Raw genomic sequence first — 113650 nt, 5'->3', positions numbered from 1 at the left:
CCGCTCCAGGCGCCGCGCCTCCGCCCTCCACCGCGCGCCGTACCCGTCGGCCCCCCGACGGGCCGTGCGCCAGGCCGCCACCAGGTCGTCCCCGTAGTCACGCGGCGGCTCCTCGCTCAGCAGCGCCACCACCTCCGCCGCCCGCCGCGCCCCGACCTCGGGCGCGCCGTCCAGCAGCGCGCGCCCCAGCCGGGGGTGCAGCCCGAGCCGGGACATCCGCACCCCCCGCTCCGTGGCCCGGCCGTCACCGTCGACGGCCCCGATCGACCCGAGCACCGCGCGGGCCGCCGCCATCGCCCCGGCCGGCGGCGCGTCGAGCAGCGCGAGCCCCTCCGCAGTCGGGTCCCCCCAGCAGGCGGCCCGCAGGGCGAAGTCCGCCAGGTCGGCGATCCGGATCTCGGGCGAGGGGAACCGCGCCCGGCTGCCGTCCTCCGCCTCGGCCCAACAGCGGTAGACCACACCGGCCGCCTCACGGCCCGAGCGCCCCGCCCGCTGGGTCGCCGCCGCGGTCGACACCGGCACCGTCGCGAGGGAACCGAGACCCCGGGCGTGGTCCGTCCGGGGCTCCCGCGCGAGCCCCGAGTCCACGACGATCCGCACTCCCGGAACCGTCAGGCTCGACTCCGCCACCGACGTCGACAGCACCACCCGCCTCCGGCCGCCCGGCCCGGCACCCCGCAGCACCGCGTCCTGGACGGCGGCGGGAGCCCGCCCGTGCAACTGGAGCACCTCCGCGTCGACGCCGTCGAGCAGCCCCGCCGTCCGCGCGATCTCCCCCGTACCCGGCAGGAAACAGAGGACGTCGCCCTGGTGCCGCTCCAGCGCGAGCCGGATCGTCGACGCCACGTGCCGCAGCAGGGCCGGATCCACCCAGGTGCCGTGCGCGGGCCTGATGCCGGCCGGCGGCGCGGCGAACCTCACCGCGTACCCATGGCCCTCGCCCTTGCTCCACACGATGGGTGCGGGGCCGCCGCCCTCCAGGACCGTGAGCAGTTCGGCCCACGCCTCGGCGTCGCTCGTCGCGGACGCCGCGATCAGCTTCAGCTCCGGCCGCAGCGTCGCGCGGACGTCCACCAGGAAGGCCATGGCCGTGTCGGCGTCGAGATGCCGCTCGTGACACTCGTCGAGCAGCACCACGTCCACGCCCGCCAGCTCCGGATCGCGCTGGAGCCGCTGGAGCAGGATGCCCGTCGTCACCACCTCGACCCGCGTCGCGGCACCGGTCCGCCGCTCACCGCGCACCGAGAAGCCGACCGTCCCGCCGACCTCCTCGCCGAGCAGCCAGGCCATCCGCCGGGCCGCCGCCCGCACCGCCATCCTGCGCGGCTCGGCCACGAGCACCCGCCGCGCCGGTCCGTCCCCTATGAGCCCCGCGAGCGCCAGCGGCACCAGCGTCGTCTTGCCGGTGCCGGGAGGAGCGGACAGCACCGCCGCGCCGCGCTCCGCGAGTGCGGCGAGCAGCTCGGGGACGGCATGGCGGACGGGGAGACGGTCGAGTGCGTCGTTTCGGATCACGCACTCAGTCTCGTACGCGCCGCGAAAAAGAAAGGCCCCGTTGTCCACAGGGCCCTCCATTAATACGACTGTCGAGTCGCCTGCTGCTCGTCCGCCGGTCGTCCCGCTCGCAGACTCCGCCGGTCGTCCCGCTCGGCAGACTCCGCTAGTCGTCCCGCTCGCAGACGAAGATCGCCGTCCCCGGGATCAGGTTCCCCCGCAGCGGGGACCAGCCGCCCCACTCCTGACCGTTCCAGGCCGGCCACTCCGGTTCGACCAGGTCCACGAGCCGGAAGCCGCCGGCCACCACGTCCCGCACCCGGTCCCCGACGGTCCGGTGGTGCTCCACGTACACGGCCCGGCCCTGCTCGTCCTGCTCGACGTACGGCGTGCGGTCGAAGTAGGAGGCGGCGACCGAGAGGCCCTCCGGCCCCGGCTCGTCCGGGAACGCCCAGCGGATCGGGTGCGTCACCGAGAACACCCAGCGGCCGCCCGGCCGCAGCACCCGGCGCACCTCACGGAAGACCCGCACCGGGTCGGCGACGAACGGCACCGCGCCGTACGCCGAGCACGCCAGGTCGAAGGAGCCGTCCCGGAAGGGCAGTGCTCCCGCGTCCGCCTCCACCAGCGGCACCTCCCCGCCGATCCGCAGCGCGTGCTGGAGCTGCCGGTGCGAGAGGTCGAGGGCCACCGGCCGCGCCCCCTGGGCCGCCAGCCAGCGCGAGCACTGCGCCGCGCCCGCCCCGATCTCCAGGACGTCGAGGCCCTTCAGCGAGGCGGCCGGGCCCAGGAGCCCGGCCTCGGCCTCGTCGAGCCCCTCGGGACCCCACACGAACCGGTCGTCGCCCAGGAAGGAGCCGTGCTCGCTCTGGTACTCGTCGGCGTTCCGGTCCCACCAGCCGCGGCTCGCCCGGCTGCTCTCCGCGTCCCCCGCGTCACGCCGGGTCGCCTCGGCCTCGTCGGCCTCCCCGTCGACCGCGTCTTCGTGTCCGTACTCTTGGTTCATCTCGCCCGCCGATGTAGTTTGCGCTCAGTGCAGCCGTGCGGCGGACCCCGCCGTGGTGGCGCAAGAGGCATGAGTGGTGCCGGAATTGAGTGGATCTGCCTCGGGTGCGCGCTTCGCGCATTGACCCTGTCCGGCCGCCCCCGTATGCTAAAGGTTGCGCTGCGGGCCTGCGCGCCTCAGACGGAGCAGGCCGTGCTCGCACCTGTTGTATGTCCCCTCGGTTTTCGAGGTTCCCTGCCGTTCGCGGAAGGGCGCTTCATTGGCTGTCCGGCTTCTTGGTGCGATACGGGCTCTCGGCGTAGCAGTACCTACGACTTTCTGTCCGTAACCGGAGCCCTTTCCCACATGACGAGCAGCACCGAGACCACCGCCACCACCCCGCAGGTTGCGGTCAACGACATCGGTAACGAGGAAGCCTTCCTCGCCGCGATCGACGAGACGATCAAGTACTTCAACGACGGCGACATCGTCGACGGCGTCATCGTGAAGGTCGACCGGGACGAGGTCCTGCTCGACATCGGTTACAAGACCGAAGGTGTCATCCCGAGCCGCGAGCTCTCTATCAAGCACGACGTCGACCCGAACGAGGTCGTCAAGGTCGGCGACGAGATCGAGGCCCTGGTTCTCCAGAAGGAGGACAAGGAAGGCCGCCTGATCCTCTCGAAGAAGCGCGCCCAGTACGAGCGCGCCTGGGGCACCATCGAGAAGATCAAGGAAGAGGACGGCATCGTCACCGGTACCGTCATCGAGGTCGTCAAGGGTGGTCTCATCCTCGACATCGGCCTCCGCGGCTTCCTCCCGGCCTCCCTGGTCGAGATGCGTCGTGTCCGCGACCTCCAGCCCTACGTGGGCAAGGAGCTCGAGGCGAAGATCATCGAGCTGGACAAGAACCGCAACAACGTGGTCCTGTCCCGCCGCGCCTGGCTGGAGCAGACCCAGTCCGAGGTTCGCCAGACCTTCCTCACGACCCTCCAGAAGGGTCAGGTCCGCTCCGGCGTCGTCTCCTCGATCGTCAACTTCGGTGCCTTCGTGGACCTGGGTGGCGTCGACGGCCTCGTCCACGTCTCCGAGCTGTCCTGGAAGCACATCGACCACCCGTCCGAGGTCGTCGAGGTCGGCCAGGAGGTCACCGTCGAGGTTCTCGACGTGGACATGGACCGCGAGCGCGTCTCCCTGTCGCTGAAGGCGACGCAGGAGGACCCGTGGCAGCAGTTCGCCCGGACCCACCAGATCGGCCAGGTCGTCCCGGGTAAGGTCACCAAGCTGGTTCCGTTCGGTGCGTTCGTCCGCGTGGACGAGGGCATCGAGGGTCTGGTCCACATCTCCGAGCTGGCCGAGCGCCACGTGGAGATCCCGGAGCAGGTCGTCCAGGTCAACGACGAGATCTTCGTCAAGGTCATCGACATCGACCTCGAGCGTCGTCGCATCAGCCTCTCGCTGAAGCAGGCCAACGAGTCCTTCGGTGCCGACCCGGCCTCGGTCGAGTTCGACCCGACCCTGTACGGCATGGCCGCGTCCTACGACGACCAGGGCAACTACATCTACCCCGAGGGCTTCGACCCCGAGACCAACGACTGGCTCGAGGGCTACGAGGCTCAGCGCGAGGCCTGGGAGACCCAGTACGCCGAGGCGCAGGCTCGCTTCGAGCAGCACCAGGCCCAGGTCATCAAGTCCCGCGAGGCCGACGAGGCCGCCGCTGCCGAGGGTGCTGCCGCCCCGGCCGCCGGCAACGCCGGTGCGGGCATCTCGGGCGGTTCGTACTCCTCGGAGTCGGACGACAACTCCGGCGCCCTGGCGTCGGACGAGGCGCTCGCTGCCCTGCGCGAGAAGCTGGCCGGCGGCCAGAGCTGAACAGGCTCTCCGCTGAGCGCTAGCCGCTAGCGAATCCGAGGCCCGTTCCCCTCCGGGGGAGCGGGCCTCGGTCGTTCTCCGCGGTCCGCGCACTCCTCCGCCGGAAGATCGCCGCACCGGGAATTGCCGTGCCGCGTACGGCGTTTCCAGAGAGAACACGAGGAGGAGCGGTAATCGTGCTTGATCCCCAGGATTTGTACGAATGGGACCCGAAGGGCGTGGCCGTCGTCGACCTGGCCCTGGCGCAGGAGTCGGCCGGACTGGTCATGCTGTACCACTTCGACGGCTACATCGACGCGGGCGAGACCGGTGAGCAGATCATCGACCGGCTGCTCGACACCCTGCCGCACCAGCTGGTGGCCCGCTTCGACCACGACCGGCTCGTGGACTACCGGGCCCGCCGCCCCCTGCTGACCTTCCGGCGCGACCGCTGGACCGCGTACGAGACGCCGTCCATCGAGGTCCGCCTCGTGCAGGACGCCACCGGCGCCCCCTTCCTCGTCCTCTCCGGCCCGGAGCCGGACGTGGAATGGGAGCGTTTCGCCGTCGCCGTCCGGCAGATCGTCGAGCGCCTCGGGGTGCGCCTCTCCGTCAACTTCCACGGCATCCCCATGGGCGTCCCGCACACCCGCCCGGTCGGCCTCACCCCGCACGGCAGCCGCACCGACCTCATGCCGGGCCACCGCAGCCCCTTCGACGAGGCCCAGGTCCCCGGCAGCGCCGAGGCCCTCGTCGAGTACCGGCTCACCGAAGCCGGCCACGACACCCTCGGCGTCGCCGCTCACGTCCCGCACTACGTGGCCCGGTCCCCGTACCCGGACGCGGCCCTGACCGCCCTGGAGGCCGTCACCGCCGCCACCGGCCTCGTCCTCCCGGGCGTCGCCCACTCCCTGCGGACCGAGGCGCGTCGCACCCAGACCGAGATCGACCGCCAGATCGGCGAGGGCGACGAGGAGCTGGTCGCGCTCGTGCAGGGCCTCGAGCACCAGTACGACGCGGCGGCCGGTGCCGAGACGCGCGGCAGCCTCGTCGCCGAGCCGGTCGACCTCCCCTCGGCCGACGAGCTGGGCCGCGAGTTCGAGCGCTTCCTCGCGGAGCGGGAGGGCGACTCCTGACCCCGTCGGGGCAGGCCCTAAGCTGCCGCTCATGCTGAAGGTGGGCCTGACCGGCGGGATCGGCGCCGGCAAGAGCGAAGTGTCGCGGCTGCTCGTCTCGTACGGAGCCGTGCTGATCGACGCGGACCGGATCGCGCGCGAGGTCGTCGAGCCCGGGACGCCGGGGCTCGCGGCCGTCGTCGCGGCCTTCGGGGACGGCGTCCTCACCGAGGAGGGGACGCTGGACCGGCCCAAGCTCGGCTCCATCGTGTTCTCCGACGCGGACCGCCTCGCCACCCTCAACGCCATCGTCCACCCCCTGGTCGGGGCCCGGTCGGCGGAGCTGGAGAGCCGCGCCGGCGCCGGGGACGTCGTCGTCCACGACGTACCGCTGCTCACCGAGAACGGGCTCGCGCCGCTGTACGACCTGGTCGTGGTCGTGGACGCCTCCCCGGAGACCCAGCTCGACCGGCTGGTACGGCTCCGCGGCATGGCCGAGGCCGAGGCCGAGGCCCGGATGGCGGCCCAGGCCACGCGCGCGCAGCGACTGGCCGTCGCGGACCTCGTGATCGACAACGACGGGTCGCTCGACGCGCTCGAACCCCAGGTGCGGAAGGTCTGGGACGAGCTGGAGCGCCGCGCGAAGGCCACCGAGGACTGAGGTCTCCTCCCGTCGAGCGGGCCCCGCACGCCTGTCGGAGCAGGACCGGCGAGCCCGTCGGATCAGACCCCGCGAGCCCGGCACGGTGCGGGAGGCAGCCCCTGCGGGCGCTCTCCGGCGGAATGCGGCCGCGGGGTCCGGTGTTCAACCACCGGATCGAGGGGAAGGATTCCATCGTGGCCGACAGCAACCCGGAAACGCACGTCATCGACTTCCGCGCCGCCGAGCACCTGCTGGCCGCGCGGGACCCCCGTGGGGCCGTGAAGCTGCTGGACTCGGTCATCGCCGCCCACCCCGAGAACACGGCCGCGCGCCTGCTGCGCGCCCGGGCGTTCTTCGCCGCCGCACAGCTCCGGCCCGCGCAGTTGGAGTTCGAGCTGGTCCTGGAGCGCGAGCCGGACAACGCCTTCGCCCACTTCGCGCTGGCCCGCACCCTCGAGCGCTCCGGGCAGCCCGCCCAGGCCACACGGCACTTCCGCCTCGCCGCCGCGCTCGACCCGAAGCCGGAGTACCTCCAGGCGGCGGGCTTCGACACGCGGAACTGAGACACGCGGAACCGAAACACGCGGAACCGAGACGAGCGGGGTCGAGACGCACGGGACCGGGACACGCAGGACCGAGACGTGCGGAACGTCAGCGTCCCGTGCCGCCGTGATCGGGTTCGTACGGCGGGACGTTCCGACCCGGCTGCCAGTGAGCACCCTGGTGGAGGTGGCGCAGCACCACCGCCAGGTCGACCGCGGCGATCAGGAACAGCACCCCGCAGGCCGCCGCCCAGCCCGGGCGGCCCACCAGGGAGAACACGGTGGTGCCGAAGGCCGCCCACAGCAGCCCCCACACGCTCAGCCAGAACCGCAGGCGCAGGGGGCTGCGCGCGGTGGCCGGCTCGTTCCCCGATCGCATGACGGTCGCATCTCCCCTCGGAGTCCCGAGGTCACTTCCAGCATGTACCCCGGGCGGGGGAAACGGAACACGCGCCTGACGGCCCGCCCCGACTAGTGGACGACGCTGTAGCTGCGCCAGGGCAGGGTGTCCGGGGCGATCCTGTTCCCGGTGTTGCTGGGCACGTAGATGGAGTTTCCTCCACTGCAGTTGCGGGTCCGGTACATCACGATGTCGTTCAGGGAGTTGTTCTCGACCTTGGTCACGCCGGACGGCGCCAGACGGTGGCAGCCCTTCACCGACGGACTGGTCACGCTCACCAGCAGGTCGCGCTCCGTCTCGTACTTGATCGTGCCCACGGCGCTGCGGCCGAGGCCCGAGCAGCCGGCGACGGCGAGGGTGAGCAGCACGGCCCCGGTGGCGGTCGTGAGACGCCGGCGAACGGACATGGCGGATCCTCTTCTGTCGTGTGGTCTCAGGCCACCATGGCGCCCGGGGGCGGCGCTGTCATCCGCTGTTGGGCCGCCCGGGGTAACCTCGCCGCGCGGCCGTTGTCAGACCCCACCCGTAAGGTCGGAGATCCAGTCGGAACCCCGTATCCGGGGCTCCGGCAGCCGAACGACGCCACACACGGGAGGGGAGCGCAGCCGTGGCACACACCTGGACGACCAGCGCCGCCGTCTTCCTGCCCGCCGCCCTTCCCCGCGACGGCCGGGTCGCCTTCTGGGCCCCCGACGGCGGTGCGCCGCCGGACCCGGCGGCGAGCGGGGCGGAGCGGGTCGAGCTGACCGTGGCCCGGCGGCACGGCAGCGGCGCCCGGGGGCGCTCCGTGCCCGCCGTGACCCTGCCCGTCGAGGCCGCTCTGCCGCACCTCGTCGCGGCCCGCCACCACCCGGCCGCGCACCCCGCCACCGCCGGCTGGGGCGCCGCCGCCCTGCACGCCCTGCACCTGGCCGCGCGCGGACGGCTGCTGCCCGGACTGACCGCAGACGACCTGGACGCCTGGCGGGCCGGACCGCTGGACGCCGAGGACATCGCCCATCTGCGGGCCGTCGCCGCCGCCCTGCCGTACGAGGGATACGCCGTGCCGGTGCCGGGGCGCGGACCGCTGCGGCTGCCCGAGCCCGAGGCCCTCGTGCGCGCCTTCCTCGACGCGGTCGCCGACGTCCTGCCCCGGACCCCGGCCGCCGCCCACGCGGTCGGCGCGCCGTTCGCGGCGCGCGCCCCGCAGCACCTGCCCCGCGCGCGTGCCTGGGCCGCCGAGGCGGCGGCCGGGATGGACGCCGGAGTGCGGGTCTCGCTCCGCCTCGACCTGTCGCCGTACGAACTCTTCGACGCGACGGACACCACGGACCCCGCCGCCCCGGGCGGCGAAGGGGACGGCGGAGAGCGTCACGCCGCCGCCGCGCTCCTCCAGATCCACAGCCTCGCCGACCCCACCCTCGTCATCGACGCCGCGGACCTGTGGGCGGGCGACGGAGAGCACTTCGGGCCCCGCGCCCGGATCGACGCCGTCCTCGCCCTGCGCCGGGCCGCCCGCGTCTGGCCCCCGCTCTCCCGCCTCCTGGAGCGGGACGTGCCCGACGTCCTCGCCGTCACCGAGGACGAGCTGTACGAACTGCTCGGGCCGGCCGCCGCCCGCCTCGCCGACGCCGGGGTCGCCCTCCACTGGCCGCGGGAACTCGCCCGCTCGCTCAGCGCCTCCGCCGTCGTCCGCCCCGCGCACGCCGCGCCCGGCTCCGCCACCGACGGCACCTCCTTCTTCGACAGCGAGGAACTCCTGCGGTTCAACTGGCAGCTGGCGCTCGACGGCGATCCGCTCACCGAGCGCGAGATGGACCTCCTGGCCGAGGCCCACCGGCCCATCGTGCGCCTCCGCGACCAGTGGGTCGTCGTCGACCCCGCCCTCGTCCGCAAGGCCCGCAAGCGGGAACTCGGCCTGCTCGAACCGGTCGACGCCCTCGCCGCCGCGCTCACCGGCACCGCCGAGGTCGACGGCGAGTCCGTCCCCGCCGTCCCCGTCGGAGCCCTCGCCGCCCTCCGCGACCGGCTGCTGGCCGGCCCCGAGGACGTGCAGGCGCCCCCCGGCCTCACCGCCACCCTGCGCGACTACCAGCTCCGCGGCCTCGCCTGGCTGGACCTGATGACCTCCCTCGGCCTCGGCGGTTGCCTCGCCGACGACATGGGACTCGGCAAGACCGTCACCCTCATCGCCCTCCACCTGCGCCGGGCCCGCCGCGCCCCCACCCTCGTCGTCTGTCCGGCCTCCCTCCTCGGCAACTGGCAGCGGGAGGTGCGGAAGTTCGCCCCCGAAGTGCCGGTCCGGCGCTTCCACGGCGCGGACCGGGACCTCGACGGCACCGAGGGCGGCTTCGTCCTCACCACCTACGGCACCCTGCGCACCAGCGCCGCCCGGCTCGCCGAGCGGGAGTGGGGGATGGTCGTCGCCGATGAGGCGCAGCACGTCAAGAACCCCTTCTCCGCGACCGCCAAGGCGCTGCGCGAGATCCCCGCCCCCGCCAGGGTCGCCCTCACCGGCACCCCCGTGGAGAACAACCTCTCCGAACTCTGGGCGCTCCTCGACTGGACCACCCCCGGTCTCCTCGGTCCGCTCAAGGCCTTCCGTTCCCGGCACGCCAGGGCTGTGGAGAACCACGAGGAGATCGAGCACGAGGAGGCCGTCGAGCGGCTCGCCCGGCTCGTGCGCCCCTTCCTGCTGCGCCGCCGCAAGTCCGACCCCGGGATCGTCCCCGAACTGCCGCCGAAGACGGAGTCCGACCATCCCGTCGCCCTCACCCGCGAACAGGCCTCGCTGTACGAGGCGGTCGTCCGCGAGACCATGACCCGCATCGAGGGCGCCGAGGGCATGGCCCGCCGCGGTCTGGTCATGAGCCTGCTGACCTCCCTCAAGCAGATCTGCAACCACCCCGCGCAGTACCTCAGGGAACAGGCCCCGCGCGGCAGCGGCACCGCGCGGCTCGCCGGCCGCTCCGGGAAGCTCGCCCTGCTCGACGAGCTCCTCGACACGATCCTCGCGGAGGACGGGTCGGTGCTCGTCTTCACCCAGTACGTGTCGATGGCGCGGCTCCTCGCCGACCACCTGGCCGCGCGGGGCATCCCCGCCCAACTCCTGCACGGCGGCACGCCGGTGGCCGAGCGGGAGCGGATGGTCGACCGCTTCCAGGCCGGTGAGGTCCCGGTCTTCCTGCTCTCCCTGAAGGCCGCGGGCACCGGCCTCAACCTCACCCGGGCCGGCCACGTCGTCCACTACGACCGCTGGTGGAACCCGGCCGTCGAGGAGCAGGCCACCGACCGGGCCTACCGCATCGGGCAGACCCAGCCGGTGCAGGTCCACCGGCTCGTCGCCGAGGGCACCGTCGAGGACCGCATCGCCGAGATGCTCCGCGCCAAACGGGCCCTGGCGGACGCCGTCCTCGGCTCCGGCGAGGCCGCCCTCACCGAACTCACCGACCGGGAGCTCGCCGACCTGGTGTCCCTGAGGAGGCCCTCGTGAACCACGCAAGGGGCGCACGGGGCGTCCGGGGCGCCGCCCTCCGGCACGACGACCGCCGTCGCAGCTTTCCGCAGGTCGCGCCGCGCTCGGCCCCCGACGGCCGGTTCGCCGCCACCTGGTGGGGGAACGCCTGGGTGGCCGCCCTGGAGGACACCGCCCTCGACGCGGCCCGTCTCGCGCGGGGCAAGGCGTACGCGGGGCGCGGCCACGTGGACGCGATCACGGTCACCCCGGGCCGGGTCGTCGCCTACGTCCACGGCAGCCGGCCCCGCCCGTACCGGACCGAGATCAGGATGCGGACCCTCGGCGACGACGGCTGGGAGCGGTTCCTCGACGAGGCCGCCGCCCGCCCCGACCACATCGCCGCCCTCCTCGACAAGGACGTGCCGCACGCCCTGGAGGCGGTCACCGGGCTGCTGCCCGCGCCGGGCGACCTCGTCCCCGACTGCTCCTGCCCGGACGACGGTTACCCCTGCAAGCACGCCGCCGCCCTCTGTTACCAGGCCGCCCGTCTCCTCGACGAGGACCCGTTCGTCCTCTTCCTGATGCGCGGCCGCGGGGAGCAGGAGCTCCTCGCCGAACTCACCCGGCGCAACGCGGCCCGGGGCGCCGCCGAGACGGGTGCCGCCGCCCCGCCGATGCCCACGGTCCCCGCCCGTGTCGCGCTCGGCGCGGCCACCGGGGCCGGGCTCCCGCCGCTGCCGCCCGAGCTGCCGGTCCCGGACCGGCCCGGCCGCCCGGCGGTCTTCCCGCCGGACCCGGACGCCCCCGATCCGCTCGCCCTCGACCTGCTCGCCACCGAGGCCGCCGCCCGCGCCCACGCCTTCCTCGCCACCGGCCACGACCCGGTCGCCGCGCTCACCCCCTGGCAGGACGCGGTCCGGCTGGCCGCGGCGCACCCCGGCTCCGGACTCACCGCCTCGTCGCGCGCGCTCTACCGGGACCTGGCGGGCGCCCTCGACCGGACCCCCACGGAGCTCGCCCGTGCCGTCGCCGCCTGGCGCCAGGGCGGCGCGGCGGGCCTCGCCGTCCTCGAAGAGCCCTGGGATCCGCCGGCCGGCCCGTTCGACCGGGCCAGACCCGCGCTGCTCGCCGCCGACTTCCCCGCCTTCCGTCCCTGGCGCAACCGGCTCTCCGGAGAGTCCCTCCAGCTCCGGCTCGGTCGCGACGGCCTCTGGTACGGGTACGAGTCGGACGCCGGCCGCGAGGACTGGTGGCCGCGCGGCGCCCCCGACCCGGACCCGGTGGGTGCCCTCACCGATCTCCTGGGGCGTTGAGGGGCGTTGACGGGCGTTGAGGAGTGTCGACGGGTGTCGAAGGGCACCGGCAGGCGTCGACGGGGGTTGACCCGACACTCGAACGGAGTCCCACTCGATGGAGTGAAACCCGTCAACGGCCGGATCCGGCACGCACGTTTGTCGCGTTGATTCCGGTACGGGCACTTGCCCGTGCACACCTCCGGAAGGCAGGAAGCCATGAGGCAGATTCGCCGAAGTGGTCTGGCCACACTGTTGGTCACGGGCGGAGCGCTCGCCCTCTCGGCGGGCGCCGCGCACGCCGACGCAGGCGCCGAGGGCGCCGCGGTCGGTTCGCCGGGAGTCGGTTCCGGCAACACGATCCAGCTGCCGGTGCACGTCCCGGTCAACGCCTGCGGCAACACCGTCAACGTCGTCGGACTGCTCAACCCGGCCTTCGGCAACAGCTGCGCCAACCGCTCCGCCGAGCGCGGGACCGGGGGCTACGGGGACGAGAAGGGCGGCTCCCACAAGGACGTGCCCGGCACCCCGCGCGGCGGCGAGCAGGCCGGCGGTTCCCAGGGCGGCTCCCACGGCGGCGGCTCCTCCAACGGCGGCGGCTCCACGGCCGAGACCCACGCCGCGGGATCCCCCGGCGTGCTCTCCGGGAACGGCATCCAGCTGCCCGTCGACCTGCCCGTGAACGTCAGCGGCAACTCGGTCAACGTGGTCGGCATCGCCAACCCGGTCTTCGGCAACACCTCGGTGAACGGTCCGGCCAAGCCCCAGCAGCCGATCGAGACGCCGACGCCGCGCCCGCAGACCCCCGTGCGGCACGTGCCGGGACCGCGGGCCGAGACCGTGACCCCCGCCCCGGCACCCGCGCCGCAGGGCGAGACGAGCACGGCCTCGCTGGCCTCCACGGGTTCGGAGGCCATGGGCTACGCCGGTTCCGTGAGCGCCGCGCTGCTCCTCGGCGGCGCCCTGCTGTACCGCCGTGGACGCCGCACCGGCGACCAGGCCTGAGGATCGGTTCCCCGCGGCCCGGCCGACGCGGGCTGACGTCCGAGCCGTCAGCCGCGTTCCCGGCCGCTCGTGGATCCGCCGTCCTCGCGCCAGGTCCGGAGCACCGCCTCGATGGCGGGCGCGACCCTCGTCCGGGCCTGGTGCCGGGGAACCCCCTGCATCAGCAGGGAGTCGTACGGCGTGTCGACGTGCCGTACGGAGGCTCGTACCGCAGCGGTGACCGCGCCGCGGTCGAGCGAGCGGCCCGCGGCCGTGCGCCCCACCCGTCCGCTGCCCTTCGTCGAGGCGTGGACGGCGATCTCCGTGGCCCGGTCCGCCGGGCAGGACGGGAAGAGCCGCAGGATCTCCGTCAGGAGCGCCGCGGTGATCTCGGCGTCGACGGCCGCGCGCCGCACCGCGTCCCGGGCCCGTCGCGCCGCCCGCGCCTCGGAGTCCGCCAGGCAGGCCCGTTCCGCCTCGGCGAGCGCGGCCTCCTCGACGAGCAGGCCCTGGCGCTCGTACCGCGTGCGGCGCCGGTTGTGCCGTACGACCACGGCCCAGAGCGTGCTGGCCTCCCGGGCGCGGCGGGTGAGCGCCGTGTCGCCCCGGCGCAGGAAGACCAGGTGGCCGAGGTCGGCGCAGTCCAGGCAGACCGGCGCGTTGAACTCGACGATCATCCGGTCCAGCGGCCCCCGGTGGCATTCCGAGCAGCGGCGGCGCCGGAGCGGCTCGACGACGACGGGTGCGACGAGGTCCACGGCCGGCCCCCGCTCAGCGGACGCCGGGCGCGGCGGCGGCGATGAACAGGGCGAGGGCTTCCTTGGCCTGCTCGGAGCGGCGGGCGCGGTCCGCCTCGTGGACGGCCTCGTGAATGCAGTGGGACTCCACGAAGGCCTCTTCGGCGAGGCGCCGGACCCCCGGGTCGTCGCACACCAGCTGGACGCGGAAGAGGGCCTGCCGGGCGGCGGTGCGCTGCCGGTAGGAGGCGTGCCGGGACTCCTCCGCCTCCTCCGAGCCGGGCTGCCGGAATGCCCGGAACCAGCGGTCGTTCTGGCTGTGCCGGTACTCGACGACCGCGCCCGCGAAGGCGCTGTAGGTCTCGATCCGCTCCTGCCGGAGCTGCTCGGTGCGGGCGAGCGCGGCCGTGCGCTCGGTGGCCCGCGCCTGGAACCAGTGCGTGAAGACCACGCCCAGCAGGGTTCCCGCCACGGCTATCAGCGCCGCATCCATGACCGGCCGCCCTCCCGTTCTCCCTCGGCCGTCAGAGGCCCTCGGACCCGTAGATCATGACAGCACGAGGGGCCCGACGTCACTGCCGGTAGCCGCTCAGGAACCGGCCGATGCGGCTGACGGCGGCGTCGAGGTCGTCGGCGTACGGCAGGGTCAGGATGCGGAAGTGGTCCGGACGCGGCCAGTTGAAGCCGGTGCCCTGCACGACCTGGATCTTCTCCCGCAGCAGCAGGTCGAGGACGAACTTCTCGTCGTCGTGGATCTTGTGCACGGCGGGGTCGAGGCGCGGGAAGGCGTACAGCGCGCCCTTCGGCTTCACGCAGGAGACGCCCGGGATCTCGTTGAGCTTCTCCCAGGCGCGGTCGCGCTGTTCGCGCAGCCGGCCGCCCGGGGCGCACAGCTCGTGGATCGACTGCCGGCCGCCGAGCGCGGCCTGGATGGCGTACTGGGCGGGGGCGTTGGGGCAGAGCCGCATGGAGGCCAGCATCGTGAGGCCCTCCAGGTAGTTCCTGGCGTGCTGCTTCGGACCGGTGACGACCAGCCAGCCGGAGCGGAAGCCCGCGACCCGGTAGGTCTTGGAGAGGCCGCCGAAGGTGAGGACGACCAGGTCGGGGGCGAGGGAGGCGATCGGGTGGTGGACGGCCTCGTCGTAGACGATCTGGTCGTAGATCTCGTCGGCGAGGACCATGAGGCCGTGGCGGCGCGCGAGGTCGAGGATGCCGTCGAGGACCTCCTTCGGATAGACCGCGCCGGTGGGGTTGTTGGGGTTGATGACGACGACGGCCCGGGTCCGGTCGGTGATCTTCGAGGCCATGTCGTCGAGGTCCGGGTACCAGTCGGCAGACTCGTCGCAGAGGTAGTGCACGGGCTTGCCGCCCGCGAGGGTCGTGACGGCCGTCCACAGGGGGTAGTCGGGGGCCGGGATCAGGACCTCGTCGCCGTCCTCCAGGAGGGCCTGGGTGGCCATCGAGATGAGTTCGGAGACGCCGTTTCCGAGGTAGACGTCGTCGACGTCGACATCGGTCAGGCCCATGGACTGGCAGCGCTGGACGACGGCGCGGCGGGCGGACAGGATGCCGCGGGAGTCGGTGTAGCCATGGGCCCTGGGGAGCATCCGGATCATGTCCTGGACGATCTCCTCGGGCGCCTCGAAGCCGAAGAGCGCGGGGTTGCCGGTGTTGAGGCGCAGGACGCTGTGGCCCGCCTCCTCCAGGGCGTTGGCCTGCTCGATGACCGGGCCGCGGATCTCGTAGCAGACCTCGCTCAGCTTGCTCGACTGCCGGAACTCCATGCGCCGACCTCCCCAGAAGTGTTGTTGCTTGGTTTTACCAAGTTCGAGCTTGGAAAGTCCAACAACATGTCTAGACTGCGTCGCATGCCACGTCAGCCACGCCGCCGCAGCTACGACCAGCACTGCGCCGCCGCGCGCGCCCTCGACCTCGTCGGCGACCGCTGGACCCTGCTCGTCGTCCGCGAACTCCTCGCCGGACCGCGCCGCTACACCGACCTCCACGCCGACCTGCCCGGCGTCAGCACCGACATGCTCGCCGGCCGCCTCAAGGACATGGAGGGCGCCGAACTCGTCACCCGGCGCCGACTGCCCCCGCCCGCCTCGGCGTACGTGTACGAACTCACCCCGCGCGGACGTGACCTGCTGCCCGTCCTGCGCACCCTCGCCGCCTGGGGCGCGCCCGAACTCGGCGAACCGCGCCCCACCGACGCCGTCCGCGCGCACTGGTACGCGATCCCGCTCCTCGACGCGCTGGCGGAGCTCGGCGCCGGGGTCGTCCAAGTGACCCTCGACGAGGGCGAGTTCCACGTACGGATCGGGGACGACGGCAGCGTGGCCTACGGGGACGGAGGGGTGGACGCGCCCGATGTCCGCCTGCGGACCGACACGGCGACCTGCAGGGCCCTCGCCGCGGGCGAGCTGACGCTCGGCGAGGCGGTGGAGACGGGGCGCGTGGTGCTGGAACGGTCGGCGCCGGTGGCCGCGCGGGGCTGAGCGCGGGACGGATCCGCAGATCCGTGCAGGGAGCGGGTCGAACTCGGACCGGGCCGGTTCAGGCCGGTTCGGTCCGGTGCGGCCTGCTCCGGTTCGGACCGGGCCGGAGCTCGGTCCCGTGCGGCGAGGCCCTGGCTCAGGACTGCGCGGCCAGTGCCTTCGCCAGGCGGTCGCGGGCGGCGGACTGCGCCGCGATGCGCGCGTCGATCACGGCGAGGCGCTCGCGGGCGATCTCCAGGGCGCGGGCGGACGGCGGAGCGGCGGAGACGTCCCCGTCCAGACAGGCGCGGAACGCGGAGACGTCGTCCAGCGTGAACCCCGCGTCCAGCAGGTACCGGATGTTCGACACCCGGGTGACGGCGATCTCCTCGTACACCCGGTACCCGTTGGCCGCGCGGGCCGACGTGATCAGCCCCGCCTGCTCGTAGTGCCGCAGCGCGCGGGCCGACACCCCGGTCCGCCGGGCCAGTTCACCGATGCGCAAGGACGCCACCTCCTCGCGCAGTCGTATCACGAGACCAGCGCGCCCCCGTCGACGGGCAGGACGGTGCCGGTCAGGAAGGCGGCGTCCGGAGCGGCGAGCGCGGTGATCGCCCACGCGACCTCCTCCGGCCGCCCGACCCGCCCCAGCGGGGTGTGCGCCAGCTGCCAGGCCCGCACCGCCTTCCGCTGCTCGGGGGTGAGGCCCATGTGGTCCGCGATCGGGGTCTCGATCGCACCGGGCGCGACCGCCACGACCCGGACGCCGGCCGGCGCGAGCTCCACCGCCCAGCAGCGGGTCAGGGTCTCCAGGGCGCTCTTGGTCGCCGGATAGACGGAGTTGCCGGGCCAGCCGCGCTGGCCGATCGTCGTCGTCACGTTCACCACGACGCCCCGGGACTCCCGGAGCGCGGGGACGGCGGCCTGGGTGAGCAGGACCGGGGCGACGAGGTTCGTCTCCAGGAGCGGGGCGATCACGGAGCGGTCGAGGGTCCCGAGCGGGCCGCCGGCGGAGATCCCGGCGTTGTTGACGAGGACGTCGAGCCGGCCGTGGTCCGTCAGTACGGCGCGGACGATCTCCTCGGCCGCGCCCTCCGCCGTGACGTCGGCGGCGAAGGGACGGATGCCCGGGTGTCCTTCGGCGGTCTCCCGCAGCGGCCCCTCCCGCCGGCCGACGGCGACGACCGTCGCCCCCTGCGCGGCGAAGGAGCGCGCGGTGGCCCGGCCGATGCCGGTGCCCGCGCCGGTGACGACGACGACCCTGGTGGGTGTGGTGGTGTCCATGGACCCGATGGTCGGACCCTGACGCCAGTGACAAGGTCAAGGACGCCGGTGACAAGGTCAGGCCCGGCGCGGCGCTCGAGGCGTCTCAGCGCTCGGGGCAGAGGAACTCCAGCCGGTTCTCGTGGCAGTCGGCGACGTAGAAGCGGCGGTGGCCCGGGAAGTTGTCGTCCCAGGTCACCTCGACACCCAGGCCGGTCAGCCGCTCGGCCAGGCCGTCGAGGTCGGCGACCAGGACGCCCGGGTGTCCCTTGCGGGCCGGCCGGAAGTCCTCCTCGACGCCCAGATGGATCTCCAGCGCGTCCGAACGCACCCACAGGCCGCCGCGTGCCGCGAGGACCGGCGGCTTCTGGATCTCGGTCATGCCGAGGACGTCCACGTAGAATCGGCGGCACACCTCCTCCTCGCCCGGCGGCAGGGAGAGCTGCACATGGTGCAGCCCGAGGCCGAAGGGCGTCGTCGCCTCCGTGGTCTCGTAGGGCAGTGCTTCCTGACGCAGGCTCATGGGGAAACGGGTCCTCTCCTCCGCGGGGCCGTGCGGTCGCGCGGCCAGGTCACCGTAATGCCGGGGGTGTCGGCCGGTACACGTCAGGGGGAGCGACGGGCAGGATGAGCGGGATGCGATACGAGGCGATCACCTGGGACCGGCTGGCGGAGGAACTCGCCCGCCACCTCGACACGTCACCCGCTGCCGGGGGCGACGCCTGGCTCAAGGTGGGCGTCGACGGACCGCCCGCCGCGCCCGGCGACGAGCTCGCCGGGCTCCTCGCCGAGGCGCTGCGCACGCGCGGGCGAGCGGTCCACGTCGTGGGAACGGGCGGCTTCCTGCGGCCCGCGTCCCTGCGGTACGAGTACGGCAAGCAGGACCCCGACGCGTACTACAGCGGGTGGACCGACACCGGGGCCCTGTGGCGGGAGGTCTTCGGCCCGCTGGAGCCCGGTGGCAGCGGGCGCGTGCTGCCGGACCTGTGGGACCCGGCCACGGACCGTGCGACCCGCAGCCCGTACGTCACCCTGCCGCCGCGCGGGGTGCTCGTCCTGCACGGGCCCTTCCTGCTCGGCCACTGGTTCCCCTTCGACCTCACCGTGCACCTGCGCCTCTCGCCCGCCGCCCTCGCCCGGCGCACGGAGGAGTCCTGGACCCTGCCGGCCTTCGCCCGGTACGAGACGGAGGTCGGCCCCGCCGAGGCGGCGGACGCCGTCGTACGGGCCGACGACCCGCGCCACCCGGCCTGGACGGGGCTGCGGACGTAACGCCAGGTTTCGAAGGCGTCCGGTTTCGAAGGAGCCCGTCTCGAAGGAGCCCGTCTCGAATCGAAGGTGCCCGGTCTCGAAGGCGCCCGACTCCCGGCCTCACGGCCTCCCGCCCCCTCCAGCCCCCGGCCGTCCCCGCACGGACCGGTCAGCCCCCGGCCGTCCCCCGCCCGGACCGGTCAGTCCACGATCGGGCTCCCCGGGGGTCTGCCGCCCACGGTGGTGACCGCCTCCGCGCCCGCGCGGCAGCCCGCCTCCGCCGCCCGCACCGGGTCCGCGCCCCTGAGTCGCGCGGCCAGGAACGCCCCGGTGAACGCGTCGCCCGCGCCCGTCGAGTCCACCGGCCGCGCGGGCGGCGCCGCCACCCGCGCGGTGACCGCGCCGCCCTCGGCGACCAGCGCACCCGCCGCCCCGAGGGTGACCACGACCAGCGGGAAACGCCGGCTCAACTCCGCTGCCGCCGCCTCCGGTTCGTCGCGTCCGGTGAGCGACCGGGCCTCGTCCGCGTTGGGCAGCAGGGTCTCGGCGCCCTCCGCCGCGGCGAGGAACCGGTCCGCCCCCAGCTCCGCCAGGAACCCCGCCGAGGCGGGGTCCACGCTCACCGGCACCCCCGCCTCCCGCGCGTCCCGGAGCGCCCGGCGGGCCGCCCCGCGGCTCGGCGCGGCGAAGAACAGGTACCCCGAGAGGTGCAGCCGGGCCACGCCGTCCAGCAGTCCCGCGGACCAGTCGGCGGGGGAGAGGCGCAGCGCGGCGCCGCTGTCCGTCAGGAAGGTCCGCTCCGACGAGCCGTCCACCAGCGCGATCACGGTGGCCGTCGCCGCCTCCGCGTCCGGGACGAGCAGGGGACGCACGCCCGCCCCGCGCAGTGCCCGCTCGTGCCAGTCGGCCGCGTCCGTCCCCACCCGGCCGAGCAACCGCACCTCGTCCCACCCCGAACGCACCGCCCAGCAGGCGGCGTTGGCCCCGGCGCCGCCCGGCAGGGTCCGGATCTCCGCCGCCGTGTCCGTGGCGGGAGCGAGCGGGGTCCGGTGTCGCGCGACGACGTCCGTCACCACGTCCCCGACGACCAGCAACGCGCCTCCGGCCCGGGTCACCGGCCGTCGGCGCCGGCCGCGTACGCCCCGGCGATGCGCGCGGCGAGCCGCACATTGCCGCGCACCGCCGCGAGGTTGGCCTCCAGGGACGCTCCGTCCGTGTGCACCATCAGGTATTCGAGGAGGAACGGCGTCACCGCCTGCCCGGTGATCCCCTTCTCCTTCGCCGCCGCCAGGCCCCGCGCGAGCACCCGGTCGTGCAGTGCGGGATCCAACTGCTCCGCCCGTGGCACCGGGTTGGCCACCACGAGCGCGGCTCGCGGGCCGGCGAGCCCGTCCTGCGCCCGTATCACCCCCGCGACCTCCTCCGGGGTGCGCAGGGTCCAGTCGACGGGCTCGCCCGAGGAGGAGAGGTAGAAGCCGGGGAAGCGGTCCGTGCCGTAACCGACGACCGTCACCCCCAGGGTCTCCAGGCGCTGGAGCGTCGCGGGCACGTCGAGGATCGACTTGACTCCGGCGCACACCACGGTGATCCCGACCCGGGCGAGCAGTCGCAGGTCGGCGGACTCGTCCTGCGTCTCGCTCCACTCGCGGTGCACGCCGCCGAGGCCGCCCGTCGCGAACACCCGTATGCCGGCCGCGTCCGCCAGCCAGGCCGTCGCCGAGACCGTCGTCGCCCCCGTCGCCCCGGTCGCCAGGGCGGGGGCCAGGTCGCGGTGGCCCAGCTTCCGCACCGACGGGTCCTCGGCGATGCGGGTCAGGGCCGCCCGGTCGAGGCCGATCCTGGCCGTGCCGTCGACCACCGCGATCGTGGCGGGGACGGCGCCCCCGGCGCGTACGGACTCCTCCAGCTCCGCCGCCACGGCGAGGTTGCGCGGGCGCGGCAGACCGTGGGCGATGAGCGTCGATTCCAGCGCGACGACGGGCCGGCCCTCGTGGAGCGCTTCCCGTACCTCTTCGGACACCTGTGTGGACATGTCCCATTCCTTGGCGCGATCGCCGGCCCCGCAAACCTCGTTGGCGACCTCCTGCCACACGCCGAGAGGCGCCTGCGGATTCCGTGACGGATCGCCGGGCGGGAGCCCCCGCGGGCCCCGCGGCACCCATGGGGTGCTGCGACGGAGGGCCGGTGCGGATTTCGTCGCCGTCGCGCCGAGCGGGCATCACACCTGGTGGGAGCCGAAACGGAGGCTGTTCTTCCATCCGGTCCCGGCCTTGGAGGGCCTCCGGGGCCCGGCTACAGTCACCGCCCATGACGACTCATGACCTGCCTTCCTTCGCCGTGCACATCCCCGACGCGGAGCTCGAGGTCGAGCCCCTCGACCCCGGCCAGATCGTCTCCGGCACGCCCGAGGTGACGGGCAAGGTGCTGTGGGAGTCGGCCGACGGCAAGCAGCTGCGCGGCATCTGGCAGATCACGCCCGGCGTCGTCACCGACACCGAGGCCAACGAGCTCTTCGTGGTGGTCTCCGGACGGGCGACCGTCGCCGTCGAGGGCGGCGACACGCTGGAGATCGGCCCCGGCGACGCGTGCGTGCTGCGGGAGGGCGACCGGACGACCTGGACCGTGCACGAGACCCTCCGCAAGGCGTACCACATCAGCCTCTGAGGTCCCTCCAGTCCCCTGAACACCGGTCAGGGGAGGGGGAGTCGGGAGTCTGGTAGGAAACCTTCCTGTCCGCTATCCTCCCGGGCAGCGGCTCGGCGCGGCGCCCCGTCCGAGGGGCGTGACGCGCTCAGCGAGAGCTCTGACCCGGCCGCCGAGCACCACCCCGCCGTGTGGCGCCCGAATCGCCACCCGGCCGGTCGCCCGTGTCCGTCCCCCGCGGCACGGGCGCCCCGGCCCGCGCCCCGCGGCCGGTCCGTGGTGCCCCGCACCGGTGTCCAGCTCTCGCCGACCCCCAGGCCAGGGAGCCCAGGTATGCGCCCGTTCGCCTCCGCCCCACCCCGCCGCACCACCGACCGACTGCCCCTCGTCCTCGCCGCCGTGCTGCTGCTCGTCGGCGGACTCCTGCTCGCCCTCCCGGACCGGGCCGGAGCCGCCGCCGACACCCTGATATCCCAGGGCAGGCCGGCCACCTCCTCCTCCGTCGAGGACTCCACCTTCGGCCCGGAGAAGGCCTTCGACGGCGTCTCCACCACCCGCTGGGCCAGCACCGAGGGCGTCGACCCGCAATGGATCAAGGTCGACCTCGGCCCCTCGGCCACCGTCTCCCGCGTCAAGCTCGTCTGGGAGGCCGCCTACGCCAAGGCCTACCGCGTCGAGATCTCCGCCGACGGCACCACCTGGACCCGCCTCGCCACCGAGACCGCGGGCAACGGCGGCACGGACGACTGGACCGGGCTCACCGGAACCGGCCGCTACCTGCGCGTCTACGGGACCGCGCGCGGCACCTCGTACGGCTACTCGCTCTACACGGTGGAGGTCTACGGCACCACCTCCACCACGCCCCCGCCCACCGGCTCCTTCACCGTCGTCGCGGCCGGCGACATCGCCGCCCAGTGCACCGCCTCCAGCAGCTCCTGCGCCCACCCGAAGACCGCCGCGCTGGCCCAGCGGATCGCGCCGTCCTTCTACCTGACGATGGGTGACAACCAGTACGACGACGCCCGTCTCTCGGACTTCCGCACCTACTACGACAAGACCTGGGGCGCCTTCAAGGCGCAGACCCGGCCCGTGCCCGGCAACCACGAGTCCTACGACCCGGCCGGCGCGTTCGCCGGCTACAAGTCGTACTTCGGCGCGATCGCCTACCCCCAGGGCAAGCCCTACTACAGCTACGACCAGGGCAACTGGCACTTCGTCGCCCTCGACTCCAACACCTTCGACGACGCCGCGCAGATCCAGTGGCTCAAGGACGACCTCGCGCGGAACACCAAGGGCTGCGTCGCCGCCTACTTCCACCACCCGCTGTACTCCTCCGGCGGCCACGGCAACGACCCCGTCTCCAAGCCCGTCTGGCAGATCCTCTACGGCGCCAAGGCGGACCTCGTCCTCAACGGGCACGACCACCACTACGAGCGCTTCGCCCCGCAGGACCCGAACGGGCGGGCCACCGCCGACGGCATCGTCGAGATCGTCGGCGGCATGGGCGGCGCCGAGCCCTACGACATCGAGACCGTCCAGCCCAACAGCCAGAAGCGGATCAGCGGCACGTACGGCGTCCTGAAACTGGACCTCACCGACACCACCTACACCTGGCAGTACGTCGGCACCGACGACCAGGTCAAGGACTCCGGCCCGACCTACACCTGCCACTGATGTACCTCGCGACCACCGGTCGCCGCGACGCGCCGCCCCGCCCCACCGGGGCCCGGCGGCGCGTCCCCGGCACCGTCCTCGTCCTCGGCACGGTCAGCCTCGTCACCGACGTCTCCTCGGAGATGGTGACCGCCGTCCTGCCGCTCTACCTGGTCCTGGGACTCGGGCTCTCCCCGCTCCAGTTCGGCCTCCTCGACGGCCTCACCACCGGCGCCACCGCGCTCGTACGGCTCCTCGGCGGCGCCGGCGCCGACCGCGGCGGCCGCCACAAACAGGTCGCCGGACTCGGCTACGCCCTCTCCGCCTGTTCCCGGCTCGGCCTCCTCCTCGCCGGCGGGGCGACCGGCTGGATCGCCGGAGCCCTCGCCGCCGACCGGCTCGGCAAAGGCGTCCGCACCGCGCCCCGCGACGCGCTCATCACCCTGCACAGCCCGCCCGAGGACCTCGGCCGGGCCTTCGGCGCCCACCGCGCCATGGACACCACCGGCGCCCTCCTCGGCCCCCTCGCCGCCTTCGCCCTGCTGTGGGCGACCGCCGAGGCGTACGAGACGGTCTTCGCCGTCAGCTTCTGCGTCGGCGCGTTCGGCGTGCTCGTCTGGCTGCTCCTCGTCCCGGGACGACCGCGGGTCCGGGAACGACCGCGGGACCAGAGGCGCGCGCAGGGCCCAGGGGAGGCGCGGGACCCAGGGCGGACGCAGGGCCCGAGGGAGGCGCGGGGCCCAAGGCGGACGCAGGGCCCAGGGCGGTGGCGGGACGACCTGGACGCGCCGCCGAAGACCCCGGTGGCGCCACGCGCGCGTGGCGGACTCCTCGCGGTCCCGCGCTCACCCGCGTACCGCCGGATCGTGCTCTGCGCCGCCCTCCTCGGCGCCGCCACCGTCGGCGACTCCTTCCTCTACCTCCTGCTCCAGCGGCGCCTCGACCTCGACGCCACCTGGTTCCCGTTCCTGCCGCTCGGCGCGGCCGCCGTCTATCTGCTGCTCGCCGTCCCGGCGGGCCGCCTCGCCGACCGCCTCGGGCGCCGCCGGCCCCTCCTGTACGGGCACGGGGCCCTGCTCCTCGCCTACGGACTGCTCCTCGCACCCGTCCCCGGCGCGGCGGCCCTCGTGGGCGTCCTCGCCCTGCTCGGGATCTTCTACGCCGCCACCGACGGAGTCCTGATGGCCCTCACCGGGCCGTTCCTCACCGAGGGCCGGCAGGCCGGCGGCCTCGCGGTCGTCCAGACCGCGCAGGCGCTCGCCCGGCTCGGGGCCGCCGTCGCCTTCGGCGCCGTCTGGACGGCGAGCGGACCGGAGACGGCCCTCGCGGCGGCGTTCCTGGCCCTCGCGGCGGCCCTGGTCTGCGCGTCGCGCCTGCTCCCCGCCGCCCCCGAAAGGACCCGCCCATGACCGGCCCCGGCATCTCCACGCGCGCGCGTGTGTGGATCCTCGTCCTCGCCCTCCTGCTGCTCGGCGGCGGAGCCACCGCCTACACCCTCCGCGCAGCCTCCGGGCGGAACACCGCCGCCGGGACCGCCGAACCCGGCTTCACCCTGGACGGCGGCACCGGCGCGCTCTACGTCCGGGACACCGCGAGCGGGCGCGTCGCGCGCGTGGACCCGGCCGCGCCCGGCGGCCGGGTGGCGGGCGGGCCCTCCTGCGACCGTTTCCACGCGGCCGGTTCCACCGCCCTCTGCCTGCAGCGCCGACCGGGCGTACCGGCCCGCTCGTACGTCCTGGTGCTCGACGGCCGGCTCCGCGAGATCCGCCGCATCGCCCTGCCCGGCATCCCCAGCCGGGCACGGGTCTCCGCCTCGGGACACATGCTGTCCTGGACGATGTTCGCCACCGGAGACTCGTACGCGCGCTCGGCCTTCTCCACCCGCACCTCGATCCTCGACCTGCGCACCGGGTACCTGGTGAAGAACATCGAGCAGATCCCGCTCACCCTCGACGGCCGCCGCCACCACGCCCCCGACGTCAACTACTGGGGCGTCACCTTCGCCGCCGACGACAACCGCTTCTACGCCACCGTCTCGACGGGCGGCCGCACCCACCTCGTCGAGGGCGACATGCGGAACTGGTCCGCCCGCGCCCTGCGGGAGAACGTCGAATGCCCTTCGCTCTCCCCGGACGGAACCCGGATCGCCTTCAAGAAGCGGGTCTCCGACGGCCCGCGCGAGCCATGGCGGCTGTACGTGTACGAGCTGCGCACCGGACGCGAGCACCCCGTCGCCGAGCGGCGCGGCATCGACGACCAGGCGCTGTGGACGGACCCGGAGACCCTCGCGTACGGATACGGGGGAGCGGTCTGGTCGGTGCCCGCCGACGGCACGGGAGCCCCGCGGCGACTGGCCGACGGGGCCTCCTCCCCGGCGGTGCCGCGCTGAGGCCGGAGCGGTCCGGCCCGACCTCCCGCAGAGGCCGGTCAGGCCTTCCGCAGGGCGCCCCGCAGCGCGAGCGCCGCCATCGGCAGCAGCAGGCAGGCGGCGATCGCGTTCAGCGGCCCGTAGCCCGCCTGCGAGACGATCAGGCCCGCCGCGAGGCCGCCGACCCCGGCGGCGGTGTTCATCACGAAGTCGGAGAGCCCCTGGACGGCGGCCCGCGCGGCCTGCGGCACCGAGTCGGTGAGCAGCGCCGAGCCGGACACCAGCCCCGCCGACCAGCCCAGACCCAGGACGAAGAGGCCCAGCGCGGTCCGGCCGTGCGACGGTCCCGCCGTGCCCGCGACGAGCGCCGCCGTGCCGATGAGACCGACCGCGAGTCCGATCACCGCGAGCCGGCCGAGGCGGTCGGACAGCCAGCCCATCAGCGGCGAGAAGGCGTACATCCCGGTGATGTGTCCGCTGATCACGAGCCCGATCAGCTGGATGTCCGCGCCGTGATGGGTGAGTGCCACCGGGGTCATCGACATGATCGACACCATGGCGGTGTGCGAGCCGGCGATGGTGACGAGGGCGATCCGGGCCCGCGGGGACTTCCGCACCGCGTCCAGCCCGGCCCGCAGGGAACGGCCCTCCTCCGCCTCACCCGGCCCGGCGGCCGACAGCGCACGGGCGGTGAGCAGCGGGTCCGGGCGCAGCAGCACGGCCACCACGGCCGCCGCGAGCACGAAGACGCCGGCGGCCCAGACGAACGGGCCGGCGGCGGCAGGGATGCCCAGGCCCGCGACGCTCCTCCCGGCGGGCGCGGCGACGTTGGGGCCGAGCACCGCGCCGATCGTGGTCGCCCACACCACCGTGGAGATGGCCCGGGCCCTGCGGTCCGGCTCGGCGAGGTCGGCGGCGGCGAAGCGGGCCGCCAGGTTCGCCGAGGACCCGGCGCCGAAGCCGACGAGGCCGACGAGCAGCAGGGGGAAGTTCCCCAGGGCCGCCCCGAGCACCACCACACCGGCGCCGAGCGCCGCGAGGAGGTAGGCGAGGACGAGCCCCGTCCGGCGCCCCCGCGAGGCCATCAGGGTGGCCAGCGGCATGGCGACCAGAGCCGAGCCGGCCACCGAAGCCGTCGACGCGAGACCGGACAGCGCCTCGGTGCCGCTGACGTCCCTCGCCAGCACGGCGGCGAGGGCGAAGCCGATGGCGATGCCGAGGCCTCCCAGGATCTGGGTGGCGATCAGCGTGGCCTGGACGCGCCGGCGGAGCGCGGGCAGCTCGGAGGGAGCGACGGGGGCGGCAGGGGCGGATATCTCGTCGGGCGCGGCAGCGTCAGGGGCACTGGGGGTGTGGGTCACTTACGTGAGTGTGCCAGCCGTCCCATCTGATGGGAACGCCCCCTCCTTCCTCCCTCCAGGACCCCCGTGCTCAGAAGAGCGGCGCCGGCAGCACCCCCTCCAGGGCCAGCAGCTGCCGCTTCGTCTCCAGACCGCCGCCGAAGCCGCCGAGACCGCCGTCGCTCTCCACCACCCGGTGGCAGGGCACCACGACCGGCAGTGGATTGGCGCCCATCGCCGCCCCGACCGCCTGCGCCGCGCCCGGCTGTCCCACGCGCCTCGCCAGCTCTCCGTATCCGACGACCGTGCCGTACGGAACGCCCGTCGCCAGCTCGCGCAGCACCTGCCGGTTGAAGCCGGTCGTCAGACTCCAGTCCAACGGCAGGTCGAGGCGGTCCGGCTCGCCCGCGAAGTACCGGTCGAGCCGGCGTATCGCCTCCGCCAGCCGTCCCGAGGCGCGCTCCACCGGCTCCGCGCCGAGCTGCCCCGCCAGCCGGTCGAGCATCCGCTCCCGCCGCGCCGCGTCGGCGTGGAACTCGACCCGCACGAGCCCCCGCCCGGTCGCGGCGAGGAAGAGCGGCCCGACGGCGCTCTCCACGACCGTCCACTCCACCGTGCCGGCCCGCTCCGGGCCGTCCGGCCCCGCTGCCGCCCCCGTGTCGATGTCCATGCCGCCCACGGTACGACCCGCCACCGACAACCGGCCCGGAACCGGCCCCGAACCCGCCACCGGCCCCGAACCGCCACCGGCGCCGGGGCCCGGAACCGCCACCGCCACCGGGCCCCGAACCGCCATCGGCACCGGGCCCCGGAACCACCGGCAGCAGGGCCCGGGACCGCCATCGAGATCACGGACCGGTCTCGCTCCGGTCTCGCGCATGGAAATTCCCCGGTCACATGGTCGCCGGGCCCCCGGAGCGCCATAATCTCGCCCCGGTAGTACTACCCAGCGGTACCGACTGTTTTCGGACGACGTTGCACCAGGGGTGGAGGGCACACGCTCATGCAGGGCACGGTCGACGGATTCAGCTACGGGCTCGTCACGCCGGTGGCCGCCTTTCTCATGGCCTGCCTCGGCGGCGCCCTCGGCCTGAGGTGCACCACCAGATCGCTCCGGCACCAGGACACCTTCAAGGCGGGCTGGCTGGCCCTCGGCGCCACCTCGATCGGCACCGGCATCTGGACGATGCACTTCATCGCCATGATGGGCTTCTCCGTCGCGCAGGCGCCCATCGACTACGACCGCCCCATCACCTTCGCCAGCCTGGGCGTCGCCGTCCTCATGGTCGGCATCGGCATCTTCATCGTCGGCTACCGCGGGGCGACCGCCCTCACCCTGATCACCGGCGGCACCATCACCGGCCTCGGCGTCGCCACCATGCACTACCTCGGCATGGCCGGTATGCGCTTCCAGGGCCGGATCGAGTACGACACGCTCACCGTCGCCCTCTCCGTGGTCATCGCCGTCGTGGCCGCCACGGCGGCCCTCTGGGCGGCCGTCTCCGTGCATGGATTTCTGGCCAGTCTCGGCGCGAGCCTGGTGATGGGCGTCGCCGTGAGTGGTATGCACTACACCGCCATGGCCGCCGTCAGCGTCCACCTGCACCGCACCGCGGCCCCCACCGGAGCCGGCGACCCCGCCACCCCGCTCCTCCTGCCCATGCTGATCGGCCCGGCGGTCTTCCTGATCCTGGCCGCCGTCGTCGTCATGTTCGACCCGCTGCTCGTGATGGGCGACCCGGACTGGCAGCGGCCCGTCGTCCGGACCCCGCACCGCCCCGGCGTGCCCGCGCCGCGCCACGTCCCGTCCTACGGCGAGCCCGCCAACTGGAGCGCCCGCCCGGCGGGACGGGCCGCGCGCAGGGCCGTCCCGCGCGGCGGACACCGCTCCCAGGACTGGTGACGGGAGGCCCGGCGGCCGGGCGGTGAGCCGATCACCGCCCGACTGTCAGTGCCGGGTCGTACGGTGGTTGCATGCGGCCCGTTTCCAAGATCGAACGTTCGGTGGCGCCCTTCGAGGTCGTCAGTGAGTACAAGCCCAGCGGCGACCAGCCGACCGCCATCGCCGACCTCGAGCGGCGCATCCGCGCGGGCGAGAAGGACGTCGTGCTCCTCGGCGCCACCGGCACCGGCAAGTCGGCGACCACCGCCTGGATGATCGAGAGGCTCCAGCGCCCCACCCTGGTGATGGCGCCGAACAAGACGCTGGCCGCCCAGCTGGCGAACGAGTTCCGCGAGCTCCTGCCGAACAACGCCGTCGAGTACTTCGTCTCGTACTACGACTACTACCAGCCCGAGGCGTACGTCCCGCAGTCGGACACCTACATCGAGAAGGACTCCTCCATCAACGAGGAGGTGGAGCGGCTGCGCCACTCCGCGACGAACTCCCTGCTCACCCGCCGGGACGTCGTCGTGGTCGCCTCCGTCTCCTGCATCTACGGCCTCGGCACCCCCCAGGAGTACGTGGACCGGATGGTCCCGCTCAAGGTCGGCGAGGAGATCGACCGCGACCAGCTGCTGCGCCGCTTCGTCGACATCCAGTACACCCGGAACGACCTGGCGTTCACCCGCGGCACCTTCCGGGTGCGCGGCGACACCATCGAGATCTTCCCGGTGTACGAGGAGCTCGCCGTCCGCATCGAGATGTTCGGCGACGAGATCGAGGCCCTCTCCACCCTCCACCCGCTCACCGGCGAGGTCATCAGCGAGGACCGCGAGCTGTACGTCTTCCCCGCCAGCCACTACGTCGCCGGGCCCGAGCGCATGGAGCGGGCGATCAACGACATCGAGCGCGAGCTGGAGGGCCGCCTCGCCGAGCTGGACAAGCAGGGCAAGCACCTGGAGTCCCAGCGCCTGCGGATGCGCACCACGTACGACATCGAGATGATGCGGCAGATCGGCTCCTGCTCCGGCATCGAGAACTACTCGATGCACTTCGACGGCCGCGAGCCCGGCTCCGCGCCCAACACCCTCCTCGACTACTTCCCCGAGGACTTCCTCCTCGTCATCGACGAGTCGCACGTCACCGTGCCCCAGATCGGCGCCATGTACGAGGGCGACGCCTCCCGCAAGCGGACCCTGGTCGACCACGGCTTCCGGCTCCCCTCCGCCCTCGACAACCGCCCGCTGAAGTGGGAGGAGTTCCAGGAGCGGATCGGCCAGACCGTCTACCTCTCCGCGACCCCCGGCGCGTACGAGCTCTCGCGCGGAGACGGCTTCGTCGAGCAGATCATCCGCCCCACCGGACTCGTCGACCCCGAGGTCGTCGTCAAGCCCACCGAGGGCCAGATCGACGACCTGGTCCACGAGATCCGGGTGCGCGCCGAGCGCGACGAGCGGGTCCTCGTCACCACCCTCACCAAGAAGATGGCCGAGGACCTCACCGACTACTTCCTGGAGCTCGGCATCCAGGTGCGCTACCTGCACAGCGACGTCGACACCCTGCGCCGCATCGAGCTGCTGCGCGAGCTGCGCGCCGGCGAGTACGACGTCCTCGTCGGCATCAACCTCCTCCGGGAGGGCCTCGACCTGCCCGAGGTGTCCCTGGTCGCCATCCTCGACGCCGACAAGCAGGGCTTCCTGCGCTCCGGGACCTCCCTCATCCAGACCATCGGCCGCGCCGCGCGGAACGTGTCGGGCCAGGTCCACATGTACGCGGACCGGATCACCCCGGCGATGGAGCAGGCCATCGACGAGACCAACCGGCGCCGCGAGAAGCAGATCGCGTACAACAAGGAGCACGGCATCGACCCCCAGCCGCTCCGCAAGAAGATCAACGACATCGTCGCGACCATCGCGCGCGAGGAGATCGACACCGAGGAACTGCTCGGCACCGGCTACCGGCAGGCGAAGGAGGGCAAGGGCGCGAAGGCCCCCGTGCCCTCGCTCGCCGCGCACGGCCCCACGGCCAAGGGCAAGGGCGGCAAGAAGGGCTCGACGGTCGAGCTCGGCGACCGGCCGGCCACCGAACTCGCCGCGATCATCGAGGAGATGACCGACCGGATGCGCGCCGCCGCGGCCGAGCTGCAGTTCGAGGTGGCGGCCCGGCTCCGCGACGAAGTGGGGGAGCTGAAGAAGGAGTTGCGCCAGATGAAGGAGGCGGGACTCGCCTGACCGGCGAGGGCGGACGGACGGTCCGGTGTGTTGCAAGACCGACACAAAACCGGACCGAGTCTCCGCGGTGTCGGTGTCGCTGCGTAGGGTGCTCGACAACCGCACGCACCGGACAGCGGGCGCGGGGAACGCTAACGAGAGGGGCAAACGCGTGTCGGTCAACATGACCAAGGGTCAGGCCATCAGCCTGGAGAAGAAGGGCGGGGGCAGCCTCACCCAGGTGCGGATGGGGCTCGGCTGGCAGGCGGCGCCGCGCCGCGGTCTCTTCGGCTCGCGCACCCGGGAGATCGACCTGGACGCCTCGGCCGTCCTCTTCGCCGAGAAGCAGCCGGTGGACGTGGTCTTCTTCCGTCATCTGGTCAGCGACGACGGCTCGGTCAAGCACACCGGCGACAACCTCGTCGGCGGCGCGGGCCAGGGCGGCGACGACGAGGCGATCCTCGTGGACCTGGAGCGGGTGCCGGTCCACATCGACCAGATCGTCTTCACGGTGAACTCCTTCACCGGCCAGACGTTCCAGGAGGTGCAGAACGCCTTCTGCCGGCTCGTCGACGAGACGAACGGGCAGGAGCTCGCGCGCTACACCCTCGACGGCGGCGGCAACTACACCGCGCAGATCATGGCGAAGGTCCACCGGGCCGGCTCCGGCTGGCAGATGACGGCCCTGGGCAACCCGGCCAACGGGCGCACCTTCCAGGACCTGATGCCCGCGATCCTGCCGCACCTGTAGCCGGGCCCGGCAGGGCACACCCACAGCTCCCGGAGGCGCGAGGCCGCCGGGAGCTGTCCGCATGATCCGCACCTGGAAACACCGAGGGGACAGAGACGATGACGGCCGAGCTGGTCCGGGGGCAGAACCACCCCCTGCCCGAGACCCGACTGGAGATCCGGGTGTCGGCCGGTCATCCCGTCCTCGCCGCAGCCGCGCTCGGCGACGAGCAGGGCCGGGCCGCGGGCGCGGAGTGGATCGCCCACCCCGGCGCGCCCTTCCTGCCCGGCGTCGACGTGCCCGGAGGGGCCGCCGCCGACCACCGTCTCGCCGTCGATCTGGACGCCGTCCCCGGCGCCGTCCACCGCGTCTCGGTCCTCCTCGCACTGACCGGCGGAGCCGTCCGCTTCGGGGCCCTCGCGGCCCCCTTCGTCGCCGTCACCGGCCTCGACGGCACCGAGATCGCCAGTTACACCATCACCGGCCTCGACACGGAGTCCGCCCTCGTCGCCCTGGAGCTGTACCGCCGCCAGGGCGCCTGGAAGGTCCGCGCCATGGGCCAGGGGTACGCGGGCGGGCTCGCCGCCCTGCTCGCCGACCAGGGCCTGGAGCGCCCGGCGGACCTCGCCGCCACGATCCTGGCGACGGCGACCCCGGCCCCCGCGCCGGCCGGCCCCGCGCCGGTCGCCTCCGCCCCGGCCGACCTCTCGTCCGCCGCGCCGGCGCCCGCCGCCACCTCGTCCGTCGAGCCGGCGCCCGCCGATCCGTCGCGTCTCCCCGAGCCGGAGCGCGTACGCCACACGGCGTCGCCCACCGCCCCGGAGCCGGCACCGGCGACCCCGACGGCCGCCCCTGACCCGGCGTCGGCCCCCACCCCGGTGGCGGGGACGGCCACCGGCGGGCCCGTCGACTACTCCCACCCCCGGCGCCGCACGGCCCCCGCCGCCCCCGAGCCCACCCCCGAGCCCACCCCCGAGCCCCGGCAGGCCCCGCCCGTGCCGGTCGCCGGGGACGCCTCGGGCTGGTCCATGGACGAGCGGCTCTACAACCAGGTGTGGGGCATGTTCGAGGACCTGGCCCGTACCGCCGCCGCCTACCGCAGCGCCTGCGACTTCGCGGAGTCCCGGTTCGACCGGGAGCTCGACGAGACGCTCACCGACTACCGCGCCCGGGCCGGCGGCGCGAACGACGCCGCGCGGGCCGCCGCCCGCGCCCGGCGCGACGAGCTCGTGGACCGCGCCCGGGAGGTCCTGGACCGGGACCTCGCCCAGCTCGCCGCCGAGTCCGAGGTCGTCGAGCCGGCGCTGCCCGTCGCCTACGCCCGCTGGGACAACCCCGTCTGGCACGCCTACCGCGTCCCCGACGAGGAGCCGATGGCCGTCCGCCTCGGCGACCTCCACCTCCCCGAGCGCACCGATCTGCGGATCCCCATGCTCGTCCGGCTGCCGCTGGAGCGCGGTCTGTGGGTGGACTCCGGCCGGGGCCACTCCGAAGCGGCCGGGCTCCTCGACGAGGCCGAGCTGCGGCGGCTCGCCCTGGACTGCGCGGTGGCGCACGCGGCGCGGCTCCTCGCGGCGTACCCGGCCGGCGATTTCACCGTCCATCTGATCGACCCGGCGGGCGCGGGCGCCGCGGCCCTCGCGCCCCTCGTGGAGACGGGGGCGGCCGCCCCGCCGGCCCGGGGAGCGGCCGGTGTCTCGGCGGTCCTGGAGCAGCTCACGGAGCGGGTGGACCTGCTGCAGATGGCGCTGCGGGGCGGGGCGGCCGACGCGCTGCCGCCCGGCCTGGACACGGCCCGGCAGCTGCTGATCGTGCACGACTTCCCGCACGGCTTCGACGACCGGTCGGTCACGCGGCTGCGGTACCTCGCGGACGAGGGCCCCTCGGTCGGCGTCCATCTGCTGATGGTCGCGGCCCGGGAGGACGCGGCCGCGTACGGGCCGCTGCTCGACCCGCTGTGGCGCTCGCTGCTGCGCCTCACCCCCGTGCCCGACGACCACCTGGCCGATCCGTGGGTCGGGCACGCCTGGTCGTACGAGCCGCCGCTCCTTCCTCCGGGCAGCGGGATCCTCCGTCAGGTCCTCGGGCAGGTGGCGGCCGCTCGCCATGGAAAGCGGCCCTGACCTGGGGGCTTGGGCTTCCTTTACCTTCCTCTTTACCTTCTCTTGGTGTTTCGGGTACTCTTCTTGGTGCGGAGGGGAGTACTCCCCATTGCGCGACGTACCCGTCAATACGGACAGATCGCCATCGATCCGATCCCGGGGCGTCGGCCCGGCGGCCCGTCCGTCACCGGGTGGAAGAGACCTCCGGCAGCGACGACGCTGATCAGTAGCCGTACGACGCCGGAGGCGCAGTGGACGTTTCGATGACCCTGTGGGTGCTGACCGTTCTCGGTCTGGGTGCCCTCATCGGTGCCGACTTCTTCATCGGGCGCAAGCCCCATGACGTCTCGGTCAAGGAAGCCGGAATCTGGACCGTGGTCTGGATCGTGCTCGCCGCGCTCTTCGGGCTCGGCCTGCTGGTCTTCGGCAACAGCCAGGCGTCCGGCGAGTTCTTCGCGGGCTACATCACCGAGAAGTCGCTCAGCGTCGACAACCTCTTCGTCTTCGTCCTGATCATGGCGAAGTTCTCGGTGCCCTCGCACCTCCAGCAGCGGGTGCTGCTCGTGGGCGTGCTGATCGCCCTGGTGCTCCGCGCGATCTTCATCGCCGCCGGCGCCGCGATCATCGCGAGCTTCTCCTGGGTCTTCTACCTCTTCGGCGCGTTCCTGATCTACACCGCCTGGAAGCTCATCCAGGAGGCGCGCTCCGACGAGGACGAGGAGGACTGGGAGGAGAACCGCCTCCTCAAGACCGTCGAGAAGAAGTTCGGCGTCGCCGACCGCTACCACGGCACCAAGCTCTTCCTCCGCACCAACGGCAAGCGGGTGCTGACGCCGCTGATGGTCGTCATGCTCGCCATCGGCACCACCGACATCCTCTTCGCCCTCGACTCCATCCCGGCGATCTTCGGCCTGACCCAGGACCCGTACATCGTCTTCACGGCCAACGCCTTCGCCCTCATGGGCCTGCGGCAGCTGTACTTCCTCATCGGCGGCCTGCTCAAGAAGCTGGTCCACCTCAGCTACGGCCTGTCGGTGATCCTCGGCTTCATCGGCGTCAAGCTCGTGCTGCACGCCCTGCACGAGTCCGGGGTCCACGTCCCCGAGATCTCCATCCCGGTCTCGCTCGGCGTCATCGGCGGCGTCCTGGTCGTCACCACGATCACCAGCCTGATCGCCTCCAGGAAGCAGGCCCGGAGCGAAGCCGCGGCGGCCCCGGCCGTCGCCGAGGGCACCCCGAAGGACAGCGTCGGGGCCTGACGCCTCCTCCGCACGCACCGACGGCCGACCGGGACCGCCCCGGCCGGCCGTCGCCGTGTGCCGTACGGCCCGCCCCGCTCAGACCGCCGCGGGCTCGGGCGCCGGACGTCCGGCACGGCCGGGGAGGGTCTCCGGCAGGAGGGCGAAGCAGCCGAGGCTCAGCAGCGCGACCAGCGTCAGGTAGGCCGCGACGCCCCAGGGCGGACCGGAGCCGCCGTCGGAGAGGGTGGTGGCGACGACGGGCGTCAGCGCGCCGCCCAGGACACCGGCCAGGTTGTAGCCGACGGCCGCCCCCGTGCAGCGGACGCGGGGCTCGTACAGCTCAGGGAGGTACGCGGCGATCACCGCGAACATGGTGATGAAGGCCAGCAGCGAACCCAGGAACCCGAGGAACATCAGCAGCGGCCGCGCCGTGTGCAGCAACGCCACCATCGGGAACATCCAGAGCGCCGAGGCCGCGCACCCCGCCAGACAGAGCGGCCGGCGACCCCAGCGGTCGCCGAGCAGGGCCACGAACGGGGTGGCCGCGCCCATGACCGCCACCGCCGCCATGACGCAGCCCAGCATCACCGTGCTGCTCACCCCGAGCCGCTCGGTGCCGTAGGCCAGCGCCCAGGTGGAGACGGTGTAGAAGACGGCGTACCCGACCGCGAGCGCGCCGGCCGTCAGCAGCACGAGCCGCCAGTGGTCGCGGACGACCTCCGCCAGCGGGGCGCCCGCGCGCCGCCCGGACGCGGACAACTCCTCGAACTGCGGGGTCTCCGCGAGCGAGGAGCGCAGCAGCAGGCCGCCCACCGCGAGCAGGCCCGCCGCCCAGAACGGCACCCGCCAGCCCCAGGCGCGGAACTCCGCGTCGCTCAGCCCGGCGGTGAGCGCCAGCATCACCCCGTTCGCCAGGAGGAAGCCGATCGCCGGGCCGACCTGCGGGAAGCTCGACCACAGCGCGCGCCGGTGCGCGGGGGCGTGCTCGGCGGTGAGGAGGACCGCCCCGCCCCACTCGCCGCCCAGGCCGAGGCCCTGCAGGAAGCGGAGGGTGAGCAGCAGCGCCGGGGCGGCGATGCCGAGCGTCGCGTAGGTGGGGACGCAGCCGACCGCGACCGTGGCGCAGCCCGTCAGGAGCAGCGAGGCGAAGAGGACCGGCCGCCGGCCGTACCGGTCGCCGACGTGCCCGAAGAGCACCGAGCCGAGAGGACGGGCGAGGAAGCCGGCGGCGAAGGTGCCGAAGGCGGCCAGGGTCCCCGCCAGGGGCGAGAAGGTGGGGAAGAAGAGCGGCCCCAGGACGAGGGCGGCGGCGGTCCCGTAGACGAAGAAGTCGAAGAACTCGATGGCGGTGCCGACGAGCGAGGCGGCGGCGAGCCGTCCCATCGAAGGAGCGGAGGGCGGCCGGGGCGGCGACGGAGGGTGACTTTGGCGCATGTCGCGCCAACTACCCAGCCGCCGCCCGGGTTACGGGGGCGTACGGAGGTGCGCAGCTCGGGGGCCGCGCGCCCGGGTCACCAGCCGCGCTCGCGCCACTCCGCGAGGTGCGGGCGCTCGTCACCGAGCGTGGTGTCCCGACCGTGGCCGGGGTAGACCCAGGACTCGTCGGGCAGGACCGCGAAGAGCTTGGTCTCCACGTCGTGGATCAGGCTCGCGAAGGCCTCCGGGTCCTTCCAGGTGTTGCCCACGCCGCCGGGGAAGAGGCAGTCGCCGGTGAAGACGTGCGGGTGGCCGTGCGGGTCGTCGTAGATCAGGGCGATCGAGCCCGGGGTGTGCCCGACCAGACGGCGCGCGGTCAGCTCGACCCGGCCCACCCGGATCGTGTCGCCGTCCTCCACCAGCTCGTCGGTCCCGACCGGGATGCCCTCCGCGTCGTACGCGCCCGCGTAGGTCCGGGCGCCGGTCGCGGCGACGACCTCCTCCAGGGCCTGCCAGTGGTCGCCGTGCCGGTGGGTGGTGACGACGGCGGAGATGCCGTCGTCACCGATCAGCGTGAGCAGCGTCGAGGGCTCGTTGGCCGCGTCGATCAGCAGCTGCTCGCCGGTCGCCCGGCAGCGCAGCAGATACGCGTTGTTGTCCATCGGGCCGACCGCGACCTTCGAGATCATCAGGTCCGTCAGCTCGTGCACGTCCGCCGCGCCGCCGACCTTCACCACTCCGCTGTACGTCATGGCCTCAGACTAGCTCCGGCGACCGACAACGGCGGCTACAGCGGGGGAAGCTCCGGCAGGGGACCGCCCTCGGTCTTCAGGGCGGAGCCGTCGCGGCGGCCGGCGAGCCAGCCGAGGAGCTCGGGGGCGGGGCCGGTCACGGTCACCTCGGAGCCCTCCGCGGAACCGGTGGTCCACGCGCCCGTGCCGTCCGCGGCCAGGACCCGGGTCGGCGGGACGGAGGCGTTGCCCGCGAACCGTTCCGTCAGGAAGTCGATCTCCCGCCGGACGAACTCCTCCGGCAGGTCCTCCAGCTCGTAGCCGACGCCCAGGTCGACGTGGTGCAGGGCCACCTCCACCCAGCGGCGGAAGGGGATCCGGGAGGCGCTGTCGGTGACCCCGTTGCGGAGCTCGACCGCGCGGCTCCAGTCGGCGGGCTCGGCGCCGACCTCCTGGAAGCGCTCGCCGGTGGCGCGCAGGTCGGCGAGCTGGGCGTCGAGGGGGCGGTCCGCGTCGCGCGCGATGTCGGCGTCGCGGGCCTCGGCGCTCGCGTACATCGGCAGGCCCCGGAGAACGTTCACCAGGGCGTCGGCGTTGCGGGAGAGGTGGGCGAGGACGTGGCCGCGGGTCCAGCCGGGAAGCCGTGACGGCTCGGCGACGGCCGCGTTGTCCCAGGAGGCGGCGTCGTTCAGCAGCCGCTCGGTCGCTTCTCGTACGGAGGCGAGGTCGCGTTCGTGGTCGATCATGGCCCGCACCCTAGGGGGTGCCGTGCCGGTCGGGCCAGATCCGATCCCGCCGTACCGGCCGGGGCGCCCCGTGCGCCGCCACTCGTTCGGGTGAAGCGGTCTCCGCACGGCCGGAAATCGAATGTGCGTGCTATAGGCTCGATGGAAGCATCCGGCATCCTTGGTTGTTGGGTGTGTCAGGCACATCCGCTCTCTCAAGAAAGGTGCGGACCGGCGTGGCCGACCGTCTCATCGTCCGTGGCGCTCGCGAGCACAACCTCAAGAACGTCTCGCTCGACCTCCCGCGTGACTCCCTCATCGTCTTCACCGGGCTCTCGGGGTCGGGCAAGTCCTCCCTCGCGTTCGACACGATCTTCGCCGAGGGGCAGCGCCGGTACGTCGAGTCGCTCTCCTCGTACGCCCGGCAGTTCCTCGGCCAGATGGACAAGCCGGACGTCGACTTCATCGAAGGTCTCTCGCCCGCCGTCTCCATCGACCAGAAGTCGACCTCGCGCAACCCGCGCTCGACGGTCGGCACCATCACGGAGGTCTACGACTACCTCCGCCTGCTCTTCGCGCGCATCGGCAAGCCCCACTGTCCCGAGTGCCGCCGGCCCATCTCCCGCCAGTCGCCGCAGGCCATCGTCGACAAGGTCCTGGAGCTCCCCGAGGGCAGCCGCTTCCAGGTGCTGTCCCCGCTCGTGCGCGAGCGCAAGGGCGAGTTCGTCGACCTCTTCGCCGACCTCCAGACCAAGGGCTACAGCCGCGCCCGCGTCGACGGCGTGACCGTGCAGCTCACCGAGCCGCCGACGCTGAAGAAGCAGGAGAAGCACACGATCGAGGTGGTCGTCGACCGCCTCACCGTCAAGGACAGCGCCAAGCGCCGGCTCACCGACTCCGTCGAGACCGCCCTCGGACTCTCCGGCGGCATGGTCGTGCTCGACTTCGTCGACCTCCCCGAGGACGACCCCGAGCGCGAGAAGATGTACTCGGAGCACCTCTACTGCCCGTACGACGACCTCTCCTTCGAGGAGCTGGAGCCGCGCTCCTTCTCCTTCAACTCGCCCTTCGGCGCCTGCCCCGACTGCACCGGCATCGGCACCCGCATGGAGGTCGACCCCGAGCTGGTCGTCCCCGACGAGGAGAAGTCCCTCGACGAGGGCGCCATCCACCCCTGGTCCCACGGCCACACCAAGGAGTACTTCGGCCGGCTCATCGGCGGCCTCTCCCAGGCCCTCGGCTTCCGCACGGACATCCCGTACGCCGGGCTGCCGCAGCGCGCCAAGAAGGCCCTGATGCACGGCCACAAGACCCAGGTCGAGGTCCGCTACCGCAACCGGTACGGACGCGAGCGGGCGTACACCACCCCCGCCTTCGAGGGCGCCGTCTCCTTCGTCAAGCGGCGCCACAGCGAGGCCGAGAGCGACTCCAGCCGCGAGCGCTTCGAGGGCTACATGCGCGAGGTGCCCTGCCCCACCTGCGAGGGCACCCGCCTCAAGCCGATCGTCCTCGCGGTCACGGTCATGGAGAAGTCCATCGCCGAGGTCTCCGCGATGTCCATCAGCGACTGCGCCGAGTTTCTCTCCCGGCTCACGCTCAACGCCCGCGACAAGAAGATCGCCGAGCGGGTCCTCAAGGAGGTCAACGAGCGGCTGCGCTTCCTCGTCGACGTCGGCCTCGACTACCTCTCGCTCAACCGGGCGGCGGGCACGCTCTCCGGCGGAGAGGCCCAGCGCATCCGGCTCGCCACCCAGATCGGCTCCGGCCTGGTCGGCGTGCTGTACGTGCTCGACGAGCCGTCCATCGGCCTCCACCAGCGCGACAACCACCGGCTCATCGAGACCCTGGTCCGGCTCCGCGACATGGGCAACACGCTCATCGTCGTCGAGCACGACGAGGACACCATCAAGGTCGCCGACTGGGTCGTCGACATCGGCCCCGGCGCCGGCGAGCACGGCGGCAAGGTCGTCCACTCCGGCTCCCTGAAGGAGCTCCTCGCCAACGAGGAGTCGATGACCGGGCAGTACCTGTCCGGCCGCCGGGCGATCGCCACCCCGGACGTCCGCCGCCCGGTGGACCCCGAACGCCGGCTCACCGTGCACGGCGCCCGCGAGAACAACCTGCGGGACATCGACGTCTCCTTCCCGCTGGGCGTCCTCACCGCCGTCACCGGCGTCTCCGGCTCCGGCAAGTCGACCCTGGTCAACGACATCCTCTACACCCACCTGGCGCGCGAGCTGAACGGCGCCAAGTCGGTGCCCGGACGGCACACGCGCGTGGACGGCGACGACCTCGTCGACAAGGTCGTGCACGTCGACCAGTCCCCGATCGGCCGCACCCCGCGGTCGAACCCGGCGACGTACACCGGCGTCTTCGACCACGTCCGCAAGCTCTTCGCCGAGACGATGGAGGCCAAGGTCCGGGGCTACCTGCCCGGCCGCTTCTCCTTCAACGTCAAGGGCGGCCGCTGCGAGAACTGCTCCGGCGACGGCACGATCAAGATCGAGATGAACTTCCTCCCGGACGTCTACGTCCCGTGCGAGGTCTGCCACGGCGACCGGTACAACCGGGAGACCCTGGAGGTCCACTACAAGGGCAAGTCCATCGCCGAGGTCCTGAACATGCCGATCGAGGAGGCCCTCGACTTCTTCGAGGCCGTCCCGACCATCGCGCGCCACCTGCGCACGCTCAACGAGGTCGGCCTCGGGTACGTGCGGCTCGGCCAGTCCGCGCCGACGCTCTCCGGCGGCGAGGCACAGCGCGTCAAGCTCGCCTCCGAGCTCCAGAAGCGCTCGACCGGCCGCACGGTGTACGTGCTCGACGAGCCCACCACCGGCCTCCACTTCGAGGACATCTCGAAGCTGATCAAGGTCCTGTCCGGCCTGGTCGACAAGGGCAACTCGGTGATCGTCATCGAGCACAACCTCGACGTCATCAAGACCGCCGACTGGGTCGTCGACATGGGCCCCGAGGGCGGCAACGGCGGCGGCCTGGTGATCGCCGAGGGCACGCCGGAGGAGGTCGCCTCGGTCCCCGAGAGCCACACCGGCAAGTTCCTCCGCGAGATCCTCGGCGCCGAACGGATCAGCGACGCCGGCGGGAAGATCCCGGCGGCGCGCGGGGCGAGGAAGACGGCGGCGAAGAAGGCCCCCGCGAAGAAGGCGGCGGCTCCCGCGAAGAAGGCGGCCGCGAAGAAGACGACGGCCCGCACCCGCAAGGCGTGACGGCCGGGCGGCCGGGCGCGGCGGTGTGACAGGAGGCGGGACCCCGGCCGGGGTCCCGCCTCCTGGCGTCGGGCGGCCGGCCCCGGGCCCAGGCGCCGGGCCGGGCGTAGGCCCCGGGGTCGGGCCGGGTGTCGGCCCCGGCGTCGGGCCTCGGAAGGCCGCCGGTATCGTCGGTTCGGCCACCCCTGGGTGTCTTGTCCCCGATCTCACCGTGGAGCGCACATGTCCGGCCAGTCCAGCCGCCGCACCGTACTGAAAGGCGCGGCCCTCGCCGGAGCCGCCGGGCTGGGAGTCGCCGCCTGCTCCACCGACTCCAAGCTCGGCCACGCCCAGACCCCGACCCCGACCGCGCCGGTCCCGCTCGGCGCTCCGGACGAGGTGCCGGTCGGCGGTTCCAAGCTCTACCGCGAGCAGCGGCTCGTCGTGAGCTGCCCGGCCAAGGGGCGGTACAAGGCCTTCAGCGCCCAGTGCACCCACGCCGGCTGCGTCCTCGACAAGGTCGAGGAGAACGAGGGCAACTGTCCCTGCCACGGCAGTCGCTTCGACGTCACGACCGGCGAGGCGATCCACGGTCCCGCCACGGTTCCGCTTCCCGAGGTTCCGATCCGCGTCGAGAACGGCAGGCTGGTGGCCGGCCCCGAGGCCTGACCCACGACTTCCCACCCGACCCGAGCCACCCCTCGGGCGCACCCGCACTCCCGTTGCGGGCTGCGCCCGCCGGGGCGGTGCCCACCCCCGCGCCCCCGTTGTGGGCGCGCGCCCACCGGGCGGTGCCCCCGCCGCCCCCGTTGTGGGCAGTCGTTCCGCTGGGGCGGAACGGGTGGGCACAACGGACCCGCGCCCTGCCGGCGCCCGAGGCTCATGTGCCTGAACCCGCACCGGGCTGTGCGCCGCACACGGGGTGCGGGTTCAGGCGCGGAACGCGGAGGCGCCGCTGAGCGCGCCGTCCCGTGTGCCCACCCGTCCCGCCCCAGCGGGACGATTGCCCACACGGGGTGGGCGGGAGCACCGCCCCGCCGGGTGCGTGTTCGTACGGGGTGGGCGGAGGTCAGCGGGCCAGGTAGCCGCCGTCCACCGGGAGGATCGCGCCCGTCACGAACGACGCCTCGTCCGACGCCAGGAACAGGATCGCCGCCGCCACCTCCTCCGGCGTGCCGAAGCGGCCCATCGGGTGGGCCCGGACGATCTCCGTGAGGTACTCCGGACCGCCCGGTTCCACGCGCGCGGCGGCGACGCGTTCGGTCTCGATGGTGCCGGGAGCGACCGCGTTGACGCGGATGCCGTGCTCCGCCCACTCCACCGCCAGGTGCTTCGTCAGCCCCGTCGCCACGAACTTCGCCGGGCCGTAGACCGCCTGCCGGGCCTGCCCGGCCACCCCGGAGATCGACGACGTGCACACGATCGCCCCGCCGCCCGAGACGAGCATGGCCTCGATCGCGTACTTGCAGGTCAAGAACATGCCCCGGCCGTCGACGGCCATCACCCGGTCGAAGTCCGCTGCCTCAGCCTCGGTGACGGAGAGCAGCGGGATCACGCCCGCGTTCGCCACCAGGACATCCAGCCGTCCGAAGCGTTCCACCGCCGTGTCGATCATGCGCCGGGCGTCCTCCTCCCGGGAGACGTCCCCCACCACCGGGGTCACGCCCGGAAGGGTCGCGAGGCGGTCCGCGTCGACGTCCGCGGCCACCACGCGCGCCCCCTCGCGGAGGAAGCGCTCCGCCGTCGCCCGCCCGATTCCGCTCGCCGCGCCCGTGATCACGCACACCCGGTCCGCCAGCCGTCCTGAAGTCTCCTGAGCCATGTCCGGCCAACGAGCACGCCCGCCCTGAGTGTCGGTCCCCGCCAGTAGGGTGGTGACCATGGCAGACCCCTCCAGCTACCGCCCCAAGCCGGGTCAGATCCCCGACTCCCCGGGGGTCTACAAGTTCCGCGACGAGCACCGCCGGGTGATCTACGTGGGGAAGGCGAAGTCCCTGCGTCAGCGGCTGGCGAACTACTTCCAGCCGCTCACGAGTCTGCACCCGCGCACGGCCACCATGGTGACGACGGCCGCCTCCGTGGAGTGGACGGTGGTGTCCACCGAGGTCGAGGCGCTGCAGCTGGAGTACTCCTGGATCAAGGAGTTCGATCCCCGGTTCAACGTGAAGTACCGGGACGACAAGAGCTATCCCTACCTCGCCGTCACCATGAACGAGGAGTTTCCGCGCGTCCAGGTCATGCGCGGGCACAAGAAGAAGGGCGTGCGCTACTTCGGGCCGTACGCGCACGCGTGGGCGATCCGCGAGACCGTCGACCTGATGCTGCGGGTGTTCCCCGTGCGGACGTGCTCGGCGGGGGTCTTCAGGAACGCCGCGTCCGCCGGACGCCCCTGCCTCCTCGGCTACATCGGCAAGTGCTCGGCGCCCTGCGTCGGCCGGGTCACGCCCGAGGAGCACCGCGAACTGGCCGAGGACTTCAGCGCCTTCATGGCCGGCCGCACCGGCACGTACATCCGCCGGCTCGAGAAGCAGATGACGATCGCGGCCGAGGACATGGAGTACGAGAAGGCCGCCCGGCTCCGCGACGACATCGAGGCCCTGCGCCGGGCCATGGAGAAGAACGCGGTCGTCCTCGCCGACGCCACCGACGCCGACCTGATCGCCCTCGCCGAGGACGAGCTGGAGGCGGCGGTGCAGATCTTCCACGTGCGCGGCGGCCGCGTCCGGGGCCAGCGCGGCTGGATCACGGACAAGGTCGAGGCCGTCGACACGGCGGGGCTCGTGGAGCACGCCCTCCAGCAGCTGTACGGCGAGGAGAGCGGCGACGCGGTCCCCAAGGAGGTCCTGGTCCCGGCGCTCCCCGAGGACACGGAGGCCGTCTCCGCCTGGCTCTCCGGCCGCCGCGGGTCCCTCGTCTCGCTGCGCGTCCCGCAGCGCGGCGACAAGAAGGACCTGATGGAGACGGTCGCGCGCAACGCCCAGCAGGCGCTCGTGCTGCACAAGACCAAGCGGGCCGGCGACCTGACCACCCGCTCCCGGGCCCTGGAGGAGATCGCCGAGGCCCTGGACCTGGACTCGGCGCCGCTGCGGATCGAGTGCTTCGACGTCTCGCACCTCCAGGGCGAGGACGTCGTCGCCTCGATGGTCGTCTTCGAGGACGGGCTGCCGAGGAAGAGCGAGTACCGCCGCTTCCAGATCAAGGGCTTCGAGGGGCAGGACGACGTCCGGTCCATGCACGAGGTGATCAGCCGCCGCTTCAAGCGCTACCTCGCGGAGAAGGACCGTACGGGGGAGTGGGGCCCTGCCGGAGACGGTGAGGTCCCCGTCGGCGGTGAGGTCCCCGCGGAGGACGCCCAGGACGACGGGCGGCCCAAGCGCTTCGCGTACCCGCCGCAGCTCGTCGTCGTCGACGGCGGGCAGCCGCAGGTCGCCGCGGCCCGCCGCGCCCTCGACGAGCTCGGCATCGACGACGTCGCGGTCTGCGGCCTCGCCAAGCGCCTGGAGGAGGTCTGGCTGCCCGGCGACGACGACCCGGTGGTGCTGCCCCGCTCCAGCGAGGGCCTCTATCTGCTCCAGCGGGTGCGTGACACGGCTCACGACTTCGCCATCCGCTACCAGCGGTCCAAGCGGACCAAACGCCTCCGGACCAGCCCGCTCGACGCCGTCCCCGGCCTCGGCGAGTCGCGCAAGCAGGCCTTGATCAAGCATTTCGGCTCGGTGAAGCGGCTGAAGCAGGCGACAATCGAGCAGATCTGTGAGGTCCCCGGCTTCGGCCGGAAGACCGCGGAGGCGGTCGCCGTGGCCCTGGCCCAGGCGGCCCCCGCCGCACCCGCCGTGAACACGGCCACAGGAGAGATCATGGAAGACGACGGGGGCACCACAGCATGACCGAGCGCCACGCGCACGACGAGCACGACCGAGAAGACGGAGCAGGACACGTGAGTACGGGCACGAAGGAGACCCCCGGCGACAACGGCGCCGAGGCGGCCATTCCCGAACTGGTGATCATCTCCGGCATGTCCGGAGCGGGCCGTTCCACCGCGGCGAAGTGTCTGGAGGACCTCGGCTGGTTCGTCGTGGACAACCTGCCGCCCGCCCTGATCCCCACCATGGTGGAGCTCGGCGCCCGCTCCCAGGGCAACGTCGCCCGGATCGCCGTCGTCGTGGACGTCCGCGGCCGGCAGTTCTTCGACAACCTCAGGGAGTCCCTCGCCGACCTGGACGCCAAGCAGGTCACCCGCCGGGTCGTCTTCCTGGAGTCCTCCGACGAGGCCCTGGTCCGGCGCTTCGAGTCGGTCCGCAGGCCGCACCCGCTCCAGGGCGACGGCCGCATCACCGACGGCATCGCCGCCGAGCGCGACCTGCTGCGCGAGCTGCGCGGCGACGCCGACCTGGTGATCGACACCTCCAGCCTCAACGTCCACGAGCTGCGCGCCAAGATGGACGCCCAGTTCGCCGGCGACGAGGAGCCCGAGCTGCGGGCCACCGTGATGTCCTTCGGCTTCAAGTACGGCCTGCCGGTCGACGCCGACCTCGTCGTCGACATGCGCTTCCTGCCGAACCCGCACTGGGTCCCCGAGCTGCGCCCCTTCACCGGCCTCAACGAGGAGGTCTCGAACTACGTCTACAACCAGCCGGGCGCCAAGGAGTTCCTCGACCGCTACACGGAGCTCCTCCAGCTGATCGCCGCGGGCTACCGCCGCGAGGGCAAGCGGTACGTGACCATCGCCGTGGGCTGCACGGGTGGCAAGCACCGCTCCGTGGCCACCGCCGAACGTCTCGCCGCCCGCCTCGCCTCCGAAGGGGTCGAGACCGTCGTCGTCCACCGGGACATGGGGCGCGAGTGAAGCCGTACCGTCGGCGTGCCTCCACCCTCGCGGTGCGGCGTACGCTCCGCAGGCGCGGCGCCCAGCCCAAGGTGGTCGCGCTCGGCGGCGGCATGGGCCTGTCGGCCTCCCTCGCCGCGCTCCGCCGGATCACCGGCGACCTCACCGCCGTCGTCACCGTCGCCGACGACGGGGGCTCCAGCGGCCGGCTCCGGGAGGAGCTCGGCGTGCTGCCCCCGGGCGACCTGCGCAAGGCGCTCGCCGCCCTCTGCGGCGACGACGACTGGGGCCAGACCTGGGCCCGGGTGATCCAGCACCGCTTCCAGTCCAAGGGCGAGATGGGCGGCCACGCCGTCGGCAACCTGCTGATCGTCGCCCTCTGGGAGCAGCTCGGCGACCCCGTGCAGGCCCTCGACCTGGTCGGCCGGCTGCTCGGCGCCCAGGGCCGGGTGCTGCCCATGTCCGCCGTGCCCCTGGAGCTCCAGGCCCTGGTCAGGGGCCACGACCCGGAGCGGCCGGACGACGTGGACACGGTGTGCGGCCAGGCGACCGTGGCGCTCACCCCGGGCGAGGTGCAGTCCGTGCACCTCGTGCCGAACGACCCGCCGGCCGTGCCCGAGGCGGTCGCGGCGGTCCTGGACGCGGACTGGGTGGTCCTCGGCCCCGGCTCCTGGTTCTCCTCGGTGATCCCGCACCTCCTGGTCCCCGAGCTCCTCGACGCCCTGGTCGAGACGAAGGCCCGGAAGGTGCTCTCGCTGAACCTCGCGCCGCAGCCCGGAGAAACCGAGGGCTTCTCCCCGCAGCGTCATTTGGAGGTTTTGGGACGACACGCCCCTAAACTCGCCCTGGACGTGGTGCTGGCCGACGAGGCCGCCGTGCCCGACGTGCCAGCGAGGGAACCCCTCGTCGACGCCGCCAAGCGGCTCGGCGCCGCGGTCGAGCTGGCGCCGGTGGCCCGACCCGACGGCTCCGCGAAGCATGACCCGGAGCTGTTGGCCGCCGCGTACGACCGTATTTTTCGGATGCATGGAAGGATCGGCCCATGGCGATGACGGCAGCGGTGAAGGACGAGATCTCCCGGCTCCCCGTCACCCGGACCTGCTGCAGGAAGGCAGAGGTCTCGTCGATCCTGCGGTTCGCGGGCGGGCTGCACCTGGTGAGCGGCCGCATCGTGATCGAGGCGGAGCTCGACACCGCGATGGCGGCCCGCCGCCTCAAGCGGGACATCCTGGAGATCTTCGGGCACAGCTCCGAGCTGATCGTGATGGCCCCGGGCGGGCTGCGGCGCGGCTCGCGCTTCGTGGTGCGGGTGGTGGCCGGAGGCGACCAGCTGGCCCGGCAGACGGGTCTCGTGGACGGCCGCGGCCGCCCCATCCGGGGCCTTCCCCCGCAGGTGGTCTCCGGGGCCACCTGTGACGCCGAGGCCGCCTGGCGCGGCGCGTTCCTCGCGCACGGCTCGCTGACCGAGCCCGGCCGCTCCTCCTCCCTGGAGGTGACCTGCCCGGGCCCGGAGGCCGCTCTCGCCCTGGTCGGCGCGGCCCGCCGGCTCTCCATCGCGGCGAAGGCCCGCGAGGTCCGGGGCGTGGACCGGGTCGTCGTCCGCGACGGCGACGCGATCGGCGCCCTGCTCACCCGGCTCGGCGCGCACGAGTCGGTGCTCGCCTGGGAGGAGCGGCGGATGCGGCGCGAGGTCCGCGCCACCGCCAACCGCCTGGCCAACTTCGACGACGCCAACCTGCGCCGCTCGGCCCGTGCCGCCGTCGCCGCCGGCGCCCGGGTGCAGCGCGCCCTGGAGATCCTCGGCGAGGAGGTGCCCGAGCACCTCGCCGCGGCGGGCCGGCTCCGCATGGAGCACAAGCAGGCCTCCCTGGAGGAGCTGGGCGCGCTCGCCGACCCGCCGCTGACCAAGGACGCGGTGGCCGGCCGGATCCGCCGGCTGCTCGCGATGGCCGACAAGCGGGCGCAGGACCTGGGCATCCCCGGGACCGAGTCCAACCTGACGGAGGAGCTCGACGACAGCCTCGTCGGCTGACCGGATCCGCCGACCGTACGGAGCCCTCGTACGGCGAGCCCGTACGAGAAGCTCGTACGGAACCGTGAACTCCACGCTGCCGGTGCCTTTCTGAGGCACCGGCAGCTTTTTCGTGCACCCCGCGAGGCACCCTTGACAGTCCCATGGGCGCCCAAGAGCCTGGCGTCTGTTCACCTTCGAGACGGACAACAGCAAGGGGGGCACATGAGACGCAGAGCGAGATCGATCCTCGCCGCGGCTTCACTGCTGATCGCGGGAGTGGCGGCGGCACCCGTCGCCGGAGCACAGCCGAACGACCGGGACGGCGGCGACGCCCTCTCCGTGTGGCGGGCCCAGGTCACCCAGGAGCAGGTCCCGCTGCTCCTGGAGGCCGGCGCCGACGCCCATGAACTCACCGAGCAGGTCCCGGCGAAGGGCTCCGCGACGGTCGAGCTCTTCCTCACCGGCCGGCAGGCCGGGCGGCTGCGCGGCCAGGGCGTCGAGATCGCCGAGCACCACCTCACCGCCCAGGCCGAGAAGCGGGTGGCCGCCGCGGGGGACGGCGTCTTCCGCCCGTACGGCGGACCGAACGGCCTCAAGCAGGAGATCCTGGACACCGCACGGGCCGACCCCGGCCTGACCAAGGTCGTCTCCATCGGCAAGACCCTCAAGGGCCAGGACATCCTCGCCCTCAAGCTGACCAAGGGCGCGCGGAAGACCGAGGACGGCTCGAAGCCCGCCACGCTGTACATGTCCAACCAGCACGCGCGCGAGTGGATCACCCCGGAGATGACCCGGCGGCTGATGCACTACTACCTCGACAACTACGGCAAGGACGAGCGGATCACCCGCATCGTCGACTCCACCGAGCTGTGGTTCGTGCTCTCCGCCAACCCGGACGGCTACGACTACACGCACGCCGACCCCGCCCACCGCCAGTGGCGGAAGAACCTCCGCGACAACGACGGGGACGGGAAGCTCGGCCCCGGCGACGGCGTCGACCTCAACCGCAACTTCGCCTACAAGTGGGGCTACGACGACGAGGGGTCGTCCCCCGACCCCACCGACGAGACCTTCCGCGGCAAGGGCCCCATGTCGGAGCCCGAGACGAGGGCCCTCGACGCCTTCCAGAAGCGCATCGGCTTCGCGTACGGCGTCAACTACCACTCGGCCGCCCAGCTCCTGCTGTACGGCGTCGGCTGGCAGGTCGCCACCGACACCCCCGACGACGTGGCCCTCAAGGCCCTCGCCGGCACCCCGCAGAAGTCCGCCGTGCCCGGCTACCGCCCGCAGGTCTCCTCGGAGCTGTACATCACCAACGGCGAGGCGGACGGACACGCCGCCAACGTCAACGGGATGCAGATGTTCACCCCGGAGATGTCGACCTGCGCCACCGCCTCCCGCGTCGACCCGAACGACGCCTGGAACCCGGCCGACTGCGCCTCCGTCTTCACCTTCCCGGACGACGAGAAGCTGATCCAGGCCGAGTTCGCCAAGAACATCCCCTTCGCGCTGGCCGTCGCCGAGACCTCCGCCCACCCGGACCGGCCCGTCTCCCCGGTCGGCATCGACGCCCCCGACCTCACCCCGAAGGCCTTCACCACCTCCTACGCCCGGGGCCAGGGGCAGCAGGTCGCCGTCACCGCGCGCAAGTCGCTGCGCGGCAAGACCCTCACGTACCGGATCAACGGCGGCCGCCCCCACAGCGAGAAGCTGGAGGCCTGGAAGGGCGGCGAGACCTTCGGAGGGGACGACAACCTCTACTTCGACGAGTACCGCGCCGAGGTCGAGGGAGCCCGTCCCGGCGACTCCGTCGAGGTCCGGTTCACCGCCCGCACCCGCGAGGGCCGCGCCACCTCCTCCGCCCCCTTCACCTACAAGGTGGCCGAGCGTCCCCGCGGCGACGTGCTCGTCCTCGCCGACGAGGGCGGCACCGCCGCCGCCCGGCACGCCGCCGAGTACGTGAAGGCGCTCGCCGACAACGGCCGCGGGGCCGCCGTTTGGGACGTCGCCACCCAGGGCGCCCCGGACGCCCTCGGCGTGCTCTCCCACTTCCGCACCGTCGTCTGGTACACCGGCGCCGAACGCCCCTCCGGGGACGCCCAGCTCGCCGTCCGCGCCTACCTCAACGAGGGCGGCAAGCTGATCAACGCCGGTGAGAAGTCCGGCGGGCTCACCCAGATCGGCCGGGCCGAGTCCAACGACTTCGCCCAGTACTACCTCGGCGCCTACCACCGCGCGGGCCTCAAGAACCCGCCCGCCTTCGCCGGCACGGGCGCCTTCGCGGGCGTCGGCGCGACGCTCGGCGCCGCCGCCGACAACCCGCTGGACAACGCGGGCGCGTACACCGTCACTTCGGACACCCTGAAGCCGGAGCAGTTCCCGCAGTTCGCGAGCAGCGCCCCGGCCGGCGACTACCCGGGCATCCGCACCCCCTTCGAACCCGCCGAGGGATCGAGCTTCGCGGCCGTCAAGCACGCCGACGACACCTGGGCCCGGCTCGCCAGGACCGTCGACCTCACCGGCACCGCCGCCGCCTCGCAGCCCCGCCTGGACTTCCAGGTCAGCTACGACACCGAGCCCGGCTACGACAACCTCGTCGTCGAGGCCCACACCGTCGGCCAGGACGACTGGACGACGCTGCCCGACCTCAACGGCGGCACCTCCGCCGAGCCCCCGGCCGACTGCGGCGAGGGCTACTACGTCCGCGGCCACCCCTTCCTCGCCCACTACCTCACCGTCGGCGAGGACGGCTGCGCGCCCACCGGCACCACCGGCTCCTGGAACGCCTTCACCGGCCCCTCCAACGGCTGGCGGCAGGCCTCCGTCGACCTGAGCGCCTGGGCGGGCAAGAAGGTCGAGCTCTCGATCTCGTACGTCTCCGACCCCGGTACGGGCGAGACGGGCGCCTTCGTCGACGACATCCGGCTCCGCACCGGCGCCACCACCGAGACGGAGGGCTTCGAGGCCTCCCTCGGCGCCTGGTCCGCACCGGGCGCCCCGGCCGGCAGCCCCGGCAACGCCTCCGACTGGACGCGCTCCGCGGCGCTCTTCCACTCCCGGGCGGCGGTCACCACGCGTGACACCGTCCTCCTCGGCTACGGCCTGGAGCACGTGCCCGGCGCGGCGGAGCGCGCACGGGTCGTCGGCCGCGCCCTGGAGGCGCTCCGGCGCTGACGGAGAGTAGCGGGGACAAAGGTCCCAAGGCGGCCCGTACCCGGCGGTAGGGGCGGGCCGTCGGCCGTTTTTCCATACTTTCCGGGCTCATCCGGATGTGCAGGATGTCACTCACCGGCGGTGGGAGAGGTAGGGTCGTAAGCGGTCGGGGACATCCCAAAAACAAAAATCTCGCCGGCGTCGAACACACCGGCGTACCTAACGAGGAGATCGGTTCGTGACGATCCGCGTAGGCATCAACGGCTTTGGCCGCATCGGCCGGAACTACTTCCGCGCGCTCCTTGAGCAGGGTGCCGACATCGAGGTCGTGGCAGTCAACGACCTGGGTGACACCGCGACCACCGCACACCTGCTCAAGTACGACACCATCCTGGGCCGCCTCAAGGCCGAGGTGACCCACACCGCCGACACCATCACCGTCGACGGCCACACCATCAAGGTGCTGTCCGAGCGCGACCCGGCCGACATCCCCTGGGGCGACCTGGGCGTCGACATCGTCATCGAGTCGACCGGCATCTTCACGAAGAGGGCGGACGCCGCGAAGCACCTCGCCGGCGGCGCCAAGAAGGTCCTCATCTCGGCTCCGGCCACCGACGAGGACATCACCATCGTCATGGGCGTCAACCAGGACAAGTACGACCCGGCGCAGCACGACGTCATCTCCAACGCGTCCTGCACCACCAACTGCGTCGCGCCGATGGCCAAGGTCCTCGACGAGAACTTCGGCATCGTCAAGGGCCTGATGACCACGGTCCACGCCTACACCAACGACCAGCGCATCCTGGACTTCCCGCACAAGGACCTGCGCCGCGCCCGCGCCGCCGCGGAGAACATCATCCCGACCACGACGGGCGCCGCCAAGGCCACCGCCCTGGTCCTCCCGCAGCTCAAGGGCAAGCTCGACGGCATCGCCATGCGCGTCCCGGTCCCGACCGGCTCCGCCACCGACCTGGTCGTCACCCTCGACCGCGAGGTCACCAAGGACGAGGTCAACGCCGCGTTCAAGAAGGCCGCCGACGACGGCGACCTCAAGGGAATCCTCTTCTACACCGAGGACCCGATCGTCTCCTCGGACATCGTCAGCGACCCGGCGTCCTGCACCTTCGACGCCTCCCTGACAATGGTCCAGGAGGGCAGCACGGTCAAGATCCTCGGCTGGTACGACAACGAGTGGGGCTACTCCAACCGTCTCGTCGACCTCACCGTCTTCGTCGGCGGCCGGCTCTAAGCTCTAGGGTTCAGGGCAGGTTTTCGATGTGAGCAGGGCTCGGGCAGCGCAATGCCGCGCTGTGCGAGCCCTGTTTGTGTGCTCCACCGCGTACCAAGGAGTCTGTTAACAGATGAAGACGATCGACGAGCTTCTCCACGAGGGCGTCGAAGGAAAGCGCGTGTTTGTCCGCGCCGACCTCAACGTGCCGCTCGACGGCACCACCATCACCGACGACGGCCGCATCCGCGCCGTCGTCCCCACGATCAAGGCGCTGGCCGACGCCGGCGCCCGCGTCGTGGTCGCCTCGCACCTGGGCCGCCCCAAGGGCGCCCCGGACCCGGCGTTCTCGCTCGCCCCGGCCGCCGCGCGCCTCGGCGAACTGCTCGGCGCCGAGGTGGCCTTCGCGACCGACACCGTCGGCGACTCCGCCAGGGCGGCCGTCGCCGGCCTCGCGAACGGCGAGGTGGCCGTCGTCGAGAACCTCCGCTTCAACGCCGGCGAGACCTCGAAGGACGACGCCGAGCGCGGCGCCTTCGCGGACCAGCTGGCCGCCCTCGCCGACCTGTACGTCGGCGACGGCTTCGGAGCCGTGCACCGCAAGCACGCCTCGGTCTTCGACCTCCCGGCGCGCCTCCCGCACGCCGCCGGCCACCTCATCGCCACCGAGGTCGGCGTCCTGAAGAAGCTCACCGAGGACGTCCGGCGGCCGTACGTGGTCGTGCTCGGCGGTGCCAAGGTCTCCGACAAGCTCGGCGTGATCGACCACCTCCTGGAGAAGGCCGACCGCATCCTCATCGGCGGCGGCATGGCGTACACCTTCCTCAAGGCCCAGGGCCACGAGGTCGGCATCTCGCTGCTCCAGGAGGACCAGATCCCGGCGGTCCTGGAGTACCTGAAGCGCGCCGAGGCGCGCGGCGTGGAGTTCGTGCTCCCCGTCGACGTCCTGGTCTCGCCCGACTTCCCGGACCTGAAGACCAAGGCTCCGGCCAACCCCACCACGGTCGCCGCGGACGCCATTCCGGCCGACCAGGAGGGCCTGGACATCGGTCCGGAGACCCGCAAGCTCTACGCCTCGAAGCTCGCCGACGCGGCCACCGTCTTCTGGAACGGCCCCATGGGCGTCTTCGAGCACCCCGACTACGCCGAGGGCACCAAGGCCGTCGCCCAGGCGCTCGTCGACTCCCCGGCCTTCACGGTGGTGGGCGGTGGCGACTCCGCCGCGGCCGTGCGCACCCTGGGCTTCGACGAGAACGCATTCGGACACATCTCGACCGGCGGCGGAGCCTCCCTCGAATACCTCGAGGGCAAGAAGCTCCCCGGCCTCGTCGCACTGGAGGACTGAACACCCGTGAGCACCCGCACCCCGCTGATGGCGGGCAACTGGAAGATGAACCTCAACCACCTGGAGGCCATCGCCCACGTCCAGAAGCTCGCCTTCGCCCTGACCGACAAGGACTACGACGCCTGTGAGGTCGCGGTCCTGGTCCCCTTCACCGACCTGCGGTCCGTCCAGACCCTGGTCGACGGTGACAAGCTCAAGATCAAGTACGGCGCCCAGGACATCTCGGAGCACGACTCCGGCGCCTACACCGGCGAGGTCTCGGGCCTGATGCTGTCCAAGCTGAAGTGCGCCTACGTCGCCGTCGGCCACTCCGAGCGCCGCCAGTACCACGCCGAGAACGACGAGGTCTGCAACGCCAAGGTGAAGGCCGCCTTCAAGCACGGCGTGACCCCGATCCTCTGCGTCGGCGAGGGCCTGGACGTCCGCAAGGCGGGCAACCAGGTCGAGTACACCCTGGCCCAGGTCGACGGCGGTCTGAAGGACGTCCCGGCCGAGCAGGCCGAGACGATCGTGATCGCGTACGAGCCGGTGTGGGCCATCGGCACCGGCGAGGTCGCCACCCCCGAGGACGCCCAGGAGGTCTGCGGGGCGATCCGCGGCCGCCTCGCGGAGCTGTACTCGCAGGAGCTGGCCGACAAGGTCCGCATCCAGTACGGCGGCTCGGTCAAGGCCGGAAACGTCGCCGCGATCATGGCGCAGCCGGACGTCGACGGCGCCCTGGTGGGCGGCGCCGCGCTGGACGCCGACGAGTTCGTCAAGATCGTGCGCTTCCGCGACCAGTGAGTATGCGGTAGCGGAGTTACGTCGTACCCTTGCGGGGGTCGGGCAGGTGCCCGGCCCCCGTCCGTATAAGTCCGAGGAAGTTGGTCCAGCCGTGGTTATGGGGTTCTCGATCGCCCTGATCGTCTTCAGCGCGCTGCTGATGCTGCTCGTGCTGATGCACAAGGGAAAGGGCGGCGGCCTCTCCGACATGTTCGGAGGCGGCATGCAGTCCTCCGTCGGCGGCTCCTCGGTCGCCGAGCGGAACCTGGACCGGATCACGGTCGTGGTCGGTCTGTGCTGGTTCGCCTGCATCGTGGTGCTTGGTCTGCTGATGAAGTTGGACGGGTAACTCCAATCACTGGACGCGCGTTGGGCCTTACGTAGACTGGGGCATCTTCGAGCACCATCACGCAGGGAGTTACGACCGTGGCAAGTGGCAACGCGATCCGGGGAAGCCGGGTCGGAGCGGGGCCGATGGGGGAGGCCGAGCGGGGCGAGTCGGCACCGCGCCTCCGCATCTCCTTCTGGTGCTCGAACGGGCACGAGACGCAGCCGAGCTTCGCCAGCGACGCGGCGGTCCCGGACACCTGGGACTGCCCGCGCTGCGGCTTCCCGGCGGGCCAGGACCGGGACAACCCGCCGGACCCGCCGCGCACGGAGCCGTACAAGACCCACCTCGCCTATGTGCGTGAACGGCGCAGCGACGCGGACGGCGAGGCGATCCTCGCCGAGGCGCTCGCCAAGCTGCGCGGCGAGATCTGAAGCGTGGTGTGACGGTGTGACGAACGGGCCTTGCCCGCGAACTCGGTTCGCGGGCAAGGCCCGTTCGTGCGTCACCGGCGGGCACCCGCCGGACGCGCGGCGTTGTCAGTGGCGTCCCCTACGGTCGGTACGACGGGGAGACCACCGGACCGAGGGGGCGCCGTGGCGGCGACGGAGGCAGTGGGCGGCGGCAGGGCCGCGCCCACCTGGCGGGGCGGCTTCGGACGGCTGTGGACGGCCGCGGTCGTCTCCCGGTTCGGCGACTCGCTGCGCACCGCCGCGCTGCCGCTGCTCGCCGCCTCGCTCACCGACGACCCCTTCCTCATCGCCTCGGTCACCGCCTGCGGCTTCCTGCCCTGGCTGCTCTTCGGACTCCTCGGCGGCGCCGTCGCCGACCGGGTCGACCAGCGGCGGGCCATGTGGGCCGTCGACCTCGTCCGCGCCGGACTCGTCGCCGCCTTCGCCGCCGCCGTCGCCCTCGGACACGCCTCCGTCGCCCTGCTGCTCGCCCTCGCCTTCGCCCTCACCACCCTCCAGACCCTCTTCGACAACGCGGCCACCGCCCTGCTGCCCGCGCTCGTCCCCGCCGAGACCCTGGCCGGGGCCAACGCGCGCCTCATGACCGGCCAGCAGCTCGCCGGCGGTCTCCTCGCCGGGCCCGTCGTGCCCGTCCTGCTCCTCGCCGGGGCCGCCGTCCCGTACGCGGCCGACGCGCTCACGTACGTCCTGGCCGCGCTCCTCGTCGCCTCCCTGCGGACCGGGGCGCCCGAGCGGCCGCCCCGCCCGGCCGGCTCCACCCTCCGCGCCGAGACGGCCCGGGGCCTCGCCGTCCTGCGCGCGGACCGTCTCCTGCGCCGGCTCTGCGCCGCGACCACCCTCTGCAACATCGGCATGGGCGCCCTCATCGCCACCCTCGTCGTCCACGTGACCGACGGCCGCCCGGCGGGAACCGAGGGGAACACGGCGTACGCCGCCACGATCACGGCCTATGCCCTGGGCGCCGTCGCCGGCGGCTTCGCGGCCCGGCGGATCGCCGAGCGGACCGGACGGATACGCGCCGTGTTCCTCGCCGGGACCGTCCAGACCGCCTGCCTGGTCCTGATGGGCGCGGTGCCCGTCCTCGGGGTATCGATCGGGGCCATGGCGGTGTTCGGCCTCATGGGGACGGTGTGGAACGTCCAGCAGACGACCCTGATGCAGGAGCGCGCCCCCGAGGGGATGCTCGGCCGCGTCGCCGCGGCCTTCCGCACCCTCGCCGTCGCGGGCGCGCCGCTCGGCGCACTCCTCGGCGGCGCCGCGGCGGCCGGCCTGGGACCGCACACACCGGCCCTCCTCGCGGCGGCGCTGTTCGCGCTCGCCGTCGCGTCGCTGGGCCCCCTGATCAATTAGGTTGGGGGTGCAGCGGGGCAGACAAGCAGTACGAGAAGAAGTGGGCGATGTCCGAGATGACAAGCGAAGGCCGCAACAGGCTCAACCGGCTGCCCGAGTGGGCGGCCCTCGGCAAGCACCGTGAGCAGCTGGGCGACACCCATCTGCGCGAACTGTTCGCCGCCGACCCGGCGCGGGGCAACGACTACACCCTGCGCGTCGGCGACCTCCACCTGGACTACTCCAAGCACCTCGTCACCGGCGAGACGCTGACCCTGCTGCGCGAACTGGCCGCCGTGACCGGCGTCGCCGAGCTCCGCGACGCCATGTTCCGCGGCGAGAAGATCAACACCACCGAGGACCGGGCGGTGCTCCACACCGCGCTGCGCGCCCCCCGCGGGGCCGTCATCGAGGTCGACGGGGAGAACGTCGTCCCCGGCGTCCACGCCGTCCTCGACAAGATGGCCGCCTTCGCCGACAAGGTCCGCGCGGGCGAGTGGACCGGCCACACCGGACGGCCCGTCAAGAACATCGTCAACATCGGCATCGGCGGCTCCGACCTCGGTCCCGCCATGGCCTACGAGGTCCTGCGCTCCTACACCCGACGGGACCTGACGTTCCGTTTCGTCTCCAACGTCGACGGCGCCGACCTCCACGAGGCCGTCCGCGACCTCGACCCCGCCGAGACGCTCTTCGTCGTCGCCTCGAAGACCTTCACCACCATCGAGACGATCACCAACGCCACCTCCGCGCGGAACTGGCTCCTCACCGAGCTGCGCGCCGGCCAGGAGGCCGTCGCCAAGCACTTCGTGGCCCTCTCGACCAACGCCGAGAAGGTCGAGGAGTTCGGCATCGACACCGCGAACATGTTCGAGTTCTGGGACTGGGTCGGCGGCCGCTACTCCTACGACTCGGCCATCGGCCTCTCCCTGATGATCGCCATCGGCCCGGAGCGCTTCCGCGAGATGCTCGACGGCTTCCACCTCGTCGACGAGCACTTCCGCACCGCCCCGCCCGAGGAGAACGCGCCGCTGCTCCTCGGCCTCCTCGGCGTCTGGTACGGCGCCTTCTTCGACGCCCAGTCGCACGCCGTCCTGCCGTACTCCCACTACCTGTCCAAGTTCACCGCCTACCTCCAGCAGCTCGACATGGAGTCCAACGGCAAGTCGGTGGACCGCGAGGGCAACCGGGTCGACTGGCAGACCGGACCCGTCGTCTGGGGCACCCCCGGGACCAACGGCCAGCACGCCTACTACCAGTTGATCCACCAGGGCACCAAGGTCATCCCCGCCGACTTCATCGGCTTCGCCCGCCCCGTCGAGGACCTGCTTCCCGGCCTCGTCGCCCAGCACGACCTGCTCATGGCCAACTTCTTCGCCCAGACCCAGGCCCTCGCCTTCGGCAAGACGCCGGAGGAGGTACGGGCCGAGGGCGTCGCCGAGGACCTCGTCCCGCACAAGACCTTCCAGGGCAACCACCCGACCACCACGATCCTCGCCGACGCGCTCACCCCGTCCGTCCTCGGCCAGCTGATCGCGCTCTACGAGCACAAGGTCTTCGTCCAGGGCGCCATCTGGAACATCGACTCCTTCGACCAGTGGGGCGTCGAGCTCGGCAAGGTCCTCGCCAAGAAGATCGAACCGGTCCTGACGAAGGGCGAGGGCGCCGAGCAGCTCGACAGCTCCACCGCCGGACTCGTCTCGGTCTACCGCTCGCTGCGCGGACGCTGATCGGATGAGAGGGGAGGACACGGTGCGGCTGCGGCCGCCCAGGAACGCCGTCGACGAGCGGGCCGTCGCCTGGTGGCGCAGCCGGCTCCTGGCGGGCACCGCCGCACCGGTGGCGGTGCTCGCCGCCCTCGGCGCGTTCCTCGGGCCCGCCCGGCCCTGGCTGCTGCTCGCGGCCGGTGCCGTGGCGGCCCTGGGCCTCGCCTGCACCGCGGTCCTCCCCTCCTGGTGGTTCCGGGTGCACCGCTGGGAGGTCACCGACGAGGCCGTCTACGTGCGCACCGGCGCCCTGTGGCAGGAGTGGCGGATCGCCCCGATGTCCCGGATCCAGACGGTCGACACCGTGCGCGGCCCGCTGGAGCAGACGTTCCGGCTCGCCACCGTCACCGTCACCACCGCCTCCTCCAAGGGGGCGATCCGCATCGGGGGCCTGGACCACGAGCTCGCCGCCGACCTCGCCGAACGGCTCACCGCGCTCACCCGGGCCACCCCCGGGGACGCCACGTGACCGAGGAGTGGCGGCGGCTCGACCCGCGCACCCTGATCGCCGGCGCCGTCGTCCTCTGCGGAGTGGCCGGCGGCGCGGCCCTCCCGGCCGTGGCCGGCCTTTTGAGCGGCGGGTCCCTGAGACAGGCCTTCGTCTGGGTCCTCTCGGGCGTCGTCCTGCTCGTCCTGGTCGGCACGGTCGCCGACTGGGTCCGGCTGCGCCGCACCCGCTACCGCGTCGGCCCCGAGAGGGTCGACCTCCACACCGGGCTCCTGCTGCTCAAGCACCGCTCCCTGGCCCGGGAGCGGATCCGCAGCGTCGACCTCACCGCCAACCCCCTCCAGCGCGTCCTCGGCCTCGTCAAGGTCCGCATCGGCACCGGCGAGAACACCCTCGCCGGCGAGTCCACCCTCGAACTCGACCTGGTCACCCGCGTCGAGGGCGAGCGGCTCCGCCGGGAGCTCCTCGGCCGCACCGCCGCCGCCGGGGAGCCGGACCACGACGGCGTCCTGGCCGCCCTCGACCCGCGCTGGATCCGCTACGCCCCCGTCTCCTTCCTCGCCCCCGCCCTCGGCGGCGCCGCGGCCGGCGCCGTCCTCCAGGTCAGCGACTGGTTCGGCGCCCAGGCGGAGGTCGTCGACTGGATAGGCGACCGCTTCCGGAACACCTCCCTGACCTGGACGATCGTCGACCTGGTCCTGCTCGCCACCGCCGCCGGGACCGTCGGCGCCCTCGGGCTCTGGATCGAGATGTGGTGGAACTACCGCCTGGAGCGCGAGCCCGGCGGCACCCTCCGCGTCCGCCGGGGCCTGTTCACCGCCCGGTCGGTCACCCTCGAGGAGCGCCGGCTGCGCGGGATCGAGCTCGTCGAGCCGCTCGGCGTGCGGCTGTTCGGCGCCGCCCGCGTCGACGCCGTCGCCACCGGCCTCGCCGAGGACGACGAGGACAAGCACGCCGACCTGAAGAACCTGCTGCCCGCCGCTCCCCGGGAGCGCGCCGAGCGGGTCGCCGCCCTGGTGCTGCGCGAGCCGGAGCCGCCGACCGCGACGCCCCTCGCCGCCCATCCCCGGGCCGCCCGCGTCCGGCGGCTGCGGTGGGCCGCGTGGGGCGTCCTCGGCCCCGTCGCGCTCCTCGCCGCCCTCGGCCCGCTCCTCACGCCGGTCCTGCTGTACGTGGCGGCCGGCTGGGCCCTCCTCCTCGGACCGGTCGCCGTGCTGCTCGCCCTCGACGCGTACCGGTCCCTCGGGCACGGCGTCGGCGGCGGTTTCCTGGTGGCCCGTTCGGGCACCGTCCGGCGGACGACGGTCGCCCTGCAGCGCTCCGGCGTCATCGGCTGGACCGTCCGGCAGTCGTACTTCCAGCGCCGGGACGGGCTCCTGACGGTCACCGCCACCACGGCGGCCGGAGCGGGCGCCTACGCGGTGCGCGACGCGGGCGAGGGCCAGGGCCTCGCCTTCGCCGCCGAGGCCGTACCGGGGCTCCTCACGCCCTTCCTGGAGACGCCGGAGGCCCGGCCCACCGAGAGGTGAACCGGGCCTCCGTACAGGGAAGTCAGGCCTGCACGGCCGGGACTCAGGCCAAGGCCGGCGGATACAGGCTCCGCGGCAGCTCCGACGCGGCCGCCGCGTCGAGCAGCCACAGCGTGCGCGAGCGCCCGTAGGCCCCGGCCGCCGGGGCCTGCACCTCGCCCGCGCCCGACAGCGCGATCGCCGCGGCCTTCGCCTTGTCCTCCCCGGCCGCGAGCAGCCAGACCTCGTGCGCCGCCCGGATGGCCGGGAGGGTCAGCGAGATCCGGACCGGCGGCGGCTTCGGCGCGCCGTGCACGCCGACCACCGTCCGCTCGGTCTCGCGGACCGCCGGCAGCTCCGGGAAGAGCGAGGCCACGTGCGTGTCCGGGCCGACGCCCAGCATCAGCACGTCGAAGGTCGGCACCCCGCCGTGGTCGCCAGGACCCGCGGTGGCGGCCAGCTCCTCCGCGTACGCCGCCGCGGCGGCGTCGACGTCACTGCCGTACGGCCCGTCCGAGGCCGGCATGGCGTGCACCCGGGCGGGGTCGAGCGGCACCCGGTCGAGCAGCGCGGCACGGGCCTGGGTGACGTTCCGCTCGGGGTCGCCCTCGGGCAGGTACCGCTCGTCGCCCCACCACAGGTCGAGCCGCGACCAGTCGACCGCGTCCCGCGCGGGCGCCGAACCGAGCGCCGCGAGCAGGCCGTTGCCGTTGCGGCCGCCGGTGAGCACGATCGAGGCGGAGCCGCGGGCGGCCTGGGCGTCCACGATCTTCGTGATCAGCCGGGCCGCGGCGGCCTCGGCCATCAGTTCCTTGTCGCGGTGGACGACCAGCTGAGGAGTGCTCACTTGGCCGCCGCCTTCTTCGCCGGGGCCTTCTTCGAGGCGGGCCTGGCCGCGGGAGCCGCTTCCGCGGCCGCCTCCCCGGCGGGCTCCGGGGCGGGCTCCACGACCGTCTCGACGACCGTGTCCACGACGGTCTCGGGGGCGGTGACCGCCGCCGCCTCGTCGAGTCGCTCCACACCGAACCTGAGCGCCGTCGCGTAGGTGTCGTCCGGGTCGAGCCGGCGCAGCTCCTCCGCGATCAGCTCGGCCGTCTCACGGCGCTTGAGCGCCACCGCACGGTCCGGCTGGCCCTCTATGGAGAGCGTGGCGAGCGAACCGTCCGGCCGGTCGAGCACGATCGGTCCGGCGTCGGTCTCCATCCGTACGGAGGTGAGACCGGGACCGGCCGACTTCGAGCGCCGCACCGGCACCTTCAGCCGGTCCGCGAGCCACATCGCGAGCAGCTCGACGCTCGGGTTGAACTCCTCGCCCTCCACCTCGGCCGAGGTGACCTCGCACACGACCTGGTCGAGCGCGGCGGCCAGCATCGAGCGCCACGGCGTGATCCGGGTCCACGAGAGGTCCGTGTCGCCGGGGGTGTAGGCGTCCGCGCGCGCGGTCAGCTCCTGGATGGGCTGCTCGGCGGCGTACGTGTCGGTCACCCGGCGCTGGGCGAGCGCGCCCAGCGGGTCGTTCGCCGGGTCGGACGGCGCGTTCACCGGCCACCAGACGACGACGGGGGCGTCCGGGAGGAGCAGCGGCAGCACCACCGACTGGGCGTGGTCGACGACCTCGCCGTACAGCCGGAGCACCACCGTCTCGCCGGTGCTGGCGTCGGCGCCGAGGCGGACCTCGGCGTCGAGCCGCGCCTGCGCGCGGTCCCGCGGGGAGCGCGAGACCCGCTTGATGACGACGAGGGTCCGCGAGGGGTGCTCGCGGGACGCCTCGTTGGCCGCCTTGAGCGCGTCGTAGGCGTTCTCCTCGTCGGTGACGATCACGAGGGTGAGCACCATGCCGACGGCCGGCGTGCCGATCGCCCGCCGCCCGAGCACCAGCGCCTTGTTGATCTTGGAGGACGTGGTGTCCGTCAGGTCGGTCTTCATGGCCGGCGCCAGCTCCTGCCGTCTCGTGCGAGCATCTCGTCCGCCTCGACCGGACCCCAGGTCCCGGACTGGTACTGCGCGGGCTTGCCGTGCGTGTCCCAGAACTGCTCGATCGGGTCGAGGATCTTCCAGGACAGCTCGACCTCCTCGACCCGCGGGAAGAGGTTGGAGTCGCCGAGCAGGACGTCGAGGATGAGCCGCTCGTACGCCTCGGGGCTGGACTCCGTGAAGGACTCGCCGTACGCGAAGTCCATCGACACGTCCCGGATCTCCATCTGGGTGCCGGGCACCTTGGAGCCGAACCGCACCGTCACGCCCTCGTCCGGCTGGACCCGGATCACGATGGCGTTGCGGCCGAGTTCCTCGGTCGCGGTGTGGTCGAAGGGGGAGTGCGGGGCGCGCTGGAAGACGACCGCGATCTCGGTGACGCGGCGGCCCAGGCGCTTGCCGGTCCGCAGGTAGAACGGGACGCCCGCCCAGCGGCGGTTGTCGATCTCCAGCTTGATGGCCGCGTAGGTGTCGGTCTTCGACTGGGGGTCGATGCCCTCTTCCTGGAGGTAGCCGACGGCCTTCGCGCCGCCCTGCCACCCGGCCGCGTACTGGCCGCGGACCGTGGACTCGCCCAGGTCCTTGGGCAGCCGCACCGCGCCGAGGACCTTGGTCTTCTCGGCGGCCAGCGCGTCGGCGTCGAAGGAGGCGGGCTCCTCCATCGCGGTCAGCGCGAGCAGCTGGAGCAGGTGGTTCTGGATGACGTCGCGGGCGGCGCCGATGCCGTCGTAGTAGCCGGCGCGGCCGCCGATGCCGATGTCCTCGGCCATGGTGATCTGCACGTGGTCGACGTACGACCGGTTCCAGATCGGCTCGAAGAGCGTGTTGGCGAAGCGGAGCGCCAGGATGTTCTGGACGGTCTCCTTGCCGAGGTAGTGGTCGATCCGGAAGACCGCCTCGGGCGGGAAGACCTCGTGGACGACCTCGTTGAGCTCCTTGGCGGAGACCAGGTCGTGGCCGAAGGGCTTCTCGATGACCGCGCGGCGCCAGGAACCGTCCTTCTGGTCGGCCAGGCCGTGCTTCTTGAGCTGTTGGACGACGAGCGGGAAGAACTTCGGCGGCACGGACAGGTAGAAGGCGAAGTTGCCTCCCGTGCCCTGCGCCTTGTCGAGCTCCTCGATCGTCGACTTGAGCTGCTCGAAGGCCGTGTCGTCGTCGAAGTCGCCCTGGACGAACCGCATGCCCTGGATCAGCTGCTGCCACACCTCCTCGCGGAAGGGGGTGCGCGCGTGCTGCTTGACGGCCTCGTAGACCTCCTCCGCGAAGTCCTCGTCCGCCCACTCGCGGCGGGCGAAGCCGATGAGCGAGAAGCCCGGCGGCAGCAGGCCGCGGTTGGCCAGGTCGTAGACGGCAGGCATCAGCTTCTTACGGGACAAATCGCCCGTGACGCCGAAGATCACCAGACCCGACGGCCCCGCGATGCGCGGGAGCCGTCGGTCTGCGGCGTCACGGAGCGGGTTGGCTCCGTGGACTGCGCTCAAAGTGCTTACGCCTCCGAAGGTGCGAGGCGCTGGAGCTCCGCCTCGGTGGACTTGAGCAGGTCGTTCCAGGCGGCCTCGAACTTGTCGACGCCCTCGTCCTCCAGGAGCTGGACGACGTCGTCGTAGCTGATGCCCAGCTTCTCGACGGCCTCCAGCTCGGCACGCGACTGCGCGTAGGTGCCGCGGACGGTGTCGCCGGTGACCTCGCCGTGGTCGGCGGTGGCCTCCAGGGTGGCCTCCGGCATGGTGTTGACCGTGCCGGGGGCGACCAGGTCCACGACGTACAGGGTGTCCTTGTACGCCGGGTCCTTGACGCCGGTCGAGGCCCACAGCGGACGCTGCTTGTTGCCCTGCGCCTTGTCGAGGGCGGCCCAGCGGTCGGAGGAGAAGACCTCCTCGTACGCCTCGTAGGCCAGACGGGCGTTGGCCAGGGCGGCCTTGCCCTTGAGCGCCGCGGCCTCGTCGGTGCCGAGGGCGGTCAGGCGCTTGTCGATCTCCGTGTCCACGCGGGAGACGAAGAAGGAGGCCACCGAGTGGATCTTGGAGAGGTCGAGGCCGCGCTCGCGGGCCTTCTCCAGGCCCGCCAGGTAGGCGTCCATGACCTCGCGGTAGCGCTCCAGCGAGAAGATCAGCGTGACGTTGACGCTGATGCCGAGGCCGATGACCTCGGTGATCGCCGGCAGACCCGCCTTGGTGGCCGGGATCTTGATCAGGGTGTTGGGGCGGTCCACCAGCCAGGCCAGCTGCTTGGCCTCGGCGATGGTGGCGGCCGTGTCGTGGGCGAGACGGGGGTCGACCTCGATGGAGACCCGGCCGTCCTGGCCGTCGGTCGCGTCGAAGACCGGCCGCAGGATGTCGGCGGCGTCGCGGACGTCCGCCGTCGTGATCATGCGGATGGCCTCTTCGACGGTCACCTTGCGGGCGGCCAGGTCGGCGAGCTGCTGGTCGTAGCCGTGCCCCTCCGAGATGGCCTTCTGGAAGATGGATGGGTTGGTGGTGACCCCGACCACGTGGCTCTGGTCGATCAGCTCGGCCAGGTTGCCGGACGTGATCCGCTGGCGCGAGAGGTCGTCCAGCCAGATCGCGACGCCTTCGTCGGAGAGGCGCTTGAGAGCGTCTGTCATGGGAGTTGCATCTCCAATTAAGTCGTACGTATGGACGTCAGCGCGCGGCGGCGGCCAGGGATTCCCGAGCGGCGGCGACGATCGCCTCCGGCGTGAACCCGAACTCGCGGAAGAGGACCTTCGCGTCCGCCGAGGCACCGAAGTGCTCCAGGGAGACGATCCGGCCGGCGTCACCGACGTACTTGTGCCACGTGAGACCGATGCCGGCCTCGACCGCCACGCGGGCCTTGACCGACGGCGGCAGGACCGAGTCCCGGTACGCCTGGTCCTGCTCCTCGAACCACTCCACGGACGGCATCGAGACCACCCGGGTCGGGACGCCGGCGGCCTGGAGCTGCTCCCGGGCCTCGACGGCCAGGTGCACCTCGGAACCCGTGCCGATCAGCACGACCTCCGGCTCGCCGCCCTCCGCGTCGAACAGCACGTAGCCGCCCTTGACGGTGTCCTCGTTCGGGGCGTAGGTCGGCACGCCCTGGCGGGTGAGCGCCAGACCGTGCGGAGCGCCCTTGCCGAAGACCTTGGTGTGCCGCTGCATGATCTCGCGCCAGGCGAGCGCCGTCTCGTTGGCGTCGGCCGGACGGACCACGTTCAGACCCGGGATCGCGCGCAGCGAGGCCAGGTGCTCCACCGGCTGGTGCGTCGGGCCGTCCTCGCCCAGACCGATCGAGTCGTGGGTCCAGACGTACGTCACCGGCAGGTGCATCAGCGCGGAAAGCCGCACCGCGTTGCGCATGTAGTCGGAGAACACCAGGAAGGTGCCGCCGTAGACGCGCGTGTTGCCGTGCAGCGCGATGCCGTTCATCTCCGCGGCCATGGAGTGCTCGCGGATGCCGAAGTGGATCGTGCGGCCGTACTTGTCGGCCTCCGGCAGCGGGTTGCCCTCCGGCAGGAACGACGACGTCTTGTCGATCGTCGTGTTGTTCGAGCCGGCGAGGTCGGCCGAGCCGCCCCACAGCTCTGGGATGACCGCGCCGAGCGCCTTCAGGACCTGGCCCGAGGCGGCACGGGTGGCCACCCCCTTGCCCGTCTCGAAGACCGGGAGCTTCTCGGCCCAGCCGGCCGGCAGCTCGTTCGCCTGGATGCGGTCGAACTCGGCGGCGCGCTCCGGGTTGGCCGTACGCCACTCGGAGAGCTGCTTGTCCCACGCGGCGCGGGCCTCACGGCCGCGGTCGCCGAGCGCGCGGGTGTGCGCGATGACCTCGTCGGAGACCTCGAAGGTCTGCTCCGGGTCGAAGCCCAGGACGCGCTTGGTGGCCGCGATCTCCTCGTCGCCGAGCGCCGAGCCGTGCGCGGCCTCGGTGTTCTGCGCGTTCGGCGCCGGCCAGGCGATGATCGAGCGCATCGCGATGAACGACGGACGCTCGGTCTCGGCCTCGGCGGCCTTGATCGCCGCGTACAGCGCGGCCGGGTCCAGGTCGCCGTCGGCCTTGGGCTCGACGCGCTGGACGTGCCAGCCGTACGCCTCGTACCGCTTCATCGTGTCCTCGGACACGGCGGTCTCGGTGTCGCCCTCGATCGAGATGTGGTTGTCGTCCCACAGCATGATCAGGTTGCCGAGCTTCTGGTGGCCGGCGAGCGAGGACGCCTCCGCGGAGATGCCCTCCTGCAGGCAGCCGTCACCGGCGATCACGTAGATCCGGTGGTCGAACGGCGAGGTGCCGTCGGCGGCCTCCGGGTCGAACAGGCCGCGCTCGTAGCGGGCGGCCATCGCCATGCCCACGGCGTTGGCGACGCCCTGGCCCAGCGGGCCCGTGGTCGTCTCGACGCCGGCGGTGTGGCCGTACTCCGGGTGGCCCGGGGTCTTCGAGCCCCAGGTGCGGAAGGCCTTCAGGTCGTCCAGTTCGAGACCGAAGCCACCCAGGTACAGCTGGGTGTAGAGGGTCAGGGACGAGTGGCCGGCGGAGAGGACGAACCGGTCGCGTCCGACCCACTCGGGGTCGGCCGGGTCGTGCCGCATCACCTTCTGGAAGAGGGTGTACGCGGCGGGCGCAAGGCTCATCGCCGTACCGGGATGGCCGTTGCCGACCTTCTGTACGGCGTCCGCGGCCAGAAGGCGGGCGGTGTCGACGGCCCGCTGGTCCAATTCGGTCCACTCGAGGTCTGTGGTGGTCGGCTTAGTGCTCACCCTGGGTCAGGGCTCCTCTCCACATGTCGTGAGCCGGTGACTGAGGGTGTACCGGCGTTGTCGAGCCTACCCCCGTGAAACGCCTCTCTTTTCGTGTCCATGCCCCTCAAATGAGCGGAGAAATGAAAGGACACAGCCAGAGTGCAGGTGGCCGTACGAGTTCGCCTCCCGAGGCGCGCCCGAAGCCGTCCCCGAACCGTGTCCACCCCTTGGGACGTACCCCGCCAACACGACCCCACCCCCGCGAAGACCGGCGTCTGGGCAACGTCTACAGTGGCGTGGTACGCGCAAGCTTTACCCCGTCTTCACCCGGGTGGCTTGCTGGGAATTTCTCTGTCAGGGGTGTGCGTGACGGCCGTCGAGTCCCGACCCGCAGGGGTCGTCTTGACTCCCAGCCCGGGGGGCCATAGGCCGTTCGGGGCCCGCGTCAAGGCATTCGTGGCGCTGACCAAGCCGCGAATCATCGAACTGCTGCTCATCACGACCGTTCCGGTGATGTTCCTCGCCGAACAGGGTGTGCCGAACCTCTGGCTGGTGCTCGCCACCTGCTTCGGCGGCTACCTCTCGGCGGGCGGCGCGAACGCGCTGAACATGTACATCGACCGGGACATCGACGCCCTGATGGACCGCACGTCCCAGCGTCCGCTGGTCACCGGCGTGCTCACCCCGCGCGAGGGCCTGGTCTTCGGGCTCACCCTCGCCGTGGTCTCCACGCTCTGGTTCGGGCTGCTCGTCAACTGGCTGTCCGCCGCGCTCTCGCTCGGCGCGCTCCTCTTCTACGTCGTGGTCTACACGATGATCCTGAAGCGGCGCACCGCGCAGAACATCGTCTGGGGCGGCATCGCCGGCTGCCTGCCGGTGCTCATCGGCTGGTCGGCCGTGACCGACTCGATGTCGTGGGCCGCGGTCATCCTCTTCCTGGTCATCTTCTTCTGGACGCCGCCGCACTACTGGCCGCTGTCGATGAAGGTGAAGGAGGACTACGCGCGCGCGGGCGTGCCGATGCTGCCGGTCCTCGCCTCCAACAAGGTCGTCGCCAAGCAGATCGTGGCCTACAGCTGGGTCATGGTCGGCGTCTCCCTGCTGCTCACCCCGCTGGGCTACACGGGCTGGTTCTACACCGCGGTGGCGCTGCTCACCGGCGGCTGGTGGCTCTGGGAGGCGCACGCGCTCCTCAACCGCGCCAAGGCCGAGGTCACGGGCGCCAAGCTCAAGGAGATGCGCCTCTTCCACTGGTCCATCACCTACGTCTCGCTGCTCTTCGTGGCGGTCGCGGTGGACCCCTTCCTGCGCTGAGGCAGCGCGCTCATCTGAGGACGCACGGCAGACGGCCGGGTCACGTGGGACAGCCCACACGGCCCGGCCGTCGCCACGTGATCTACCCCTCGGTAGCATCCGTGTCATGGCAGAAACGAAGCAGGAAGAGCGCAGGGCGGCCAGGCTCGCCAAGGAGATCCAGGCCTTCTCCAAGGCGCACGGCGGCTGCGAGGGACACCTCGCGCACATCGGCCAGGCGGGCACCCGGATCGTCCTGGTCGGCGCCGACGGCGGCTGGGGAGACCTCGTCGCGCGCACGTACGAGATCGCGGAGCAGGCCGCCGAGAAGGCCGGTCTGACCCTCCACGAGGAGTTCGACGGCGAGTTCGCCGCCAAGGTCGCCACGGGCCCGTACGAGTGGACCCGGATGGCCGGCATCCAGATCGGCGGACCCTCCAACGGCTGAGGCGGCAACCTCGCGCGGGGCTCACCCGTTAGGACGTGTGGAGACACGTCCACACAGGGAGCCCCCCGAGATGATCGACACGCCGCACCTGGTGGACCAGTACTGCCACGGTGTGCTCCGCACGGAGCTCGGCCTCGGCACCTTCGAGGCCCACCTCGGCGCCCACCTGGGCGGCGCCGCCGTACTGCCCGCCGCGGGCACCACCTTCTTCGACACCCAGGCCGGCTTCGCCGTGCGCCGCTGGTGCCCGCCGCTCCTCGGCCTGGAACCGCACTGCCCGCCCGCCCGCTATCTCGCCCGCCGCCGGGAGCTCGGCGCCGCCGAGGCCGGCCGCCGGCTCCTGCGGGCCTCCGGGATCTCCGCCTACCTGGTCGACACCGGGCTCCCCGGCGACCTCACGCCCCCCGCCGAGCTCGGCGCCGCGGGCGCCGCCGAGGCCCACGAGATCGTCCGCCTCGAACCCCTCGCGGAGCGGGTCGCCGACGCCTCGGACACCGTCGAGGCCCTCCTCGCCGGCCTCGCCGAGGCCGTCCACGGGGCCGCGGGGGCCGCGGTCGCGTTCAGCTCGGCCGCGGGGGCACGGGGCGGGCCCGCGGCCCTGCCCGAGCCCCCGGGTCCCGCGGAGGTGCGCGGAGCCGCCGGGCGCTGGCTGGCCGGCCGCGCGACCGGCGGCCCGGTCACCGACCCGGTCCTGCTGCGCCATCTGCTCTGGATCGCGGTCACGGCCGGGCGCCCCCTCCAACTGCACACGGAGGATCCGGCCTCCCTGAGGGGCTTCGCCGCCGCCACCACGGGGCTCGGCACCGACCTGGTGCTGGTGCACCGCTACCCGTACCACCGCGCGGCCGCGCACCTGACCGGACTTCACCCGCACGTGTACGCCGACCTCGGCCCCGTCCTCGCCCACACGGGTGCCCGGGCGGCGGCCGTCCTCGCCGAGGTCCTGGAGCGGGCGCCGTTCGGCAAGCTGCTGTTCTCCAGCGGCGCCCGGGGGCTGCCCGAGCTGCACGTGGTCGCCGCGAGCGCCTTCCGGTCCGCCCTCGGCCGGGTGCTCGGCGAGTGGGTGACGGAGGGCGCCTGGTCCCGTACGGACGCGCGGCGGGTGGCCGCGATGATCGCGGCGGACAACGCCCGCCGCGTCTACCGCCTCGCCTGAACCGTCAGGCCGTGGCCGCCAGCTCCGGGTCCGCCTGGGCCGGGATGCCGGGGTTGACGAGGGGGCGCTCGCGCAGGCTCAGGGCGAGCCGCAGGACGGCGATCCACATCAGCGAGGAGCCGAGCATGTGGAGACCGACGAGGAGCTCCGGGACGCCCGTGAAGTACTGGACGTAGCCGATCCCTCCCTGGAGCACCAGCACGATCAGCAGGTCGCGGGCGCGGGCCCTGGTGTCGTCGGGGGCGTCCACCACGCGCAGGACCAGCCACATGGCGAGCGCGAGGGCGCAGACGACCCAGGCGGCGATCGCGTGGACGTGGGCGGCGTTCGTCCAGTCCCACGGCATGCGCGGGACGTCGCTGCTGTCGCCGGCGTGCTTGCCGGCGCCGGTCACCGTCGTGCCGAGCACGATCAGCAGCGCGGAGACGAGCGTGATCGCCCAGGAGAGCTTCCGGACCGGGCGCGGCACGCGCGGCCGGGGGGCGGTGTCGCCCTCGCCGGTGCGGTGCCAGGTGATGACGGCGACCGTGAGCAGGGAGTTCGCGGCGAGGAAGTGGCCGGCCACCGTCCACGGGTTGAGGCCCATCCACACCGTGATGCCGCCGATGACGGCGTTGCTCATCACGATCCAGAACTGGGCCCAGCCGAGCCGGGTGAGCCCGCGCCGCCACGGCTTGGTGGACCGGGCGGCGATGATCGCCCAGCCGACCGCCGCCGACAGGACGTACGTCAGCATCCGGTTGCCGAACTCGATCGCGCCCCGGTAGCCCTGCTCGGGCGTGACGATGAGGCTGTCGTCCGTGCACTTCGGCCAGGTGTCGCAGCCGAGACCGGAACCGGTCAGCCGGACCGCGCCGCCCGTGACGATGATGAGCACGCTCATCACGACGGCGGCGAGCGCGGCGCGCCGGAGCGTCCGGGGGGACGGGGTCCAGCGCTGGGCGATGTAGGCGAGGGGGGTCTGCACGGGCCCTATCGTAGGACGGTGCTTGTGCGCGCTTTCACGAGGGGGGCGTATGTGGCGCAACGGAACCTTACGGTTACTCCCAGCGGAAGAACCTCGCCGCCGCCCCGAGGCCCAGGACCGCCCAGACGGCCAGGATCAGCGCGTCGCCCCACGGCATCGACGCCCCGTTCTGGAGGACGTCGCGCAGCCCGTCCGAGAGCGCGGAGATCGGGAGCAGCGCGAGCACGTCGCCGGCCGCGCCGAACTTCTCCAGCGGGACGATGACCCCGCCGCCCACCAGGAGCAGCAGGAAGACCAGGTTCGCGGCGGCGAGGGTGGCCTCGGCCTTCAGGGTGCCGGCCATCAGCAGGCCGAGGCCGGAGAAGGCGGCCGTGCCGAGGACCAGGAGCAGCAGGACGGACGGCGCGCCGCCCTGCGGGGACCAGCCGAGCGCCAGGGCGATCGCCGTCAGGAGCACGACCTGGAGGACCTCGGTGACCAGGACGGAGAGCGTCTTGGCGGTCATGAGGGCCCAGCGGGGGAGCGGTGAGGCGCCGAGCCGCTTGAGCACCCCGTACCGCCGCTCGAAGCCGGTCGCGATGGCCTGGCCGGTGAAGGCGGTGGACATCACGGCGAGCGCGAGGACGCCGGGGGCGAGGAAGTCGACGGCCCTGCCGGTCCCGGTGTCGACGACGTCGACCGTGGAGAACAGCACCAGGAGGAGGGACGGGATGATCACCGTGAGGAGGAGCTGCTCGCCGTTGCGCAGCAGCATCCTGGTCTCCAGGGCGGTCTGCGCGGCGATCATCCGCCCGACGGGGGCGGCCCCCGGCTTCGGCGCGTACGTACCGGTGCTCACGACCTCAGCTCCTTGCCGGTCAGCTCCAGGAAGACGTCTTCGAGGGTGTGGCGCTCGACCGAGATGCGGTCGGGCATGACCCCGTGCTGGGCGCACCAGGTGGTGACGGTGGCGAGCAGCTGGGGGTCGACGGCGCCGGTGATCCGGTACGTGCCGGGCAGCGTCTCCGCCGCGGCCGAGCCGTCCGGGAGCGCCTTGAGCAGGGAGCCGAGGTCGAGGCCGGGACGGCCGGAGAAGCGCAGGGTGTTCTCGGCGCCGCCGCGGCACAGCTCCTCGGGGCTGCCCTGGGCGGCGATCCGGCCGGCGTCGACGATGGCGACGTCGTCGGCCAGCTCCTCGGCCTCCTGCATGAAGTGGGTGGTGAGGACCACGGTCACGCCGTCGGCGCGCAGCTCGCGGACCAGCTCCCAGGTGGCGCGGCGGGCCTGCGGGTCGAGTCCGGCCGTGGGCTCGTCGAGGAAGACGAGTTCGGGACGGCCGACGACGGCCATGGCGAGCGCGAGGCGCTGCTGCTGGCCGCCGGAGAGCCGCCGGTAGGTCGTGCGGCCGCAGGAGCCGAGGCCGAGGCGCTCGATCAGGGCGTCGACGTCCAGCGGGTGGGCGTGGAGCCTGGCCATGTGGCGGAGCATCTCGTCGGCGCGGGCGCCGGAGTAGACGCCGCCGGACTGGAGCATCACGCCGATCCTGGGGCGCAGGGCGGCGGCGTCGGCGACCGGGTCGAGGCCCAGGACGCGGACGGTGCCGCCGTCGGGCCTGCGGTATCCCTCGCAGGTCTCGACGGTGGTGGTCTTGCCGGCCCCGTTGGGGCCGAGGACGGCGGTGACGGTGCCCGTGCGGACGTCGAGGTCGAGACCGTCGACGGCGGTCTTGCTTCCGTACCGCTTGACCAGGCCGCGGACCTGGACGACGGACTCGTATGACATGTCCGGAAGTCTAAGGACCCGGCGGGAGCGCGCGGGCCGCGCCCCCGGATTCCGCCGCGGGCGGCCCCGGGGCGCCCTCCCGGTCCGGGTGAGCCGCTCCGTACGGGGAAGGGGCGGCACATGTCCGTGCACATCGGCACGTCCGGCTGGCAGTACCGGGACTGGCGGGGCGTGCTCTATCCCGAGGGCCTGCCGCAGCGCCTCTGGCTGGAGGAGTACGCGCGCGCGTTCGCGACCGTGGAGAACAACAACGCCTTCTACCGGCTGCCCGAGCGCCACACCTTCGCCGCGTGGCGGGAGCGGACGCCCGCCGGCTTCGTCATGGCGGTGAAGGCGAGCCGCTTCCTCACCCACGTCAAGCGTCTCAGGGATCCCGAGGAGCCCGTGGAACGGCTGATGGGCCGGGCGGACGCGCTGGGGGACCGGCTCGGTCCCGTCCTGCTCCAGCTGCCGCCGACGCTGCGCGCGGACGCGGGGCTGCTGGACGCGGCGGTCGCGTGTTTCCCGCCCGGGGTGCGGGTGGCGGTCGAACCGCGGCACGACTCGTGGTGGACGGAGGAGATCGCCGGGGTCCTGAGGGACCGCGGGGCCGCCCTGTGCTGGGCGGACCGGGGCTCGCGGCCGGCGACGCCGCTGTGGCGGACGGCGGACTGGGGGTACGTGCGCTTCCACGAGGGCGGGGCCCGGCCCTGGCCCCGCTACGGCCGCCGGGCGCTGGGGACCTGGGCGGACCGGATCGCGGGGGCCTGGCCGGAGGGCGCGGACGTGTTCGCGTTCTTCAACAACGACCCCGGCGGCGCGGCCGTCCGCGACGCGGAGTTCTTCGCGCGCCTGATGCGGTCGCGCGGCCGGACGACGGCGTGACCGGGGGACGCGGCCGGGAGCCCGGGGCGGGGACGAAGGCCCTGGTCGGACGGCCGTGATTCATCCCACGAATGATCGTTTCCGCAGGTCAGGTAAGCCTTACCTGAGTGACGCACCGCACCGTCGCCGGTCCGGACGCCGCTTGTCACCCCCCGATTAATTACGCAACAATGGCGTTGTGAAAAACGTCGGCGCGGCTCCGGTGGAGGAACTCGCGACCCGAGAGCGTTCCACGCGCAACCGGGTCGCGCGGTCGATCCTGGACCACGGGCCCTCCACCGTCGCCGACCTGGCCGCACGGCTCCGCCTCACCCAGGCCGCCGTCCGCCGCCACCTCGACTCGCTGGTCGCCGAGAACGTCGTCGAGGCCCGCGAGAAGCGCGTCTACGGAACCCGGACCCGTGGCCGCCCCGCCAAGGTCTTCGCGCTCACCGACTGCGGCCGGGACGCCTTCGACCAGTCGTACGACTCCCTGGCCGTCGAGGCGCTCCGCTGGATCGAGCGCAACGCCGGCGGAGAGGCGGCCGTCGCCGCCTTCGCCCGCGACCGGATCGAGGCCCAGGGCGGGGCGTACCGGGAGGCCGTCGAGGCGGCCGGGCCCGACAAGCGGACCGAGGCACTGGCCAAGGCCCTCACGGCGGACGGGTACGCTGCCACTGCGCGGAACGCGCCGGTCGGCGAGCAGCTCTGCCAGCACCACTGCCCGGTCGCCCACGTCGCCGAGCAGTACCCACAGCTGTGCGAGGCGGAGACGGAATTCTTCTCCCGCCTCCTGGGAACGCACGTCCAGCGTCTGGCCACCATCGCGCATGGTGACGGCGTCTGCACCACGTTCATCCCGCACGGCACCCCACAGACCACCGAATCAGCATCCGCAAGCACGGCCGGGAGGAACCCCGCATGACCACCGAGATCAGCCACCCCGAGCTCGAGGGCCTGGGTCGGTACGAGTACGGCTGGGCCGACTCCGACGCGGCCGGTGCCGCCGCCAAGCGCGGTCTCAACGAAGACGTCGTCCGCGACATCTCCGCGAAGAAGAACGAGCCCGAGTGGATGCTCAAGCTGCGTCTCAAGGGTCTGCGGCTCTTCGACAAGAAGCCCATGCCGACCTGGGGCTCGGACCTCTCCGGCATCGACTTCGACAACATCAAGTACTTCGTGCGGTCCACCGAGAAGCAGGCCGAGTCCTGGGAGGACCTGCCGGAGGACATCAAGAACACGTACGACAAGCTCGGCATCCCGGAGGCGGAGAAGCAGCGCCTCGTCGCCGGTGTCGCCGCCCAGTACGAGTCCGAGGTCGTCTACCACCAGATCCGCGAGGACCTGGAGGAGCAGGGCGTCATCTTCGTCGACACCGACACCGCGCTGAAGGAGCACGAGGAGCTCTTCAAGGAGTACTTCGGCACCGTCATCCCGGTCGGCGACAACAAGTTCGCCTCCCTGAACACGGCCGTCTGGTCCGGCGGCTCATTCATCTACGTGCCGAAGGGCGTGCACGTCGAGATCCCGCTCCAGGCCTACTTCCGCATCAACACGGAGAACATGGGCCAGTTCGAGCGGACGCTGATCATCGTCGACGAGGACGCCTACGTCCACTACGTCGAGGGCTGCACCGCCCCGATCTACTCCTCCGACTCGCTGCACAGCGCCGTCGTCGAGATCATCGTGAAGAAGGGCGGCCGCTGCCGCTACACGACCATCCAGAACTGGTCGAACAACGTCTACAACCTGGTGACCAAGCGCGCCGTCGCCTACGAGGGCGCCACCATGGAGTGGGTCGACGGCAACATCGGCTCCAAGGTCACCATGAAGTACCCGGCCGTCTACCTGATGGGCGAGCACGCCAAGGGCGAGACCCTCTCCATCGCCTTCGCGGGCGAGGGCCAGCACCAGGACGCCGGCGCCAAGATGGTCCACATGGCCCCGAACACCTCCTCCAACATCGTCTCCAAGTCGGTGGCGCGAGGCGGCGGCCGCACCTCCTACCGCGGTCTCATCGAGATCGGCGAGGGTGCCCCGGGCGCCAAGTCCAACGTCCTCTGCGACGCGCTGCTCGTCGACACGATCTCCCGCTCCGACACGTACCCCTACGTGGACGTGCGCGAGGACGACGTCTCCATGGGCCACGAGGCCACCGTCTCCAAGGTCTCCGAGGACCAGCTCTTCTACCTGATGAGCCGCGGCCTCACCGAGTTCGAGGCCATGGCGATGATCGTCCGCGGCTTCGTCGAGCCCATCGCCAAGGAGCTCCCCATGGAGTACGCCCTGGAGCTCAACCGGCTGATCGAGCTGCAGATGGAAGGTGCGGTCGGCTAAGGCCCCGCACCGCCCCGCAGCGACCGAGTTTTCTTTACGTACGCAGGAAGAGAGCAACACGACAGCCATGGCTGAGGCTCAGAACATCCCGGCGGGATCCACCACCGCCGGCTCGATCGCGGTGGCCGCCGAGTCCACCGTCGCCACGCGCATGAGCGCGCCCCCGTCCTTCGACGTCGCGGACTTCCCCGTCCCGCACGGCCGCGAGGAGGAGTGGCGGTTCACCCCGCTGGCTCGACTGCGCGGACTGCACGACGGCACCGCCGTCGCCTCCGGCGAGGGCGTCAAGGTCGAGGTCGAGGCCCCCGAGGGCGTCACCGTGGAGACCGTCGGCCGCGACGACGAGCGCCTCGGCAAGGCCGGCACGCCCGTCGACCGCGTCGCCGCCCAGGCCTACTCCGCCTTCGAGAAGGCCTCGGTCGTCACCGTCGCCAAGGAGGCGGTGCTCACCGAGCCGATCCGCATCTCCGTGCACGGCCAGGGCGGCGTCGCCTTCGGCCACCAGGTGATCGAGCTCGGCGCCTTCGCCGAGGCCGTCGTGGTCCTCGACCACACCGGTGACGCCGTGCTCGCCGCCAACGTGGACTACGTCCTCGGCGACGGCGCCAAGCTGACCGTCGTCTCCGTCCAGGACTGGGACGAGAACGCCGTCCACGTCGCCCAGCACAACGCGCTGGTCGGCCGCGACGCCTCCTTCAAGTCGGTCGTCGTCACCTTCGGCGGCGACGTCGTCCGCATCCACCCGCGCGTGCGGTACGAGGCCCCCGGCGGCGAGGCCGAGCTCCTCGGCCTGTACTTCACCGACGCCGGCCAGCACCAGGAGCACCGCCTCCTGGTCGACCACAACACCCCGCACTGCAAGTCCAACGTGGCCTACAAGGGCGCGCTGCAGGGCCAGGACGCGCACGCCGTCTGGATCGGCGACGTGCTCATCCAGGCCGCCGCCGAGGGCACCGACACGTACGAGCTCAACCGGAACCTGGTCCTCACGGACGGTGCCCGGGTCGACTCCGTGCCGAACCTGGAGATCGAGACCGGCGAGATCGCCGGCGCCGGTCACGCCTCGGCCACCGGCCGCTTCGACGACGAGCAGCTCTTCTACCTGATGGCCCGCGGCATCCCGGAGGCCGAGGCCCGCCGCCTCGTCGTCCGCGGCTTCTTCGCGGAGCTCGTCCAGCAGATCGGTCTGCCGGACGTCCAGGAGCGACTCCTCGCCAAGATCGAGGCCGAGCTGGAGGCCTCCGTCTGATGGCCTTCGTCCGAGTCTGCGCGCTGAGCGAGCTGGAGGCCGACACCCCGAAGCGGGTCGAGGTCGACGGCACGCCGGTGTCGGTCGTGCACACCGAGGGCGAGGTGTACGCGATCAACGACATCTGCTCGCACGCCAACGTCTCCCTCTCGGAGGGCGAGGTCGAGGACTGCGCGATCGAGTGCTGGCTGCACGGCTCCAGCTTCGACCTGCGCACGGGCAAGCCCTCCGGCCTTCCCGCGACGCGCCCCGTCCCCGTATACCCCGTAAAGATCGAAGGGGACGATGTGCTCGTCTCCGTCACCCAGGAGTCCTGAGTCACCCATGGCTACGCTTGAAATCCACGACCTGCACGTCTCCGTCGAGGCGGAGAACGGCCCCCGCGAGATCCTCAAGGGCGTCGACCTGACCATCAAGCAGGGAGAGACCCACGCCGTCATGGGCCCCAACGGCTCCGGCAAGTCGACCCTGGCGTACTCGCTGGCCGGCCACCCGAAGTACACGGTCACCGGCGGCACCGTCACCCTCGACGGCGAGGACGTCCTGGAGATGTCGGTCGACGAGCGCGCCCGCGCCGGCGTCTTCCTCGCGATGCAGTACCCGGTCGAGGTCCCCGGCGTCTCGGTCTCCAACTTCCTGCGCACCTCCGCCACCGCCGTCCGCGGCGAGGCGCCCAAGCTGCGCACCTGGGTGAAGGAGGTCAAGTCCGCCATGGAGCAGCTCCAGATGGACCCGGCCTTCGCCGAGCGCAACGTCAACGAGGGCTTCTCCGGCGGTGAGAAGAAGCGCCACGAGATCCTCCAGCTGGAGCTCCTCAAGCCGAAGATCGCGATCCTCGACGAGACCGACTCCGGCCTCGACGTCGACGCCCTGCGCATCGTCTCCGAGGGCGTCAACCGCGTCCGCGAGACCGGTGAGGTCGGCACCCTGCTGATCACCCACTACACGCGCATCCTGCGCTACATCAAGCCCGACTTCGTGCACGTCTTCGCGAACGGCCGCATCGTCGAGTCCGGCGGCGCCGAGCTCGCCGACCAGCTGGAGAACGAGGGCTACGACAAGTACGTGAAGGGTGGCGCATCCGCGTGACTTCCGCCCATCAGGGGCTGACCGGCCTCCTCGACACCGAGGCGATCCGCAAGGACTTCCCGCTCCTGGATCGCGTGGTCCACGACGGCAAGAAGATCGTGTACCTCGACTCCGCGGCGACCTCGCAGAAGCCGCGGCAGGTCCTCGACGCGCTCAACCAGTACTACGAGCGTCACAACGCCAACGTCCACCGCGGCGTCTACACGGTCGCCGAGGAGGCGACGGCGCTGTACGAAGGCGCCCGTGACAAGGTCGCGGCCTTCATCAACGCGCCGAGCCGCGACGAGGTGATCTTCACCAAGAACGCCTCCGAGTCGCTCAACCTCGTGGCCAACATGCTGGGCTGGGCCGACGAGCCCTACCGCGTGGACCACGAGACCGAGATCGCCATCACGGAGATGGAGCACCACTCCAACATCGTGCCGTGGCAGCTGCTCTCGCAGCGCACGGGCGCGAAGCTGAAGTGGTTCGGCCTCACCGACGACGGCCGCCTCGACCTCTCGAACATCGAGGAGGTCATCACCGAGAAGACCAAGATCGTCTCGTTCACGCTGGTCTCGAACCTGCTCGGCACGGTCAACCCGGTGGAGACCATCATCCGCCGCGCCCAGGAGGTCGGTGCGCTCGTCTGCATCGACGCCTCCCAGGCGGCCCCGCACATGGTCCTGGACGTGCAGGCGCTCCAGGCCGACTTCGTGGCCTTCACCGGCCACAAGATGTGCGGCCCGACCGGCATCGGCGTGCTGTGGGGACGGCAGGAGCTCCTGGAGGACCTGCCGCCCTTCCTCGGCGGCGGCGAGATGATCGAGACCGTCTCGATGCACTCCTCGACGTACGCGCCGGCCCCGCACAAGTTCGAGGCGGGTACGCCCCCGATCGCCCAGGCCGTCGGCCTCGGCGCGGCCGTGGACTACCTGTCGGCGATCGGCATGGAGAACATCGCGCGCCACGAGCACGCGATCACCGAGTACGCCGTCCGGCGCCTCCAGGAGGTGCCCGACCTGCGGATCATCGGCCCCACCACGGCCGAGGACCGCGGCGCGGCGATCTCCTTCACGCTGGGCGACATCCACCCGCACGACGTGGGCCAGGTCCTCGACGAGCAGGGCATCGCGGTCCGGGTCGGCCACCACTGCGCGCGGCCGGTCTGCCTGCGGTACGGAATTCCCGCGACCACGCGAGCGTCGTTCTATCTGTACTCCACTCCGGCCGAGGTCGACGCCCTGGTCGAGGGGCTGGAGCACGTCCGTAACTTCTTCGGCTAGGGGAACGGCTCGTGAAGCTGGATTCGATGTACCAGGACGTCATCCTGGACCACTACAAGCACCCGCACGGGCGCGGTCTTCGGGACGGCGACGCCGAGGTGCACCACGTCAACCCGACGTGTGGCGACGAGATCACGCTCCGTGTGAAGTACGACGGCTCGCGCATCGAGGACGTGTCGTACGAGGGCCAGGGCTGCTCCATCAGCCAGGCCTCGGCCTCCGTCCTCAACGAGCTGCTCGTCGGCAAGGAGCTGGCCGAGGCGCAGAAGATCCAGGGCACCTTCCTGGAGCTGATGCAGTCCAAGGGCCAGATCGAACCGGACGACGCGATGGAGGAGGTCCTGGAGGACGCGGTCGCGTTCGCCGGGGTCTCCAAGTACCCGGCCCGTGTGAAGTGCGCGCTGCTCAGCTGGATGGCGTGGAAGGACGCGACCGCCCAGGCGCTGGGTGACGCGGAGAGGAAGTCGGCATGACCGAGAACGCCGAGGCCACGATGAAGCCGGCCTCCGAGGAAGAGGTCCGTGAGGCCCTGTACGACGTCGTCGACCCCGAGCTGGGCATCGACGTCGTCAACCTGGGCCTGATCTACGGCATCCACATCGACGACTCGAACGTCGCGACGCTGGACATGACCCTGACGTCGGCGGCCTGTCCGCTGACCGATGTGATCGAGGACCAGGCGAAGTCCGCGACGGACGGCATCGTCAGCGAGCTGAAGATCAACTGGGTCTGGATGCCCCCGTGGGGCCCGGACAAGATCACGGACGACGGCCGCGAGCAGCTGCGCGCGCTCGGCTTCAACGTCTGATCGCAGGTGTACGCGAGAACGGCCGCGCCCTTCGGGGCGCGGCCGTTCTCGCTGCTCAGAGGCCGTTCTCGCCTCTCAGGGGCTCTTCTCGCCCCTCAGAGGAGACCCGCCGCGCGGGCCAGCTCCGGGGCCAGGTTCTCCTTGCGGATGCGCTGGTCGACGTAGAGCAGGCCGGTGACGATCGGCGGGAAGAGCGAGACGACCGCCTGGGTGATCATCTGGCCGATGGCCAGGACGCCCATGAGGGCCGCCAGGGAGGCGATCAGGGCGCCCCGGTCCTCACCGGAGAAGTCGGCGGCCGAGAGCGGGGCCGAGACCAGCAGCGAGAGCAGCTGCTGGATCAGCCAGCTCACCACGGCGGCCATCAGGCCGGCCGCGAGCAGGCAGCCGAACAGGCGCCACCAGGAGCCGCGGACCAGGGACGAGGAGCGGCGCATCGAGGCGAAGGCGCCCTGCCCCTCCATCACCGCCGCCGCCGGGGCCAGGCTGAACTTCACCCAGATCCACAGCGCGAGCGGGGCGATGAGCAGGGCCAGACCGATGGCGAGCAGGGGGGCGAGCAACAGACCGGCCACGGGGGTGCCCGTCGCGTCGTCCGCGGCCAGGAGCAGCTGCACCAGCATCCAGGCGAAGGCCCCGACGAACAGCGCCATCGGGATCATCAGGGCCAGGCCCGTCAGCACCACCGTGCCCAGGACGGCCGGCATCCGGGACCAGGCGCGGCGCCAGACCGCGCCGAAGGTCGTGGGCCTGCCGAGGACCGCTTCCTGGACCACGGCCGGGCAGGCCGCCGCCACCACGGCGCTCGCGCAGACCATCGCGATCACGGCGGCGAGCCAGACGCAGACGAAGGCGACGATCAGCGGGCGGACGTCGTCCCACCGCGGCTCCTGGCCCTCCGGCAGGTCGAACACGGCGGGGAAGACGTCGCCGACGGCCGCGTACGCGATGCCGGCCGCCGCGCCGACGATCAGGAGCGCGGCGCCGTAGACGGCTCCCGTCACCCCCAGAAGCTGCCTCCAGTAGCGGCCGAAGGTCGCGAAGGCGCCGCTCAGGATCGTCCCGAAGCCGAGGGGCGCCAGGGGTATCACGCCGGGCTTCGGCGGCGGAGGCGGCGGCGGATAGCCGTAGCCGTAGGGCGGCCCGGGCGGGCCAGGGGGATACGTCATGCGGCACACCGTATCGGTGGCTGACATGTACACCCGTACACGGCTCTGTGTACGCTCGTACACATGGGCTACGGACTCCTTGCGGGTGCCATCGCGGCGGAAATACTCGCCACCACCTCGATGAAGTACAGCGAGGGATTCACCAGGCTCTGGCCGTCCCTCGTCACCGGCGCGGGCTACCTCCTCGCCTTCGCCCTCCTGGCCCGGGCCCTCAAGACGCTCCAGGTCGGCACCGCCTACGCCATCTGGTCGGGGGTCGGCACCGCTGCCGTCGCCCTCATCGGCTTCCTCTTCCTCGGCGAGAGCCTCGGCGCCGCCAAGATCGCCGGGATCGTCCTCATCATCGCCGGGGTCGCCGTCCTCAACCTCGGCGGCGCCCACTGATGGCACGGCCCCGGAGGCACGACCCCGACCGGCGCGAGCGGATCGTCGACGCCGCCCTCGCCGTCGTCGGCCGCGCCGGGATCGCCGGCCTCAGTCACCGCACGGTGGCCGCCGAGGCCGACGTGCCGCTCGGCTCCACCACGTACCACTTCGCCTCCCTCGACGAACTCCTCGTCGCGGCGCTCCGCCGGGTCAGCGGCACCTTCGGGGCGCGGCTCCGGCGGGGCCCCGAGATCGACGCCCCCGACCTCGCCGCCGGCCTCGCCGCCCTCATGGGGGAGTGGCTGGACGCCGAACCCGCCGTCGTGGAGCTGGAGTACGAGCTCTACCTCGCCGCCCTGCGCCGCCCCGCCCTGCGCCCCGTCGCCGCCGAATGGACCCACGAGGTCGTCGCCGCCCTCGCCCCGCGCACCGGGCCCGTCACCGCCCGCGCCCTGGTCGCCCTCATGGACGGCATCAGCCTCCAGGTGCTGCTCACCGACGCCCCGTACGACGAGGGGTACGCCCGGGAGATGCTGGCCCGGATCCTGAACGAAGACCCGAAAGGGCAGGCCGGGGCCTCGTCGGAACCGCCCACGGGCCCGACCGACACCTGAGACCGGTTGGCCCGGGAAGGGGGCCGCCCGTTAGGTTTTCCGTCATGACCACTGCTCCTCGCACCACCGGCGCCGTCGCCGCCGGCCTCGCCACCATCGCCGGCGACGGCACCGTTCTCGACACCTGGTTCCCCGCCCCCGAGCTGACCGAGGCGGCCGGCCCGGCCGGCACCGAGCGCCTCAGCCCCGCCGAGGCCGTCGACGCCCTCGGCGAGGGCGCCGCCAAGGCCCTCGGCGTGGACGCCCGCCGCGGCGTCGAGGTGGTCGCCGTCCGCACCGTCATCGCCTCGCTCGACGAGAAGCCGATCGACGCCCACGACGCCTACCTCCGCCTCCACCTGCTCAGCCACCGGCTGGTCAAGCCGCACGGCCAGAGCCTGGACGGCGTCTTCGGCCTGCTCGCCAACGTCGCCTGGACCTCGCTCGGCCCGGTCGCCGTCGACGACGTCGAGAAGGTGCGGCTCAACGCCCGCGCCGAGGGCCTGCAACTTTCGGTCACCTCGATCGACAAGTTCCCGCGCATGACCGACTACGTCGTGCCCGCCGGCGTCCGCATCGCCGACGCCGACCGCGTCCGCCTCGGCGCCCACCTCGCCGCCGGCACCACCGTCATGCACGAGGGCTTCGTCAACTTCAACGCCGGCACCCTCGGCACCTCCATGGTCGAGGGCCGCATCTCCGCCGGCGTCGTCGTCGGCAACGGCTCCGACATCGGCGGCGGCGCCTCCACCATGGGCACCCTCTCCGGCGGCGGCAACGTCGTCATCTCGATCGGCGAGCGCTGCCTCATCGGCGCCGAGGCGGGCGTCGGCATCGCGCTCGGCGACGAGGTCGTCGTCGAGGCCGGTCTGTACGTCACCGCCGGCACCCGGGTCACCATGCCCGACGGCCAGATCGTGAAGGCCCGCGAGCTCTCCGGCGCCTCCAACATCCTCTTCCGCCGCAACTCGGTCACCGGCGCCGTCGAGGCGCGTCCGAACAACGCGGTCTGGGGCGGACTGAACGACATCCTGCACAGCCACAACTGAGGCACCGACAGGACGGGTCGACCGCCCTCCCGGCCCCACCCGGCCGGGAGGGCGGTCGACCGCCTTCCGCGCGGGGCCGCTACACCGGCGCCTCCGCCCGGACCAGCGCCCCGTGCGCCGCGCGCAGCGCCTCGGCCGTCTCCCGGTCCGCGGGCCGCAGCGGTTCGCGCAGCGCGCCGCCGAGGAGCGCCTTCGCGGTCACCGTGCCCGGCAGGCCCGAGGCCATCATCAGCTCGGTCAGCGGCAGGAGCTCGGCGTTGAGCCGGGCCGCGCCCGCGGTGTCGCCCGCGTCGAAGGCGTCCAGGACCGCGCGCGTCTGACGCGGCGCCACGTTCGCCACCGTACTGACGTAGCCGGCGCCGCCCACCGCGTACAGCGGCAGGTTCAGCTCCTCGGAGCCCGAGTAGTAAGCGAGCCCCGTCTCCGCGATCAGCCGGGCCGAGCCGAGCAGATCGTACGAACAGTCCTTCACCGCCACGATCCGCGGGTGCCGGGCCAGCCGTCGCATCGTCGCGGGCTCGACCCGGGTGCCGGTGCGGCCGGGGATGTCGTAGACCATCACCGGCAGCCCGGTCGCGTCCGCGACCTTCAGGAAGTGCGCCTCGACGGCCGACTGCGGGGGGCGGCTGTAGTACGGGGTGACGACGAGCAGCCCGTCCGCCCCCGCCTCCTCGGCCTGCCGGGCCAGTTCCACGGTGTGACGGGTGTCGGCGGTGCCCACCCCCGTCAGGACCGACGGGCCGGGGCCGACCGCCTCGCGGACGGCGCGGACGAGCGCGGCCTTCTCGGCGTCGGTGGTGGTCGGGGACTCGCCCGTCGTGCCGTTGAGGACCAGGCCGTCGCAGCCCTCCGCGAGGAGCCGGACGGCGAGCTCTCCCGCCGCGTCGGGGTCGAGCGCGCCGGTGGGGGCGAACGGGGTGATCATCGCGCAGAGGGCGCGCCCGAAGGGGCGTTCGGTGTTCATCCGGGAAGTCTGTGCGCGAGCGACCGTGAAGGTCCACTTAGATCTGCTTGGTTCGAGAATTCAGTTTCTGTGAACGATGGCCGTCTGGCATGATCGGCCGGGCGCGACAGGGGGACATGGAGAACAGCACAGCATGAGCGCACACAGCACGGCCGCCGACCGGCGCGTCGCACTCGTCACCGGCTCGTCCTCGGGCATCGGAGCCGCCGTCGCCCGACGGCTCGCCGACGCCGGCTTCCGGGTCGTCGTCAACTCCGCGCGGTCGGTCGAGGCGGGCAGGGCCCTCGCCGCCGAACTGCCGGACGCGGTCTACGTCCGGGCCGACGTCTCCGACGAGGCCCAGGCCACGGCCCTCGTCGAGGCCGCGGTGGAGGCGTACGGCCGCCTCGACCTCCTCGTCAACTGCGCGGGCACCACCCGGTTCATCCCGCACGACGACCTCGAAGCCGCCTCTCCCGAGGTCTGGCGCCACCTCTACGACGTCAACGTCATCGGCGTCTGGCAGACCGTCACCGCCGCCGTCCCGCACCTGCGGAAGACCCGCGGCAACGTCGTCACCGTCTCCTCCCAGGCCGGCGTCCGGCCCGGCGGCAGCTCCATCCCGTACGCCGTCTCCAAGGCCGCCGTCAACCACATGACGAAGCTCCTCGCCAAGGCCCTCGGCCCCGACGTCCGCGTCAACGCGGTCGCCCCCGGCCTCATCGACACCCCCTGGTTCGACGGCGTCGAGGGCGCCGACGCCGCCAAGGAGCACGTGGCCGGGGCCGTCCCGCTGCGCCGGGTCGGCCGCCCCGAGGACATCGCCGGCGCCGTCTTCGACCTGGCCCACGCCTCGTACATCACCGGCGAGGTCCTCCTCGTCGACGGCGGCGGGCACCTGCTGGGCTGATCCGTCGCCGTCAGAACCTCAGCTTGAAGCCGTCGTGGCTGCGCGCGAAACCCAGCGAGGCGTAGAAGCGGTGGGCGTCCGTCCGCCGCTTGTCGCTGGTCAGCTGGACGAGCGCGCAGCCGCGCTCCTTCGCCCGCGCCACGGCCCGCTCCATCAGCTCCCGGCCGAGCCCGCCGCCGCGCCGGTCGGCCCTGATCCGGACCGCCTCGATCAGGGCCCGCTCGGCGCCGCCCTTGCCGAGCCCCGGGACGTACGTGGCCTGGAGGCAGCCCAGGACGAGACCGCCGTCCACCAGGACCAGCATCTCGTTGCGCGGATCGCCCTCGATGTCCGCGAAGGCCCGCTCGTACGCCTCGGTGACGGCGACCGAGGCGGGGTCCACGACCCTGTCCTCGTCGGCGAGGAGGGCGAGGACGGCGGGCAGTTCGGCGCGGGTGGCGGGGCGAAGGATCATGGCCGGAAGTCTCCCATGGACTCCCTTGACCTCAACCATGGTTGAGGGAGGAGGGTCGAACCATCCGAACCGAGCAGGAGGAGACACCCCATGAACGCCGTCGCCCACCCCGACGCCCGCCCCGACCTCCACCGCCCCGGCGTCGGCGCCGTCCTCGTCAGCACCTGGCGGGTCGGCACCCCCGAGCGCCAGCGGGCCGCCGTCGAGGCCGTCCGGACGGCCTGGGAGAGCCGTGAGTGGCCGGACCTCGGCCTGCTCTCGTACAGCGTCCTCATCGGGACCGACGGGGACACGCTGCTGCACTACTCGCAGTGGACCGAACAGCAGGCCTACGACGACTTCGTCCGCACCTACCGCGACGACCGGAACGCCGAGATCGACGCCGCCGTGCCCGGCATCGAGCGGGTGGAGCTCCGCCGCTACGGGCCGATCCACCGCTCCACCGCCCGCCGCGCGACGGCCACGGGGGAGCTGCCCGGGGTCGTCGTGGTCGCCGAGGCCGACTTCGAAGGGGCCGGGGCGGGACACCGGGAGGAATGGGTGGACGCCGTCCTCACGGCCCTGGACGAGGACGCGGCGACGCGGCCGGGTTCCGGCGGGATCGGCGCCCACTTCCACCTGACCGTCGAGGGCGACCGGGTCCTGAACTACGCCGAGTGGGAGAGCGAGCGGGCCCATGAGGAGTGGTCGGCGGACGGCGCCCGGCTGAGCGAGGCGTGGAAGCGGGTCCACCACCACCCGGGGCTGGTGGGGAGCCGGGTGCGGCGGTACGCGCCCGCGCTCAGTCTGAGCGCGGGCGCGTGACGGGCCGGGCCGTCAGGGGCGGAAGCGCAGGACCTGCGGGTCGTGGTCGCTGTCCTGGTCGGCGAACTCGGCGTTGATGTGCACGCTGTCGTACTCGAAGTGGTGCACGCCCGGGCTGGTCAGGATCTGGTCGAGGACCTGGCTGTTGCCCTGGTAGACGTACGAGTAGCGCTCGCTGAGCGGCAGCGACTTCACGGCCGGGTACAGCGCGCCGCCGTCGGTCAGCGCCCGCGTCGTCCCGGAGAACTCGAAGTCGTTGATGTCGCCGACCACGAGCACGTCGGCCTGCTTGTCGAGCGCGACGATGTCCTTCACGAAGGCGTTGACGGCCTGCGCCTGGAGCAGTCGCTTCGCGTCGGAGGAACGGTTCGGCGGCTGGTGGTGCGAGACGATGGACTCGTCGCCGCCCTTCGAGCCGAAGTGGTTGGCGATCACGAAGACCGTGCGGCCGCGGAAGACGAACTCGCCCGCGAGCGGCTTGCGGCTGGCCTCCCAGGCGGCGTTCGCCGGGTCGATGCGGCCGGGGGAGAGGGTCAGCGCGGCGTGGCCCTTGGTGCCCGTGACGGCGGTGGCGGTGGTCGCGTCGCCGCCCGCGCGGTCGGTGAAGGAGACCCGCTCGGGGTTGAAGAGGAAGACCTGACGGATGTTGCCGCCGGGCTCGCCGCCGTCCTTGCCGTTCTCCGGGTCGATCGAGCGCCACTCGTACGCCGGGCCGCCGGCCGCCACGATCGCCTCGGTGAACTTCTTCACCGTCACGTCGGCGGCGACGGTGCCGTCGTTCTTGGCGCCGTTGTTGTCCTGGATCTCCTCCAGGGCGACGATGTCGGGCGAGGCGAGGTTCTCGACGACCGCCTTCGCGAGCGCGTCGAACTTCTCCTGCGGGTCGCCCGGGTCGAGGTTCTCGACGTTGTACGTCGCCACGGCCAGCTCGTTCTTGTGCTGCTTGTCCGTGGTCTCGCGCTCCAGGCCCCCGTCGACGACCGTGCCGAGGGTGCGGGCGGTGATCGTGTAGCCGCCGAACTGGTTGAAGTCGAGCGGGCCCTCGGTGGTGCCGGTCAGCCGGTCGCCCACGTTCGCCTTGGGGAAGGGCTGCTGGGCCAGCGGGGTCAGCGACTGGATCTGGAGCCGGCCGGTGTTCTGGGACTCGTACGAGCCGTAGACCGTGCCGCCGCGCAGGTTGGGGTTCTCCCAGGGCTTCACCGTCACCCAGAGCTCCGCGTACGGGTCGGTGGCGCCGACCACCCGCGAGGAGTCGATCCGGACGTTGGTGCCCTCCAGGGACTCGTAGTAGTCCAGGGCGTACGTCTCGGGGTCCAGGGTCAGGCCGTTGATCGAGCCGCCCGCGGCCGGGTCGCCCTCGGGGGCGTACGCGTCGGGGACCGACCAGCCGGAGATCGTCACCGGGGCCGGGACCGGGTTGCCCTTCGAGACGACCTTGACGACCGGCTTCGAGATCTGGGTCAGCGACTGGTTGCCCGAGTTCAGGCCGCCGGGGACGTACTCGGTGACCGTGCCGCTCAGGCTGACCGCGTCGCCGACGGCGACGGTCGGGACGGAGCTCGTGAAGACGAAGACGCCCTCACTTGTGGCCGGGTTCTCGTCGGCCTCCGGGTCCTGGATCCAGAATCCGCGCGAGCCGTAGGTGCGGACGCCGGTGACGATGCCCGTGACGCCGGTGACCTGCTTGCCGACGAGGGGGGAGACGCGCGTCGTGCCCTGGATGTCGTGGATGCGGACGCCGGCGGCGCTGTCCGCGGCGGCCTCCGCCGTGGTGATCTCCGCGGCGGCGCTCGACGGGCCCGCGAGCAGGCCGGCGGCGAGGGCGGAGGCGACGACGGCGGAGACCGCGGCGAATCTCGGTATGGAGGAAGACATCAAGAGGCTCCGAGGATGCTTGGAGGAAAGGCAGATGTATCTACGCGCGTCAATCTCTTGTGAGAGCCCCGCACTTGTCAAGAGTCGACGGGTGTACGAAGGCTGACGGATCCGTGAACCGACGGACGGGGTCCCGGATGCGTCTACCCTGAGGACTCTCGTTGAGCCCCTTCCGCCTTCACCCACGCACGCGTCGAGGAGACCCCCCAGATGTCAGCGGACCACCCCACCCTTCCCCCCGTTCGGCTGCCTGCGGACGCGGAGCTGGCGCGGGACGCCCTGGCCGCCCCCCTCCTCGCCCGGGCGGTACGGCTCGCCCGCTGGGCCGGACCCGAGACCCGGGTCGACGCGGGCGGCGAGCTCGCCGACGAGCAGCTCCCCGAGGCCGCCGGGGTCCTGGGCCTGGCCGACGACGAGGACGGCGAGACCTGGGCCGGCGACGCCTGGCGGCTCGCCGTCGACACCGGTCTGGTCGCCGTCGAGGACGGCGAGGCCGAGGACCTTCCCGGGCGGGCCGGCCCCGGCGAGAACCTCGCGCTGGTCACGGGCGGCTCGCCCCAGGACGTCCTCGGCCTCTGGCTGGACGGCTTCGACGCCGTCTTCGCCGACGCCGCCGCGCCCGTCATCGACGACCTGGACGCGATCCTCGGCGAGGACGGCGAGATCGACGTCGAGGCGCTCGACTGGGACCCCGAGGCCGAGGCCGAGTTCCTGGAGGGCGTCCTCGGCAACCTCTACCTGCTGACCGTCAGCGAGGGCGGAGCCGGCGACGGCCCCGTGCCGCTGCCCGCGCTCGCCGCGTCGATGGTCGTCCCCGACGACATGGGCGAGCCCACCGACGACGTCCTGGAGCAGGTCTCCGACGCGATGATGCGGCTCGACGAGCAGTTCCGGCTGCTCGAACCGATCGGGCTCGTCGAGTACCAGCCCGTCGACGAGGCCCTCATGGCCGAGGAGGGCGAGGAGCCCGCGCCGCCCGTCGACGACGAGGACGTCACCCGCTACGGCATGGTCCGGCTCACCCCGCTCGGCCTCTACGGCATCCGGGCCCGGATGCTGGAGGCCGGCCTGGACGCGCCCGCCGTCGGCGACCTGACGGAGAAGGGCGCCGACGCGCTCCTCGACGGGATCGCCGGCTACCCGGAGGCCGCGGCCCGCGAGGAGACCGCCGCGTGGCTGGCCGGCCGCGACGCGCTCGCCGCGGCCCGCGAACTGCTGCACGCCGCCCGGGGCTCCGACGCCGGCTCCCCGCTCCGCCGCCTCCACTGCCAGCAGACGCTCTCCCTCGTGGGCGCCGAGGCCGAGCCCGCCGTCCGGGAGGTCCTGGACGACGCGGAACTCGGCGGCCTCGCCCGGGTCTGGCTCGCCGAGCGCGGCGCGACGGACGTGCCCGCGCCGCCGGAGTCGATGATCTTCTGGCTGGCGATCGACACGATCGCGGCCCAGCTCTCCTCGGCCGGCGACCTCCAGGAACTCCAGGAGCTCATCGAGGGCCTGACCGGCCGCCACAGCGGCTTCTTCGAGGCGGCCTGGCGGGTGGAGCACCCGGCCACGGCCGAGGTCCTGGAGGCGATGGGCCGCCTGCACCGCGACAAGGCGGCGGCGAAGGACGCCCGCAAGGCCGCCTTCAAGGCCCGCTCGCGCGCGGGCTCCTGACCCGGGGCCACGGAAGGGGGCGTCCCGGAGGCGCCCCCGGGGCCCGGTGGCGTCCCGGGCGTGGGCCCGGGAGTGTGCCCGGTGGTGTTCCCGTTGCGTTCAGGCGGTGTTCGCGGGGGCGCGGGAGGGTGGCCCGCGAGATCCGGCCATCACAGGGAGACCCCACCACCATGCCGCTCAACCGCAGAGAGTTCACCAAGCAGTCCGCCGTCGCCGGCGCGGGCCTCGCCCTCACCGGAGCCGTCGGCGCCCTCGCCACCGCCCCCGAGGCGCTCGCCTCCGACGAGCCGGAGGCGTACGGAGCGGGCCACGGTCACGGGCGGACGCTCGGGTACGGCCCGCTGGTCGCCGACCCCGACGGGATCCTCGCCCTGCCCGAGGGCTTCTCGTACCGCGTCGTCACCCACAGCGGCGTGACGCGCCTCGAATCCGGCGAGTTCACCCCCTCCAACCACGACGGCACCGCCGCCTTCGACGGCCCGCGCGGCACCACGTACCTCGTCAACAACCACGAGCTCAAGGGCCCCCGCAGCAAGTGGGAGCACCCCGTCCCGCTCACCGAGGGGCTCGTCTACGACCCGGCCGCGGCCGGCGGCTGCACGGTCGTCGAGGTGCACCGCGACGGCACCGTCGCCGAGTGGGTCGGCCTCGCCGGCACCTCCACCAACTGCGCGGGCGGCCGCACCGCCTGGGGCACCTGGCTGACCGGCGAGGAGACCGAGGACCTGGCCGGCAAGAACGGCATGACCAAGGACCACGGCTACGTCTTCGAGGTCGACCCGCACGACCGCCGGGCCAACCTCGCCCCGAAGCCGATCAAGGCCTTCGGCCGCTACGCCCACGAGGCCGTCGTCGTCGACCCCAGGCACGGCCACGCCTACCTGACCGAGGACGCCTCCGGCCCCAATGGGCTGCTCTTCCGCTGGGTCCCGCCGCAGGGCTTCGAGCACGGCCGCGGGAAGCTCCGTACCCTCGCCGACGACGCCGGCGTGCTCCAGGCCTTCAAGTGCATCGACTCCTCCGGCCGGTTCGTGGACGACCTGTCCCGGGCCACCCGGATCGGCACCGTCTACGGCGTCGACTGGGTCGACGTCCCCGACCGCGACGCCCGCACCACCCCCGTCCGCAAGCAGTTCACGGACGGCCAGGTCACCCGCGCCCGCAAGCTGGAGGGCATGTGGTGGGCCGACGGCGGCGCCTACGTCGTCTCCTCCTACGCGCGCGAGGAGAGCCCCGGCGCCGCGCACGACGGCCAGGTCTGGTTCTACGACCCGAAGCGCCGCACCCTCACCCTCAAGGTGCTGCTCGGCGTGAACGCGGCCCCGGAGCAGGACGGCGCCTTCGACGGCCCCGACAACATCACCGTCTCCCCGTACGGCGGGCTCGTCATCGCCGAGGACGGCGAGGGCGTCCAGCACCTCTTCGGCGCGACCGACTCGGGCCGCACCTACCCCATCGCCCGCAACGACCTCAACGACAGCGAGTTCACCGGTGTCGTCTTCTCGCCCGACGGCGACACGCTGTTCGCCAACATCCAGACGCCGGGCATCATGGTCGCGATCACCGGTCCCTGGCGCCGCCAGCCCCGCCGCTGAGGAGGCCGAGCCCGGAAATGATCTCTGGTCAGCGCCCTGGGCCGACATTTAACATGTCAGCCCATGGACGCACTGAGGCCCGTGGGCCGGACCCTGCTGCGTGACAGGGCGTACGAGGCGCTGCGCGAGGCCATCGTCCGCGGCGACCTCGCGCCCGGCGCCTCGCTGAAGGACGCCGATCTCGCCGAACGGCTCGGGCTCTCGCGCGCACCCGTGCGCGAGGCCCTGGCCCGGCTCGGCGACGAGGGTCTCGTCGAGTCCAAGCCGCAGAGCTACACCCGGGTCACCCGGCCGGTCAGCCGGGTCGTCCGGGACGCCGCCTCGGTGGTGCGGGTGATGCACGAACTCGCCGCCAGGACCGGGGTGCCGCTGCTCGGCCCCGAGGGCATCCGGACCATGCGCGAGGCCAACGAGCGCTTCGCGGCGGCCGTCCGCGCCTCCGACGTGGAGGCCGCCCTGGACGCCGACGACGAGCTCCACCAGGTCCTCGTCGTCGCCAGCGGCAACCACGCCGCCGCCGCCACGATCGCGCGGTACACCCCCCTGATCCGCCGTGTCGAGCGGCGTCTCTTCGGCGACGCCGGGAGCTGCGGATCGGCCGAACTGCACGCCCGGCTCATCGAGGCGTGCGCGGCGGGGGACGTGGAGGAGGCGGTGCGGGTCACCACGGAGATCTGGGCCGCGCTCGAGCAGCTCGCGGACGACGCCATCGAGGTGGCCGAGGTGACCGGCATCCCCGCGCCCGCGGAGTCCTCGGTCCCGTAGGGCCTGTCCGGCCATTCCCGTCGGGTACGGCCGGACAGGCCCCAGGGCCCCAGCGCGTCCAGGACCGCCGACCGTCGTCGCATCCACCGGGAGCCGCTTTGCCGATCACCGACTTCGACCGTTACCCGCTCCTCTTCGGGCCCTCCCCGGTCCACCCCCTCGAACGGCTGACGCACCACCTCGGCGGCGCCACCCTCTGGGCCAAGCGCGAGGACTGCAACTCCGGCGTGGCGTACGGCGGGAACAAGACCCGCAAGCTGGAGTACCTGGTCGCCGACGCGCTCGCCCAGGGCTGCGACACCCTCGTCTCCATCGGCGGGGTCCAGTCCAACCACACCCGCCAGGTCGCCGCCGTCGCCGCCCGCGCCGGCCTCGGTTGCGTCCTCGTCCAGGAGAGCTGGGTCGACTGGCCCGACTCCGTCTACGACAAGGTCGGGAACATCCTGATCAGCCGCCTCGCGGGCGCCGACGTGCGCCTGGTGAGGGCCGGCTTCGGCATCGGCTTCAAGGAGAGCTGGGAGCAGGCCCTGCGCGAGGTCGAGGAGGGCGGCGGAAAGCCGTACGCGATCCCGGCGGGCGCCTCCGACCACCGCCTCGGCGGTCTCGGCTTCGCCAACTGGGCCTACGAGGTGGCCGAGCAGGAGCGCGAGCTCGGCGTCTTCTTCGACACGGTCGTCGTCTGCTCGGTGACCGGCTCCACCCAGGCCGGCATGGTCGCGGGCTTCGCCGCGCTCGCCGAGGAGGGCGGCCCGGCCCGGCGGATCATCGGGATCGACGCCTCCGCCAAGCCCGCCCCGACGCGCGAGCAGATCACCCGGATCGCCCGGAACACCGCGGCCCTCATCGGTGTCGAGCGCGAGGTGACGGCGGCCGACGTCGAGCTCGACGAGCGCTACCACGCCGGGGTGTACGGCGTCCCGGACGAGACCACCCTCGACGCGATGCGGCTCGCCGCCCGCACCGAGGGCATGGTCACCGACCCCGTCTACGAGGGGAAGTCGATGGCGGGGCTGGTCGATCTGGTGGACCGGGGAGAGATCGGCCGGGACTCGACCGTGCTCTACGCCCACCTCGGCGGCCAGCCCGCCCTCAACGCCTACAGCGCGCTGTTCTGACCCGGGGGACCCGGCCGCTCAGAGCGCCTGGGCGGCCGGCGTCACCATGCCCCGGACGGTCCGCGACTTCACGAACTCGCCCATCGCCGTCATCTCCCACTCGCCGGAGAACTGCTTGATCAGCTTGGCCATCATCACGCCGGTCTGCGGCTCGGCGGTGGTCAGGTCGAAGCGGACCAGCTCCTCGCCCGTCGTCCCGTCGATGAGCCGGCAGTAGGCCTTGGCGACCTCGGTGAACTTCTGGCCCGAGAAGGAGTTGACCGTGAAGACCAGGCCGGTGGCGTCGGCCGGGAGGCGGCCGAGGTCGACGGTGATCACCTCGTCGTCGCCCGCGCCCTCGCCGGTGAGGTTGTCGCCGGAGTGCTTGATCGAGCCGTTCAGGATGGACAGCTTGCCGAAGTAGCAGCTGTCCAGGTGGTTGCGCTGCGGACCGTACGCGATGACGGAGGCGTCCAGGTCGATGTCCTTGCCCCGGTAGGCGGGCTCCCAGCCGAGGCCCATCCTGACCTGGGAGAGCAGCGGGCGGCCGCCCTTGACCAGGGACACCGTCTGGTTCTTCTGGAGGCTGACCCGGCCCTTGTCGAGGTTGATCTTGCCGGTGGAGACGGGGGCGGCGGCCGGGGCGGGCGGGACCGGGGCCGCGACGCGCGGGTCCACCGGCGCGGCGGGCGGCGCGGGCGGCACCGGCGGGGCGACGGGGGCCGGGGCGACGGGCGCGGGCGCGACGGGCGCCGGAGCGGCGGGGGCCGGGGCCTGAGAGGCGGCGGGCTCGTCGTCCACCGAGACGCCGAAGTCGGTCGCGATGCCGGCCAGCCCGTTCGCGTACCCCTGGCCCACCGCGCGGGCCTTCCAGGCGCCGTTGCGCAGATAGATCTCGACGACCACCAGCGCCGTCTCCGTGGCCAGCCGCGGCGGCGTGAACGTGGCGATCACGGCGCCGTCGTCCGCGTTCCGGATGGTGGCCGTCGGCTCGATGCCCTGGAAGGTCTGGCCCGCGGCGTCCGGACTCGCCGTGACGACGATCCTCTCGATGCCGGCCGGGAGGGCGCCGGTGTCCACCAGGATCGCGTCCGGCGCGGTCCCGCCGCCGGAGCGGTAGGTGACACCGGGTCCGGTCGGCTGGTTGTAGAAGATGAAGTCGTCGTCCGAGCGCACCTTGCCGTTGGCGCCGAGCAGCAGGCCCGAGACGTCGAGCCGCACGGGAGCGGCCACGTCCACCGCCACGCGCGCGGCGGTGAGAGGGATGTTCGAGCCGGGGGTCATAGCGGTCATGCCAGGGGTAACGATCCGGCCCCCTTTGCCGTTCCCTTACCGGCCACCGGTTCGGCCACCCTGGTTACGAGGGTGGCTCCTGGCCCGCCGCTCGTTCCCGAAGCGGTACGAGCCCGTCCAGCGGGCCATCACCAGCTGCGCGTCACCCGTCTCCACCTCCACGAGGAACTTCTCGGCGCGCCCGCCGCGCAGCACGCCCGCGGCGCGTCCCTGGTGGGTGAGGACGACGGAGCCGTCGCGGCGCCGCTCGTAGGCGAATCCATGGGGTCGTGGCATGCCGGGCATCCTGCCGTTCCCGGTCAGATCCGTCATATGAATATTCTTTCGGTCCATGGGAGCAGTGGGGGCCGCGGACGGCGCGGGGGTGGCGGGCGGGAACTCGTTCCGGACGGAGGACGTGGACGAGGCGCGTGAGGAGCTCGACGCGCGCTACTACGCCAACCGCATGGCCGTCGTCGACGGCGAGCGGCGCCCCTTCGCGGCCCGTTTCGACACCGTGTCGCTCGGCCCGCTGGTCATCGGCGACCTCAGTTGCGGCGCCGACGTGCGCATGAGCTTCGGCGAGCTCGGCGCGTACCACCTCAACGCGCCGCTGAGCGGGACGATGGAGATGCGCCAGGGCGGCGGCTCCCGGATCGTCGCCACGCCCGCCGAGGCGCTGCTCCTCGACCCGGCCGGGGACACCTTCCTCGACCGCTGGAGCGGGGACTGCCGGACCCTGTCCGTGAAGATCGGCGCGGCCGAACTGCGCGACCGCCTCGAACGGCTGACGGGGCGCCCGCCGCGCGGCCCGCTCGCCTTCGCGCCCCACCTGGACATCACCCGCGGCCCCGGTCTGAGCTGGGTGCGCTTCGCCCGCCAGGTCGCCGCCGAGGCGCTCGCCGGGGAGGGGCTCGCCACGCACGAGCTGGTCGCCGGGCCCCTGCAGGAGGCGCTGCTGAACGGGTTGCTCCTCGCCGCCGAGCACCCGTGGCGGGAGGCGCTCGCCCATCCGGGGGAGGCGCGCCGGCCGGCCCCGGTCAAGCGGGCCATGGACGCGGTGCGGGAGCGCCCCGAGCATCCGTTCACGACCACCGAACTCGCCGCCCTGGGTCGCGTCAGCGTGCGGCGGCTGCAGGAGTCCTTCCGGGAGTACGTGGGGATGTCGCCGATGGCGTACGTGCGGGAGGTCCGGCTCGACCGGGTCCGCGAGGAGCTGCGGGCGGCCGCGCCGGACGAGGTGAGCGTGAGCGAGGTGGCCTGGCGCTGGGGCTTCACCCATCAGGGCCGGTTCGCGGCCCGCTACCGGGAGAGGTTCGGCGAGACGCCGTCCCGGACGCTCCGCGCGGGCCGCTGAGCGGGGAAGGGGGCGCGTCCGCGCGCGTGCGTGCTTCCGGTGCACCGACCCGCCGCGCAATCCGGACAGGGGTCGCGTTCCGCGGCTCGCGATGATCTTCGGCCGGGCCTACGGTGAGCTGGTCAGGTGCGTCGGCGCACCGACGCCCGGGCCCCGGCCGGTCTCCCCCGTATCAGTCCGGCCGGGTCCCGTGTGGCCCCCGGGCGGTGCGGCCCCGGGCCCGCGCACCCCTGGTCAGTGCGGTCGGCGGGGCGGGTCCGTGCAGAAGTGGCCGCCCACGTAGAGGTCTTCGGGGCTGCCCTCGGCCAGGGGGCCCTTCTCGGCGAGGACCTTCTCCGCGTAGGCCTCCGAGTCGTCCTCCGGCGCGTAGCCGAGCGCCCGCGCCGTGGAGAGGTCCCACCACGCGCGCGTGTTGGCGGACGAGCCGTACACGACCGTGTGGGCCACGTCCTCGGCGGTGAGCGCCGCGTGCAGGAGGCGGGCGCAGTCGGCGGGGCTGAGCCAGATCGAGAGCATCCGCACCGAGGTGGGCTCCGGGAAGCAGGAGCCGATGCGCAGGGAGACGGTCTCGATCCCGTGCAGGTCCCAGTAGAGCTGGGCCAGGTCCTCGCCGAAGCACTTGGAGAGGCCGTAGAAGGTGTCGGGCCGGTGCGGGACGCCGACCGGGAGCGGCGGCTCGCCCTCGCGCGGGCGCCGGGTGAAGCCGACGGCGTGGTTGCTGGAGGCGAAGACCACGCGCCGGACGCCCTCCTCGCGGGCGGCCTCGTAGAGGTTGTACGTCCCGGCGATGTTGGCGGCCATGATCTTCTCGAAGTCGTCCTCCAGGGAGATGCCCGCCAGGTGCACGATCGCGTCGACGCCCCGGACCGCCTCGCGCAGCGCCGCGCGGTCCGCGAGGTCGGCGACGACCGCGTCCGGCGCGTCCGGCACGGGGGCGACGTCCAGGAGGCGGAGCTCGTGGCCGTACGGGGGCAGCAGCTCCCGCATCAGCGTGCCGACGCCCCCGGCGGCGCCGGTGAGCAGGACGGTGCGGGGTGCGGCCATGGAGCGGTTCTCCTCCGTCGGGTGGCGTTCGCGCAGGGCGTTCACCTGAGCGGTGTTCACAACCGTGGACACGCTAAGAAGTCGCCCGACGGAGCGTCAAGCTCCTTGACGGAGCCGCGCAATCGCCTTGACAGGCCGATCGGCGCTGCTCCGGCGTGCGTCGGGTCGGCGTTCATGCGTAGGTGTGAAGGTCATGACTGTGCACGACGGACTTCCCTGGGAGCGCCCGTGACCACCGCCCCGCTCGCCGACCGCCTCGACGGCCTGCTGTTCTTCCCCGTCACCGCCTTCGCACCCGACGGCTCCGTCGACCTCGCCGCCTTCCGCGCCCACGTCCGCGCCGGAGTCGACGCCGGCGCCGCGGCCGTGTTCGCCTGCTGCGGCACCGGCGAGTTCCACGCCCTCACCCCCGAGGAGTTCCGGGACTGCGTCGCCGCCGCCGTCGAGGAGACCGCCGGCCGCGTCCCCGTCGTCGCCGGCGCCGGCTACGGCACCGCGCTCGCCGTCCACTACGCGCGCCTCGCCGAACGGGCCGGCGCCGACGGACTCCTCGCCATGCCCCCCTACCTCGTCGTCCCCGACCAGGCCGGACTGCTCCGCCACTACGCCCGGCTCGCCGCCGCCACCTCGCTCGACGTCATCGTCTACCAGCGGGACAACGCGGTCCTCACCCCCGACACAGCCGTCGCCCTCGCCCGCACCGACGGCGTCATCGGCCTCAAGGACGGCCTCGGCGACCTCGGCCTCATGCAGCGGATCGTCAGCGCCGTCCGCGCCGAGGGCCTCGACCTGCTCTACTTCAACGGCCTGCCCACCGCCGAACTCACCGGCGCCGCCTACCGGGGCATCGGCGTCACCCTCTACTCCTCCGCCGTCTTCTGCTTTGCCCCCGATCTCGCCCTCGCCTACCACCGGGCCCTCGTCTCCGGCGACGACGCCACCCTGGACCTGCTCGTCGACGGCTTCTACCGGCCCCTCGTCGAACTCCGCTCCCAGGGCCGGGGATACGCCGTCTCGCTCGTCAAGGCGGCCGTGCGCAGGAGCGGCCAGGACGTGGGCGAAGTGCGGCCGCCGCTGAGCGAACCGGCGCCCGAGCACGTCGACGCGCTCATGCGGCTCGTCGAACGCGGCCGGGCCCTCCTGAAGGGGGCCGGGGCGTGAGGAACGCGGTCCTGGGGGAGGGGCCGGGGCAGGGGGGCCGGAGGTTTTCCCGAGGCGGCCGGCGCGTGAGGGCCGGAGGTTTTCCCGAGGCGGCCGGTGCGTGAGGGCCGGAGCCTTCCTCTGCCCCCGGGGCGTCGACGGCGGCCCCGCCGCGCCCGGGCTCCTCGCCGGCTCGGCCTCGCGCAGGTCACCCTCGCCGCCGCCCACCACTCCACCCGGGCCCTGATCCGCCGGGCCCCCGGGGCCCGGACGGTCAGGCCGGGTCCCCGGCGTCCGGCAGGGCCGCGAGGAGGCGCTGGGTCGAGGCGCGGGTGTCGGCGACGTGCGCGCGGGCCAGGGCCTCCGCGCCGTCCTCGTCGCGGTCGCGGACCGCCTCGTAGAGCCGCTCGTGCGCCCCGCACATCGGCTCGCCGTCCGCCTGCGCCGAGGTGAGCCGGAAGAGGCGGCGCAGCCGGGAGTCGAGCGGGGCCATCAGGTCCACCAGGAGCGGGTTCCCGGAGAGTTCGACGACGTGGCGGTGGAAGTCGGCGTTGAGCGAGACGGCCTCGCGCAGCCGCCCGGACTCCGCCGCCCTCCGCGCCCGTGCCAGGAGCCGCTCCAGGTCCCGCAGGCCGGCGGGGGTCGCGTGCCGGGCGGCGAGCCGTGCGGCCAGGCCCTCCAGGTTCTCCCGCACGTCGAAGAGGTACTCGGCGTCCCGCGGCCCGAACTCGGCCACCACCGAGCCCCGGCGCGGCTGCACCGAGAGGAAGCCCTCCGACTCCAGGCGCTGCATCGCCTCGCGCACCGGCACCCGGGAGACCCGCAGCTCGTCGGCGATCTCCCGCTCCACGAGCCGCAGCCCCGCCGGGTAGTCGCCCTCGATGATCCGCTCGCGCAGCTCCACGTACACCCGCTCCCGCAGGGACTGGTGGGTGTCCCCGATGGCGGTGCTGCGGGCGGCGGGGCGGGGGGTGGTCATCGGGAGGGCTCCAGTCGGGAGGTGCGCGGACGGTGCTTCCCCGATCTTCGCAGACCGGTCCGTGGCTGCAGACCGGCCCGCGGAGGTTCCGAAGTGGGGGGCCGCACACCATTGCCTGGTATTCGGTATACCAGCTACCTTGGCGCCGCGCCGCGATCACCAGGGGCATCGCGGCGCGCGCCCCTGCGACTCGTCCGTACTTCGCGAAGGAGACACCATGAGCGAGGCCTCCGCCCCGCCCGGGCCCACCGCCCTCCTCGGGGCCACCCTCCCCGACGGCCGCACCGCCGACGTCCACCTCCGGGAGGGCCGGGTGAGCGCCGTCGAGCCGCACGTCCCGGACCGCCCCGTCCCGCCCGGCGCGCTCCACCTCGGCGGCGCGCTGCTGCTGCCCGCCCTCGTCGACGGCCACGCCCACCTCGACAAGACCCTCCTCGGCGCCCCCTGGCGCCCGCACCGGGCCACCGCCACGCTGCGGGAGCAGATCGCCGCCGAGCGCGACTCCCGCCGCACCGAGGAGGTGCCCGTCGCCGAACGGGCCGCCGCCCTCGCCCGCCGCATGGTCGCCCTCGGCACCGGACACGTCCGCTCCCACGTCGACGTCGACCCCGACGCGGGCCTCGACCACCTGCACGCCCTCCTCGACGTCCGCGAGGAGTTCCGCGACCGGCTCGGCATCCAGCTCGTCGCCTTCCCGCAGTCCGGGGTCGTCACCGCGCCCGGCGTCGCCGAACTCCTCGACGCCGCCCTCGCCGACGGCGCCGACCTCGTCGGCGGCCTCGACCCCGTGGGCTTCGACGGCGACGCCGCCGGTCAGCTCGACACCGTCTTCGGCCTCGCCGAGCGCCACGGCAAGGGCGTCGACCTGCACCTCCACGACGGCGGCGAGACCGGCACCGCCCAGCTGCGGGACATCGCCGCCCGCACCGCCGCCCTCGGCCTCGGCGGCCGGGTCGCCGTCAGCCACGCCTACGCCCTCGGCGACGTCGACGACGCCGAACTCGAACGCACCGCCACCGCCCTCGCCGCCGCCGGGGTCGCGATCATGACCAACGGTCCGAGCGGCCCCGTGCCGCCCGTCCTCCGACTGCGCGAGCACGGCGTCCGGGTCTTCGCGGGCTCCGACAACGTCCGCGACACCTGGTGGCCCTACGGCACCGCCGACATGCTCGAACGCGCCACGATCATCGGCCTCAGGACCGGCCTCATGACCGACCCCGAACTGTCCGTCGCCGCCTCCCTCGTCACCGGCGAGGCCGCCGCCGCGCTCGGCCTCACCGACTACGGCCTCGCCCCCGGCGCCCGCGCCGACCTCGTCGCTGTCGCCGCCGGCTCCGTCCCCGAGGCCGTCGCCGCCCACCCCCGCCGGCTCCTCGTGCTCCACGCGGGCCTGGTCGTCGGCCCCTTCGCCGACGACGCCCACCCCACGCTCGTCCCGTCGGCACCGGTCCTGTCGTCACCCCTCTCGTCGTCGCCCGTCCCGTCGCCGCTCGTCCCGTCGGCGCCCGTCCCGCCTGCCGGAGGAACCGCGTGAGCACCGACACCGCCACCCCCGTGAGAGAACCGGCGGGGAAGCTCGCCGCCGGCCGGATCGGCACCTTCGACCTCGTCCTCTTCGTCGTGGCCGCCGCCGCGCCGCTCACCGTCCTCGCCGGCGTCGCCCCCTTCGCCATCGGCATCGGCGGCCCCGGCGCCCCGCTCGCCTACCTCGTCTCCGGCGCCCTGCTGGCCCTCTTCGCCGCCGGGTTCACCGCGATGAGCCTGCACGTCCGCAACGCCGGCGCCTTCTACGCGTACGTCGCCCGAGGCCTCGGCCGTACCCTCGGCGTCGGCACCGCCTACGTCGCCGTCGTCTCGTACAACCTCGTCACCCCCGGCGTCGCCGCCGCCTTCGGCTACTTCGCCGCCGGATCGGTCCGCGACGCCACCGGCGCCGACGTGCCCTGGTGGCTGCTCTCCGGGCTCTGCGTCCTCGCCGTCGGCGTCCTCGGGTGGCTGAAGGTCACGCTCAGCGCCAAGGTCCTCGGCGTCGCCCTGGTCCTGGAGGTCCTCTCGCTCGTCGTCATGGACGGCGGCATCCTCGGCGAGCGCGGCACCGCCGCCCTCGACGCCGCGTCCTTCGCGCCCTCCACGCTCGCCGCGGGCGGCGTCGCGGGCATGTTCGTCCTGGTCATCGGCGCCTTCACCGGCTTCGAGGCCACCGCGATCTTCGCCGAGGAGGTCCGCGAACCGCAGCGGACCGTGCCCCGCGCCACCTTCATCGCGATCGGCTTCCTCGCCGTCTTCTACTCCCTCGGCTGCTGGCTGGTCATGGGCGCCTTCGGCACCGACGAGGCCGTGGAACTGGCCCGCGCCGCCGACGGACCCGAACTCACCTTCCGGGCCGCCGAACTGTACGCGGGACCCTGGCTGGCGGACGCCATGCACGGCCTCATCGTCGTCAGCGCCTTCGCCGCCGCGCTCGCCTTCCACAACGCCGGAGCCCGCTACCTGTACGCCCTCGGCCGCGAGGGCCTGCTGCCCCGCCGCCTCGGCGCGGTCTCCGGGAAGCACGGCTCGCCCGGCGGGGCCGTCGTCGCGCAGACCGGCTTCAACCTGGCCGTCGTCGGCGCCGGGGCACTCCTCGCCGCCGACCCGTACGGCGAGGTCTTCCTGTGGACCAACAGCGTCGGCGTCCTCGGCATCATGGGCATGCAGGCCCTCGCCGCGCTCGCCGTCTGGGCCTACTTCCGGCGCGACCGCATGGGCCTCTCGGCCGCCCGGGTCGTCTGGGCGCCGCTCGTCTCCTGCGCCGGCCTGGCCCTGCTCACCGTTCTGGCCGTGGTCCACTTCGACCTGCTCACCGGCCGCACCGGCGCCGTGAACACGGCCCTCCTGGTGCCGCTCCCGGTGGTCCTCGCGGCCGGGCTGCTCGTGGCCCTGCGCATCCGGCGCACCGACCCCGAGCGGTACGCCTCGCTCACGACGGTGGACGTGGAACGGGACTGAGGCGGGGTACGGGTACGGGGGCGGGGGCCCGCACGGGCCCGTGCCCGTACGCCTCAGACCAGGCGGCCGTCCCGTGCCACCACCCGGCCCGCGCGGACCACCAGGTCACGGCGGGGCAGGTCCACCACCGCCTGCGGCAGGCACTCGCCGTCGACGAGCATGAAGTCGGCGGGGGAGCCGGGGCGGAGGTCGGCCCTCGGGAGGCCCAGGAGCTCCGCGCCACCGTCCGCCGCGAGGCGGAAGCAGCCCTCCAGCTCCTCGTCGAGCCGCGCGTCCAGGGCCCAGGCGGCGAGCCAGGACCGGTGCAGCATGTCCGCGTTCCCGAACGGGCTCCAGCTGTCCCGGACCCCGTCCGAGCCGAGACCGACCGGCACCCCGCGCTCGGCGAGCCGCCGGAACGGCAGGATCGTCGTCGCGGAGAGGGCGACCGTCGTGAGCGAGACGCCGGACTCCGCCAGGAGGTCCGCCACCTCGTCGAGTTCACGGTCCGAGAGGGCCGCGACCGCGAAGGCGTGCCCCACGTTCACCCGCCCCTGGAGCCCCAGCGCGCGCGTGCGGGCCGCGATGTCCCGCAGCGGCGCGAGGCCCTGCTCGCCCCGGTCGTGGAGGTGGACGTCGAGCCCGAGCCCGTGCTTCTCGGCGAGCCCGAAGACCGTGCCGAGCTGATCGCCCTCGTGGTCGCCGTCCGCGTCGAAGCCGGCCGGGTCGATGCCGCCGATGTGGGTGACGAGCCCGCTCGCGGCGGCCTCCGCCAGGAGTTCGGTCACCCCCGGCGTCCGCACCACCCCGTGCTGCGGGAAGGCGACCAGCTCGACGTCGACGATCCCGGCGAGCTTCCGGGCCGCCTCGGCGACCCCCTCGATCCCCGAGAGCCCGTACGCCGGGGCCACGTCCGCGTGGGCCCGCATCGCGCGGGTGCCCTGGGCGGCGGCGTGCGACATCAGGCGCAGCGCCCGCTCGGCGACCGGGGTCGGCAGGGCGCGGGCCAGCTCCACGTCACCGGCGACGTACTCGGCGATGCCGTGCGCGGGGCGGCGGCTGTGCCAGGGCTCGCCCCAGGAGGTCTTGTCGGGGTGGATGTGCGCGTCGACCAGGGTCGGCAGCGCGAGTCGGCCGTGGCCGTCGACCCGCTCGACGGCCGCTCCCTCCGGGACCTCGGACACGAGTCCGCCGTCCACGGCGATCAGGTCGCGGGGCGGGCCGCCGAAGGGGCGGACGTCGTGGAAGAGGGTGGCGGTGCGGGGCGGCCGGGGCACGGGGTCTCCTCGGGTGCGATCTCGGTACGGGGCAGCTGACGTTCCATTTGGTATACCATGTGTGGCGGTGCGGGCCGGGGCGCATGAGCCTCGGGCGCCGGCAGGGCGCGGGTCCGTTGTGCCACCCTCCCCCGAGCTCTCGGCTTCGCTCGAGCAGGGGGGATCCCCTTGCCCCAGCGGAACGACCGCCCGCGACGGGGGCGGCGGAGGGCACCGCCCCGGCGGAACGATCGCCCGCGAACGGGGCGGCTCACCAGGCCAGGTCCTCCAGCGCGTCCAGGTCCGGGACGGGCATCGGGGCCGGTTCCGAGCCGTCCGCGCCCACCCGCAGTTCCGCCCAGATCGTCTTGCCGCGGCGGGCGTAGCGCGTGCCCCAGCGTTCCGCGTACTGGGCGACCAGGTACAGCCCGCGTCCGCCCTCGTCCGTCGTCGCCGCGTGCCGCAGGTGCGGCGAGGTGCTGCTGCCGTCCGAGACCTCGCAGATCAGCGTCCGGTCGTGGAGGAGCCGTACGCGCACCGGATCGGCCCCGTACCGCACCGCGTTCGTGATCAGCTCGCTGAGGATCAGCTCCGCCGTGAAAGCCAGCCCGTCGAGCCCCCACTCCGACAGCTTCGCCGCCGCCGCGTTCCGTACCGGCGACACCGCCGACGGGTCCCGGGGCACCTCCCACTCGGCGATCCGGTCCCGGGCGAGCAGCCGGGTCTCCGCCACGAGCAGCGCGATGTCGTCCCGCTGCATCGGCGAGAGGAGCGTCGCGAGCACGTCCGCACAGGTCTCCTCCGGGCTCCGGTCCGGCCGGGCGAGCGTCGTCCGCAGCAGCGCGAGCCCCGCGTCCAGGTCCCGCCCGTGGTCCTCCAGGAGCCCGTCCGTGAACAGCACCAGCTTGCTGCCCTCCGGCAGCCACAGCTCCGTCGACTCGAAGGGCACGTCGCCCAGGCCGAGTCCCAGCGGCAGCCCCGGCGACAACTCGGGGAATTCGACCCGCCCGTCGGGAGCGACGAGCGCCGGACCGGGATGGCCCGCGCTCGCCACCGTGCAGAGCCCGGACGCCGGATCGTAGATCGCGTACAGACAGGTCGCGCCGGTGATGCCCTCGTCCCGCCGCCGCGCCTCGCCGCCCGTGCCCTCGCCGTCCCCGTCCTCGATCCGGCCCGTCAGCTCGTCGAGATGGCCGAGCAGCTCGTCCGGCGGCACGTCCAGGGTCGAGAAGTTGTGCACCGCCGTCCGCAGCCGCCCCATGGTCGCCGCCGCGTGCAGCCCGTGCCCCACCACGTCCCCCACCACGAGCGCCACCCGCGCCCCCGGCAGCGGGATCACGTCGAACCAGTCACCGCCCACCCCGGCCTTCGCCGGCAGGTACCGGTACGCCACCTCCACCGCGCTCTGGTCCGGCAGCACCCGGGGCAGCAGGCTCCGCTGCAGCGTCACCGCCATCGCGTGCTCCCGCGTGAACCGGCGCGCGTTGTCGATCGCGACCGCCGCCCGCGCCGCCAGCTCCTCCGCGAACGACAGGTCGTCCTCCCCGAACGGCTCCGGGGTGTCCGCCCGCCAGAAGTTGGCCATCCCCAGGACCACCCCGCGGGCGAGCAGCGGCACCGTGAGCAGCGAATGCATCCCGTACGCCAGGGCCTGTGCCGCACCCTCCGGGTCCTGCGCCCGCCAGCCCTCCGCCGCCGCCAGCTCCGGCTCCACCACCGCGTGCCCCGCGTGCAGGGCCTTCGCCATCGGGGTGCTGCGGACGTGGAAGTGGACGGTGTCGCCGACCGGCTGGAGCGGCTGGTCGGGCCGCAGCCCGCTCAGCGCCGTCCGCCGCATCTCCGTGGACGCGGCCGAGGCCGCGGGGGGCTCCTCCCCGCGCAGCACCGGTTCGAGCAGCTCCACCGTCGCGAAGTCCGCGAACCGGGGCACCGCCACCTCCGCCAGCTCCTCCGCCGTCCGTACGACCTCCAGCGTCGTCCCGATCCGCACCCCCGCCTCGTACAGCAGCTGCAGACGGCCGCGGGCCACCGCCGCCCGGCCGGTCACGGCCGCCAGCTCGGTGGTGTCCCGCATCGTCATCACACTGCCCGACCCGCCGCCGTCCGGCAGCGTCGGCCGCACGCTCACCGCGAGGAGCCGGTCGCCCGCCCGGTGCACCTCGTCCGTCGCCGACCGCCCCGACTCCAGGAGCTCGACCGTCCGCGGATCGAGGCCGAGCTCCGAGACCGGCAACCGCTCCGCCTCCGCCGAGAGGCCGAGCAGCCGGCGCGCCTCGTCGTTGGCGAGCAGCAGCCGGTGGTCGGCGCCCACGATCAGCACCCCTTCCCGGACCGCGTGCAGCACCGCCTCGTGATGCTCCTTCATCCGGGTCATCTCCGCCGGCCCCAGACCGTGCGTCTGCCGCCGCAGCCGCCGGCTCACCAGGGCCGCCCCGCCCACGGCCGCCACCAGGGCGCCGCCCGCCGCGCCGAGGAGCAGCGGCAGCCGGTCCTGCACCGAGTGCGAGATGCTCTCCACCTCGATGCCGCTGCTGACCAGGCCGACGATCCTCCCCTTCTCGTCCACCACCGGGACCACGGCCCGCACGGCGTCGTTGGGCGCGCCCCGGAACAGCTCCGTGTACGACTCGCCGTCCACCGTCGCCCGCGAGAGGTCCCCGGTCGCCTTCTTGCCGATCAGCTCCGGCTGCGAGTCGGTGTACCGCACCCCGGAGGGGCTCAGGACCGCTATGAAGTCCACGCCCGTGGCCCGCCGGGTCGCCTCCGCCCGGCTCTGCAACTGCGCCGTCGGATCGGGCGAGGTCAGCGCCTTGTCGATGCCGGGCGCGTGGGCGAAGGCCTCCGCGACCGCGAGCGAACGGATCCGGGCGTCCCGCTCGGTGTCCCGCCGCTCCTGGTGGAACGTCACGAACGCCGCCACCGCGATCACGAGGAGGGCGATCAGCGCCTCCAGGGCGAACACCTGCCCGGCGACGCTCCGCAGCCCCGTGGCACGGTTCCCGACCCGCCCCTTCTCCCCCTTCTCCCGGGCGTGGGCCCGTCCCCGCCCCCTGTCCCGGTACCGCGCCGTCATCCCGTGCTCCTGGCGATCAGGAGCGCCACGTCGTCCGGCGCGCCCGGCCGGCGCAGCGCCCGCAGGAGCCGGTCACAGGTCTCCTCCAGCGGCCCGCGGTCCTCGTCGAGGAGGTGTACGAGCAGATCGAGCCGCTCGTCGATCGCCTCGTGACGGGTCTCGATCAGACCGTCCGTGTAGAGCACCAGACGGTCCCCGGGCCGGAACGGCACCCGGGCCGTGCGGAAGGTGCCGCCGCCGACGCCCAGGGGCACCCCCGTGGAGAGCCGCACCAGCTCGGCCGGACCGTCCGCCGGGACCCGGACGGGCGGCAGATGGCCCGCGTTCGCGATCCGGCACCGCTGCCGCACCGGATCGTGCACGGCGAAGAGACAGGTCGCGATGTAGTGCTCCAGGCCCGCCGTGATCCGGTCCAGATGCCGCAGGACCTGCGCCGGGGACAGATCCAGGTCCGCGAACGCGCAGGTCGCCGTCCGCAGCCGGCCCATCGTCGCCGCCGCGTCGATCCCGCTGCCCATCACGTCCCCGACGACGAGCGCCGTCTTGTCGTCGGGCAGCGCGATCACGTCGTACCAGTCGCCGCCGACCTCGCTCGACGCGTGCGCCGGCTGGTAGCGGGCGGCGACCTCCAGGCCCGTCCGCGCCGGCGGCGCCCCCGGCAGCAGGCTCCGCTGGAGCGTCACCGCCGAGTTCCGCACGCTCTGGTACCAGCGGGCGTTGTCGATGCTGACGGCCGCGCGCGCCGCCAGCTCCGTCGCGAGCAGGACGTCGTCCCCGTCGAAGGGCAGCGCGTTGCGGTCCCGCTTGAGGTCCAGCGCGCCCAGCACCTCGCCGCGCGCGATCAGCGGCACCGCCAGATACGAATGGACTCCCGCCCGCGCCAGCAGCTCCGCGGCCTCGGGGCTCCGCGCGATCCGCGACAGGTCGCCGGGGCCCACGTGCTCCACCAGGACCGGCAGACCGGTGTGCACGCACCGGGTGACCAGCCGGTCCGCCCCGTACATCGCGACCTCCCCCGGCGGGTCCGCCGCCGGCAGCGCCTCCGTGCGGCTCCCCGCCTTCACCGCGAGCGCGCGGAACAGCTCGGGCCCCTCCTCGGGCGCGCCGGGCCTGCGCAGCGCCAGGACGGAGTCGAGGACGTCGACCGCGGCGATGTCCGCGAGCTCCGGCACCACCACCGAGGCCAGCTCGTCGGCCGTCCGTTCCACCTCCAGGGTGGTGCCCACCCGCGCCGAGGCGTCCGCGATGAGCGCGAGCCGCCGCCGGGACCGGTCGGCGTCCGCGTCCGCGCGGTGCCGCTCGGTCACGTCGATCACCGAGGACGCGACGCCCTGGACGCGCCCGTCCGCCCCCTCCAGGCGATAGAAGGAGAGGGACCAGATGTGCTCCTGCTCCGGGTCCGCCGGGGTCCGGCCCACCATCTGGTGGTCGAGCACGGGCGCCCCCGAGGCCAGCACCGTGCGCAGCGCCGCCTCCAGCGCCTCGGCGTCGACCTGCGGGAGCATGTCGCCGATCCGCCGGCCGAGGTGTTCCGCCGCCGGAATGCCGTTGATCCGTTCCAGGGCCGGGTTCACCAGGACGTAGCGCAGGTCGGTGTCGAGGACGGCGAGGCCGATCGGCGACTGGGACACCAGCCGGTCGGAGAGCGCCAGCTCGGTCTCGATCCGCTCGACGGCGGCGCCGTCGGCGGCGATCCCCAACGCGTACAGGTCGCCCAGGTCGTCGGTGAGCCGCATGTTGCGGAACTCCACCCGGCGGACGGATCCGTCCTTGTGCCGTACGGGAAAGGTGCCCGCCCAGGACGTGCCGCCGTGCAGCACCTCGCCGAAGAGGCGCATCGCCTCCTCCCGGTTCTCCTCGCCGACGATCAGCCGGGCCACGTAGCGGCCGAGGGCCTCGTCGGCGCGGAACCCGAAGAGGTTCTCCGCCTGCGGGCTCCACAGCACGATCCGGCCACGGGCGTCCACGACGACCGCCGCGACCCCGAGCACGTCGAGGAGCCCCTTGCCGTCGAGGGGCACCCCGACCCGCCCCGTCGTCCCCGGGAAGGAACCGGCCGTCACACTGCCCTCCTCCCGCCGCGCCGCGCCTGTCTCCATGCTCCACGCCGCCCGGCTGCGCCGCACCGCGAACCCGACGAGCCGATACCCCGTTCCGGCGACCCCCACCCCCGAGACGGCCCCCGCCGCGGGCCCGCCCGCCGGCGCGGCGCCCCCGCCGTTGTGGGCGCGTGCCCGCGGGACGGTGCCCACCCCCGCGCCCGCCGTTGTAGGCGCGCCTGCCGGGCGGTGCCCCCGCCGCCCCCGTTGTGGGCAATCGTTCCGCCGGGGCGGAACGGGTGGGCACAACGGACCCGTGCCCTGCCGGCGCCAGAGGCTGCTGCGCCTGGACCCGCACCCTGTGTGCACTGCCGCTTTCGGTGCGGGTCCAGGCGCGGGACGCGGAGGCGCCGCTAAGGGCGCCGTCCCGTGTGCCCACCCGTCCCGCCCAGCGGGACGATTGCCCACACGGGCAGCGGGGAGCCGCCCCGCAGGGCGCGAGCCCATACGGGCGGGTGGGAGCCGCCCCGGTGGGCGCGGGCCCGCCCGGACGGGAGGGAGCCGTCCAGGCAGGCGCGGGCGCGGACCGCACGGGCAGGACGGGGGTGCCGTCCCGCAGAGCGTGGGCCCCACATACGGGGGGCGCCGTTCGGCAGGGCGCGGGCCTCACATACGGGGGCGCCACCCCGCAGGACGCGGGTCCCGCGTGGTAGGGGTGGTCAGGAGGTGGGTGGGACAGGGGTCGGCTCGCGGAGGGCGCGTGTCGCGAAACCGAGGGCCCACACCACCCCCGCCACCGCGACCAGCGGGAGCAGCACGTGGGGGGCCGTCACCGCGACCAGCCCCGCGCCCAGCGCGATGGCCAGCGCGTTCGGGGCCATGACCAGGGTGTTCGCGGTCGCCGCCATCCGGCCCACCGCCTCCGCCGGAGCCTCCCGCTGGACGGCCGTCATCACCGCGACCAGGACCCACGGCAGGCCGAGCCCGATCACCGCGCTCGCCGCCAGGGCCACCGCCTCGTACGGCAGTGCTCCCCGTACGCCCACCGCCACCGCGAACAGCGCGAGCCCCGCGGCGGCGAGGGCCCGCTCGGGGATCCGGCGCAGCAGGGGGCCCGTGACCAGGCCCGCGAGGACCGAGCCGACGCCCTGGACCGCGTACAGCACCCCGGCGTACGCGGGCGCGTGCCCAAGCCCCTCGTCGACGACGGCGTAGATCGCGGCCCCGTTCACCCCGGCGAGCAGCATCGTGAACGCGCCGGTCGCCACCAGCGGCCGCAGCACCGGCGAGGCCCGCAGGAGCCGCACCCCCTCGGCCGTCTCGCGCCACCAGCTCCGGGTCTCCGGCCGGGTGGGCCGCGCCTCCCGGACCGGCATCAGCGCGAAGACGCCCGCCGCGACCGCGAAGCTCGCCGCGTCCAGGAGGGCGACGGGCCCGCCCCCGTACCGGGCGAAGAGGCCCGCCGCGACCAGCGGGGCGATCAGCTTCATGGACTCGTTCGCCGTCATCCGCAGCCCGTTGAACGTGCCGAGCCGCTTCTCGTCCACGACCGTCGCGACCAGGGCCTGCTCCGCGGCGTCGTGGACGGAGCCCTGCGCCCCGTACAGCACGAGGACCGCGAAGAGCAGCCACACCCGGTCCGCCGACTCCACCCACAGCAGGAGCGGCAGCAGGACCGCCATCGCCAGGTTCAGGACGACCAGGAGCGGTCTGCGCCGCACCCGGTCGGCGAGCGTGCCGAGCAGCGGCCCGGCGAGCACGGGCGCCCAGAGGGCGAAGGAGGCCAGGGCCGCCAGACTGTCCGAGCCCGTGAGGGACTTGACCCAGATCCCGGAGACCAGCCACATCGCCGTCGTGCCGAATCCGGACACGACGACACCTGTCAGATACAGAGACCAACGCATGGGCGAAGGCTGTCGCCTGAGGCGGGCCGACCGGATCGGTCAGTTGCCCTAGATCGTTCCCCCGGAGACGGCGCGCGGTGCCCTACGCGCCGCCGCGCACAGCCCGTCGTCCTCCGGTCGTCGTCCTCCGGCGCGGACCGCCGGCTCACGCATGCGCGACCGCCCGCTTCTCGTACCGCAGCGCGACCCCCGTCACCACCGCGCCGAGCCCCTCCCACAGGCCCACGCCGACGAAGCCGGCCGGGGCGCGGCCGGTGACGACCGCCAGGGTGAAGACGGCACAGGTCAGGAGCCGGAAGGGGACCGTCCACCGGAAGAACGGCTTCCAGTCGGCGAGCGCGGCGAGCACGTAGTACACGCCCATGTTGAGCGCGGCCATCGAGGAGGCCGTCAGGAAGACCAGGGTGTGGTCCCCGTCCGCGCGGCCCCCCTCGGGCACCGGCTCGAAGCCCATGACGGTGAGCAGGGCGTCCGGGGCGACCAGGCCCACCACCCCCAGGGCGGCGGCGAGGACGCCGAAGACCGCCATGGTCCAGCCGGACAGGGAACGGGGCAGGCGCACGGCGGTCCTCCGTGGGACGAGAGCAGGGTCAGCGCATCGAATGCGTGCTCGACGGGAGCGTGACCCTGCATACCGTGCGGCGGGGCGCGACGGCCAATCGGACCCCGCTCCACGTCACTTCAGCGCCGCCTCCATCATCTTCCGCGCCACCGGGGCCGCCAGGCCGTTGCCGCTGACCTCGGAGCGGGCGGCGCCCGAGTCCTCGATCATCACCGCGACGGCGACCTGCTTCCCGGTCGAGGCGTCCTTCGCGTAGGAGGTGAACCAGGCGTACGGCGTCTTGCTGTTGTTCTCGCCGTGCTGCGCGGTGCCGGTCTTGCCGCCGACCTCGGCGCCGTCCACGGCCGCGTTGGTGCCGGTGCCCTTCTCCACGACGGTCACCATCGCGCTGCGCAGCTGCTCGGCCGTCGAGGAGGAGACGATCCGCCGGGTGTCTCCGTCCTCGAACGAGGTCAGCGCGTCGCCGTCGGAGTCGACGACCTCCGAGACCATGTGCGGGGCGGCGAGCAGACCGTCGTTCGCGATCGCGGCCGACACCATGGCCATCTGCAGCGGGGTGGCGGTCACGTCGAACTGGCCGATGCCGGTGAGCGCCGTCTGCGCCCTGTCCATGCCGGACGGGTACACGCTCGCGTAGGCGCGGACCGGGACGTCCAGCTCGGCGTCGTTGAAGCCGAACTTCTCCGCCATCGCCCTCACCTTGTCCTGCCCCAGGTCGGCGGCCATCTTGCCGAAGACGTTGTTGCAGGAGTAGCGGAGCGCGGTGCGGATCGTGGCGTTCTCGCAGGGCGCGGAGGCGTTCTCGTTCCTCAGCACGGTCCGGGTGCCCGGCAGGGTGTACGGGTCGGGGCTCTCCGTCGCCGTGTCCACGGAGCCGTACAGGCCGTCCTCCAGGGCGGCGGCCGCCACGACCAGCTTGAAGGTGGAGCCGGGCGGGAGCGGCTGCCGGATCGCGCGGTTCACCAGCGGCTTGTCCTCGTCGGCGGACAGCTCCTTCCAGACGTCGCCGTCGTTCGTCCCGGAGATCTTCGACGGGTCGTAGGACGGGGTGGAGACCATGGCGAGGATCCGGCCGGTCGCCGGGTCGACGGCGACGGCGGCGCCCTTCTTGTTCCCGAGCGCCCGGTAGGCGGCCTTCTGCACGTCCGGGTCGATGGTGGTCACGACCGTGCCCGGCGCCTGCTGCTTGCGGGTGACGGCGTCCAGGGGGTTCTTCAGCCGGTCGTCGGTGCCGTCGAGGACGTGGGAGTAGATGCCCTCCAGCTGGGTGGCGCCGTAGGCCTGCGAACTGAAGCCGGTGACCGCCGCGTACAGCTCGCCGTCCGTGTACGTGCGCTTGTACGCGAGGTCCGATCCCTCCGTCCTCTTCGAGCCGGTGACCGGGGAGCCGGCCACGACGATGTTCCCGAGCGGCTGCGCGTACTGCGCGATGGTCTTCCGCCGGTTCTTCGAGTCGTCCGCGAGCGCCTTGCCTTCGTACGCCTGCACCCAGGTGGCCCGCCCGAGCAGGGCGAGCACCAGGAGCAGGACGAAGACCGACGTGTTCCTGATCGTCTTGTTCATCGCACTGGTGGGGACGAACGGACCGGTTGCGGACGTTCCGGATGTGTCCCGTTTCTCAGCGAACCTTCATGTCCGAGCACCGTGTGATCATGGGGCCTGGGGATGCCGGAGGCGCACGGGGGGAGAGCGACGACATGGGCGCGAGCGGGGAGAAGGACGGTTCGTCCGTGCCGGACGAGGTGTGGGAGGAGTTCCTGCGGACCTCGGCCGACGGGGCGGGGGACGCCCCGAAGGAACCGTCGGCGGCGGACCGCGAGGCCGCGGGCCGGCCGCGGGCCGGGCGCGCGGAACCGGCGCCGTGGCGCGCGCACACGCCGCCGCGCCGCCGCAGCAGGAAGGGCTGGTACGTGGCGGGGTTCGCGGCCTCGCTGGTGCTACTCGCCGTGGCCCTGGACCCGGGCGGCCTCATCGCCGGGTCCGGCGACGGGGACCGGGCCGGAAAGCCCCTCGTGCAGGAGACGGGGCGACCGGAGCAGGCGCCTCCCGCGGAGCCCGGCGGGCGGCCCACCCTCGACGAGCCCTTCCGGGGCTCCCCGGCGGCACGCTGGGCGAACGGCACGGCCGGCATCCACGTGCCCGCCGCCCGGGCGACCGGCTGGATGACGAAGGCGGAGGTGGAGCGCGCCCTCGCACGGAGCCGCGACTTCCTCGCCGGGTCCGGCCTGGACCCGGCGGTGCTGCGCGGCGCACGCCCGGAGAAGGCGATCGCCCTGATGAACCCGCACCAGAAGGACGTCACGGCCTACGTGACGACCTCGCTGCGCGCACCCGACGAGGAGCACGACCCGCTGCTGCTCTTCAGCCGCTTCGACCCCGCGCAGGCGCGCCCGGTCGGGGACGTGGTGAAGACCCGCGGCCGGATCTCCTACCGGGAGGGGCGGCGCGGGGCCCTGGAGGTGACCGCCGACGTCACGTACGTCTACCCGGTCGCGCCGGCCGGCGGCGGCGACGAGGTCGTGCGGGTCATCGTGCGGCGGGAGACGGTGATGAGCTGGGACGACCCGTCGAAGGTGATCACCGAGGAGGGGACCTTCAGCCTCCTGTCCTACAAGACCGACATGACGAACGGCGGCTGCGGCGGCGCCACGGGCTATTTCCGGCCGGAGTTCGGCGGGGGTGGCAGTGCCGGTGCCGGTGGCGGGGGCGGCGAGGAGGTCGACCCGTACGACCGGACCGGGCCGATCGACGAGACCCGCACCGGCTGCGGAACCGCCACGCGCTCGTAGCCCGAACCCCGCCCAGGCGGGGCGGCACCCTCATGCGGGCCACCCCCGCCGCCCCCGCGCCCGCGCGGGACCCGCGCCCGGCGGGGCGGTGCCCCCTGCCCACCCCCGTGTGGGCAATCGTCCCGCTGGGGCGGGACGGGTGGGCACACGGGACGGCGCCCTTCAGCGGCGCCTCCGCGTCCCGCGCCTGAACCCGCACC

Annotated in this window: 100 protein-coding genes (1 of these 100 cut by a window edge); 60 read left to right on the top strand and 40 right to left on the bottom strand. The window is 73.1% G+C overall.

Annotated features, from left to right (window positions below; translation table 11 throughout):
• A protein-coding gene (gene hrpB, locus ACIGW4_RS27675; RefSeq protein ID WP_399583397.1) for an ATP-dependent helicase HrpB crosses the window boundary here: on the bottom strand, positions 1–1515 show its 5' portion. 1053 nt of this gene lie to the left of the window's left edge; only the first 1515 of its 2568 coding nucleotides appear in the window; the start codon lies at positions 1513–1515; the stop codon falls past the left edge of the window.
• Between the two features lie 145 nt (positions 1516–1660).
• Positions 1661–2500, bottom strand: coding sequence for a class I SAM-dependent methyltransferase (locus ACIGW4_RS27670; protein WP_399583395.1), 840 nt, complete (start codon positions 2498–2500; stop codon positions 1661–1663).
• Between the two features lie 345 nt (positions 2501–2845).
• On the opposite strand from ACIGW4_RS27670, the gene rpsA reads away from it, so the two are divergent.
• From rpsA to ACIGW4_RS27650, 4 genes are all read left to right on the top strand, one after another.
• Positions 2846–4351 (top strand): 30S ribosomal protein S1, encoded by a 1506-nt coding sequence (rpsA, locus tag ACIGW4_RS27665; RefSeq protein ID WP_030692649.1) that lies wholly within the window; start codon positions 2846–2848, stop codon positions 4349–4351.
• A 176-nt stretch (positions 4352–4527) separates the two neighbouring features.
• The gene (locus ACIGW4_RS27660) at positions 4528–5466 is read left to right on the top strand and encodes a PAC2 family protein (RefSeq protein WP_123451232.1); all 939 of its coding nucleotides are present in this window, start codon (positions 4528–4530) and stop codon (positions 5464–5466) included.
• Between the two features lie 31 nt (positions 5467–5497).
• A complete protein-coding gene (gene coaE / locus ACIGW4_RS27655) occupies positions 5498–6106 on the top strand; it encodes a dephospho-CoA kinase (protein ID WP_399583394.1) in 609 nt (202 codons plus the stop codon).
• 176 nt (positions 6107–6282) lie between these two features.
• Positions 6283–6651 carry a tetratricopeptide repeat protein gene (locus ACIGW4_RS27650; protein WP_123457254.1) on the top strand — a complete coding sequence of 123 codons (369 nt, stop codon included), beginning with the start codon at positions 6283–6285 and terminating at the stop codon, positions 6649–6651.
• Between the two features lie 88 nt (positions 6652–6739).
• On the opposite strand, the gene ACIGW4_RS27645 is transcribed toward ACIGW4_RS27650, so the two are convergent.
• Both ACIGW4_RS27645 and ACIGW4_RS27640 read right to left on the bottom strand, forming a co-directional pair.
• Entirely contained in the window at positions 6740–7009 is a 270-nt protein-coding gene (locus ACIGW4_RS27645; RefSeq protein ID WP_359589309.1) for a DUF6343 family protein, read from the bottom strand.
• 92 nt (positions 7010–7101) lie between these two features.
• Positions 7102–7437: a hypothetical protein gene (locus ACIGW4_RS27640; RefSeq protein WP_123451226.1), complete on the bottom strand. Its 336-nt coding sequence runs from the start codon at positions 7435–7437 to the stop codon at positions 7102–7104.
• A gap of 200 nt (positions 7438–7637) precedes the next feature.
• Between ACIGW4_RS27640 and ACIGW4_RS27635 the strand changes: the two genes are divergently transcribed.
• The 3 genes from ACIGW4_RS27635 to ACIGW4_RS27625 all read left to right on the top strand — a co-directional run bounded on the left by ACIGW4_RS27635 (position 7638) and on the right by ACIGW4_RS27625 (position 12763).
• Positions 7638–10502 carry an SNF2-related protein gene (locus ACIGW4_RS27635; RefSeq protein ID WP_399583391.1) on the top strand — a complete coding sequence of 955 codons (2865 nt, stop codon included), beginning with the start codon at positions 7638–7640 and terminating at the stop codon, positions 10500–10502.
• A complete protein-coding gene (locus ACIGW4_RS27630; RefSeq protein WP_398711592.1) occupies positions 10499–11779 on the top strand; it encodes an SWIM zinc finger family protein in 1281 nt (426 codons plus the stop codon). The genes ACIGW4_RS27635 and ACIGW4_RS27630 overlap by 4 nt, the downstream gene beginning before the upstream one ends.
• A gap of 198 nt (positions 11780–11977) precedes the next feature.
• Entirely contained in the window at positions 11978–12763 is a 786-nt protein-coding gene (locus ACIGW4_RS27625; RefSeq protein ID WP_123451220.1) for a chaplin, read from the top strand.
• A 47-nt stretch (positions 12764–12810) separates the two neighbouring features.
• Here ACIGW4_RS27625 and ACIGW4_RS27620 read toward each other — a convergent pair whose 3' ends face one another.
• From ACIGW4_RS27620 to ACIGW4_RS27610, 3 genes are all read right to left on the bottom strand, one after another.
• Positions 12811–13500 carry a DUF2293 domain-containing protein gene (locus ACIGW4_RS27620; RefSeq protein ID WP_399583388.1) on the bottom strand — a complete coding sequence of 230 codons (690 nt, stop codon included), beginning with the start codon at positions 13498–13500 and terminating at the stop codon, positions 12811–12813.
• 13 nt (positions 13501–13513) lie between these two features.
• Positions 13514–13972: a hypothetical protein gene (locus ACIGW4_RS27615; RefSeq protein WP_123451216.1), complete on the bottom strand. Its 459-nt coding sequence runs from the start codon at positions 13970–13972 to the stop codon at positions 13514–13516.
• A 79-nt stretch (positions 13973–14051) separates the two neighbouring features.
• On the bottom strand, positions 14052–15263 hold the full coding sequence (locus ACIGW4_RS27610) for a pyridoxal phosphate-dependent aminotransferase (RefSeq protein ID WP_359589313.1): 1212 nt from the start codon (positions 15261–15263) through the stop codon (positions 14052–14054).
• 84 nt (positions 15264–15347) lie between these two features.
• Here ACIGW4_RS27610 and ACIGW4_RS27605 point away from each other — a divergent pair, with 84 nt between their 5' ends.
• Positions 15348–15977, top strand: a complete 630-nt coding sequence (locus ACIGW4_RS27605) for a winged helix-turn-helix transcriptional regulator (protein ID WP_398711587.1) — start codon at positions 15348–15350, stop codon at positions 15975–15977.
• Positions 15978–16113: 136 nt separating this feature from the next.
• Here ACIGW4_RS27605 and ACIGW4_RS27600 read toward each other — a convergent pair whose 3' ends face one another.
• The 3 genes from ACIGW4_RS27600 to ACIGW4_RS27590 all read right to left on the bottom strand — a co-directional run bounded on the left by ACIGW4_RS27600 (position 16114) and on the right by ACIGW4_RS27590 (position 17742).
• Positions 16114–16461 (bottom strand): MerR family transcriptional regulator, encoded by a 348-nt coding sequence (locus ACIGW4_RS27600; protein ID WP_359589314.1) that lies wholly within the window; start codon positions 16459–16461, stop codon positions 16114–16116.
• 26 nt (positions 16462–16487) lie between these two features.
• A complete protein-coding gene (locus ACIGW4_RS27595; RefSeq protein ID WP_399583384.1) occupies positions 16488–17240 on the bottom strand; it encodes an SDR family NAD(P)-dependent oxidoreductase in 753 nt (250 codons plus the stop codon).
• A gap of 85 nt (positions 17241–17325) precedes the next feature.
• Positions 17326–17742 carry a glyoxalase gene (locus ACIGW4_RS27590; RefSeq protein WP_398711583.1) on the bottom strand — a complete coding sequence of 139 codons (417 nt, stop codon included), beginning with the start codon at positions 17740–17742 and terminating at the stop codon, positions 17326–17328.
• 113 nt (positions 17743–17855) lie between these two features.
• Here ACIGW4_RS27590 and ACIGW4_RS27585 point away from each other — a divergent pair, with 113 nt between their 5' ends.
• Positions 17856–18491: a uridine kinase gene (locus ACIGW4_RS27585; protein ID WP_359589367.1), complete on the top strand. Its 636-nt coding sequence runs from the start codon at positions 17856–17858 to the stop codon at positions 18489–18491.
• 179 nt (positions 18492–18670) lie between these two features.
• On the opposite strand, the gene ACIGW4_RS27580 is transcribed toward ACIGW4_RS27585, so the two are convergent.
• Positions 18671–19564 carry a carbohydrate kinase family protein gene (locus tag ACIGW4_RS27580; RefSeq protein ID WP_398711582.1) on the bottom strand — a complete coding sequence of 298 codons (894 nt, stop codon included), beginning with the start codon at positions 19562–19564 and terminating at the stop codon, positions 18671–18673.
• Positions 19565–19581: 17 nt separating this feature from the next.
• Positions 19582–20502 carry a pseudouridine-5'-phosphate glycosidase gene (locus tag ACIGW4_RS27575; RefSeq protein ID WP_123451200.1) on the bottom strand — a complete coding sequence of 307 codons (921 nt, stop codon included), beginning with the start codon at positions 20500–20502 and terminating at the stop codon, positions 19582–19584.
• 275 nt (positions 20503–20777) lie between these two features.
• Here ACIGW4_RS27575 and ACIGW4_RS27570 point away from each other — a divergent pair, with 275 nt between their 5' ends.
• The 4 genes from ACIGW4_RS27570 to ACIGW4_RS27555 all read left to right on the top strand — a co-directional run bounded on the left by ACIGW4_RS27570 (position 20778) and on the right by ACIGW4_RS27555 (position 25155).
• Complete coding sequence (locus tag ACIGW4_RS27570; protein WP_123451198.1) at positions 20778–21134, top strand: cupin domain-containing protein; 357 nt, start codon at positions 20778–20780, stop codon at positions 21132–21134.
• A 312-nt stretch (positions 21135–21446) separates the two neighbouring features.
• Positions 21447–22787, top strand: a complete 1341-nt coding sequence (locus tag ACIGW4_RS27565; RefSeq protein WP_399583381.1) for a discoidin domain-containing protein — start codon at positions 21447–21449, stop codon at positions 22785–22787.
• Positions 22787–24175 carry an MFS transporter gene (locus ACIGW4_RS27560; protein WP_399583379.1) on the top strand — a complete coding sequence of 463 codons (1389 nt, stop codon included), beginning with the start codon at positions 22787–22789 and terminating at the stop codon, positions 24173–24175. Before ACIGW4_RS27565 ends, ACIGW4_RS27560 begins: the two co-directional genes overlap by 1 nt.
• A complete protein-coding gene (locus tag ACIGW4_RS27555; RefSeq protein WP_399583378.1) occupies positions 24172–25155 on the top strand; it encodes a TolB family protein in 984 nt (327 codons plus the stop codon). The genes ACIGW4_RS27560 and ACIGW4_RS27555 overlap by 4 nt, the downstream gene beginning before the upstream one ends.
• Positions 25156–25193: 38 nt before the next feature.
• On the opposite strand, the gene ACIGW4_RS27550 is transcribed toward ACIGW4_RS27555, so the two are convergent.
• Complete coding sequence (locus tag ACIGW4_RS27550; RefSeq protein WP_359589320.1) at positions 25194–26495, bottom strand: MFS transporter; 1302 nt, start codon at positions 26493–26495, stop codon at positions 25194–25196.
• A 70-nt stretch (positions 26496–26565) separates the two neighbouring features.
• Positions 26566–27144, bottom strand: a complete 579-nt coding sequence (locus tag ACIGW4_RS27545; RefSeq protein ID WP_398711571.1) for a methylated-DNA--[protein]-cysteine S-methyltransferase — start codon at positions 27142–27144, stop codon at positions 26566–26568.
• A gap of 333 nt (positions 27145–27477) precedes the next feature.
• Here ACIGW4_RS27545 and ACIGW4_RS27540 point away from each other — a divergent pair, with 333 nt between their 5' ends.
• The 5 genes from ACIGW4_RS27540 (at position 27478) to ACIGW4_RS27520 (ending at position 34657) form a co-directional block, all read left to right on the top strand.
• The gene (locus ACIGW4_RS27540) at positions 27478–28377 is read left to right on the top strand and encodes an MHYT domain-containing protein (protein WP_399583375.1); all 900 of its coding nucleotides are present in this window, start codon (positions 27478–27480) and stop codon (positions 28375–28377) included.
• A 71-nt stretch (positions 28378–28448) separates the two neighbouring features.
• Positions 28449–30587, top strand: a complete 2139-nt coding sequence (uvrB, locus tag ACIGW4_RS27535) for an excinuclease ABC subunit UvrB (RefSeq protein WP_123451186.1) — start codon at positions 28449–28451, stop codon at positions 30585–30587.
• Positions 30588–30738: 151 nt separating this feature from the next.
• Entirely contained in the window at positions 30739–31317 is a 579-nt protein-coding gene (locus ACIGW4_RS27530) for a TerD family protein (RefSeq protein ID WP_123451184.1), read from the top strand.
• A gap of 98 nt (positions 31318–31415) precedes the next feature.
• Positions 31416–33419 (top strand): TerD family protein, encoded by a 2004-nt coding sequence (locus ACIGW4_RS27525; protein WP_399583373.1) that lies wholly within the window; start codon positions 31416–31418, stop codon positions 33417–33419.
• 230 nt (positions 33420–33649) lie between these two features.
• Complete coding sequence (locus ACIGW4_RS27520) at positions 33650–34657, top strand: TerC/Alx family metal homeostasis membrane protein (protein WP_399583371.1); 1008 nt, start codon at positions 33650–33652, stop codon at positions 34655–34657.
• Positions 34658–34735: 78 nt separating this feature from the next.
• On the opposite strand, the gene ACIGW4_RS27515 is transcribed toward ACIGW4_RS27520, so the two are convergent.
• The 3 genes from ACIGW4_RS27515 to ACIGW4_RS27505 all read right to left on the bottom strand — a co-directional run bounded on the left by ACIGW4_RS27515 (position 34736) and on the right by ACIGW4_RS27505 (position 37532).
• Positions 34736–36022: an MFS transporter gene (locus ACIGW4_RS27515; RefSeq protein WP_123451179.1), complete on the bottom strand. Its 1287-nt coding sequence runs from the start codon at positions 36020–36022 to the stop codon at positions 34736–34738.
• Between the two features lie 128 nt (positions 36023–36150).
• Positions 36151–36807, bottom strand: a complete 657-nt coding sequence (locus ACIGW4_RS27510; RefSeq protein WP_123451177.1) for an MBL fold metallo-hydrolase — start codon at positions 36805–36807, stop codon at positions 36151–36153.
• Between the two features lie 35 nt (positions 36808–36842).
• The gene (locus ACIGW4_RS27505; protein WP_398711564.1) at positions 36843–37532 is read right to left on the bottom strand and encodes a maleylpyruvate isomerase family mycothiol-dependent enzyme; all 690 of its coding nucleotides are present in this window, start codon (positions 37530–37532) and stop codon (positions 36843–36845) included.
• A 215-nt stretch (positions 37533–37747) separates the two neighbouring features.
• On the opposite strand from ACIGW4_RS27505, the gene uvrA reads away from it, so the two are divergent.
• The gene (gene uvrA / locus ACIGW4_RS27500) at positions 37748–40735 is read left to right on the top strand and encodes an excinuclease ABC subunit UvrA (RefSeq protein WP_399583368.1); all 2988 of its coding nucleotides are present in this window, start codon (positions 37748–37750) and stop codon (positions 40733–40735) included.
• Positions 40736–40957: 222 nt separating this feature from the next.
• Positions 40958–41383, top strand: a complete 426-nt coding sequence (locus ACIGW4_RS27495) for a Rieske (2Fe-2S) protein (RefSeq protein ID WP_398711561.1) — start codon at positions 40958–40960, stop codon at positions 41381–41383.
• Positions 41384–41783: 400 nt separating this feature from the next.
• On the opposite strand, the gene ACIGW4_RS27490 is transcribed toward ACIGW4_RS27495, so the two are convergent.
• Complete coding sequence (locus tag ACIGW4_RS27490; RefSeq protein ID WP_123451169.1) at positions 41784–42536, bottom strand: SDR family NAD(P)-dependent oxidoreductase; 753 nt, start codon at positions 42534–42536, stop codon at positions 41784–41786.
• 58 nt (positions 42537–42594) lie between these two features.
• Between ACIGW4_RS27490 and uvrC the strand changes: the two genes are divergently transcribed.
• The 14 genes from uvrC (at position 42595) to ACIGW4_RS27420 (ending at position 59914) form a co-directional block, all read left to right on the top strand.
• Positions 42595–44601: an excinuclease ABC subunit UvrC gene (gene uvrC, locus ACIGW4_RS27485; RefSeq protein WP_398711559.1), complete on the top strand. Its 2007-nt coding sequence runs from the start codon at positions 42595–42597 to the stop codon at positions 44599–44601.
• Positions 44598–45560: an RNase adapter RapZ gene (rapZ, locus tag ACIGW4_RS27480; RefSeq protein ID WP_123451167.1), complete on the top strand. Its 963-nt coding sequence runs from the start codon at positions 44598–44600 to the stop codon at positions 45558–45560. The genes uvrC and rapZ overlap by 4 nt, the downstream gene beginning before the upstream one ends.
• A complete protein-coding gene (gene yvcK / locus ACIGW4_RS27475; protein ID WP_123451165.1) occupies positions 45557–46591 on the top strand; it encodes a uridine diphosphate-N-acetylglucosamine-binding protein YvcK in 1035 nt (344 codons plus the stop codon). Before rapZ ends, yvcK begins: the two co-directional genes overlap by 4 nt.
• Positions 46582–47571 carry a DNA-binding protein WhiA gene (gene whiA, locus ACIGW4_RS27470; protein WP_030205188.1) on the top strand — a complete coding sequence of 330 codons (990 nt, stop codon included), beginning with the start codon at positions 46582–46584 and terminating at the stop codon, positions 47569–47571. The genes yvcK and whiA overlap by 10 nt, the downstream gene beginning before the upstream one ends.
• 204 nt (positions 47572–47775) lie before the next feature.
• Positions 47776–50727, top strand: coding sequence for a M14 family zinc carboxypeptidase (locus ACIGW4_RS27465; protein ID WP_399583365.1), 2952 nt, complete (start codon positions 47776–47778; stop codon positions 50725–50727).
• Between the two features lie 217 nt (positions 50728–50944).
• Positions 50945–51955, top strand: coding sequence for a type I glyceraldehyde-3-phosphate dehydrogenase (gene gap, locus ACIGW4_RS27460; protein ID WP_093876669.1), 1011 nt, complete (start codon positions 50945–50947; stop codon positions 51953–51955).
• A gap of 112 nt (positions 51956–52067) precedes the next feature.
• Positions 52068–53279 carry a phosphoglycerate kinase gene (locus ACIGW4_RS27455; protein ID WP_398711554.1) on the top strand — a complete coding sequence of 404 codons (1212 nt, stop codon included), beginning with the start codon at positions 52068–52070 and terminating at the stop codon, positions 53277–53279.
• A 6-nt stretch (positions 53280–53285) separates the two neighbouring features.
• Positions 53286–54062, top strand: coding sequence for a triose-phosphate isomerase (tpiA, locus tag ACIGW4_RS27450; RefSeq protein WP_123451159.1), 777 nt, complete (start codon positions 53286–53288; stop codon positions 54060–54062).
• A gap of 97 nt (positions 54063–54159) precedes the next feature.
• On the top strand, positions 54160–54390 hold the full coding sequence (gene secG, locus ACIGW4_RS27445) for a preprotein translocase subunit SecG (protein WP_030692491.1): 231 nt from the start codon (positions 54160–54162) through the stop codon (positions 54388–54390).
• Between the two features lie 77 nt (positions 54391–54467).
• The gene (locus tag ACIGW4_RS27440) at positions 54468–54803 is read left to right on the top strand and encodes an RNA polymerase-binding protein RbpA (RefSeq protein ID WP_078908267.1); all 336 of its coding nucleotides are present in this window, start codon (positions 54468–54470) and stop codon (positions 54801–54803) included.
• A 162-nt stretch (positions 54804–54965) separates the two neighbouring features.
• Positions 54966–56192 (top strand): MFS transporter, encoded by a 1227-nt coding sequence (locus ACIGW4_RS27435; protein ID WP_398711551.1) that lies wholly within the window; start codon positions 54966–54968, stop codon positions 56190–56192.
• A 47-nt stretch (positions 56193–56239) separates the two neighbouring features.
• A complete protein-coding gene (gene pgi, locus ACIGW4_RS27430; protein WP_398711549.1) occupies positions 56240–57901 on the top strand; it encodes a glucose-6-phosphate isomerase in 1662 nt (553 codons plus the stop codon).
• A 4-nt stretch (positions 57902–57905) separates the two neighbouring features.
• Positions 57906–58406: a PH domain-containing protein gene (locus ACIGW4_RS27425; protein ID WP_123451155.1), complete on the top strand. Its 501-nt coding sequence runs from the start codon at positions 57906–57908 to the stop codon at positions 58404–58406.
• Positions 58403–59914 (top strand): PH domain-containing protein, encoded by a 1512-nt coding sequence (locus ACIGW4_RS27420; protein WP_399583360.1) that lies wholly within the window; start codon positions 58403–58405, stop codon positions 59912–59914. The genes ACIGW4_RS27425 and ACIGW4_RS27420 overlap by 4 nt, the downstream gene beginning before the upstream one ends.
• Before the next feature lie 43 nt (positions 59915–59957).
• On the opposite strand, the gene pgl is transcribed toward ACIGW4_RS27420, so the two are convergent.
• From pgl to tkt, 5 genes are read right to left on the bottom strand one after another with little or no spacing between them, the layout of a single operon-like run.
• The gene (pgl, locus tag ACIGW4_RS27415) at positions 59958–60740 is read right to left on the bottom strand and encodes a 6-phosphogluconolactonase (RefSeq protein ID WP_399583359.1); all 783 of its coding nucleotides are present in this window, start codon (positions 60738–60740) and stop codon (positions 59958–59960) included.
• A complete protein-coding gene (gene opcA, locus ACIGW4_RS27410; RefSeq protein ID WP_399583357.1) occupies positions 60737–61819 on the bottom strand; it encodes a glucose-6-phosphate dehydrogenase assembly protein OpcA in 1083 nt (360 codons plus the stop codon). Before opcA ends, pgl begins: the two co-directional genes overlap by 4 nt.
• Positions 61816–63348 (bottom strand): glucose-6-phosphate dehydrogenase, encoded by a 1533-nt coding sequence (gene zwf, locus ACIGW4_RS27405; RefSeq protein ID WP_123451146.1) that lies wholly within the window; start codon positions 63346–63348, stop codon positions 61816–61818. Before zwf ends, opcA begins: the two co-directional genes overlap by 4 nt.
• A gap of 5 nt (positions 63349–63353) precedes the next feature.
• The gene (tal, locus tag ACIGW4_RS27400) at positions 63354–64472 is read right to left on the bottom strand and encodes a transaldolase (RefSeq protein ID WP_123451144.1); all 1119 of its coding nucleotides are present in this window, start codon (positions 64470–64472) and stop codon (positions 63354–63356) included.
• Between the two features lie 37 nt (positions 64473–64509).
• Positions 64510–66597: a transketolase gene (gene tkt, locus ACIGW4_RS27395; protein WP_123451143.1), complete on the bottom strand. Its 2088-nt coding sequence runs from the start codon at positions 66595–66597 to the stop codon at positions 64510–64512.
• A gap of 342 nt (positions 66598–66939) precedes the next feature.
• Here tkt and ACIGW4_RS27390 point away from each other — a divergent pair, with 342 nt between their 5' ends.
• From ACIGW4_RS27390 to ACIGW4_RS27380, 3 genes are all read left to right on the top strand, one after another.
• Positions 66940–67893: a heme o synthase gene (locus tag ACIGW4_RS27390; RefSeq protein ID WP_185094500.1), complete on the top strand. Its 954-nt coding sequence runs from the start codon at positions 66940–66942 to the stop codon at positions 67891–67893.
• A 106-nt stretch (positions 67894–67999) separates the two neighbouring features.
• A complete protein-coding gene (locus ACIGW4_RS27385) occupies positions 68000–68320 on the top strand; it encodes a hypothetical protein (protein WP_123451139.1) in 321 nt (106 codons plus the stop codon).
• A 70-nt stretch (positions 68321–68390) separates the two neighbouring features.
• Positions 68391–69476 carry an amidohydrolase gene (locus ACIGW4_RS27380; RefSeq protein WP_398711542.1) on the top strand — a complete coding sequence of 362 codons (1086 nt, stop codon included), beginning with the start codon at positions 68391–68393 and terminating at the stop codon, positions 69474–69476.
• 4 nt (positions 69477–69480) lie between these two features.
• Here the strand turns inward: ACIGW4_RS27380 and ACIGW4_RS27375 are convergent, their stop codons facing one another.
• From ACIGW4_RS27375 to ACIGW4_RS27365, 3 genes are all read right to left on the bottom strand, one after another.
• Entirely contained in the window at positions 69481–70452 is a 972-nt protein-coding gene (locus ACIGW4_RS27375; RefSeq protein WP_123451135.1) for a COX15/CtaA family protein, read from the bottom strand.
• A gap of 64 nt (positions 70453–70516) precedes the next feature.
• On the bottom strand, positions 70517–71281 hold the full coding sequence (locus tag ACIGW4_RS27370; protein WP_123451133.1) for an ABC transporter permease: 765 nt from the start codon (positions 71279–71281) through the stop codon (positions 70517–70519).
• Positions 71278–72204, bottom strand: coding sequence for an ABC transporter ATP-binding protein (locus ACIGW4_RS27365; RefSeq protein ID WP_123451131.1), 927 nt, complete (start codon positions 72202–72204; stop codon positions 71278–71280). Before ACIGW4_RS27365 ends, ACIGW4_RS27370 begins: the two co-directional genes overlap by 4 nt.
• A gap of 120 nt (positions 72205–72324) precedes the next feature.
• On the opposite strand from ACIGW4_RS27365, the gene ACIGW4_RS27360 reads away from it, so the two are divergent.
• From ACIGW4_RS27360 to ACIGW4_RS27320, 9 genes are all read left to right on the top strand, one after another.
• Complete coding sequence (locus tag ACIGW4_RS27360; protein WP_359589332.1) at positions 72325–73068, top strand: DUF72 domain-containing protein; 744 nt, start codon at positions 72325–72327, stop codon at positions 73066–73068.
• 178 nt (positions 73069–73246) lie between these two features.
• Positions 73247–73972: a metalloregulator ArsR/SmtB family transcription factor gene (locus ACIGW4_RS27355; protein WP_123451127.1), complete on the top strand. Its 726-nt coding sequence runs from the start codon at positions 73247–73249 to the stop codon at positions 73970–73972.
• The gene (sufB, locus tag ACIGW4_RS27350) at positions 73969–75384 is read left to right on the top strand and encodes a Fe-S cluster assembly protein SufB (RefSeq protein ID WP_041128639.1); all 1416 of its coding nucleotides are present in this window, start codon (positions 73969–73971) and stop codon (positions 75382–75384) included. Before ACIGW4_RS27355 ends, sufB begins: the two co-directional genes overlap by 4 nt.
• A 67-nt stretch (positions 75385–75451) precedes the next feature.
• Positions 75452–76633, top strand: coding sequence for a Fe-S cluster assembly protein SufD (gene sufD / locus ACIGW4_RS27345; protein ID WP_123451125.1), 1182 nt, complete (start codon positions 75452–75454; stop codon positions 76631–76633).
• Positions 76633–76950 carry a bifunctional 3-phenylpropionate/cinnamic acid dioxygenase ferredoxin subunit gene (locus ACIGW4_RS27340; RefSeq protein ID WP_030692512.1) on the top strand — a complete coding sequence of 106 codons (318 nt, stop codon included), beginning with the start codon at positions 76633–76635 and terminating at the stop codon, positions 76948–76950. Before sufD ends, ACIGW4_RS27340 begins: the two co-directional genes overlap by 1 nt.
• A 7-nt stretch (positions 76951–76957) precedes the next feature.
• Entirely contained in the window at positions 76958–77722 is a 765-nt protein-coding gene (gene sufC / locus ACIGW4_RS27335; protein WP_041128637.1) for a Fe-S cluster assembly ATPase SufC, read from the top strand.
• Complete coding sequence (locus ACIGW4_RS27330) at positions 77719–78987, top strand: cysteine desulfurase (RefSeq protein ID WP_093876689.1); 1269 nt, start codon at positions 77719–77721, stop codon at positions 78985–78987. Before sufC ends, ACIGW4_RS27330 begins: the two co-directional genes overlap by 4 nt.
• Before the next feature lie 11 nt (positions 78988–78998).
• On the top strand, positions 78999–79460 hold the full coding sequence (gene sufU, locus ACIGW4_RS27325; RefSeq protein WP_041128635.1) for a Fe-S cluster assembly sulfur transfer protein SufU: 462 nt from the start codon (positions 78999–79001) through the stop codon (positions 79458–79460).
• Positions 79457–79795 carry a metal-sulfur cluster assembly factor gene (locus ACIGW4_RS27320; protein ID WP_030205917.1) on the top strand — a complete coding sequence of 113 codons (339 nt, stop codon included), beginning with the start codon at positions 79457–79459 and terminating at the stop codon, positions 79793–79795. Before sufU ends, ACIGW4_RS27320 begins: the two co-directional genes overlap by 4 nt.
• Positions 79796–79890: 95 nt before the next feature.
• Here ACIGW4_RS27320 and ACIGW4_RS27315 read toward each other — a convergent pair whose 3' ends face one another.
• On the bottom strand, positions 79891–80964 hold the full coding sequence (locus ACIGW4_RS27315; protein ID WP_398711535.1) for an oxidoreductase: 1074 nt from the start codon (positions 80962–80964) through the stop codon (positions 79891–79893).
• Between the two features lie 63 nt (positions 80965–81027).
• Between ACIGW4_RS27315 and ACIGW4_RS27310 the strand changes: the two genes are divergently transcribed.
• From ACIGW4_RS27310 to dapD, 3 genes are read left to right on the top strand one after another with little or no spacing between them, the layout of a single operon-like run.
• Complete coding sequence (locus ACIGW4_RS27310) at positions 81028–81348, top strand: multidrug efflux SMR transporter (protein WP_123451121.1); 321 nt, start codon at positions 81028–81030, stop codon at positions 81346–81348.
• Complete coding sequence (locus ACIGW4_RS27305; RefSeq protein WP_123451119.1) at positions 81348–81944, top strand: TetR/AcrR family transcriptional regulator; 597 nt, start codon at positions 81348–81350, stop codon at positions 81942–81944. The genes ACIGW4_RS27310 and ACIGW4_RS27305 overlap by 1 nt, the downstream gene beginning before the upstream one ends.
• Positions 81945–81988: 44 nt before the next feature.
• The gene (gene dapD, locus ACIGW4_RS27300) at positions 81989–82972 is read left to right on the top strand and encodes a 2,3,4,5-tetrahydropyridine-2,6-dicarboxylate N-succinyltransferase (protein WP_398711529.1); all 984 of its coding nucleotides are present in this window, start codon (positions 81989–81991) and stop codon (positions 82970–82972) included.
• Positions 82973–83051: 79 nt separating this feature from the next.
• Here dapD and dapA read toward each other — a convergent pair whose 3' ends face one another.
• On the bottom strand, positions 83052–83936 hold the full coding sequence (dapA, locus tag ACIGW4_RS27295; protein WP_399583351.1) for a 4-hydroxy-tetrahydrodipicolinate synthase: 885 nt from the start codon (positions 83934–83936) through the stop codon (positions 83052–83054).
• A 133-nt stretch (positions 83937–84069) separates the two neighbouring features.
• On the opposite strand from dapA, the gene ACIGW4_RS27290 reads away from it, so the two are divergent.
• Positions 84070–84825, top strand: coding sequence for an SDR family NAD(P)-dependent oxidoreductase (locus tag ACIGW4_RS27290; RefSeq protein WP_398711525.1), 756 nt, complete (start codon positions 84070–84072; stop codon positions 84823–84825).
• Positions 84826–84835: 10 nt separating this feature from the next.
• Here the strand turns inward: ACIGW4_RS27290 and ACIGW4_RS27285 are convergent, their stop codons facing one another.
• On the bottom strand, positions 84836–85279 hold the full coding sequence (locus ACIGW4_RS27285; protein WP_123451111.1) for a GNAT family N-acetyltransferase: 444 nt from the start codon (positions 85277–85279) through the stop codon (positions 84836–84838).
• A gap of 90 nt (positions 85280–85369) precedes the next feature.
• Between ACIGW4_RS27285 and ACIGW4_RS27280 the strand changes: the two genes are divergently transcribed.
• Positions 85370–86083: an antibiotic biosynthesis monooxygenase gene (locus ACIGW4_RS27280; RefSeq protein ID WP_123451109.1), complete on the top strand. Its 714-nt coding sequence runs from the start codon at positions 85370–85372 to the stop codon at positions 86081–86083.
• Positions 86084–86095: 12 nt separating this feature from the next.
• Here the strand turns inward: ACIGW4_RS27280 and ACIGW4_RS27275 are convergent, their stop codons facing one another.
• A complete protein-coding gene (locus ACIGW4_RS27275) occupies positions 86096–87958 on the bottom strand; it encodes an endonuclease/exonuclease/phosphatase family protein (protein WP_399583348.1) in 1863 nt (620 codons plus the stop codon).
• A gap of 210 nt (positions 87959–88168) precedes the next feature.
• On the opposite strand from ACIGW4_RS27275, the gene ACIGW4_RS27270 reads away from it, so the two are divergent.
• The 4 genes from ACIGW4_RS27270 (at position 88169) to ACIGW4_RS27255 (ending at position 93089) form a co-directional block, all read left to right on the top strand.
• On the top strand, positions 88169–89614 hold the full coding sequence (locus ACIGW4_RS27270) for a hypothetical protein (RefSeq protein ID WP_359589337.1): 1446 nt from the start codon (positions 88169–88171) through the stop codon (positions 89612–89614).
• Positions 89615–89784: 170 nt separating this feature from the next.
• On the top strand, positions 89785–91209 hold the full coding sequence (locus tag ACIGW4_RS27265) for an alkaline phosphatase PhoX (RefSeq protein ID WP_123451103.1): 1425 nt from the start codon (positions 89785–89787) through the stop codon (positions 91207–91209).
• Positions 91210–91272: 63 nt separating this feature from the next.
• The gene (locus tag ACIGW4_RS27260) at positions 91273–91974 is read left to right on the top strand and encodes a GntR family transcriptional regulator (protein ID WP_123451101.1); all 702 of its coding nucleotides are present in this window, start codon (positions 91273–91275) and stop codon (positions 91972–91974) included.
• 98 nt (positions 91975–92072) lie between these two features.
• The gene (locus ACIGW4_RS27255; RefSeq protein ID WP_123451099.1) at positions 92073–93089 is read left to right on the top strand and encodes a 1-aminocyclopropane-1-carboxylate deaminase; all 1017 of its coding nucleotides are present in this window, start codon (positions 92073–92075) and stop codon (positions 93087–93089) included.
• A gap of 18 nt (positions 93090–93107) precedes the next feature.
• Here ACIGW4_RS27255 and ACIGW4_RS27250 read toward each other — a convergent pair whose 3' ends face one another.
• On the bottom strand, positions 93108–94361 hold the full coding sequence (locus tag ACIGW4_RS27250; protein ID WP_185094499.1) for a TerD family protein: 1254 nt from the start codon (positions 94359–94361) through the stop codon (positions 93108–93110).
• Positions 94362–94397: 36 nt separating this feature from the next.
• Positions 94398–94637, bottom strand: a complete 240-nt coding sequence (locus tag ACIGW4_RS27245) for a hypothetical protein (protein ID WP_123457250.1) — start codon at positions 94635–94637, stop codon at positions 94398–94400.
• Between the two features lie 55 nt (positions 94638–94692).
• On the opposite strand from ACIGW4_RS27245, the gene ACIGW4_RS27240 reads away from it, so the two are divergent.
• Positions 94693–95697, top strand: a complete 1005-nt coding sequence (locus ACIGW4_RS27240; protein ID WP_398711513.1) for an AraC family transcriptional regulator — start codon at positions 94693–94695, stop codon at positions 95695–95697.
• A gap of 234 nt (positions 95698–95931) precedes the next feature.
• Here the strand turns inward: ACIGW4_RS27240 and ACIGW4_RS27235 are convergent, their stop codons facing one another.
• Positions 95932–96741 (bottom strand): NAD-dependent epimerase/dehydratase family protein, encoded by an 810-nt coding sequence (locus tag ACIGW4_RS27235; protein ID WP_399583421.1) that lies wholly within the window; start codon positions 96739–96741, stop codon positions 95932–95934.
• A gap of 228 nt (positions 96742–96969) precedes the next feature.
• On the opposite strand from ACIGW4_RS27235, the gene ACIGW4_RS27230 reads away from it, so the two are divergent.
• Positions 96970–97902 carry a 5-dehydro-4-deoxyglucarate dehydratase gene (locus ACIGW4_RS27230; protein WP_399583343.1) on the top strand — a complete coding sequence of 311 codons (933 nt, stop codon included), beginning with the start codon at positions 96970–96972 and terminating at the stop codon, positions 97900–97902.
• A gap of 253 nt (positions 97903–98155) precedes the next feature.
• On the opposite strand, the gene ACIGW4_RS27225 is transcribed toward ACIGW4_RS27230, so the two are convergent.
• Positions 98156–98860 carry a GntR family transcriptional regulator gene (locus ACIGW4_RS27225; protein WP_123451093.1) on the bottom strand — a complete coding sequence of 235 codons (705 nt, stop codon included), beginning with the start codon at positions 98858–98860 and terminating at the stop codon, positions 98156–98158.
• Positions 98861–99077: 217 nt separating this feature from the next.
• Between ACIGW4_RS27225 and ACIGW4_RS27220 the strand changes: the two genes are divergently transcribed.
• Both ACIGW4_RS27220 and ACIGW4_RS27215 read left to right on the top strand, forming a co-directional pair.
• Complete coding sequence (locus ACIGW4_RS27220) at positions 99078–100394, top strand: amidohydrolase (protein WP_398711510.1); 1317 nt, start codon at positions 99078–99080, stop codon at positions 100392–100394.
• The gene (locus ACIGW4_RS27215; RefSeq protein ID WP_399583340.1) at positions 100391–101848 is read left to right on the top strand and encodes an APC family permease; all 1458 of its coding nucleotides are present in this window, start codon (positions 100391–100393) and stop codon (positions 101846–101848) included. Before ACIGW4_RS27220 ends, ACIGW4_RS27215 begins: the two co-directional genes overlap by 4 nt.
• Positions 101849–101901: 53 nt before the next feature.
• On the opposite strand, the gene ACIGW4_RS27210 is transcribed toward ACIGW4_RS27215, so the two are convergent.
• From ACIGW4_RS27210 to ACIGW4_RS27185, 6 genes are all read right to left on the bottom strand, one after another.
• Positions 101902–103104, bottom strand: a complete 1203-nt coding sequence (locus ACIGW4_RS27210; protein ID WP_399583339.1) for an amidohydrolase — start codon at positions 103102–103104, stop codon at positions 101902–101904.
• A gap of 250 nt (positions 103105–103354) precedes the next feature.
• On the bottom strand, positions 103355–106156 hold the full coding sequence (locus ACIGW4_RS27205) for a SpoIIE family protein phosphatase (RefSeq protein ID WP_398711504.1): 2802 nt from the start codon (positions 106154–106156) through the stop codon (positions 103355–103357).
• Positions 106153–108219 (bottom strand): SpoIIE family protein phosphatase, encoded by a 2067-nt coding sequence (locus ACIGW4_RS27200; RefSeq protein WP_359589345.1) that lies wholly within the window; start codon positions 108217–108219, stop codon positions 106153–106155. Before ACIGW4_RS27200 ends, ACIGW4_RS27205 begins: the two co-directional genes overlap by 4 nt.
• A gap of 695 nt (positions 108220–108914) precedes the next feature.
• Positions 108915–110099 carry an MFS transporter gene (locus ACIGW4_RS27195; protein WP_399583336.1) on the bottom strand — a complete coding sequence of 395 codons (1185 nt, stop codon included), beginning with the start codon at positions 110097–110099 and terminating at the stop codon, positions 108915–108917.
• Between the two features lie 145 nt (positions 110100–110244).
• Positions 110245–110628 (bottom strand): hypothetical protein, encoded by a 384-nt coding sequence (locus ACIGW4_RS27190; RefSeq protein ID WP_123457246.1) that lies wholly within the window; start codon positions 110626–110628, stop codon positions 110245–110247.
• Positions 110629–110775: 147 nt separating this feature from the next.
• Positions 110776–112224 (bottom strand): peptidoglycan D,D-transpeptidase FtsI family protein, encoded by a 1449-nt coding sequence (locus ACIGW4_RS27185; RefSeq protein WP_398711500.1) that lies wholly within the window; start codon positions 112222–112224, stop codon positions 110776–110778.
• A gap of 134 nt (positions 112225–112358) precedes the next feature.
• On the opposite strand from ACIGW4_RS27185, the gene ACIGW4_RS27180 reads away from it, so the two are divergent.
• Entirely contained in the window at positions 112359–113450 is a 1092-nt protein-coding gene (locus ACIGW4_RS27180; RefSeq protein ID WP_399583333.1) for a hypothetical protein, read from the top strand.
• Positions 113451–113650: the final 200 nt, after the last annotated feature.

This window comes from Streptomyces sp. NPDC053513 (assembly GCF_044544765.1).
GTDB classification, from domain to species: Bacteria; Actinomycetota; Actinomycetes; order Streptomycetales; family Streptomycetaceae; genus Streptomyces; species Streptomyces litmocidini.
The sequence above is the reverse complement of the archived record's forward strand: the minus strand, read 5'-3'. Positions and strand labels throughout refer to the sequence as shown.

What these genes read in the sequence shown, in the direction of transcription:
- ACIGW4_RS27670 (WP_399583395.1), bottom strand. Translation starts at nt 2,500, where the DNA reads ATGAACCAAGAGTACGGACACGAAGACGCGGTCGACGGGGAGGCCGAC.
- rpsA (WP_030692649.1), top strand. Translation starts at nt 2,846, where the DNA reads ATGACGAGCAGCACCGAGACCACCGCCACCACCCCGCAGGTTGCGGTC.
- coaE (WP_399583394.1), top strand. Translation starts at nt 5,498, where the DNA reads ATGCTGAAGGTGGGCCTGACCGGCGGGATCGGCGCCGGCAAGAGCGAA.
- ACIGW4_RS27645 (WP_359589309.1), bottom strand. Translation starts at nt 7,009, where the DNA reads ATGCGATCGGGGAACGAGCCGGCCACCGCGCGCAGCCCCCTGCGCCTG.
- ACIGW4_RS27640 (WP_123451226.1), bottom strand. Translation starts at nt 7,437, where the DNA reads ATGTCCGTTCGCCGGCGTCTCACGACCGCCACCGGGGCCGTGCTGCTC.
- ACIGW4_RS27625 (WP_123451220.1), top strand. Translation starts at nt 11,978, where the DNA reads ATGAGGCAGATTCGCCGAAGTGGTCTGGCCACACTGTTGGTCACGGGC.
- ACIGW4_RS27615 (WP_123451216.1), bottom strand. Translation starts at nt 13,972, where the DNA reads ATGGATGCGGCGCTGATAGCCGTGGCGGGAACCCTGCTGGGCGTGGTC.
- ACIGW4_RS27610 (WP_359589313.1), bottom strand. Translation starts at nt 15,263, where the DNA reads ATGGAGTTCCGGCAGTCGAGCAAGCTGAGCGAGGTCTGCTACGAGATC.
- ACIGW4_RS27605 (WP_398711587.1), top strand. Translation starts at nt 15,348, where the DNA reads ATGCCACGTCAGCCACGCCGCCGCAGCTACGACCAGCACTGCGCCGCC.
- ACIGW4_RS27595 (WP_399583384.1), bottom strand. Translation starts at nt 17,240, where the DNA reads ATGGACACCACCACACCCACCAGGGTCGTCGTCGTCACCGGCGCGGGC.
- ACIGW4_RS27590 (WP_398711583.1), bottom strand. Translation starts at nt 17,742, where the DNA reads ATGAGCCTGCGTCAGGAAGCACTGCCCTACGAGACCACGGAGGCGACG.
- ACIGW4_RS27585 (WP_359589367.1), top strand. Translation starts at nt 17,856, where the DNA reads ATGCGATACGAGGCGATCACCTGGGACCGGCTGGCGGAGGAACTCGCC.
- ACIGW4_RS27575 (WP_123451200.1), bottom strand. Translation starts at nt 20,502, where the DNA reads ATGTCCACACAGGTGTCCGAAGAGGTACGGGAAGCGCTCCACGAGGGC.
- ACIGW4_RS27570 (WP_123451198.1), top strand. Translation starts at nt 20,778, where the DNA reads ATGACGACTCATGACCTGCCTTCCTTCGCCGTGCACATCCCCGACGCG.
- ACIGW4_RS27565 (WP_399583381.1), top strand. Translation starts at nt 21,447, where the DNA reads ATGCGCCCGTTCGCCTCCGCCCCACCCCGCCGCACCACCGACCGACTG.
- ACIGW4_RS27560 (WP_399583379.1), top strand. Translation starts at nt 22,787, where the DNA reads ATGTACCTCGCGACCACCGGTCGCCGCGACGCGCCGCCCCGCCCCACC.
- ACIGW4_RS27555 (WP_399583378.1), top strand. Translation starts at nt 24,172, where the DNA reads ATGACCGGCCCCGGCATCTCCACGCGCGCGCGTGTGTGGATCCTCGTC.
- ACIGW4_RS27545 (WP_398711571.1), bottom strand. Translation starts at nt 27,144, where the DNA reads ATGGACATCGACACGGGGGCGGCAGCGGGGCCGGACGGCCCGGAGCGG.
- ACIGW4_RS27540 (WP_399583375.1), top strand. Translation starts at nt 27,478, where the DNA reads ATGCAGGGCACGGTCGACGGATTCAGCTACGGGCTCGTCACGCCGGTG.
- uvrB (WP_123451186.1), top strand. Translation starts at nt 28,449, where the DNA reads ATGCGGCCCGTTTCCAAGATCGAACGTTCGGTGGCGCCCTTCGAGGTC.
- ACIGW4_RS27525 (WP_399583373.1), top strand. Translation starts at nt 31,416, where the DNA reads ATGACGGCCGAGCTGGTCCGGGGGCAGAACCACCCCCTGCCCGAGACC.
- ACIGW4_RS27515 (WP_123451179.1), bottom strand. Translation starts at nt 36,022, where the DNA reads ATGGGACGGCTCGCCGCCGCCTCGCTCGTCGGCACCGCCATCGAGTTC.
- ACIGW4_RS27510 (WP_123451177.1), bottom strand. Translation starts at nt 36,807, where the DNA reads ATGACGTACAGCGGAGTGGTGAAGGTCGGCGGCGCGGCGGACGTGCAC.
- ACIGW4_RS27505 (WP_398711564.1), bottom strand. Translation starts at nt 37,532, where the DNA reads ATGATCGACCACGAACGCGACCTCGCCTCCGTACGAGAAGCGACCGAG.
- ACIGW4_RS27495 (WP_398711561.1), top strand. Translation starts at nt 40,958, where the DNA reads ATGTCCGGCCAGTCCAGCCGCCGCACCGTACTGAAAGGCGCGGCCCTC.
- ACIGW4_RS27490 (WP_123451169.1), bottom strand. Translation starts at nt 42,536, where the DNA reads ATGGCTCAGGAGACTTCAGGACGGCTGGCGGACCGGGTGTGCGTGATC.
- uvrC (WP_398711559.1), top strand. Translation starts at nt 42,595, where the DNA reads ATGGCAGACCCCTCCAGCTACCGCCCCAAGCCGGGTCAGATCCCCGAC.
- rapZ (WP_123451167.1), top strand. Translation starts at nt 44,598, where the DNA reads ATGACCGAGCGCCACGCGCACGACGAGCACGACCGAGAAGACGGAGCA.
- whiA (WP_030205188.1), top strand. Translation starts at nt 46,582, where the DNA reads ATGGCGATGACGGCAGCGGTGAAGGACGAGATCTCCCGGCTCCCCGTC.
- ACIGW4_RS27465 (WP_399583365.1), top strand. Translation starts at nt 47,776, where the DNA reads ATGAGACGCAGAGCGAGATCGATCCTCGCCGCGGCTTCACTGCTGATC.
- ACIGW4_RS27455 (WP_398711554.1), top strand. Translation starts at nt 52,068, where the DNA reads ATGAAGACGATCGACGAGCTTCTCCACGAGGGCGTCGAAGGAAAGCGC.
- secG (WP_030692491.1), top strand. Translation starts at nt 54,160, where the DNA reads ATGGGGTTCTCGATCGCCCTGATCGTCTTCAGCGCGCTGCTGATGCTG.
- pgi (WP_398711549.1), top strand. Translation starts at nt 56,240, where the DNA reads ATGTCCGAGATGACAAGCGAAGGCCGCAACAGGCTCAACCGGCTGCCC.
- ACIGW4_RS27425 (WP_123451155.1), top strand. Translation starts at nt 57,906, where the DNA reads ATGAGAGGGGAGGACACGGTGCGGCTGCGGCCGCCCAGGAACGCCGTC.
- opcA (WP_399583357.1), bottom strand. Translation starts at nt 61,819, where the DNA reads ATGAAGACCGACCTGACGGACACCACGTCCTCCAAGATCAACAAGGCG.
- tal (WP_123451144.1), bottom strand. Translation starts at nt 64,472, where the DNA reads ATGACAGACGCTCTCAAGCGCCTCTCCGACGAAGGCGTCGCGATCTGG.
- ACIGW4_RS27385 (WP_123451139.1), top strand. Translation starts at nt 68,000, where the DNA reads ATGGCAGAAACGAAGCAGGAAGAGCGCAGGGCGGCCAGGCTCGCCAAG.
- ACIGW4_RS27380 (WP_398711542.1), top strand. Translation starts at nt 68,391, where the DNA reads ATGATCGACACGCCGCACCTGGTGGACCAGTACTGCCACGGTGTGCTC.
- ACIGW4_RS27365 (WP_123451131.1), bottom strand. Translation starts at nt 72,204, where the DNA reads ATGTCATACGAGTCCGTCGTCCAGGTCCGCGGCCTGGTCAAGCGGTAC.
- ACIGW4_RS27360 (WP_359589332.1), top strand. Translation starts at nt 72,325, where the DNA reads ATGTCCGTGCACATCGGCACGTCCGGCTGGCAGTACCGGGACTGGCGG.
- sufB (WP_041128639.1), top strand. Translation starts at nt 73,969, where the DNA reads ATGACCACCGAGATCAGCCACCCCGAGCTCGAGGGCCTGGGTCGGTAC.
- sufD (WP_123451125.1), top strand. Translation starts at nt 75,452, where the DNA reads ATGGCTGAGGCTCAGAACATCCCGGCGGGATCCACCACCGCCGGCTCG.
- ACIGW4_RS27340 (WP_030692512.1), top strand. Translation starts at nt 76,633, where the DNA reads ATGGCCTTCGTCCGAGTCTGCGCGCTGAGCGAGCTGGAGGCCGACACC.
- sufC (WP_041128637.1), top strand. Translation starts at nt 76,958, where the DNA reads ATGGCTACGCTTGAAATCCACGACCTGCACGTCTCCGTCGAGGCGGAG.
- ACIGW4_RS27320 (WP_030205917.1), top strand. Translation starts at nt 79,457, where the DNA reads ATGACCGAGAACGCCGAGGCCACGATGAAGCCGGCCTCCGAGGAAGAG.
- ACIGW4_RS27315 (WP_398711535.1), bottom strand. Translation starts at nt 80,964, where the DNA reads ATGACGTATCCCCCTGGCCCGCCCGGGCCGCCCTACGGCTACGGCTAT.
- ACIGW4_RS27310 (WP_123451121.1), top strand. Translation starts at nt 81,028, where the DNA reads ATGGGCTACGGACTCCTTGCGGGTGCCATCGCGGCGGAAATACTCGCC.
- ACIGW4_RS27305 (WP_123451119.1), top strand. Translation starts at nt 81,348, where the DNA reads ATGGCACGGCCCCGGAGGCACGACCCCGACCGGCGCGAGCGGATCGTC.
- dapD (WP_398711529.1), top strand. Translation starts at nt 81,989, where the DNA reads ATGACCACTGCTCCTCGCACCACCGGCGCCGTCGCCGCCGGCCTCGCC.
- dapA (WP_399583351.1), bottom strand. Translation starts at nt 83,936, where the DNA reads ATGAACACCGAACGCCCCTTCGGGCGCGCCCTCTGCGCGATGATCACC.
- ACIGW4_RS27290 (WP_398711525.1), top strand. Translation starts at nt 84,070, where the DNA reads ATGAGCGCACACAGCACGGCCGCCGACCGGCGCGTCGCACTCGTCACC.
- ACIGW4_RS27285 (WP_123451111.1), bottom strand. Translation starts at nt 85,279, where the DNA reads ATGATCCTTCGCCCCGCCACCCGCGCCGAACTGCCCGCCGTCCTCGCC.
- ACIGW4_RS27280 (WP_123451109.1), top strand. Translation starts at nt 85,370, where the DNA reads ATGAACGCCGTCGCCCACCCCGACGCCCGCCCCGACCTCCACCGCCCC.
- ACIGW4_RS27275 (WP_399583348.1), bottom strand. Translation starts at nt 87,958, where the DNA reads ATGTCTTCCTCCATACCGAGATTCGCCGCGGTCTCCGCCGTCGTCGCC.
- ACIGW4_RS27270 (WP_359589337.1), top strand. Translation starts at nt 88,169, where the DNA reads ATGTCAGCGGACCACCCCACCCTTCCCCCCGTTCGGCTGCCTGCGGAC.
- ACIGW4_RS27265 (WP_123451103.1), top strand. Translation starts at nt 89,785, where the DNA reads ATGCCGCTCAACCGCAGAGAGTTCACCAAGCAGTCCGCCGTCGCCGGC.
- ACIGW4_RS27260 (WP_123451101.1), top strand. Translation starts at nt 91,273, where the DNA reads ATGGACGCACTGAGGCCCGTGGGCCGGACCCTGCTGCGTGACAGGGCG.
- ACIGW4_RS27250 (WP_185094499.1), bottom strand. Translation starts at nt 94,361, where the DNA reads ATGACCGCTATGACCCCCGGCTCGAACATCCCTCTCACCGCCGCGCGC.
- ACIGW4_RS27245 (WP_123457250.1), bottom strand. Translation starts at nt 94,637, where the DNA reads ATGCCACGACCCCATGGATTCGCCTACGAGCGGCGCCGCGACGGCTCC.
- ACIGW4_RS27240 (WP_398711513.1), top strand. Translation starts at nt 94,693, where the DNA reads ATGGGAGCAGTGGGGGCCGCGGACGGCGCGGGGGTGGCGGGCGGGAAC.
- ACIGW4_RS27235 (WP_399583421.1), bottom strand. Translation starts at nt 96,741, where the DNA reads ATGGCCGCACCCCGCACCGTCCTGCTCACCGGCGCCGCCGGGGGCGTC.
- ACIGW4_RS27225 (WP_123451093.1), bottom strand. Translation starts at nt 98,860, where the DNA reads ATGACCACCCCCCGCCCCGCCGCCCGCAGCACCGCCATCGGGGACACC.
- ACIGW4_RS27220 (WP_398711510.1), top strand. Translation starts at nt 99,078, where the DNA reads ATGAGCGAGGCCTCCGCCCCGCCCGGGCCCACCGCCCTCCTCGGGGCC.
- ACIGW4_RS27205 (WP_398711504.1), bottom strand. Translation starts at nt 106,156, where the DNA reads ATGACGGCGCGGTACCGGGACAGGGGGCGGGGACGGGCCCACGCCCGG.
- ACIGW4_RS27195 (WP_399583336.1), bottom strand. Translation starts at nt 110,099, where the DNA reads ATGCGTTGGTCTCTGTATCTGACAGGTGTCGTCGTGTCCGGATTCGGC.
- ACIGW4_RS27190 (WP_123457246.1), bottom strand. Translation starts at nt 110,628, where the DNA reads ATGGCGGTCTTCGGCGTCCTCGCCGCCGCCCTGGGGGTGGTGGGCCTG.
- ACIGW4_RS27185 (WP_398711500.1), bottom strand. Translation starts at nt 112,224, where the DNA reads ATGAACAAGACGATCAGGAACACGTCGGTCTTCGTCCTGCTCCTGGTG.
- ACIGW4_RS27180 (WP_399583333.1), top strand. Translation starts at nt 112,359, where the DNA reads ATGGGCGCGAGCGGGGAGAAGGACGGTTCGTCCGTGCCGGACGAGGTG.